Origin of the sequence: Paraliobacillus sp. PM-2 (assembly GCF_001368815.1) — a bacterium.
GTDB lineage: Bacteria > Bacillota > Bacilli > Bacillales > Amphibacillaceae > Paraliobacillus.
The window spans coordinates 173,014-288,356 of the sequence record NZ_CTEI01000001.1; the positions used below are offsets into that span (position 1 = coordinate 173,014).

Below are 115,343 nucleotides of genomic sequence, written 5' to 3' on the forward strand. Positions count from 1 at the left end.
TTCGTTTACTTTCCCCTTCTATTAAAATGAAAGGCTCCTGTTGATAGGTGAGCAATTTTTCTAGTAATAAAAAGTCAAACGTACGTTGGTTTGCTGGCTCTAATCCGATTTGTCCAAAAATAGAACCACGGTGTCCGGCCATCTGTTCAAGATTGATAACGGGATAGCCTTCTTTCAACAATCTTTCTAGTATAATCGTTTTTCCATTCCCTGTATGACCATTTAAAACCATAAGTTCAGGTAAAAAGTCTAGTTTATCTAAAAGTTGAACGGTCCACTCTCTATATGCTCGGATACCTCCGGTTAATCGACTTACCTGCATACCCATAAGATCTACCACAGTCGCTGCGGTTTTACTACGCATCCCTCCACGCCAACAAAAAACGGTAATGGGTGTATCAATCTTTTGAAAAGATGTAATAAAGTTAGGGAGCTTCTTCGAAAAGATAGCAAGTCCTTTTTGCTTGGCTGCTTCTGGACCCTCTTGCTTATAGATGGTTCCAACTGCTGCACGCTCTTCATTAGAAAAAACAGGGATATTAATACTGCCTGGTATGGTTGATTCATGGAATTCTTTCGGCGAACGAACATCAACAATGGTATGGTGTTGTTGCGTTTTTCGTTGATAAAATACTTCTGGTTTTATATCTTCAAACATAACCTACTTCACTTCCTATTTTACTTGAATATGACCGGTATTTCCTGCTGTGATTTCACCGATCCGTGCTGCTTGGATATGATTTTGCTGTAGCTCGTTAAGTAGTGCACTTGCATCTTCTTTTGCAACTGCTAAAAGCAATCCACCTGAGGTTACAGCATCGGCAAGCATCCATTGGTCAATTTGATCGAATTGCTCTGAAAAAGTAACAGTATCCTTTACATGATTTAAATTATTTTTCGTACCTCCAGGGACTGCACCCGCTTCTGCTAGCTCACGAACTCGAGGAAGCATTGGAATATCGTTATAATAAAGCGTAATTTCCTGTTTGCTCTCTTGTGCCATTTCGGTTGCGTGTCCAAGTAATCCAAAACCCGTCACATCGGTACAAGCATGTACGTGATATTTCTGCATGATTTCTGAAGCAAATTTATTCAAAGTAGCCATCACTTTTGTAACGTTTGCTATTTCTTCTTTACTTAATAAATTTCGTTTAATGGATGTCGTGTAGATTCCCACACCAATCGGCTTGGTTAAAATCAATTGATCACCAATTTGTGCACCTGCATTCGTTTTCACTTTATCTGGATGGACGGTTCCGGTAACTGCTAGACCGAATTTCGGTTCCTGATCATCAATCGAATGGCCGCCAACCAAGGTAACACCTGCTTCTTGGAGCTTATCACTTGCCCCGCGTAAAATATCGGACAGAATCGTTTTATCTAAGTTTGCAATCGGAAATGCCACAATATTTAAAGCGGTAATAGGGGTTCCCCCCATGGCGTATACATCACTAATTGCGTTAGCCGCTGCAATTTGTCCAAAGTCATAAGGATCATCGACAATTGGTGTGAAAAAGTCAACCGTTTGGACGAGTGCGGTTGTGTCATTTAGTTTGTACACACCAGCATCATCTCCCGTTTCAAGTCCCACAATAAGATTGGGGTCTTTTACAGTTGGAGGGAGTTTACGTAGTACTTGGTCGAGATCAGCGGGCCCAATCTTACAACCACAACCTCCCTTAGAAGTTAACGTGGTAAGTTTAATCGTTTCTGACATTTCAATTCATCCTTTTTTGTTTACTATGTAAAGCTAGTCTGTGATGAGGTTTAATGGAATCTATAAATGATTACTTGCTTATGGTTACTATATTTAATTTTACCATTAATTGACGAGAAGCATGTAGTGTGAAGTATTTACTTTTCACTCTTTTTTTAAAGCATTTAAGTAGTAAACCTCTATGTTGGTTAAAATTATGTAGATTTATGTAGAAAATGAGTATAAATGCTCAGTATTTCACGAAGGTTTTTAATCGATAGAAAGAGAATATAGTAGAGAAAAGTTTATAGTGTTAAAACTATTGGAGTGAGAGGGTGTGAAATCGGGTAAGCGTATCGCTAAATGAACATTATAATCTTTTGTTAGTTCCAAAACGAATAGAGTGAATAGTAAAGCTTTTTCAGAAGTGCTTCTTTGATTATTTTACAATTAGAAATTACATAGAGTAACTCGAAATAAATCTATTTCTCGTTTTGTTTTAGGAAAAATGGAAAGGGAGGAAACTAGATATGAAGAAAAAAATTTGCTTTAATCTAACGATAATAGCTACTTTATTATTAAGTACAGTATTTTCAATAAATCCATTTGTTGTTCATGCTGTAGACAACTCTTTAATAGAATACGAGATATATCCTACACCTCAGGATATCGAATATTATGAAACGACCACAACATTGGATGATGAAATTCAAGTTGTCTATGATGATACAATTGATGCTGTAACTAAAAAAAAGGTGAAAACTATTTTTTCAGAAAATGGTTATCAAGAGCCAACAATTGTTGATGAACCAACAGATGACAAAATTAATATATTAGTTGGTACGAAGGATTCAAATGGTCCAGTGGATACTTATGCTAAAGAGAATATTAATAGTGAAGGTATGGATTTTAGTAATATCGATGCGTATCAATTAGAAATTAAAGATAACAATATTACCATATTAGGAAAAGATACTAATGCAAGTTTTTATGGTGTTGTATCTTTGGAGGCAATTCTTCAGCAAAGTGTCGATAAGGTAGTGCGTAATTTAAGTATAAAAGATTTCGCAAACACACAACTTAGGGGCTTTATTGAAGGGTACTATGGTATTCCTTGGAGTAATGAAGACCGAATGTCATTGATGGAGTTTGGCGGTAAATTTAAAATGACAGCATATGTATTTGCTCCAAAAGATGATCCATATCATCGTGATAAATGGAAGGAATTATATCCTCAGGAAAAACTAAATGAGATTGAAGAAATGGTGCAAGTGGGTAAAGAATCAAAGACAAGATTTGTATGGACTATTTCTCCATTAGAAGAAGTTGCTAAGCTTGCCCAAAATTTTGGTCAAGATGCTGCAATGGAACATCTAGAAGAAAACACCGCTATTCTATTAGAAAAGTTTGAACAACTTTATGACATTGGGGTAAGACAATTTGGAGTTCATGGTGATGATGTAGGGGCATTACCATATGATTATGTAATAGAATTGATGAATTCTGTATCCAAATGGGCAGATGAAAAAGGGGATGTTTATGATGTCCTTTTCACTCCAGCAAGTTACAACTCAGCATGGGCTTGGAATCCTAATGAATTAAACGCTTATGAGAAAGGGTTTGACGAAGATATCCATATTTTTTGGACAGGTGCATCTACTTGTGCTCCAGTTGTCCAAAGTACAATCGACGTATTTAAAAATCACCAAAATGACGGAGTGGAAAGAAGAGATCCTTCTTTCTGGTTAAATTGGCCTGTCAATGATGTAGATATGTCACGTGTTTTCCTAGGAAAAGGTGAAATGTTACAACCAGGAATTAAAAATCTTAAGGGCGTTGTGACAAATCCAATGCAAGAGGCAGAAGCTTCAAAAGTTTCTCTTTTTGCTATTGCAGACTATTCATGGAACACAGAAGATTTTAACGATCAGAAAAGTTGGGAAGATAGTTTTAAATACATTGAACCCGATGCGACTGAAGAATTTCATGTATTAGCTAAGCACATGTCAGATGCATACCCTAATGGAATACAGACAGAGGAAAGTGAAAACATTAAAGGGTTGCTAAATGATGTCGAAAATAAAATAAGTAATGGTGAATCTATTAAAGATGTGGCACCAGAGATAATTGCCGAATTAGAAAAAATTTCAGAAGCAGCAGAGGGATTTTTAGCTAAAACGCAAAATGAAAATTTAAAAGAAGAGTTAGAACCATTTGTGAAAGCACTCAGAGATATGGTTCTTGCTGATATTGAATTTATTAAAACAGATATGGCATTAGAGAATGGCAATAAAAAAGATATATGGGAAAAATTCTCTCAATCCATATCCTTGCGTGAACAAAGTTTAAGTCATGATCGACCAATGATAAAAGGAACAGAGCAAGCAAAGCCCGCTCAAAAGAGATTACAGCCGTTTACCGATAGTTTAGAGAATAGTATTACACCAAAAGTAGAAGAAGCATTAGGAATTGAAGCTGTGAGATCAGAGGCAAGTATCTTTACAAATGTTGATGCTTATAATGATCTATCATTAACAGAAGAACCTGCAGTAACTTCCATTACTGATAAAGCAACAATTAAATTAGATGCCAATAGATACGTTGGAGTCAAGCTAAGTCGAATTAAAGATATAACTAATATTGAAGTTTCGTCAGCCAACGGTTTAACATTAGAGTCATCTTTAAATGGAATTGAGTGGAAAACTATTAAAGACGTCAACAGTGTTGAGGATGCGAGATATGTTAGAGTAATAAATAAAGGAAGTAAATCTGTTCAATTTGATTTAGATACATTTAAAGTTCATTCACTAGAATTTGAACCAAAATCTGTCTTGGAATCAAACTATGCAGCTTTAGAAAATCCATTAGCTATTTTTGATGGTGATTTAGAACGATATGCTTATTACCGAGATGTTCAAAATGAAGGAAAATATATTACTTATGATTTAGGTCAAGAGATCACGCTTGAAAGTTTGAAGGTCTATGTTAACAAAGGAGAACATGATTTCCCACGACATGCTGTTTTTGAAGCTTCATTAGATGGGGAAGAATGGGATACTGTTATGGAATTTGGTAATCAAGATGGTCCAAATGAGGGTGAAGCAGTAGAAGAAGATCGTATTGAAGAAATATTTGATGAAATTGAAGGTGACTATCGTACCAAGGAAGTACGTAGCCTAAATCAAAAAGTTAAATATTTGAGACACAGAGTTACAAGAAGTAAAGAGGGTCCGGTTAAATGGGCAAGACTTCAAGAAGTTGTAATTAACGATGGTGAGTTCTTCCCTAAAGTAAATGATCCTACGATAACTACTAATGTAGAAACAGATAAAGACTTTCTAGTTAATAATATAAATGACAAAACATTAGAAGCAAAATTCAATGCATTAAACAATGATGCTGGTGAATTACTATATCATGTTGGTGAAGTAGGGACAAAAATAACTGATATTACTGTTTTGGAAGATATAAATAATTTATCTGAAGGTTTGGTCTCTGTTAGAACATTAAAAGGTTGGAAGCAATTAGGCGATATCCAATCTGCCTATGGATTTTTTAATACCGAATCAATTGATGATATTTTAGATATAAAAATAGAATGGGATAAAGGAAAAGCACCTACCGTTTATGAAGTGATTGTTAATAAAGAATCTGTAAATGGAGAGATAGTTGAAAAATCTGCATTAAAGGAAATAGTTAAAGAAGCAGAAGAAAGAGAACAAGCAAATTATACTGAAGATAGCTGGGGACTATTTGCTTCTGCATTAAAAGAGGCTAAGATTGTTTTGGAGGCTAAAGATGCAACACAAGCAGAAGTTGATAAAGCATACAGTAATTTACTATCGGTAGGATCTGAGTTAATTAAGGTGTCGCCAAATGAAGACGCGGAAGAAGATGATAACTCTAATGGGTCGGATAGTTCAGTAGATAAACCTACATCTGAAGGGGACGAATTGCCAGAAACTGCAACTAGTATGTTTAATTACCTACTAATCGGTTTCATCGTATTAGCATCTGGCGCATTCTTGTATTTACGCAAAAGAAAAAGTAGTCAAAATGCTTAAAAAAGAATAATGGTTAACATACAAGGGATTTACCGTCACGGTAAATCCCCTTACTTTAAATAGAAAGAAGATAATAAAAAATCATGCCGTATATCATATACGACATGATTTTTCTAAATTATTTCTCTAACCATTGATCAACAGTATCTGGATTTTCTTCTACCCAAGTTTCTGCTAATTGTCTTGGTGTTTTCCCTTCGTCAATAGAAATTAACCATTGTTCCACCATACCAATATCTAAATCCATATTAGAGAACAATGTATATGCAGTTGGTGAATCTTCTTCAAATGAAGGAGTAACTCCAATTTCAATATCATCTAATTTCCAAGAATTTAATGGGTCATCTAAAAATTTAATATCAAATCGAACAAACATAGGGTGGGGACGCCATGCATTGAATGCAATAGGTTCTTTATTGTCGATAGAATTTTGCACTTCTGTCAGCATCGCTGCAGTGGTGCTGTTTTTGACTTTGAAATTATCCATTCCGTAGTCTTCCATCATGGCGTTTGTTGTTAATGCCATCCCACTACCAGGTTCAATGGCATATAGCTCATTGTTGAATAAATCTGGGTTTGCAGCTAAATCTTCAATGGAATTAATATCTTCCATATATGTCGGAACGGCGATCCCAAGTGGCATATCTGAAAAAATGGTTCCTGCGGTTTCAAAAGTATCATCATATTTCTCCAAATAAGACTCATGTAAATTAGGGCGCCATATATCAATAAAGGCGTCGATTCCCTGTGTCGATAATGCCTTATATAAAATTCCTACATCTGCTTCTTCAATTTCTACATTATATCCCTCTTGTTCTAAGATAACCTGTGACAAATATGCTGGTACGGTAGCATAATCATAAGGGTCAAGTCCAATGGATATATCTGTTACTTCGTCTGTGTTCTGTTCATTTTCTGCTGTGCTGTTGTTTTCATCTGAACCACAAGCTGAAAGCAACATAACAAATCCGACTAAAACTAGGATAAACAATCTGTTGTAAGTTCTCTTTGTAATAATGGTAACTGCTCCTTTAAATAATGTTATTTTGTAATGATATACCAAATAATTATATTAAAAAATTGTGCTATACGCAAATGAGAGCCTTCATTAAATTACACTCCTTTTTGTTTGTTAAAAAAATTGTATTGATAAATAGTGATTTAACTTAAATAAAAAATGATCTTATTGGAAGAGGATCATTCACACTTCCAATAAGATTACAACATACAAACTAGGGGCTTTTTTTATCTATACTAGTCCACTTTATTAGCTAAAAAAAGATAATTACTATTTCTTTACCATATTTTCTAATATCTTTCGTCCTTCTGGGGTTAAATAGGCATTTTTATCTTTAAGCAATTGCTTGGCTAAGTCAGGTGTCATAGATTTTGATGACGTATTCAAGCGATCCCTCCTTCCCTATTCTGTAATATAATATGCTTTACTAAGAGAGCTGAAAGAGGAAGGTATATTAAGATAGATGTGGATTTTTTAATTGCAAAAATGTCTATCTTATTTATGAGAACGAATGATTCAGAAACGCTAAAAATAATAAATTCAAAGATAAGAGAGGAATATGCCATTTTATGTAGAATAATGTCAATAGTGATTGGTTATTTCAACCAACGGGGAATAACGAACAAAAAGCGTTGAGCTATTGGGGTGAATGAACGAAAAAACGATTTAATCGAATAAAAAGTGTTGGAACATTGCAATAAGTGAACGAAAAACTGAGTTAATCGAACAAAGCGCGTTGAAATATTGCTATGAGTGAACGAAAAACTGAGTTAATCGAACAAAGCGTGTTGAGATATTGCTATGAGTGAACGAAAAAACGAGTTAATCGAACAAAGTGCGTTGAGATATTGCTATGAGTGAACGAAAAAACGATTTAATCGAACAAAAAGCGTTGAAATATTGCTATGATTGAACGAAAAACTTTATTAACAGTTAATACTCCTGCTAAATCAACCTTATTGTATAAGATAAACTAGGAGAGATAGTCTATTATGTATATTTTAAATATGGGGGGAAAATAAATGATCATAAAAGAGCGTAAAAAACCAAAAGAACTTGTTATTTTAGAAATACTTATGAAACGAAAAGAACTGAGCCAAAGAGATTATATGAAGTATCAACATTTAATGAGAGGGTATGAAGGAGAATTACGCTTTGATTCTTATTTGAAAAGATATGGTAAGAACCTAATGGTACTAAATGATATACAATTAAAGTACAATGAAAAATACTTTCAGATTGATACAATTGTTATAACGAATGATATCATTTATCTTTTTGAAATAAAAAACTACCATGGTCAATATTATTTTGATCAGGATATACTTTATAAAGTGCCAAATAAAGAGATTGAAAACCCAACGCTTCAACGTAATCGAACGATCTCATTATTCCGAATGTTTCTAAAGTCTAAGGGTATTGACATGCCTCTTAAATCTTATATTGTTTTTATTCATCCACAATGTTCCATTTATCAAACACCTCTAAATCAACAAATCATTTTTCACTCCAATGTGCATTCGATTCTTACCCAGTTAAATGAAAATGAGTACAGCGGTAAAAAAAGTAAAAATATAGTCAGAGTTCTCGAATCTTCTCTTTATCATGCATTTCACCAAGAAGATATTTTCAACTATACATTTGATGAGTTGCAAAAAGGAATACCATGTTATCAATGTGGTTCAATGGAAACTTATCCAATTAATCGCGTTGTTAAATGTAAATGCTGTGAAGCAGAAGAAATAGTCAGCATTTCAATCCTTCGTTGTATTAAAAATTTTCAGAAACTATTTCCAAATGAAAAATTAACCTCAAATATTATTTCAAAATGGTGTGGTGATTCTATAACTCATACAAGGTGTAAACGTGTATTGCTTAATCATTTTACTAAACAAGGTAATACAAAGAGCACGTATTTTATTAAAAAAGTCGATACGCCACGATCGTCTACATCTTATTAATCTCTCTTTTTTGTCATTTATATGAATAAATAAAACACACCTCCCTGCGAAGTGTGTTTTAATTGAGCTCATTTCATTGTAATCATTTTTAGTGTAATTCCGAGTTACGCTATCCATTTAAGCGAGTGTGCAAAAATTGAATCACTTGCTTTAGGGCATCTTGAACGATAGGACGATTAAATTCTTTATCAAATACATGCTCACCATTTGTAATTGTAATGAGTTCTGCATCAATTCCTTTGTTTACTAAGGTATCTCTCGTTAAAACCGATTGTTCATAAGGTACATCTGTGTCTGCTGTGCCGTGTAGTAACAAAGTAGCTGGATAGTCTTCCTGAATATGATAAATTGGCGAGTATAAGGTGAGTTCTCTTTGGTTCAAATTTGGACTTATACCAGTGATTTCCTCCACCCATTCCCCTGTTTGTCTTGCATATAAATATAACAGATATCTTTTTTGTATTGGCCCTTCTGTAATAGTAGATTTAGATATAAATTGTTTTGCGATTTTTTCAGGAATGATTTCTTTTTGACGATAGTGTTGACTTGGCTTAATCGCCCAGGCTGCATTCAAATCGCTATAACCATAAAATGATACAATTGCTTTCGGTTTGTTTTCAAAAGTCCCTGTACTAAGAGCAAGAAAACCACCAGCGGAGCCGCCAACTACAGCCATTTTTTGTGGATTAATAGAAAAATGTTTTACTCCTTCGGTTTGTATCCACTTTATAGCATCCTGAATATCGTGGAGAATATCTGGCAATTTTGTTTCCGGTGCTAGTCTATAGTCAATGGAAAATAATGAAAATCCGCTGTCTGTATATAGTTGAATCATTTCTTTAGAAATTTCTTTTCGTGTCCCCCAGAGTAAACCGCCTCCATGAATATAAATAATTACGGGAGCTTCTTGCTGGTTAGCTTCATATAAGTCTGCTTTTAGCGTATAGTGTTTATTTTGCTTATAAATAATTGTCTTCATAATTGTTAGTCACTTCCTATCTAAGTACCAATAAACAATGTGTATTCGTTTTCTATAATAAAGTATAAGGAACTACTTCGTATAGTTCATTGTTAATTGTGTACAATAAAAGCTATATTTTTTTGGGGAGCTTATACAATGACTTCATACCTTTGATTTTATAAAAATCAAGCTAGATTATTACTAGAAATAGATGCCATCTTCTGTAAAAGTCAATACAAAAAACACTCCATTGTGAAGTGTTTTTTATCTTCATTATTTACAACTACTAGTCTGTATCCACTGCTAACTGGTTAGAGTGTGTCGATTTCTTTTCTGATTTATCTACTACTGCTGCACCGATGATATCTCCTACTACATTTGATGCGGTACCACCCATTCCTATTAAAGCATCAACACCTGCAATGAGTGCCACAATTTCTAATGGAAGATCAAATAGTGTTAAGACAGCGGCTAATGTAACGAGACCTGCTGCTGGAACACCAGCTGTTCCAATCGAAAGTAGGGTTCCAACAAGAACAATCGTAACAAGGTCCATTAGAGAAAAGTTCGCTCCTGTCACATTTGCTGCAAATACAATGGAAGCACCCATTCGAAGTGCTCCACCATCAGAATTAAAGACAGCTCCTAATGGTAAGCTAAAATGTACAATTTTGTCTGATATTCCTGCTTTTTTTGCACTCTCCATCGCTACTGGTAAGGTAGCGATACTGCTAGATGTAAAAAAGGCTGTGGTAAAAGCGTCTTTCGTTTGTGCATAAAAGTGACGAACAGGTACCTTGAAAATACGAAGCATACCAGTATAAATAAATACCCAAAGCAAAATAATTCCAAGATAAAAGACAGCAGAAAATTTCAGTAACGACGTAAACGTATCCCATCCTTGTGTTCCGAAAGTAGAAGCAGCAATGGAAAAAATACCGATCGGAGCATAATAAAGAATACCGTTTAATATCTTGAAAAATAATGCGTTCCCTGCTTCAAATAGATTTTGTAAATAGCTACCGTAGCGTTTCATTTTTTCATCATTCGCATAATTCATGTTGGAAATAGTAAATCCAACAATAATAGCAAGGAATAGAATTGCCATTAAATTACCGCTACTAAAAGCATTAAACAAGTTACTAGGTACAATATTTAAAAGGACGTCGGAGAAACTTGGATTTGCTGGTTCATCTACCGACACATTAGGTAAAGATAATGATTCACCTGGATTTATCCATAACGCTAAGCCGAGGCCAATTAAAACCGCTGCTGCCGTGGTTGTTCCATAATAAAGGATTAATTTACCGCCCGTCCTTCCTAATTCCTTTGGATTCATTTTATTAACAGCAAGTACTACTGTTAAAAAGACAACAGGTGTTGCGATCATACTAAGTAAATTTATTAACACGGTACCAAGTGGTTTAATTACCTCTGCTGGAGGGCCAATAATAACACCGACAAGAATACCTGAAATGAAACCAATAGTCATTTTTAGTATAAAAGAAGAATCTTTATATAAAGTCCATAATTTCACTTTTTTCACCCCTAAAATTTTTCCTGCTTCCTTATTATAAACGAGAGAGAATGATGTACCAAATTATAGGCCTTTCAAAAAGGATTTTTTATTTTAATATGTGAGATGAGATGTATTTAATGTGAATAGTAAAGTGTTTGATTTGTGATAAAATTGTATGTGAGTATGACTTATCAAGCAAACCTCTATAATAGGAAAAGATTTTTCAAAAGATAAAGATACATCGTTTAATTTTAAAATGAAGAAAAAGAATAGGTAGGTGGAAATATGGATTTTGCTGTGCGTAAGGAATGGTTGGCAGAAAAACTAACCAATGATCAAGTTAAAATTGTCGATTGTCGGTTTGAATTAGGTGATCAGGATAAGGGGGAAAAGCTTTATCAGGAAGGACACATACCAGGAGCCTTTTATTTTGACTTAGAAAAACAATTGTCTGGACCTGTTTCAAAGCATGGTGGAAGGCATCCGCTTCCAGATATGGACCAATTCAAACGTGAAATCGAAAAAATAGGAATTGATCGTACAAAAACCGTAGTTGCTTATGACGGTGGGGAAGGTCAATTTGCATCTCGCTTTTGGTGGTTACTTACGTATATAGGCCATGAAAAAGTATACATATTAAATGAGGGAATTAAAGGATGGTCTGAGGCTGGTTATATGATAACGAAAGAAATGCCTACATCAGAACTAGCTACATTTGAAGTAACTATTCAAAAGGATATGTTAGCTTCTTATGATGAAGTAAAAGACATCGTTGATAACAAGAAATCATCTCCTATTTTAATAGATTCACGAGTGAAATCCCGTTATTTAGGTGAGGTGGAGTCAATAGATAGGATAGCTGGTCATATCCCGGGTGCCATCAATATGTATTGGGCTGAAGGATTGGAGAACGGTTCCTTTAAAAGCAGTGAAGAGCAGAAAGTACGATTTACCGGATTAGATCAGCAAACGCCTATTATTGTGTATTGCGGATCAGGAGTTACTGCTGCACCTAACTATATGGCATTAAAGATGGCCGGATATCAGCATGTAAAGCTATATATAGGGAGTTATAGTGATTGGGTTTCTTATACTGATAATCCAGTAGCAACAGGAGAGGGAATTTAAAAGATAGGGTAAAAATAAAAAATATATCGATAGTTTGAAATAAAACCAAAGATACTAGGTTGCTATTGTTTATAAACATAGCAACCTAGTATCTTTTTCATGCTCATTTTTTGGCGATTTTTTAAAAATGGGACACGGTGCCTGTCCCTCCGTCCCATTATTGTGCTAATATAATAGTATGTTCGATTATGTTGGAAAATTAATTTTTAAACAAAAATAAACATATATATAGGAGGATTGATTAAATAAAGTGTATAGAAAATGAACCAAAGTCTCAAGGGGAGTATGTATCATTTAACATATTGTGGGAGGAGTGCAAGCATGAACATAAAAGCAATTGCGTTGGATATGGATGGGACAACGTTGGATTCTAATAATACAGTAAGTAGGGAGTTAGTTCATACGCTAAAGAAAGTACAGAATAACGATATAAAGGTTATTTTATCAACAGGAAGAACAATGCGTGAAATTGAAGATGTTCTTCCAGCCGATTTCCCGTATGATGGAGCGGTTACTTCTAATGGAATGGGCTGTTATACCAATAATCAAGCGGTTTTTCAATATGCGTTAGATCCTGAATTAGTAAAACAAGTTATTGAAGAGGCCCAAAATAATGAGGTCTATTATGAAATGCATACAAAAAAGGGAAACCGTTTCGCTTTAGTGGAAGATAGGTTGCTCATGAAAGAAGAAGTATATGGAGACGATCCAGAAACATTAGGTGAGAATGAACGGAATGCTCGTTTTGATGCTTTTGAACAAAAAATCAGTTGGGAAGATAGACTAATAACAGAAGACATTGTGAAAATATATTTCTTTAGTAAGAATTTAAGCAAAATTAATAAATGGAAACAGTGTTTAACAAATATGAAACAAAAAAAACAATTTACAACATCATCTTCCTCTGATCATAATGTGGAAATTATGGTTGAGGGCGTTTCTAAAGCTACAGGATTGCATTTATTACTACAACATTTAAATGTAACATCCGAACAATTATTAGTGGTCGGTGACGGTGAAAATGATTTACCTATGTTTGAAGTCGCTGGGTATGCTGTTGCTATGAATAATGCTAGCGAACTTGTTAAAACGAAAGCAGATGAAGTAACAAATGAGACAAATGATGAAAATGGTTTAGCTAAGTATTTAAGCAATAAATTGTTTGAGGGAATACAAGCTTAATGACTGATATAGAAGGAAAAAAGGACAAAAAGTCTACTTGTAAAGAGTAGGCTTTTTTACTAATATCCGAAGTGAATAAACGAGTACACGCATAAAATACAAAAAGGATTTTTCAAATTTTTGCAAGTGTTTTTTTTAGTATAATCTTCTTTTTTTATAAAATGTGAAAAAAATTTGAAATTCTAAATAAAGTATTGCGTTAAACGCTTTCATAATATAAAATAAACATGTAACAACAAAAAGCAACATAAACGAACATTAGGGAGGTGAATAACCTGAAAGAGATTCGGCACAAAAACATCATTCAATTGCTTGAAAAAAATAACTTCTTAAAAATATCAGATGTTTCAAAAAAGTTAAATGTGACACCGATGACAATTCGAAGAGATCTCACAGAATTAGCGGATAGGGGTTTAGTCGAGAAAATTCACGGTGGAGCAAAGCGGAAGATGGACGATGATAAGTACATCGAACTTTCTCACACAGAGAAAAAGGGAATCAATATTAAAGCAAAAGAGCACGCAGCAAAGAAAGCTGCTGAATTAATTGAAGAAAATGATATCGTTTTTATCGGAGCGGGAACAACAACTGAGCTCATGTTTCAATATTTAACTGTGAGTCATGCGAAGATTATTACGAATTCGATTACTATTTTTAATCAATTTAAAAATGAACATCAATATGAGCTTATTTTAGTTGGTGGTACGTTACGAGAAAAAACTGGTACGTTTGTTGGTTATTTCACCCGTAAACTCATTCAAGATATCAGAGTTCAAAAGTGCTTCATTGGTGCGAATGGTATCTATGGCGATTACGTTACTACGGCAGATGAAGAAGAAGGAGTAGTTCAACAAATCGTTATGAATAATTCCCTTAATCGATATATTGTTGCTGATAATAGTAAGTTTGGTGTAGAAGCATTTCAAGTGTTGTATGAAATTGATCAATTAACAGCAATTATTACAGATAGCCAAATCCCTGAAGAATACAAGCACTATTATGATGAGAAGTGCAAAATAATCAACTAAGATGGATTGATTGGCTAATAGATTGGGAGGATTACAAATGAAAATTGCTATTGGCAGTGATGCTAAAGGTTTTGAACTAAAAGAACATATGAAGGAAGTGTTGAATCATCTAGGACACGAAGTTTTAGATGAGACACCAGACGAAGATTTGGATTTTTTCGATGCAACAACCAAGGTTGTATCTGTTGTGCAAGATAATCAAGCTGATCGAGGAATTATTATTGATGAATATGGTGCGGGTCCATTTATGGTAGCAAATAAACACAAAGGAATTATTTGTGCGAACGTGTTTGATGAGCATTCCGCAAAAATGACTAGAGGACATAATAATACTTCCATAATCGCAATTGGTGCTGGAATTGTTGGCCCTAAATTAGCTGAAAAAATTGTTGAATCTTATGTTAATGCAGATTATGACGGGGGAAGACATCAAATTCGTGTAGATATGCTTAATAAAATGTGTTAAGGAGTGAAACAATGAGAATTTCAATTGGATGCGACCATATCGTAACAGATGAAAAAAACTATTTAGTTTCTTATTTAGAAGGAAAAGGTCATGAAGTTATCGATAATGGTACCTATGATAAAGAACGTACACATTATCCGATTTATGGGAAGAAGACAGCAGAAAAAGTAGTCTCTGGTGAAGCAGATTTAGGAGTAGTGGTTTGCGGTACTGGTGTAGGAATTTCCGTATCTTCTAATAAAGTAAAAGGTATTCGATCTGCATTAGTAGGAGATGTAGAAACTGCTAGATATGCAAAAGAAACCCTAAATGCAAATGTGATTGCTATGGGTGGAAGAATTGTTGGAATTGGTTTAATTGAAAACATTATTGACGAATTTTTAGAAACGGAATATCAGCAATCAGAAGCGAATGATAGAATGATTGAGCGTATCGACGCACTTGTTATGAATGAGGAACAAAAAAATGATGATCATTATTTTGATGAGTTTCTCGAGAAGTGGGAGAATGGCGGATACCCTAACGAATAAAGATTGGAGGGTTGGAAGTGGCAGTGATGGAAAAACTTTATCAAAAAGATTTGATTTTTTCTAGTAATGCAACTACACAACAAGAAGTTTTTACAGAAATTAGTAGTATGCTTTTGGAAAAGGGAATAGTGAAGGAAAGCTTTAAAGATGCAATCATCGAAAGAGAATCGAATTATCCTACAGGTCTAGATTTAAGTCCTGTTGCTGAAGGATTACCAAATGTAGCAATTCCGCATACGGACACAGAGCATTGTGATGCGAAGGCAGTTGTATTTATAAAACTTACTAATCCTATTCCGTTTAACAATATGATTGCACCTGATAATGAATTGAATGTGAATTACTTATTCATGATTATCAATAATGAAAAAACAAATCAAACCAATGTGCTTTCTGAGCTTATGGCGTTTATGACCGATGTGGATAATATTAAAACTTTAGAAACATTAGAAACAAATGAAGATATTTATAACTTTTTAACAAATAAATAAAAATTAAGGAGTGGATAAAAATGATTAAAATTTTAGCAGCTTGTGGTGCAGGTATCAATTCAAGTCATCAGATTAAGAATGGACTTGAGGAAGAAATGAAAAAAAGAGGTTACAAAGTTCAAGCAGATGCAGTTGTTATTAAAGATATAACAAAAGAAATGGTAGAAGAATACGACATTTTCGCTCCAATATCTAAACCTAAGTTCAGCTTCGAAATCCCTATTCCAGTTGTTGAAGCAGGACCTATATTATATCGCATTCCAGCAATGTCAGCACCAGTTTTTGATGAAATTGAAAGCGTTATTAAGAAATTACAAAAATAAAAAAGGTATTTATGAGAGGAGTTAGATCCATATGCAAACGATAATCGAATTTGCAAATACTATTTTTTCACCCCTTATTAGCTTAGGGGCTGCGCCAATGATGTTTATCCTTATCACACTATTTGCACTTCTTATGAAAGTAAAATTCAGTAGAGCGATCGAGGGTGGACTGAAATTAGCCATTGCATTAACTGGTATTGGTGCAGTTATTAACATTTTAACTGGTAACTTTGCACCAGCACTGAAAGATTTCGTTAAATCAACAGGTATTGAACTATCTATTACAGACGTAGGGTGGGCGCCACTAGCGACCATTACTTGGGGCTCTGCGTATACACTGTTTTTCTTATTGATTCTTGTAATTATTAACGTAGTTATGTTACTTATAAATAAAACAGATACATTAGATGTGGATATCTTTAACTTTTGGCACTTATCCATCACAGGTCTACTAGTAATGTTCTATTCAGATAACCTGTTTTTGGCAACAGTATTAGTTACTGTGTTAGGTGTAATGAAATTTATCAATGCAGATGTAATGAAGCCAACCTTTAATGATTTACTAGATATGCCGGAATCAAATCCGACAACAACAACACACTTGAACTTTATGTTAAATCCATTAATCATGTTGTTCGATAAAATTTTCCAAAAGCTATTTCCGTTTATTGATAAATATGACTTTGATGCAGCACAATTAAATGAAAAAATTGGTTTCTGGGGAAGTAAATTTGCAATCGGTGTTTATCTTGGTGCTTTTGTTGGTATTTTAGGACAACAACCAGTACAAACCATCTTTACTTTAGCTTTCATTGGTGGTGTAGCACTAGAATTATTCTCTGTCGTGGGTACATGGTTTATTGCAGCGGTTGAACCTTTATCACAAGGGATTACCAACTTCCTAAGTGCGAAATTCCATGGAAGAAAGTTTAACATTGGTATCGACTGGCCTTTCCTTGCAGCTCGTCCAGAGATGTGGGCAGCAGCAAACGTTATTGCACCAATCATGTTAGTGATCGCTCTTTTCTTACCAGGAAATGCAATTCTTCCTTTAGGTGGTATTATTGCTATCGGTTTAACACCAGCATTATTAGTTGTAACTCGAGGAAAAATCATGCGTATGATCATCATTGGTACAATTATGGTTCCTGTATTCTTATGGTCAGGTACAGCAATTGCACCATTCGTAACAGAAACAGCACAATCTGTAGGAGCATTCCCTGCAGGATTAGATAGTGGAGCACTAATTACACACTCTACTTTAGAAGGACCAGTTGAGAAATTCATTGCAATTATTGTTGGTCGTTTAGGTGAAAGCTTTACTATTCAGAATATCCTTATTGCTGTAGGTACATTAACAGCATACATCGGATTGTTCGTTTGGTACGTAAAAGAGATGAAGAAACGTAACGCTGCGTATGCTAGAGAAAAAGAAGATACAAATGCAGCATAATAAATGTTAATCCAATAAAAAAAGGAGTAAACGAGGACATACGATTTTAGGGCTAAAAAATCAGGTATGTCCCTTTACTCCAAGTGATCTATTACTTTAGTATAACATAGAAAGAAAAAGAAAAGAACTGAACAGTTAAGTAAACACTTTAAATTAGATAAAGTTCGTGTTTGTAAACTTAACAAGGCGAGGGGAATTAACCATGATTTTAACCATTACTTTGAATCCGTCTGTTGATATACGTTACTCGCTTGATCATTTTAAGCTTAATGAAGGAAATCGAGTGACTAATGTGTCTAAAACTGCAGGAGGAAAAGGACTAAATGTAAGTAGAGTGTTACATCAGCTAGGTGAAGAAGTCGCTGCTTCTGGATTTTTAGGTGGAAGCTTAGGCGGATTTATTCGAAATGAAGTAGCTAAGTTAAATATGAAAGATTTTTTTACTTCAGTAAGCGGTGATACACGAAATTGTATCGCTATTATTCATGACGGGGAACAAACGGAAATTTTGGAAGGTGGTCCAGTCATATCTTCTAAAGAAGAAAGTGATTTTCTTCAAGCATTCTCAAACTATGTAAAAGAAGTTGACATTATCACCATGTCAGGAAGTCTTCCGAAAGGCTTGCCAGTAGATTTTTATAGCAAACTAATTACAATTGCTAAAGAACATGATAAACCAGTATTACTTGATACCAAAGGAGATCTTTTAAAGGAAACGCTAAAAAGCGGTATAAAGCCAGATCTCATAAAACCTAATCATATTGAATTAGGTGATTTATTTGGTGAGTCATTTACAGATGACGCAAGTATTATGCGTGCATTAACAAAACCCTCCATTTTAGATGATGTCGAGTGGGTTGTTGTTACAATGGGTAGTCAGGGAGCAATTGTTAAACATAATAACAAGCTTTATCGGGTGAACAACCCAAAAGTGGATGCAAAAAACCCGGTCGGTTCAGGAGATTCTGTAATTGCCGGATTCGCAGCAGGTCTTTCACAAGGTTTAACGGATGAGGCATTAATTAAATTTGGCTTATCGATGGGTGTTCTAAACGTAATGGAGGATCAAACAGGCTGTATAGATACAACCAATATAGATTGGTGTGTAAATAAGATGAGCATTGAGTTATTAGCTGACTAATTACTGGTCAAAAAATTAGGAAGAAAAACAGGAGGTAATGTAATGAATTTAACACCAGGGAAGAAAAAAGGGCTTGAGGCAATTTCTAATGAAAATAATATCGTTTTGGCAACAGCGATGGATCAGCGTGGTTCATTAGGAAAAATGATCACATCGTATAATGGAGCAATTTCTTATGAAGAAGGGCTATCTGGTTTTAAAGAAGGAATAAGTGAAGTATTAGGAAATAAATCATCTTCTTTGTTACTTGATCCGGAATATGGGTGGCCTGCTGCTGCTAAATTGAATAAAGATGTTGGATTAATTATGGCGTATGAAAAAACAGGGTATGACGCAACGGAAAAGGGACGTTTACCAAACCTTGTTGATTTTTATTCTATTCGAGATCTTGTTGAAAAGGGAGCTCACGCTGTTAAGCTTCTTGTTTATTATGATACAGCGGAAGAAGAAAAATATAATGATATTAAGAAAACGTTTATTAAGCGTGTGGGCGATGAGTGTCGTCAAAATGACTTATACTTTATCTTGGAACCTGTATCTTATGATGCGAGTGGCCTTGATGCAAAGGGTGTGGACTTTGCTAAGAGAAAGCCTGAAATTATTGAGTACTTCATGGAAGAGTTTTCTAAAGATGTTTATGGAATTGATTTATTAAAAGTGGAGGTTCCTGTTTCTATTTATCATATTGAAGGTAATGATCAATATGATAATTATGCACCAGTGTTTAGTAAAGAGGATGCTGCTGGATTTTACCGTACTTGTTCAGAAAAAAGTGAACTACCATTTATTTATTTGAGTGGTGGAGTAACGAATGATCAATTTGTTGACACACTTTATTTTGCTAAAGAAGCAGGTTCGACGTTCAATGGCTGCCTATGTGGAAGAGCGATTTGGAAAGACGGAGTGAAAACATTTGCTGTAGATGGCAAGAAGGCTTTCCAAGATTGGCTAGAAACAACTGGAACAGAAAATTTAAATAAAGTAATTAAAGCCGTAAATGAAACTGCAACACCATGGGATGCAGATACAACAAAGTAAGATATTGTAATACTGCGTTCATTAATACAAAGGAGATACCAGGATGATTTCTGGTATCTTTTTTTATTATGTGTGAAAAATGGGACAGGGTGCCTGTCCCCGTGTCCCATTATCCTTTTACAGAGCCTGCTAGGAGTCCTCTAACAAAGTATTTGCCTAGTATAATATAAACGAGTAGTGTAGGCATAGCGGCGATTAATGCACCGGCCATTTGCACATTCCACTGTACAATCTGACTTCCAGACAGGTTTTGTAAGGCAACCATTACGGGTTGGCTTCCAGAGTTGGTAATGGTTACAGCAAACAAGAATTCATTCCATATGTTCGTGAATTGCCAGATAGCAACGACAACAAAGCCTGATATCGAAAGTGGAATAATAATTCGACGAAAGATACTTAAAAAGTTTGCTCCATCAATTTTTGCTGATTCAATCATAGAATCAGGAATGTTAGCATAAAAGTTTCGAAACATTAGTGTGGTAATTGGTAATCCATAAACCACGTGTGTAAAGATAAGACCGGCTATGGAGTTATACAGATCAATCGAACGTAAAAATTGAATTAACGGAATTAGAATACTTTGGTACGGGATAAACATACCAAATAACATAACGGTAAAGATAACTTCTGAACCTTTGAATCGCCACTTAGATAATACATAACCATTCATTGCACCTAATAATGCGGAAATCAAAGTTGCAGGAACGACTAAATAAATACTGTTCATAAAATTAGGGGCAAGTTCTGTAAAAGCTTGCGTGTAGCTTGTAAAATCAATGGTTGATGGAAGTGTCCACATCTCTGCTAGTGAAACTTCGTCTAATGGTTTAAGACTAGTAACGATAATGACATAAACAGGTGTTAAAAAGAAAAGAGCCATGACAGATAAGAAGATGTATTTTAATATTTTTGTTATATTTATAGTTGCCATTAATTGTCACCCCTTCGATTTGTTAATAGATAAGGAACAATAAAGACTGCAACAAGTAATAGCATAATAATCGCAATTGCAGAACCGTTAGCATAATAATTACCACGGAATGTTGTTTCAAACATATATACCCCAGGGACATCTGTTACAAAGTTCGCACCTGAGCCAGTCATTGCATAAATTAAGTCAAATATTTTTAAAGATATGTGTGCCATAATAATGACAACACTAACTGTAATTGGTGTTAACATTGGTAAGATAACTTTGCGATAGATTTGAAATTCCGAAGCACCATCGATACGCGCAGCTTCTCTAAGTTCTTCTGGTATACCCCGTAGCCCAGCTAGATACATAGCCAATGAGAAACCGGTCATTTGCCAAACAGCCGCGATCACAACAGCAATAATTGCTACAGGAAGTCCAAATTCAATAGATCCCCATTCAAATCCAGCTAAAATAGTTGTGTCCGTATACCATTTCGGTTGGATACCAAACACTTCTAAAAATTGATTGAATCCAGTAGAGGGATTTAATAGCCATTGCCAAACAACACCTGTAACAACAAAGGATAATGCCATTGGGAATAAGAAAACGTTTCTAAAAAAAGTTTCTCCTTTAATTTTTTGATCAATTAATGCGGATAGAAGTAATCCCATTACAATTACTAAACCGATAAATAATATGGTGAAAAAGATCGTGTTTCGAAGGTCTGCCTGAAATCGATAGTCACCAAATAAATAGATATAGTTTTTGAGTCCTGCGAATGAAAAATCAGGGACTAATGTATTCCAATTACTTAATGAAACCCAACCAGTCCAGCCAATAAATCCGTAAACAAAGATTAATAGTAAAATAAAGGATGGTAAAAGAAACCCCACTGCAAGCAGTTGATCACTTGTTACTCTTTTTTTCTTTTTTTTCGGCTGTATATCAACTTGCTTATTGATGTTTATTTTTTGATCCATTATTAGAGTCCCTCCTATCAAAAGATAGTTTTAAAAGCCGTTGACCTGAAAATAAAAGCCCCGTACCAATTTACGATACAGGGCAACCTTATAATAATTATAGATCAGAAGCCGCTTTTTTTAGTGTATCAATAAATGTGTCAACATCTCGTTGTGTAACAAAGATATTCACTGCTTGGTTTACTTTTGTTAGAAAACCTTCTGGTGCTGCAGAACCGTGTGCTAATGTAGGAACTAACTTTGCTTCTGAAAAGTCTTCCATTGTATCTTTACCGTACTGATCATATTTAGAAGGATCAGCATCTAATCGAGCAGGAATAGAACCTTTAAGCGGATTAAATACATCCTGCCCCTCAACAGATCCTAATACTGCTAAAAATTCTTTTGTCTCTTCTTCGTTATCGATACCTTTTGGTAAGCCGAATGTATCAGTGATAATAACAAACTCGCCTACTGTTTCTGGATTAGGGAAATAACCAAAGTCTTCATTGGTTTCTAAATTTAGGTCATTAGAGAAGTATCCTTTTGCCCAGTCACCCATATTTATCATGGCCGCTTCTCCATTACCAACTAATTGTGATGCATCTTGCCAGTTACGAGAAGCGTGGTCTTCGTTTACGTAATCAAGTGTTTTCTTAAATATTTCGGCAGCCTCGACTACCCCTTCATCATCAAATGGGATTTCACCATTAAATAATGCTGTATAATCTTCAGGCTCAAGAACACCTAACAAGATGTTTTCAAACAGTTGTGTTGCTGTCCAAGCTTCCTTATCTCCTAAAGCTAATGGGGTAACACCAGCTTCTTGAAGTTTATCTGCCGCAGCGAAAAATTCGTCAAATGTTGTTGGTATTTCAATGCCATGTTCTTCAAAAATATCCATGTTATAGAACATCACGTTACCACGGTGAATATTAACAGGTACGGAATAAATGTTTCCATCTTTACTTACCATATCAATTAGGTCTTGTGGGAACTTATCCATCCAACCTTGTTCTTCAAAAAAGTCGTTTAGTGGCTGCATTTTATCAGCAGCTACCCATCCTTCGTTTAACTCATCTCCGCCATGCACCTGGAATGTTGAAGGTGGATCGTCACCTTGCATACGAGTTGCTAATACTGCTTTGGCGTTTGTACCTGCCCCACCGGAGATGGCAGCATTATCTACCTCAACCTCTGGATGTTTTTCTTTAAATAAGTCAATTAATGCTAATAACCCGTCTTCCTCACCAGCTCCAGTCCACCAACTAAAAATTTCAACTTTTTTGTTATCTTCTCCTGCATCATTTGCCCCATCACCTTCACCATCAGAAGATGAATCAGAACTACAACCAACAAAAATAAGAGCTGATAGTACTAATAAAAATAGACTAAATAACTTCTTCACTCATCTTACCCCCTTGTTTTAATAAATGTTACCGCTTACATATATAATTATATAGGCATTTCCATAAATGTATTGATAAAATTGCTTCACTTTTTTACGATTTTCTTCACATTTTAATGATAGCTTGTTGATATTGTTTGGGTGAGACACCATAGTACTTTTTAAATACACGGCTAAAATAATTCGGGTCATTATAACCAATCATATAACTAATTTCCTTTAAACTATATTTATTTTTTTGCAATAATTGTTTTGCCTTGTTCAAGCGTACATTTGTAATATAATCGATAAGTGTATAACCAGTTGATTCCTTAAATAGATTTGAAAAATAAGTGGTACTTAAGTCATTTAACTGAGCTAGTTCTTCTAGATTAATAGGTTGGTCAAAGTGATCATGAATATATTTCTTTGTACGCTCCATTTTGTCCTGTGATTGGTAATGCTGTTTTACATTTAAGCAACACAACTTGATGAATTCAGTCCAGTGTTTATCAGACGTCAGCTGTTTATAGGTCATTTCAGGAACGGAAATTCCTTTTTGTTCTAACGTTTGTCGTAGTTTATAATATAAATTCACTAATTCCTCATTAATATTGCTTGAATAATCATCCATTAGATCTTGAAGTAAATATAGGCTTGTTTTTTCATTTCCCATTTCAACTTCTGTTAGAAGCTGTTCTATTTTTTTGGTAGCATGTTGTTTTTTCTCTTCCTTAAACCCGTAATTTTTTTGTTGTAAAGTAGAAAGGTGGGTTGCAGCCTTTACCGCTTCCAAATAGGAATGAGGTAGATCAGCTAAATTATGATAGGATTTTCCAGCTCCAATATACGCTTTATCACCTAACGCAATATGCAATTCTCTTGCCAATTTTAAAATATCAGCTTTGGTTACTTTCTTCTCACTTATAAATAATAGAATATAGTGGTGCTCATCATCATTTGCAATCCATCTAAAACTATTAAGTTTATTTAATTTTTCACGTAATATAGCAGCCTTAGCATTGTCGTGTGGTAAAACAACAAGGAAAAAGCCAGCATTCATAGAAGGGAAGAGAGTTTGTTGTAAGTTATGAACTTCCTCACCTGTTTCGAATTGCATTAGTTTACTAATCAATAGTTCTTGGGCAATTTGCTCTGAACGTTGTTGATTCTCTATTGCTTCTCTTTCTTTTTCTAACTCTTCTTTCACTCTTAGAATGGCACGAATCGTTTCTTCTTTTTTACTAGGCTTTAGAATGTATTCTTTTACACCAAGTTGCATTGCTTGCTTGGCAAAATCAAACGAATCATAAGCAGAAATAAGAATGAATTTAATGGATGGCTGTTTATGATGGATTTGTTCAATTGCTTCAATACCGTTGACGCCTGGCATTTTTATATCCATTAAAATAAGGTCAGGGGTCAATTCTAGAGCTATTTCAATTGCAGTTCTGCCATTTACTGCTTCACCGATAATGTCTACATCTGGAAAGTTATGATAAATAAATTTACGCATTGCTTTTCTTTCTAACATTTCATCCTCTGCTATAAGAATACGCATGTTTCTTGCTCCTTTCTTCATTCATCGATATCTAATCTTTCTTCATTATTGGTGTAATCCTTAGGTAGTAATAATTTGATAGTTGTACCAACGTCCACTGTTGATTCAATTTCAAGTACATGTTCTTTTTGATAGAATAACTGTAAGCGCCTCATCACATTCCTTAGACCTAAACCAGTGGAATGGCCAATATGCTCTTCATTTACTTGAGAATTGGTTAACATCTTATTTTGTTGGTGTTGCGTCATTCCCACCCCATTATCGATTACTTCAACAACGATCTTGGTGTCTGTTGGATAAATACGTAATAGAATGACTCCGCCATCTTCCTTTGGTTCTACCCCATGTAAACAAGCATTTTCTATAATAGGTTGTAAGGCTAAGCGGGGAATAGGTATATCTAAACATGATTCATCTATATGTGTCTCAAAGGTAATTCTTTCTACAAAGCGCGTTTTTTGAATCCGTATATAGGAATAAATAATAGCAACTTCATCTCGTAGATAAACTGACCTTTTAATATCACCTAAGCTATATCTAAGTAAACTAGCAATGGAGTCAATTAAATTAGAGGTTAAGTTAGCATCTTCTAAGTAAGCTGTTTTTGAAACAGTATTTAATGTGTTAAATAGGAAATGTGGATTAATTTGGTTCTGTAAATGTTTTAATTCTAATTCCTTCATTAATCTCTCTTGCTCTGATTTCTCCTTTATTTCTTCAATTAGGTTCTCAATGCTTGAACGCATATGATTAAAAGAATCTGCTAATAATTTCAATTCATCATTTGATTGAAAGACTATTTTTTCTCCTGAGAAATCACCAACAGAAATTTGTTTAGCTGCTTGTGATAATTCTTGAATAGGGTGACTAATCCCTTTTGAGAAACGAATGGCTATAAAAATAGCTAGCATGATTGTCGTAAGAGATAAGTAAAGAATAAATAGTCGAAAATCATTATTGCGTTCTTGTAAATCGTCGTATATTAATTGATAACCTGATAGTTCAATATCGATTAATTCTAGTGTAGTATTTTGAATATAACTAACAGATCGTTGAGCTTCCTTTAAATGAGCAGTATATCGTTCAATGTCATCTCTTAACACGAAACCAATGGTTAATTCAGTTTGATAGATAAATGCATTAATTAAATTAAGATAGTTTTTAACTTGGATGCGCATCTCATTTGGTGTATTTTGTTCAATTTGAAGTCGTTCTTCTTTAAGTTGTGCTAATGTATCATAATAGTCATCAAGGTATTTAGATTCAGGTGACATAACATAATTTTTACTAGCTTCATAAAGTTGAGTAGACGTTTGAGAGATTGAGTTTAATATAAAGAAATGATCGAAGCTAGCATGGTAATCGTTCATTAATTTATTTGAGCTAAAATAGATGGAAAGAGAGACTAAATTAAATAAAAGAATAAAAACAAAAAAATATAAGATTAATTTACTACGAATGGACTTCAATTTGGATCACCTTTTGCTAGAATCCCACCATTAGTAATATCGCTTTTCAGTAGAACTCCTGTATTAGTATAATTAAATGCATCTACTGCTTGGTTGTTTTTTAAATTTAGCATTAATTCAATTGCTTGACGTCCCATTTGGTTCGGGTATTGAACAACTGTTGCAAAAATTTTATCCTTTTCAATTAAAGAAATTGTTTCAGGCAATGTGTCAAATGCTACAATAAACGGATAATTGCTAGGGTTCATTTCTTCAACGCCTTGCACAATGCCAATACCATCTAAAGCACTCAAACCAAACAATGCATTTATTTCTGGATTGTTTTTTAATAAAGCATAAGTGGCCTGTGCAGCGCCTATTTCACTGATTGTTGATTCATCAATAGAGATAATCTTTATTCGTTTTACAGAAGCAATGGCTTCTTTTAATCCTTTTAAACGAAGCTGTTGATTTAAACTTTCCATTGAACCAACGATAATTCCAATATTAATAGTGCCTGATGTATGTTTAATTAATGTTTTTCCAGCTAAATATCCGGCTTGATAATTATCTGTTCCAACGTAAAAATTCCGAGCACTTTCAGGTGCATCGGCATCAATTGTTGCAACAGGAATGCTTTGGTCTTTTGCTTTTTCTACAAGGTAGGTAAATCGATTTCCAGGTAAGCCTTGAATAAAGATTCCATCTACATTTGCAGCGATCATTCGGTCAAATGTATTTAATCTTTCTTTTAAATCTGCTTGTTCTGGTCCGATGTATTCTAAATAAACATTGTTGGCTAATGCTTGTTCGCGTGCACCACTTTCAATTAAGCGCCAATAATCATTTCCAACTTCCTCGGTAATTAAAACAAAATGATAGTCGTAAACTTTTTTGTTATTTAACTGGCCTTCTAAATAGAAGGTCTCTTTTCCATAATAAATCATTAATAAAAAGCTGATTAAAAACATGCTTAGACTACAACCATAAATGAAGTATTTCTTAAGTCTACTCAACTAACCACCCCTATATGAAAGCGCTTTATATTAAAAGTAAAAAAATAATTTACAATCTTTTTATACCTTTAAGATACCCTTTTTTAAACAAAAAAGCTACCATTTTTTATGGGACAGGAGGTCAGACCCCCTGTCCCATTTCGTCCTACTATTCGATATTTTTCGGTGCAAATCTTTCGTGGAATCGTTTATATTGCCTAGGGGTTTGGTTTTCGTATCGCTTAAACAGTTTTCCGAAATAACTCTGATCAGAAAAACCGCATTTCTCTGAAACTTCACCGACAGACATATCTTTGTTTGTTAATAGAAATTTAGCATGATTAATTCTAAATTTTTGCAAGTATTCCATAACGGAGTAGCCAGTAGCTTGTTTGAATATACGGGTAAAATGAAATTGGCTAAGCGATACTTCATTTGCAATTTGATCCAATGTAAGTGTTTTGTCAAATTCGCTCTCAATATAGTAAATGGCATGTTGTACAATTTTGGGATATTTGGGCGTTTTCAAAAAATGATTAGTAGTCCCACCCTGCATTTTATGGACGATCATATCAGTAAGCATAGCGGTAATAATGGAGGAAGCAACGGCTTCGTGTCCCACTTGTTTTGCTTTAAAAATATGATATAAATTCCATAGGTTATTTTTGACTTTTTCAGACTCATCCAATTGAAATATAGGGCAATTATTCCCTTCTAGTAAATGAAAATAATCCTCTGTTTTTACTCCGCCAAAATGGACCCATAGTAGTTTGAAGGGATCTTCGGGGTCAGCATAATAACTATGGGGTTGATTTAAATCAAGGAAAAAAATATTGCCTTGCTCCACTTGATAAGTTTTACCTCTCCACATTACTGTTCCTTTCCCACTGATGACATATTTAATCTGGAAACCAAAAAAATGATCTCTAGTAATATTATAAGTAGGTTCACATATATACCATCCAACAGAGTGTACATAAAACCAAAGCTTTTTAGCGGTTTCGCTTGCTGAGTGTGTAATTGTCTTATATAAGAAATTATCATCAGACATCTAAATACCCCCCAAAAAAAAGCAATTTTATTATAATAATGATGTAGATTATACCTTTAGTTTTTAATTATAATCCATGAATGTTTTGTTTCAAAGGTTTATTTAGATTGTTTATAAATTGTAATTAAAAATGATCATAGCAAAAATATACTAAAAGTAAGCAATATTATCCGTTAAGATGTTAGCTATCCCGTGTTATCATTCTAAATAATATTAGGATAAACAAATATAAGGAGCAAGGGGAGCAAATCATGCCAGTTTTTAAAACAGAGAATGAACATTTTATCTATGACGGTAAAAAAATAACCATTATTTCTGGTGCAATTCATTATTTTAGAGTAGTACCGGAATATTGGCGGGACCGTTTGATGAAATTAAAAGCTTGTGGTTTTAACACAGTTGAAACATATATACCTTGGAATTTTCATGAAGTTAAACCAAATAAATATCAGTTTACCGGACAAGCAGATGTTGCAGAATTTATTAAAATCGCACAAGAAATAGGATTGTTTGTTATTGTCAGACCATCCCCTTATATATGTGCGGAATGGGAGCTTGGCGGATTACCTTCATGGTTGTTAAGAGATCCTAATATGCAACTCCGCTTTTCCTATCAACCCTATCTAGACAAAGTAGATGCTTATTTTGATATGCTACTACCTATTTTGCAACCGCTATTATGTACGCAAGGTGGTCCTATTATTGCAATGCAAGTTGAAAATGAATATGGAAGTTATGGTAATGACACTGAGTACTTAAAGTATTTAAAAGCAAAAATGATAGAAATAGGAATGGATGTATTGCTTTTCACATCAGATGGTGCAGAGGATGCAATGCTACAAGGTGGCATGGTTCCAGAAACGTTGGAAACAGTTAATTTTGGTTCTAAACCGAGAGAAGCATTTAAAAAACTGAAAGAATATCAGACTGATCAACCATTAATGTGTATGGAGTTTTGGAATGGATGGTTTGACCAATGGGGGAAAGAGCACAACGTTAGAGATGCAGAAGATGTAGCAAACGTACTCGATGAAATGTTACAAGAAAATGGATCGGTTAATTTTTATATGTTCCATGGCGGTACTAATTTTGGTTTCTATAATGGTGCAGTGTTATTTGATAAATACGAACCGACTATTACTAGTTATGATAGTGATGCGCCTTTAAGTGAATCAGGTGAACCTACTGAAAAATTCTACGCAATAAGAGAGGTGCTTGAGCGACATTTTGATCTTCCGCCTTTAGAACTTCCAAAAAAGATTAAGAAGAAGCATTATGGAACTGTTGAAATAAAAGGGCAAGCAAATTTATTTGACTCGTTGGATGTATTATCTGAAGCGATTCATCGAATAAATCCAGCAACGATGGAACAGTTAGGGCAAGATTACGGGTTTATATTATATAAGACTAAGGTTACGGGTCCGAGAAATAAAGCAAAATTGACGTTACAAGATGTTCATGACAGAGCACTAGTTTTTCTAGATAACCAATTTGTTGGTGTTATAGAGCGATGGGATCCAAAAAGTTTAGAGGTTGACATCCCTAGTGAAGGTGCAGAGCTTTCAATATTGGTTGAAAATATGGGGAGAATTAATTACGGTCCTTACCTAAAAGATTATAAAGGAATTACAGAAGGTGTTCGTCTAGGTTTTCAATTCTTATATGATTGGACAATATACCCATTGCCGTTAAATGACTTATCTCATTTATCATTTGAAAAAGTAATAGAACAAAATGGACCATCATTTTCCATAATAACTATTACCATAGATGAGTTAGCAGACACCTTCGTAGAGCTTAATGGGTGGACGAAAGGTGTGGTGTTCATTAATGGGTTTAACTTAGGGCGATATTGGAGTAAAGGGCCTCAACAAACATTATATTTACCTGCGCCTTTATTGAAGAGAGGTGAAAATGAAATAATTATTTTTGAATTAGAAAAAAGAAACAAAACAACAATTACTTTAAGTGATATACCGAATTTAGGATGATTATAGAATCGTTGGTGATACGTGATTTATTATTTTCTAGAATTGTATATTTGACGTTATAAGAAAGTGTCTGCTTTTGTGTAATAGTAGTTATTAATATAGAAAACAGTTGAGAGGGATGGTTAACATGCAAATTACATTAAAGGGCAATTATCAATTATTTTTACCTGCTTTAAAAGAATTGCAAAAAGAGATTGATGTAATGTTTAGCGAGTCTGGAATACCATTAACGATCGAAAAGAACACAAATGCAGAGACCATTATTAAATATAAAAACGGAGAAGGTTTTATTTATTATAATGAGCCATACCATATCTTTCGTGCTTTTGGTCTATTTATTCAAGAATTAAGAGAAGCAAGTAAGGATTTTGTTATTAACGAATCTTCGTGTTTTAGAACCATAGGACCAATGTTTGATTTGTCAAGAAATGCTGTTATGCGTGTGGATGAGTTTAAAGGAATGTTTAGAAAGCTTGCCTTGATGGGATTTAATGCCGCCATGTTATACATGGAGGATACATATGAAGTGAAGGATTATCCTTATTTTGGTTACATGCGCGGTAGGTATTCTCAACAGGAATTAAAAGCATTGGACGATTATGCATATCAATTTGGAATTGAATTGATTCCTTGTATTCAGACGCTTGCTCATTTAGACGAGTTCCTGAAATGGGAAACCGTATCTTACCTAAAAGATACGAGAGGTGTATTATTAACTGAACAAGAAACAACATATGAATTTTTGGATAAAATGATTCGTGCAGTAACTAGACCATTTCGCAGTAAACGTCTTCATATTGGAATGGATGAAGCGGAAGAATTGGGAAGAGGAATGTACTTAAACAAATTTGGTTACCAAGATCGTTTGGATATTATGACACAGCATTTGCATAGAGTAACTGAAATTACAAATGATTTACAATTGGAAGTGATGATGTGGAGCGATATGTTTATTAAGCTGGCATCCGAATCTGGTGATGATCAGTATGACATGTCTACGGAAATTTCAGAAGAAATGCAAGACAAAATACCTGATAATATCACATTAATGTACTGGGATTACTATCATGCAAAAAAAGAAGAATATCAAATGCTAATTAATAAGCATAAAAGACTTGGGAGTACACCTGCAGTGGCTGGCGGTATTTGGGTATGGAATACATTCGCTACCAAGTATGATTTATCATTAAAAACAAGTGAAGCAGCTCTTCAGGCTAGCAAAGAAGAAGGGGTACAAGATGTTTTTGTAACTTTGTGGGGTGATGATGGTTACGAGAATAACTTTTACTCAGCGATGTTAGGGTTGCAGTTATATGCTGAACATCAATATGCTGAAACAATAGATAAATCAAAGTGGTACAAGCGAACACAATTCTGTACGGGTGTAGCCGCAGAAAAGTATCTATTATTAGCTGATTTAGATGTTATACCAGGGGTAGAAAAAGATAATATGGATCAAACAAATCCATCTAAATTCTTACTATGGCAAGATGTTTTAATAGGTCTATTTGATAAACAGATAGAAGGATTGGATGAAATTGCTGCTCATTATGAAGAATTGGAACAAAGAATAAGACAGTATAGAGTGTCTGATGAGGAATTAGATTTTATATGGAACGTTCCTGAAAAACTAGCTGCAGTATTAGCAAAGAAAGCATTAGTAGGAGTGAATTTAAAAGAAGCTTATGATCAAAAAGATTCCCTTACTTTAAAAGAGATTTCTCACGAAGTGCTTCCCGAAATAATCAATCGAGTTAAGGACTTACAGTCAGCGCATAAAAAACAATGGTTTACGATTAATAAACCATTTGGATGGGAAGTTATCGATATTCGTTATGGAGGTCTAATTGCGCGGTTACAGACAGCTAGCGAACGTATATCAGATTATTTAGAAGGAACGATCGATACTATTGATGAACTTGAACAAGAAAGGTTACCATTTAATGCGAATATAGAACAGTCATCAGGATTGGGATGGTCAACTTACTATTACCGTATGGCATCACCTAATGTATTTTTTCATGTATTACCTATTTATTAATTTAAAATTTAAAAATAATAGATATTTAAACTAGTATATTCATTTTTGGACGCAGCGATTTATTCCTGCGTCCACTTCCGCTAATTTTTTATAAGTTAATCGTAAAAAAAGACAGGGTACAGAGACCTTCATTGACGCTCCAACTTTCTTTAATTTATCAGTAGCCTACTGCTATAATTCAAACTCCAATGATATAATTGTAGTTGTAAATCCTATCATTTTTTCAAATATAAATTGTAAAGAGAATTTTAGATATCTTTGTTTTAATGTTAATGAGAGTAAAGGGGAATGCAAATGAATGATATGTTTAAAATTTTAGTAGTAGATGATGAGATGTTAATTCGTCAAGGTATCATTCACTCCGTAGACTGGGAAGGTAACGGATATCAAATCGCTGGTGAAGCATCTAACGGAGAAGAGGCTATTGAGCAGATAGAAAAAATTCAACCAGACATTATTATAACGGATATTGTTATGCCTAAAATGAACGGTATTACACTAACTAAATATGTCAATGAATATCATCCCAAAATTGAAATGATTGTATTAAGTAGTTTTGAAGAATTTGATTATGTTAGACAGACGTTTCAGAATGGTGTGTCAGATTATATTTTAAAGCCTAAATTAAACAGTAAAGAGCTTTTACAAACGCTTGGAAAAATAGTATCGGATAAGCAAGTGGTCTCTCGGGGAACGTTTAGTATTTCAATAGAGCAAATTTTAACTAAATCGGTGCAGGGAATACAAACAGTAAACGAAATGAAGGAAATAAAGAAAATGTTACCAAATAATGAATGCATACTAGTTGAATTATTCTGGAAGCCAAGTACTGCAGTACCACTAAGTCCATCAAAGTTTATAAAGCGTATTAAAGCAAATCATCAAGACATAAAGTGTTATAGTTTCTTACCTGAGGAAGATACTATATGTTTTATATTAAACGCAGATAAAATGAGCCCACTTGATGTGAAGAAGATAATTCATCAGATGAATGAAGAAGAGGGGCTAGAGAATAAAAAATTAAATTGGATTATTACTGAATCCTTTATTCTTAAGGATCAGCTAAGACAAATGTATCAAAGAAATAAAAAAATACGCCAATATCATTTTTATTTGCCAGAGCAAAAGGTGTTAACAATCAATGATCTTCCTTCAATAAGAAATAAAGAAATGAAATTTGATTTAAATCATTTTATCTATTTGTTTAAAAAAGATCATCTGGAGCAAGCATTCACTTATTTAAAGCAACATATTGATCAGTTGTCCAATCAATATGATATAGAGGTGTTTGATTTTAAGTCAAGAATACAAAATATCGTTTTTAATGTCATTATTTTAATTGGTAATAGGGGATTGAATAATGATGAATTAGAAGAAAAAAAATACACCTATATTCGAGATTTGAATGAGGCATTCGATATAAGTGAGGTAATGGAGACATTTAATAAATTTTTGGAGGAAGTAGATGAAATTCTAATGCCGAGTGTAACAAGAAATACAACAGACATCTCTGATTTATTAGATTATATGGAGGCGCATTATAATGAACCATTAACGTTACAACAGTTAGCCCAGCATTTTCACTTTAATTCCTCTTATTTATCAAGTTACTTCCGTAAGAATCATCAAGAAGGTTTCAGTGAATATTTAAATCACATTCGTATTCATCATGCAGCAAGACTATTAAGAGAAACAAGACTTTCGATTGCAATAATCAGTAAAAGAGTTGGTTATTCTGATCATAGTTATTTTACAAAAGTTTTTAAGAAATTGATGCGCATGTCCCCAAGCAATTATCGTAAAGAATATTCAGAAACGGAACGAATGCAATGATAAAAAAAATACGCCACTTCTTTGACTATAACAAATTAATTTTAAAAATTTTTTTAGTTTTATTTTTTAGCATTATGACGGTCTCTGTTCTTATTACATACAGTGGGATACGCATGTCAAGTAATCTATTTATGGATACATTTAGTATTACTAATACGAAGGTGATTAAGCAGATTGAAAATCAAATTGATAACTTTCACCAGTCTATTGTTCGTACTGCATTTGAAGTAGAAAAAGATAGTGAATTGAAACGGTTATTAAAAAGTGACTATGATAACACGAGAGAACAAGCAATTTATATATATACATTAAATCAAAAAGTTGATCATTTTTATAATAACTTTTACCCAAACAATGTAACAATGCTTTTAATGAACAAAAGAGGTGAAGCGTTTAATGCAAATTTTAATATTTGGGATCCAGATGATCAAGTATTGTTAAATCATCCGATTACCCGTCAACTTGATCGGAGTAACAATCAAATAGAATTCTCTTTAGAAAATTCATCTTTAACCAATCATAAGCCAATGATTATTGCAGGAAAAGCGCTTAGAGAAGCTTCTGATGAATCACCTTATGGTTATTACTTTGCTGCTATTAAAGAGAGAGATTTGCGGAGCTTTTATGAGGGTTTTACTAGTGAAGGAAACAATATTTTGTTAATGGCACCAAACGGTAAAATTATTTCTAGTAATAAAAAGAATTATATTGGTTTATCGGAGCCGAGATTGTTGTCTTATGCAAATGATTTAAATGAGTATCAAGCTGAGTATAGAAATATTCGTGTATTCGATAAGGATTACACATTTTTAGTAAAATATTTGCCGAGCTTTGGTGTATATTTAATTAATTTAGTTGACCAAAATTTAGTCGCAAAGAATGTAATCAATACGAATGAGATTTTATTAATTAGTGCCTTTATTGTATGTATTTCATTATTTATTGCTGTACTTATTATTCGTCGAATGACAGTTCCGTTATCAGATCTAGTAAACCAAATCTCAGATATGGCGCGCTATCAATTTAATAAACCACTCGAAGTAAAAGGTGGTTATGAAGCCAGAAAAATTGCTGAATCTTTTAATTATATGTTAAATGAATTGCATGATTATGTGAAACTATTACTTCGTACGCAAGAGAAGCAACGAAAAGCAGAATTAAAAGCTTTGCAACACCAAATTAACCCTCATTTTATTTATAATACATTAGCATCAATTAAGTTTATGACACAACAAGGAAAAATAGAAGAGGTCAGTCAAACCATTGAATCGTTTATTGCATTATTACAACATGCATTAACCAATATAGAAGAAACAATTACAGTAGAACAAGAAATTATACATCTGAAAAATTATACAAAAGTAAATCAATCAAGATATGGCGATCGAATTCAAGTTAACTTCCTTGTTTCGCCTGATAGTTTGGAATGTCGTTTACCCAAACTTGTGCTACAACCTTTCGTTGAAAATGCATTTTTTCATGCATTTATTAAAAAGAAACGTGGCGTAATCCAAATATTGATTGCTGTTAAGGATAATAAGCTTGTGTGTGAAGTAATGGATAATGGTGATGGTATGGATAAGGAGCAACGCCATTCGAAGGAAGAACAAAATAAACAATTATATAGTGGTATAGGAATACGTAATGTAGATGAACGGATTAAGTTATTATATGGAAATAAGTACGGTGTAGAGACAAAGAGTGAATTAGGCATAGGTACAAGAGTGAAAATTACTTTGCCATTCATAGATTCGTAATAATAATTTATATCGTCAAAAAGTACCAAAGCTAAAAAAAGTACCATAAAAAATAATAAACAGCGTTTCTAGCTAAAAAAAGTTACAAGAACAACTGAAAAAACTACCACTCACTTTCATTATAATTAAGTTGTAGATTGAAAGCGCATTCAGATTTTTTACAAAAAACAGGGGGTAGTTATGTTGAAAAATGTATTTAAAAGATTTAGTTGGTTGTTAGGCTTAGCGCTATTAATAACAATGTTAGCAGCATGTTCGGAAGATGATCAAACACAAGGATCAGCAAATGATTCAGGAGATGAAGGCACATCAGAATTTGAAGGTTCTCTTCTTGCGTGGGCATGGGATCAAAATTTTAATGTTGCAGCACTAGAAATAGCACAAAACTATTTCGATGAAGAACTAAAAATGGAGATTGTTGATAGTAGTTCCGCTGACATTGTTCAACGGCTTAATGCAGGATTGAGTTCTGGAACGATGAAAGGTATGCCAAATATAGTGTTAATTGAAGATGGTCGTGCTCAGACTTTCCTTAGATCTTATCCAAATGCTTTTTACCCAATTGGTGAGTATTTTAATACGGATGATTTTGCGTCCTATAAAATTGCACCAACTAGTTATGATGGAAAGCAGTATGGGCTTCCTTTTGATACAGGTGTTACTGGCTTATTCTATCGTAAAGATATATTGGAAGAAGCAGGGTATAGTGAAGAAGACTTGCAAAATATTACATGGGGAGAATATGTGGATATTGCAATTGAAGTGAAGGAAAAAACCGGAACTGCAATGATATCACTAGATCCAAATGATCTAGGAATAATAAGAATGATGTTGCAATCTGCTGGTAGCTGGTACACTACTCCTGATGATGAAATTAATATTGAAAACAATGATGCTTTAAAATTAGCACTTGAAAATTATAAAAAGTTAATGGATAGTGAAGCGGTTTATATGGTATCTGATTGGAGTAACTATATCGGTTCATTTAATAATGGCGATGCTGCAACAGTTCCTACTGGTAATTGGATGGCGCCAAGTATCGAACAAGCAGAATCACAAGCAGGTTTATGGAGAGTAGCCCCAATACCTCGCCTTGATATAGATGGAGCAAAAAATGCCGCAAACCTTGGTGGTAGTTCTTGGTACGTACTTAATATTGATGGTAAAGAAAAAGCTGCTGAGTTTTTAGGGCAAACTTTTGGTTCCAACAAAGACTTTTATCAAGATTTAGTAACAGAAATCGGTGCGATAGGTACATTTAAAGCAGCTTCAGAAGGTGAAGCATATCAAATTGAAGATGATTTCTTTGGAGGTCAAAAACTGATCTACAAATTCTCTCAATGGATGGAGGATATTCCGCAGATTGATTCTGGCATAAACACAAATGGTATTGAAGGTATTCTTGAAGCAGAAATGCAAAATTACCTTAAAGGTGAAAGTCTAGAGGATGTGTTAAATAACACACAAGAGCAAGCGGAAAATCAATTTAAATAATTAATAGCTATTCTACCCTTATCTATTGAGGGTAGAATAGCTATTAAATCTGAAGGAGAGAATGAGGTTTTGTCATCATCTATGAATAATATAAGTATGCAATCAACCAAAAGCAAAAGACTCATACAAGGTTTGAAAAAAAACACAATAGGATGGACTTTCATTCTGTTAGCTATTTTAGGTATCAGTGCATTTTATCTTTATCCAATGATCCAGGCTTTTCTCCTATCTCTTCAGTCTGGAATGGGTTCCAATCTTGATTACGTTGGTCTTGACAACTATGTACGTTTGTTTAATGATCCAACTTTTTTGAAAGCATTATCTAACACGATGTTATTTTTGATTATTCAAGTTCCGGTTATGATTGTACTGGCTCTAGTTTTTTCGGTAATGTTAAATGATCCCACTTTAAAATTGAGGGGATTTTTTAGAACAGCTATTTTTCTACCAGCTGTAACATCACTTGTTGCTTATGCAGTTATCTTCAAATATTTATTTGCACAAGATGGTTTTATTAATGATTTTTTAATTAATATGAACATTCTATCAGATCCAATTAATTTTCTAGCTGACCCTTTTTGGGCAAAGATAACGATTATTATAGCAATTACATGGCGCTGGACAGGATATAATATGATATTTTATTTGTCCGCACTTCAAAATGTGGACAAATCTATCTATGAAGCAGCAAGAATTGACGGTGCATCAAGTATTCAACAGTTTTTTTATATTACAATACCTGTTTTAAAACCAATCATATTGTTTACTTCAATTGTATCTACTATCGGAACCTTACAACTATTTGACGAGGTAATGAATATTACAAGTGGTGGGCCAGGAAATGAGACATTAACCATTTCCATGTATATTTACAATTTGTCCTTTGAATATACACCAGACTTCGGTTACGCGGCAACCGTATCTTATGTCATTTTATTACTTGTTGTTGTCTTTTCATTTATTCAATTCAAAGTGGCAGGTGATCGTTCATGAATAAAATAAAAAGAATATTTACTTATGTTTTTCTAAGTATTGCAACGTTTGTTTCTATTTTTCCGTTTTTATGGATGTGTATCAGCATGACAAATAAATCTGTTGATGTAACGCGCGGACGATTAATACCAGGGAGTCATTTGTTTGAGAACATAACCAACTTATTTCAAAATTATAATATTATAACCTCAATAGTTAATTCTCTAATTGTGGCTGTAATTACTACTGTTTTAACCTTATTGATTGGTTCATTAGCGGGGTATGGATTCGAAATTTTTCGTTCGAAAGGGAAGGATGTAGTTTTTAATATTTTAATATTATCTATGATGATTCCTTTTGCGGCAATAATGATTCCATTATATCGACTATTTGGTAGGATTTCAGCCACTGCCCCATTATTTGGAATTGACACGCTAGCAGCTGTTATTTTACCTACTGTGATTACAGCATTCTTTGTTTTCTTTTTCCGTCAAAATACAAAAATGTTTGCCCGTGATTTGGTGGAAGCGGGGAGAATGGATGGTCTCGGGGAAATAGGTATTTTCTTTAGGATTTTTGTCCCTTCTATGAAAACTACTTATGCGGCCGCAGCAATTATTGCGTTTATGAATAGCTGGAATAATTACCTTTGGCCTTTAATCGTTTTACAATCACCAGAGAATCATACTATACCTTTACTTATTTCAACTTTAGGTGCAGGTTATTCTCCAGATTATGGTGTCATAATGACCGCTATTGTTATTGCAACCCTACCAACAGCACTTGTGTTCTTCTTAATGCAAAAGCATTTTGTTGCTGGTATGATGGGGTCTGTAAAAGGATAAAAGTAATAGGGATAAGAGAAGGGCAATTCAACCTTAATTTCTCTTTTCCCTTTCCTTTAATGACGAATCTTTTATAAAGTGGTAATCTGTTAATAAACAGAGTAATTTACACATCATGGAATATGGATATATTTGAAAAGATTTTTTAAAAATCAGTAAAGGAGGTGAAGTTGAATAATTAAAAAAAGGTTAAGTGTTCAATGTTTTGTAAACGCTTTCTATTTGGTTTGGTGTTTTAAAAAGTAAAACAAATTTTAATTGAATTGGAGGGGTTGACTTGAAAAAAAATATTAATAAAACGCTGTATTTATTGCTAAGTATGGTAATCGTTTTAGCTGTATCAATACTTCCTAATTCGTCAGAAGCTGCTGAAACGAATACCTATTATCCTACAGAAAAAACAACGGGAGTGGTCAAGAATCCTGCCATGGGTTGGGTTTTATACTTAGATGCTTTTGGCCAAATGACGAATGGTGATATGCCTGATATTAACAAGGGTGTTTTTGATGCGGAATTGTTTTGGAATGCATTTGATACCTCAGGGGCAACTGATAAAGCAAGTATATTCTATATACGTGCACCGTGGTCTTTTTTTGAGCCGGAAGAAGGGAAGTATGCTTGGGATCATGACCCCAATTACAAAAAGTTAATTAATCATGCTTTAGAAAATGATTTAAATCTTGCATTTCGTGTCTATATAGATAGTCAAGATTCATATCAGCAAGCAACTCCTGAATATGTAAAAACGGCTGGAGCTAAAGGATATACGAATACTTTTTGGACACCGTATGTAAATGATCAGGTATTCTTAGATAAGTTGACTAAATTTATCGCTGCCTTTGGTGAGGAATATGATGATCCTGCTAAGGTTGACTTTATTGATGGAATGGGATTAGGTGCTTGGGGAGAAGGGCATAACATCCAAGTTGATAGTTCTCAACCGGGTAATGTGAATACAGCAGTTGAAACGATAACTACTGCTTATAGAAATGCATTCCATCATGTACTACTAGGTCCACAACAAGGAGGCGCCCTTGCAAGTCATGCTGAAGATTTAGTATTGTCAAATGAATATGATATTTTGCGTCGTGATAGCTTTGGGATGCCAATGTATTTTACCCAAACGGATGTGGACTATTATGTGGGTAAATTACTAAATGAAGGTATTCCTTTATATGCGGAGAATGGGTGGAACTACTTTGCGCATGATTTTGAAGGTTACATGAATAGAAATGGGAACCCGTTTTCAACGATACGTAGCATGTTGGAAGCTAGCCTTGGAGATGCATTAGCAGCCCGGGCAAATACATTTGATTTTCGTGTTCCAGAGGATGCTCAAGAGTGGATGAAAAATGAAGATTTGGTTGATGAGTTTATTGATAAAGGTGGCTATCGCTTTGTCCCTGTTTCGTTGACCGCTCCAACTTCAGTAGAATCGAATAATTATTTTGTTGTTGAAAGCAATTGGAAAAATACAGGTATAGGAAAAATACCGAATAATAGACCAGCTTGGGACTATAAATATAAAGTTGCTTATGCATTACTTGATACAACAACGGCTGCTCCTGTGTTTACTCACGTTACAGATATTGACCCATCAGAATGGTTAAAGGGTTCAACATATAACTACCAATCTAACGTCAGCTTCGGTAATGTTCCAAGTGGTACGTATGATTTTGCCTATGCAATTGTTGATACAACTAACGGTAACAAGCCTGCAATTAATTTAGCGATAACTGATGAAAAAACCACCTCTAATTGGTATAAGATTGGCCAAACTACTGTTTCAGGTATTGAAGCTATGCCTCCAAAGCCAAAGTTTGGTCATTATAAATTATCAGAAGACTGGGGCTCGGTTCAAGGGGAAAATCAGTGGTATTATTTAGAAGGAAATACTGCTCCTTATTCTGAAATGTCATGGGATGAAGAGGGGCGTCATTGGCGGGGTTCGTATCAGTATAATGTCATGAAGCCGAATGCTTATATACACCCAGATGATAATAATACGGTTGTAGGTTGGAAAGCTCCTGAAGAAGGGGAAATTTCTATTGAGGCGAACCCAAGAAAACAAAACACATCCTGTGGTGATGGAATTAATATAAAAATAGTCAAAGATGATACACAAATATGGCCCTCTCAAAATGAGTGGCAGTATTTAGAAGCGTCTGATGATGAAGGTATTATACACAATTTATCAACTACGGTAGACAGCGATGATATGATTTATTTTATCGTTAACAAAAATGGAACAGATGCTTGTGATGGTTCGATATGGGATCCTACGATAAAATATAAATCAGGATTAGAATCTCAGCCTGAACAACCAGAACCAGAACCTGAGCTAATCAATGTTGCACCAGAATCTAAAGTGAGCACAAACATGGGCACGAGTGTTGGTGATATAACAAATATTCTTAATGATTCAAGTGATTCATGGAGTTCTTCAAATTCAGCAACTTTACCTGGTTATATTACTTTTGACTTGGGAGATAAATATGTTGATACAGAAAAAATTACGTTAGCTGTCACCTATGGTCAGGGTCAAGGAATTACTAATTTGGATGTTCAGTATCATGATGGGAATGAATGGGTTTCAATTCTTTCAGATGTTTCTTTACAATGGAATTCAAATAATAGTTTACTTGAGGAAAAAGATATTACATTTGATTCTATTAATACAAATAAAATTCGATTAAAAATAAATGAAGGGAATTTAACGTGGAATCATATTGCATTAACTCAAGTGAAATGGTGGTCAACACATAACAATGTGTTGGATTTGTCTGAGTTAGAGAATCTCATTAAACTTGCGCAGTCCAAATCAAACGATGATCAATATACCGAAGCATCCATTGCAGTATTGCAAGGAGCGATTTCAGAGGCAGAGTCAGTACTAGAAACGATTGAAACCAAAGCCGACTTAAGTACAGCTCTAGCATCGCTGCAATCAGCAATAGATAGATTAGAAACAAATAAGCCAACCCCAGATCCAATTGATCTAACAGAACTAAAAGAGTTAATTAAAACAGCAAAAGGGTTCACAAATAAAGATGAATCGTATACAAGTGCTTCATTTAATTCCCTGCAAGAGGCAATTACAGAAGCCCAAGCGTCATTAGAAATAATAAAAACCGAAGCGGATCTGACAGAGGTAATAAATGCATTACAGGTGGCAATTGACCAATTGGACAATAAATCTGAAAAGAAGATAGAAGTTGGTGGTGAACCAACAAAAGTAGAACCAGGTTCAACGGTTATAATTAAAGGAAGTAATGCCAAAGTCTTGTTACCATCAGATCTACCAGAAGGAACGACAGTAACGGTAACACAGGTGAATGGCAGTGGGGAAGGAATCAAACAGGCCGGGGATGTGTATCATTTTGAATTCTCTTATCCTGAAGGTCAGAAGCCAAGTGGTATATTTACTTTGGTATTAGGTTATGATCAAGAAAAATATGCGGATGATAAAGTGAAAATCTATTATTATAATGAAGGGACGAGTACATGGGAGCTTCGCGGAGGAGATGCTGCGAACGGAGCGATCACATTAGAAGTACCGCACTTTTCAACATACGGCGTATTTGTAGCAACAACATCAGACAATAATCAAAATATTGTTGATTCAGACGATGGTGAAGACAAACAGTCAAACGAACAAACAGGGAATGAAAAACAAGATGACAACGGAAATAAACTACCGAATACAGCAACACCGATGTATAACTGGATTGTAGTAGGAATAGCTTTACTGATTATTGGTTTAGGTACAACACTATTAGCCACCAGAAGACGTCATTAAACAAATGGGACTAGCGTTGCACCAATAGAGTTTTTAACCATTTAATCAAAAAAATACCATTACGTTTTGTTAGAGAAATTAAAAAAGGGAACCGGGTCGTAAAAAAGACCTTGTTCCCTTTTTTTGTATATTATATTGTGAAGTTAGAGCTTTATTTATTTCTTTTTTGTGGCTTAATCATGGCTATCGTTCCTTCAAACATTGTGGTTGTTTTACGTATCGGTATTTTTTGTTGTCCTCGTGTTGTTTTGCTTTTTCTTCTGAAAACCGCTTCTGTGAACGCATCGTAAGGTTTATACATATACGTCCGCATCAGACGTAAAAACTGCCACCGTTTCTTTTTTGTTTTCATTTGTAATTGAAGGATTAAAGCCAATCCATAAGCTACTAAAGCGAAAAACATTTGATTCGACATGCCTTGTGGTTTTGTGCTCCTTTGTAGAAGATTTGGGAACAAGTATGGTCTCTCTTCTACAATAGGAGCATTTTTTATTTTTGTAAATAGAAATAGCCTATATTCTTGTTTGAATATAGGCGCTTAAGTAGAGGAAATATGCGAGACTCCTGCGGGAACAGCACGCGTCCGAAGATCCACTTGGTAAAGTGTTTTTCTTTACCAAGTTAGCTGAGGCCGTGCCCGCGGAAAGCGAGTGTATTTCCTCTACGTTTCAAGCATGAATGTTTGATTTGATAAAAATTATTAAAACTAATGTAAATTAATGACACTGATGCAACGCTAGGGGGTTAGACCCCCTGTCCCATTACTATACCGTCTTTCATTTTAATAATGTGATCTACGTAAGCGAGCATTTCTTCATCGTGTGTAACAACTAGGGTAGTGATATCAAGTGTTTTTGTCAACTCTTGAATTAACTCCATTACTTCTTTAGAGCGCTTAGAATCTAGGTTCGCAGTAGGTTCATCTGCAAAAAGTATTTTAGGTTGATGAATAATGGCACGTGCAATTGCCACACGCTGTTTCTCACCACCTGATAAAGATGATGGATACGCATGTTTGCGATGTTCAAGATCCACCGTCTTTAGCATTTTATTTATTTCCTGTTGTTGTTCTTGCTTATTCAAAGTTGTCTCAGCAACATCCAACATTAATAATAATTGTTCCTCGATCGTTAGAAATGGAACCAAGTGGGATGATTGAAAGACAAAACCAAACTCTTTTGCTCGAATTTTGCGAGTTTGTTCTTGATTATATGCAGCAATATTTTCATTTTTAAATATAATTTGCCCATTAGATGCTGGCTGAAGTCCAGCTGCAATCGTAAGTAACGTACTTTTACCAGATCCCGATGCGCCGATTAATGCAGTTACTTCTCCCCTTTGAAGGGAAAGGTTCACTCCTTTTAGAATCTCTTCTTCCACTTCTCCGTTTGTAAATGACTTATGAACATCTTTAATTGAGAATATACTCATCTTACACCTCTCCTTGCTGAATTGCTTGTAATGGTCCAACTTTTCTTATTTGTAATCCAGAAAGTGTCGCACCAATAAATCCAATGACAAAGAAGACAATTGCTAACTGTATAGTAGTCATAATAGATAAACTAAATGGCATACCTTCAGGGGCGACTTGATTAAATAGTTGACTTAATAAAACCGATAAAACAAGGGCTATGGAGGTAATGACTAGCATTTGTGTCCACATCATTTTGAATAATGTACTTGTTTTTACCCCGATTGCTTTTAAAATACCGTATAAACCAATTTTCTGTACATTCATCATATAGAAGAAAATGGCAAACAACATACCGCTAATGACAACTAAAAACCAAACAATCATATTTAAAGACATTTGTTCTGCACTATAACTAGGAATCGTTTGAAGAAATGCTTTATTAGAGAATGATTCTAATCCTGAAAAAGTTAAAGAATCATTAGCATCTGGAATAAAGATGAGTTGCATTTCTTCTGTGCGATACATTTGCTTGTAATCCGCTGTATTAATATAAGCTACAGGGGAATGGCTATATTTCTTTTGAGCTACAAATCCCTTTACTACAAACGTGTCGTCGAACTGGTTGTTTGTTAGTGTATCTCCAACTTTAATGCCATCGTCTTTTAACGAACGATCAAGTATGATTTCTCCACTATCAACATTCTTAAATAAGTTAGAATCAGTGGATGTTACAAAAACAACACCATGCTGTTTGTCATCATTATCGTTGACAAAACCTCTTTGTATAGAAAATGCCGTACTATCTGTATGCTCTGAAAGAATCTGGTCTTGTGTTTCATTATCGATAGTTGATAAGTTATATGTCTGTTCTGCATCCTCACTCATATAAAACTGTCCTTCTGGTAAATCTTTTATGAGTGAAGCATTATCATCGGACAACCCGTTAGCTAATCCTGAAATAATAAAAGTCAGTAAACTAATTAAGAATACAATGGAACCTAATATAAGAAATTTAGCTTTGTTTTTCTTCATTTCTTTCCATGCTATATTCATACAATCCCCTCCAAACTGTTTCATACCTTTAGTTTAAAACAGTTATATGAACGGAATATGAACAACAAAAAATTATTGGGTCGGTAATTCAACTATAAAAGTGGAGCCTTGATTTTCGTCACTCTCTACTCGAAGATCACCATGATGTAATTTTACTATGCTAGCAACAATCGATAGACCAAGCCCTGTTCCCTCGATTGTTCTTGTCCGTGACGTATCTACTCGATAAAAACGGTCAAATATTCTCTTTGCATTGGTTTCACTTAATCCAATTCCTGTATCTTTAACTAAAATACAAACTGTTTTTTCTTTTTGTTCAATCGTTATATCAATGCTTCCGTGTGCGCAATTATATTTTATTGCATTCGTTAATAGGTTATCCCACACAGCATAAAGTAAGGAAGGATCACCATAAATTTCTGTAGGCGATAAGGAATAACCAAGCATCATGCCTTTTTCTCCAATTAGCCACTGGTAACTTTTAATCAGTTCTTTTAGTTGTATATCCAAACGAAAAACTTCTTTTTTAACAATGTCTTCATTTCGATCTAAGGAAGCAAGAAGTAATAATTGACGTGTTAGTGTAGAGAGTCTTTGTATTTCCCCATTTATAATGGAGATGTATTTTTCCTTTTCTTCTGTACTTAGTGTTTCATCAGCCAAAAGGTTGGTATAACCCTTAATATTAGACAATGGTGATTGTATATCGTGTGAAACATTAGAAATAAATTCCTTTCTAATATCTTCCGTTTGTTCTAATTTTTTTACCATGTCTAAAAAACTTTGAGAAAGTTCACCTAATTCGTCATGACGTTTAATATCTAACGTTACATCAAACTCACCATTAGAGAGGGTTTTTGTAGCTTTTGTTAATTTAGTGATTGGTTTAATAAGATATTTTGTGCTTAAGACAACCATAATAATGCTTAGTAAAATAGCAAATAGAAGCATCCATGCAAACAATTTGCGCATTTCATTAAATAGAAGTTCAATATCTGGCCTTAGAAAAAGCGCATATTTTTGTTCGTTGTGTGTTAAAGGCACACCAATTGTATTTGTTAATTCATTAGCAAAAAAACCGGTTACAAATGTTCCTTCTGAAAAATGAAGCATCCCATGGAATATTTGACCGTTTAATACTTGTTCTATTGTCTCGTCGCTTAATGTCTCATCTCTAAAAGGTGAGCCAAAAAATTTATTTTGACCATTGGGGTTTATTAAATAAAGGTGATAGCCAATGTTTCCGATACTTTCTAAATAGGCATTTAAATTGGTATTTGGGTTTTCACCAACGAATGTAGCAATATCTAATGCAATGTTTGTGTTTTTCTGATCATTATAAGGTTTTAATTTTACTTGATAATAGGCATTCGATAATAGAAAAGAAGTAATCCCACTTACTATCATAATACTGATGGTAATTATGACAAACTTTAAATATAGCGACTTCATAACCGTTTTTCCTCTAATAAATAGCCAATACCTCTTACCGTTTTAATTTGAAAATCGTCAGTTAACTTAGAAAAGCGTTCTCTTAATCGTTTAATATGAACATCCACCGTGCGTTCATCTCCTTCGTATTCTAATCCCCAAATTTGTTCGATTAACTGATCACGGGTAAATACTTGCATGGGGTGAGAAGCTAAATAATGTAATAACTCAAACTCTTTTAAAGGCAAGAGGGTTGTCTGCTGTTCAATTTGCACCTCATAACTATTTTTGTTTATTGTGGTATTTCCTAAACGAATGATTGTTTCATCATCTTGCTTATCAGATCTTCTTAACAACGCTTGGATTCGAAAAAGTAACTCTTTTGGTTCAAACGGTTTAACTAAATAATCATCCGTTCCAGATTTGAACCCTTCTTCTTTATCTTCAATTTGATTTTTAGCGGTTAAAAGGATGATGGGCATATCATATTTTTTACGAATTTCTTTTGTTAAAGCATAACCATCCATGAAAGGCATCATGATATCAATCACAGCAAGATCACACTTCTGTTGTTTTAATTTTGCTAAAGCATCCGTGCCATCCTTTGCCTTTATTACATTATATCCTGCCTTCGTTAAATTAATGGTTACAAGCTGCAAAATATGAACATCATCATCCACAATCAAAATTCTCGCCATTTCTGTCCTCCAATTGGGGCAGCGGGGTCAGCCCCCCTGTCCCGTTCATTATAGAAAATTTTATATGATTTACCATCATATTGTCTAGCTGTAATGTAGTTTTTTAGTTGCTTATGTCTGTTGTTTGTGATAAGTTCATTTTGTATATAAAAATAAAAGCACCCCATATATTCCTGGAAATACGGTCTGGGAGTCTCTACAGAGTAACCGAAAATTACTCTACTATGGACGGTTAATAATAGAATAACTAACAAAGATTATGCAGCGCAACAAGTGTGCTTTTTTGTCAATCATTCTAGTTATCTAGTCGTCTATTTCTATAGGCGACTTTTTTAATTTATTAACAAAAAAAGTAAATATGTGTGTTTGTGAATTCTGTTTTGTTAGTAGTTTGAAGATAATTACCGTCAATAAAAGATAGAAATCTACAACATAGAAAAAATCTATCAATCGGTTTTCCATTGCGAAGAGATATGGGTGCGATCGGGGGAAACGTATGGAAATATTGAAGGATGTATTAGCAGCATTAAGTGGTGTTTTAAATGGTTTGCCACAAGGATTACTAGCTTTAGCTTTCGGTTTTGCATCTGTTCCGACTGCATTAGCCTTTGTTGCTGGTGCTGCAGGGAACGCACTGACTAGCTCGGTAGCGGTTATTTCGTTTCAAGCAGAAACAATTACGGTTGCAGGGACGATGGGTAAGAATTTGCGTGAAAGGTTATCTATGATTTTCTTTGGTGCTGCCATCATGTTTTTGATTGGAGCATTTGGGTTATTGGAATGGATTATAAACTTAATTGGCCCTGTAATAACCAGTGGGATGATGGCTGGTGTTGGGATTATGTTATCAAAAGTTGCCTGGGATATGGCGAAAGGGAATAAACTTGCAGGTGTTGTTTCTTTTGCGTCTGGTTTAGTGACATATATAGCTACGAAAGATTTAGTGTATACAATTACTATTTCTGTTGTGCTATCAAGCCTAGTTTTCTATTTCTTTAAAAAAGATCAAATCAATCAAAATGAGAAACCTTTTGTCAAAGAAAAAATGATTCGACAATCACTTATTTTTAATCCAATGGTACTTCGTGGTGCACTAGCAATGGTCTGTCTAAACATTGGTGCAAATATTGCTTTTGGAAATATTAATGGTTCGATTGCCAGTCGAGATGTGAATGTTGATATTTTAGCGATGATTAGTAGTGTAGCAGATATGGCTTCATCTTTCTTTGGTGGTGGCCCTGTAGAGGTAATTATCTCGGCCACAGCTAGTGCACCGCACCCTGTCTGGTCGGGGGTGTTAATGATGGTTATCATGGCACTTATTTTAATTTTTGGAATACTTCCGAAAATAGGAAAATACATTCCTACCGCATCTATTTCTGGATTTTTGTTTGTATTAGGCGCAATTGTTACATTACCAGACAATGCGGTTGCGGCATTAACAACTGGTGATGCTTCTCTCGGTGTAGTTGGTGCTATAACGATGATTGTTACAGCTATCACTGATCCGTTTGTTGGTATGGTTTCAGGTATAGTTATACAATTTTTAATTACTATCTTTGGATTTTAAATGAGGTGGATGAAAATGAAGACATATGAAATAAATATTAAAGGTATAAGAAGAGAATTACCAATTGTTACTGTTTCAGAAGACCTACGTATTGCTAGTTTTGATATTTTAGGGGATACAGCATTGGTTACATACCTTGCACCGTTGTTAGCAGAAAATTTACCAACGATTGATTACATCGTTACAGCAGAAGCAAAAGGGATTCCATTAATTCAAGAGATTTCAAAAGTATTGAACATGGATAAGTATATTGTAGCAAGAAAAAGTATGAAGCCTTATATGCAATCCCCCTTGATAAAAAAGGTAACATCTATTACGACACAAAAAGAGCAAACATTATGTTTAGATGGAAAAGATGCATCCTTAATTAAAGGGAAAAGAGTAGCTATTATTGATGATGTAATTAGCACTGGTGAATCCATCAGAGGATTAGAGGCTCTATTAGAAGAGGCAGGAGCACATGTTTTAGCGAAAGCTGCTATCCTAGCAGAGGGAAGCGCTGCAGAACGAGAAGACATTATATTTTTAGAAAAACTACCATTATTTTAAAAAAACGGGATAGGGGGGTCAGCCCCCTGTCCCGTTCACATTTATCGTGCAAGCCCTCTTTCAAAGGCTGCTAAGTGATTAATAGAAGCATTACGCAATTGTGTAAATACAATCTGTAAATCACTTGGAAGATTAAGTGTCAAAAATTTATCATACATTGAAATATTATCAATCTCCCCTTGTACTCCTGACGCATATGCTTCTTTAATCGTTTCTGGGGTGGTAACAAAATTCATTGATTGATCAATTGGCAATTGAATTTGATAGCGATCAAACAATGGGAGAAGTGCATCAATATGCCGTAATTCTGCTGCTTTAATTTGAGTGAATGTCCGAACATTACCAAAGTTGGCTAATATCGTATCATAACGTGCTTGAGCTAAATATTCATCCTGTAACGCATAGGTGAGCATATCTGCTATAGATAGGGAAGGTGCATCTAGAGCAGCTTTTGCCCCATAGTTATTAATTTGTCTATTTTCATCGAAATGATAGCTATTGTTCAAAAATGAAAGAAACCATACGGCATGGTTTTGTTCATCCGCTGCTGCACGTTGAAAGGTTTGTTTAATGGCTGTATCCTCTGTCTGATCAGCAATATCTAAATAGAAATCTACCGTTTCTTGCTCATCTTCAAAGGCAGCAATTATCCCTTCCTTAAAAGTATTTTGACAATCACCTTTTAGCTCATATGTTGGTTGTTTTCCAGTGAGATCTTTGTAAATCGTACTAAATGAGTTGAGATGGCGCTTTTCATCCTTCCGTATATCAAGTATTCTTTTTCGATCATCCTGCAAAGGCGAGAGATTAGCTAATGTTTCATAACAAATAATAGCATTATATTCACCGTCGATTGCTTTTTGAATGTTTTTTTGTAAATTAAAGTCAGATAACCTCTGCTTATCTTGAGGATCGGTATACAAAATAATCAACCTCCTGCTATGCGATCAGTTCATTTATCCACCATAAATCCTTTGCATTATACTTAAAAGACAAAGTACCGACTGTGTAAAATAAACCGCTCGTAAAAGCGAAATCGTTTAACTAACAATCAGTAATGTTCAAAAAACTTCATACTAATTGAAATTACTTTATGTTATGCGATATACATCGTCTTGTGTGCCTGGCCTAATTATACTTCTTATTCACTATATGCTAGATTAGAAGGGAAGAATGGGGCGTTGTTCCATGTGGTATGATAGTATTATTTAGGAAGGGCGACTAGATTATGAAAAATAATCAGGCATTTATTCGAATGAAGAATGTTTCTTACCGTTTTGGAAAACAAGTGATCATTAAGCAACAAAGTCTAGCGTTGGAAAAAGGTGTTTCTTATGCATTAATTGGTCAATCCGGTATTGGTAAAACCACCTTATTACGACTATTTGCGGGTTTTACTGCACCAGAAAGTGGAACCATCTTTATCAATAATGAAAGACTTATGAAACCAAGAGTAAAAACCGGATTTTTATTTCAAGATTTAGGATTATTTCCGTGGCAAACAGTATTTGATGCTGTTAAAATGCCACTACAAATGTATACATCTATCAATAAAAAGGATCTAGAGTCACGGGTTCTTGAATGGCTAAGAGAGTTACAAATAGAACATTGTTATGATAAATACCCACATGAATTAAGTGGTGGACAAAAACAACGAGTAGCCTTAGCAAGGACACTTATCGTTGAACCAGACTTTGTGTTAATGGATGAACCAACATCAGCAATCGATGCCATGACAAAAGAATCAATTCAAGCACTTATTTTAGCGCAACATCAAAGGGAAAAAACAACCATGCTCTTTGTGACGCATGATATAGAAGAAGCAGTTTTTTTAGGGGAAGTTATTCTAATTATGCGTGAGAATGGACAAATAACTCAGATTCGTAATCCCATTTTTGGAAATAAAGATAATAGACAAACATTAGCTTTTTATCAAGCTTGTATTAATGTAAGGAAACTTATAAATTTGGAGATGGAACCAGATGAAATATTTACGCATAATAGGTAACAATCAATTGGTTATCGGATTTTTAATGACACTTTTGGCGTGGCAATTAGTCTATTCACTAATTGATACACATACGATTCCATCTCCACAAGAATCGATCATTTATTTATACACAATGAAAGGACCAATAGCATTACATTTATTGGCGAGTATGGCTAGAGTATGGACGGCTATTGCTATTTCCTTAGTGATTGGATTGCCAATTGGAATATTGGCAGGAGTTAATCGCGTTTTTGATCAACTTTTTTCACCATTTCTTTATTATATTTATCCCATTCCTAAGGTAGCTTTTTTGCCGGTACTTATGCTTTTGTATGGATTAGGAAATCAATCCAAAATCCTTTTAATTATTTTTATTATTGTATTCCAAATTATTTTGTCGGTAAGGGATGGGGTAAGACAAATTCCACCGTCTTATTTTACCGTGATGCATAGTTTTGCCGCTTCCAAGGTAGCTATGTATCGCTATTTAATTATCCCTGCTATTTTACCCCAACTATTTTCTGGATTGCGTATTAGTATTGGTATTTCACTTGCAACCTTATTTTTTGCAGAAAATTACGCAACAACATATGGCATCGGGTACTTTATCTTAAGTGCATGGACAAAAATGGATTACATTGAGATGTTTAGTGGCATCCTGGCTTTAAGCTTTTTAGGTATTTTAATGTTTAAGCTAATTGATATGCTGGAGATAAATGTGACTCCTTGGAATAAAAAACCTTTCTGATATGTGATCAGAAAGGTTTTTTGATAATAATAGGTATTCCATTAGGTTTGACTTTATTTATTTAATGAAAGAGAAATCAGTTAGGTCATCATAGCTATAGGTTTGTTCAATTTGTTCTTTTTCTTTTGTCCATTTGATGATGCGGTCAAACTGGTCTTGGTCAATACTAGCAGCATGCGTGTATGGAACGTCCTTATTGTTAATATAGTCACTCATTGCTGCTGGGAATTGATAATTGGATAGAATATCAGCATAGTCATTCGCATTAGTTTCATTCATATAATCGATTGCTTGATTATAAGCGGTGTAGAAAGCTTTTATGTCTTCAGGATAGTTTTGGATCATTTCTTCTGTAAAGAAAATCGTGCCGCCTTTAATACCAGCTTCGTTTGAACTTGCTAATAAATGTGCACCTTGTTGCACCAGCATGCCAGCCTGTGGTTCAGTAAATACAACACCGTCAATTTGATTAGATAAAAGTGCCTCTGATCTACCTGAAAAAGAAGGAATCTCAACGATGTTATAGTTGAAATCATTTGCTATAGCCATTTCATCCATAATATATTCAAGGATAAAATTAGGGACAAGGGACACATCTTTATCATCCAACCCTTGGATATTTGTAATATTTGATCCGGGTGATGACAAGATTTTAAAGTCTTCGTTAATATCTGATGTTATTTTAAGGTTGATTCCCCTATCAACAAAGGCAGCAGTTGTCATCACATCACCAATTGCAGCATCTAATTCATTGGCTTGTAGGGCAACATTACGATCATTTGGTGATGTGAATGTTTTAATCGATACATCTACACCGATTTCTTCAAAGTAGCCATTCTCTTCTGCTAGGATAATGGGTAGTGCGGCTTCTGCTGGTAATGTGCCAATCGTGAAGGTTTCTCCACTTGGTGTGACTCCATTTTCTTTTTCGTTTTCTGTGGTTTGATCCGCATCTGTATTATTGTTTGAACAGGATGCTAGTAAAAAAATACTGCATGCAATAAATAGGTAGTTTCGTAATCTTAGTTTCAATTGTTTTGCTCCTTCTTTATTTCCTTCTTAGTTCACGATTTGTTTAAATTGCTCTATCGTTAAAAAGTATGGAATAACATTTCTTTTTAATAATAATGGATCTGTGTGCGCATTGTTTTTACCATTTTCACAAGTAAATGCTAAATGAAATCCCATTTGTTTTAAAAGAGAGACATTTCTATCTGTGAATAGCCCAAATGGATAAGCAAACACGTCTTTTACTGGAACATATTCGTTACACAGAGCTAGATCTTTTGCAAATGCCTCGTCCGTAGCTTCCATCATATGACTGGTAGACTCATTTTTTCTTTGATGAAATGCATCTGTATGGTTGGCGTATTCAAATACATCTTCCATCGCTTTTAAATCTTGTTTGGATAGACAAACTGATTTTTTAGGGTTAAACGCTTTAGCATAATCATGAAGCCAGCCTGTCACTACAAACGAAACAGCATGAAAACCGTATTTTTTTAATATGGGATAAGCGTACTCCTTTATCGATTGAAAACAGTCATCAAATGTAAGTAGGATTGATCTTTCGGGAAGTGATGCTTGGTTCATGTAAAATTCTTTGATTTCATGTAATGTTAGCGTATGAAAGTTATTTTCTTTTAAATAATCCATTTGTTCTTCGAATTGCTCAAGTGTAACAAACAAGGGGGATGGCAATATGTCATCATAATCTTGTTTGACATCAATAGGTGAAGGATGCTCTGGATTAAAGTCATTTTCCTCTCTAATTTCATGATATAGAACGGTTGTAAATGTCATATGTATTCCTCCCTTTGTCTATTGATTATATCCCCAATTACGATATAGTCAATTTTTTGTCGAAAGATGTCATGAAAAATTCTTTTTTAAACATCTTGCTATCTGCATGTCGTTTAAAGTGCTTTTATTCTTTCTTCCGCATCTCGTAAGTATAGATCAAGCTCTTCGCTTGTTAGATAAGGGACGCTACCATAAAAAACATGGTCAATAACCTCTACACTATTTCCGTTAAATAACCAGCCAGATGTTAATGTGCGAATAGGATCTGTTAAAGGATTTTCCTTTCCATCAATTTGTTGAGGTTGTCCTGTTGGGGTGAAGAATAATGCACGCTTTCCTTCAAAACGCTTATGTGCTTCATCATCTTCAAAGCTATAAGCAAATCCATGTTGAAATACGCGGTCAATATATCCTTTCATGATGGCAGGCATGCCGTTCCACCAGCTAGGAAAGATATAGATATATAGATCGCTTTCTAGCATGTATTGCATCTCTTCTCGCACATCCTCTGTGAAGGTTTCGTTTTCTCTTACAAATTTACCATTCTCAATATGAATCATATCAGGTGCCTCGAGTATGGGGTTAAAGTTCATTTTGTATAAATCTCTTACGTTCACGTCATAATTTTTCGCTTCTAATGCATTTGTTATTCGTTCTAGTAATGCGTGAGAAAAGCTACCTTCTCTTGGGTGGGAAAATATAATTAATGCTTTCATTTTTTTCGCTCCCTTATCCTATTGTTAATTTATTCACAAGTAATAATAAAAGCATAGCATGGATATATCTTTCACACAATTAAATTCCCCCTTTTAATAGAGAGAGAACAATAGCCTAAAAAACTCGTTTGTAGACAAATAAAAATAAAAACTCCCCTATCTCTAAATAAAAACTTAGATTGGGGAGTTTTTAATTACGGTAATAACACACTATCAATTACGTGGATAACACCATTGGATGCTTCAATATCTGGTGTAACAACCGTTGCTTTATTGATGCGAACAGGGTCTAATTTAATTTTGGCTTTCTTGTCTGCTAATGTGTTGATTTTCATACAATTTTTCAGATCACTTGATAGTAACTTTTCAGGCGCGACATGGTAAAGCAAGATCTCCTTTAAATCTTTTCTTGCTAGTAGTTCTTCTGCTGAAATGTCTAGATCACTTAGTAATTTTTCAAAAGCTTCATCTGTTGGAGCAAATACCGTAAAAGGTCCCTCTTCTTTTAAGGTGTCGATTAAATCGGCTTTCTCTAGAGCGGCAATTAATGTATTAAAATTCCCTGCTTCTATTGCTATGTCGACAATATTTTTCTCGCTTTCTGGATTCTCCATTGCACTTACACTGCTTGCAAATGGAGCAATCATCATAAAAAATAACAGAACTAACGCTAGCTTCCTTTTTAACATAAATTACATCCTCCTTTTTTTAAAAAAACCTAGGATATGCGTGGATATCCTCTTTATTGGTAGTATTCGAACAATTAATGATTTTATCCGCGCTTTTTGTAATTAAGATAATCATTCATTTCACGATATGATAAAATAAATGAATCATTAATAAAGATAATAATGGAGATGTTAGTTTGAATAAATGTAAAAATATGTTGATGTATAGAGAAAATGGACAGTGGATTTACTGGGGAATTCTCTTTTTTTTATGTCTAGGTTCACTGATTTTTGTCAATTACAATTACTCTTTTTATGATAGACCAATTGCCCAGGTGATTGAGATATCGGATGAGAGGCAAGTTGAGGTAACAGATGGTAGTCAAAACCATGATACGGTGTATACACAGTCACTTGTTGCGACTATAAAAAATGGAGAAGAGAAAGGACAGCAGCTTGAATTAACCAATGAATATTCTGATTCAAGGGCATATCATCCTAAATTATCTAAAGGTGATGATGTATTTGTTTCCATTGAACAAACGAACACGGACAAGTTAGTTGGCAGTATGCTTGATATGAAGCGTGATCAAGCATTGCTAATTGTTGCTTGGATTTTTATTTTTGTCTTATTAGCAGTTGGAAGGAAACAAGGGCTTTTTGCAATGATTAGTTTAGTCGTAAATGCGTTAATAATTGCATATGCGTTGGAACTGTATATTGATACGTCTAATATAAGTTTGTTGTTTATTATGAGCGGCGCGGTAATTGTAATGACTATCTTATCTTTATTATTTGTCAGTGGATTTCAGGAGCAAACGTATGCAGCAATTATTTCAACGTTGCTAGGAACATTTATGTTGCTGTTTATTACAGTCCTTGTCTTATGGTTAACGGACGAGCAAGGATTACGTTTTGAGGAGATGGCATTCTTAAGTCGCCCACCACAAGCTATTTTTATGGCAGGTGTTTTAGTAGGAGCATTGGGTGCGGTCATGGATATTGGGGTATCGATGGCTTCGTCATTATTTAGCTTATATGAAAAAAATAATGAGATTTCTATAAAGGATTTAAGAGAGTCAGGGATAGAAATAGGTAAAGATATTATGGGTACTATGACTAACATTTTGTTTTTTGCCTATGTTAGTGGAACGATCCCGTCATTACTTCTCTATTTAATGAATGATGCTTCCTTAGGATTTACACTTTCGATGAATTTGTCGTTAGAATTAACTCGTGCCCTTGCAGGTGGAATTGGTATTGTATTAACGATCCCAATTGGGTTGTACACGACCATTTTATTTATTCACCGAAAGCAGGTGAAATCATGAATACTTTAGTTGTACTAGCTATCGTGTTGCTTTTATTAATGGCAGCGATTGGTGGTAAAAAGGGTGTTCGTTCCTTTGTCGCATTATTTGTAAACTTTTTTGTATTGCTTGTAGCAGTATTAATCATGACAGATCCATATGCAGACCCAATTGTTTTGACGTTAATTGCCTGTGCAATTATCAGTTGTGTGACTTTATTTTTTATTAATGAGGTAAATAGTAAGACAAAAACTGCTTTTATCTCGACATTAGTAACTACAGTTCTTATGTTATTGTTTATCTTTATTGTGACGGAACAGTCCATGATACATGGTTTTGGAGAAGAAGAGGTAGAAGAACAAACCATTTATTCTTATTATTTAGGGATCGATTTTGTAAAAATTGCTGCTTCTGTTATTATTATGAGTACCATTGGCGCGATTACAGATGAAGCCATTGCAGTTAGTTCTCCGATGTTTGAAATTCACAAACATAATCCGTCTATTAGTCGTAAAGCACTTTTCTTAGCCGGCATGCGGATTGGAAAAGACCTTCTCGGTACGAATGCGAATACACTATTCTTTGCATTTTTTGGAGGGTATCTTGCGCTATTAATTCGTTATAAAGATTTAGAATATACATTAGGTGAGATTGTTAATACCAAAATATTTAGTGCAGAGATGATGACTATTTTGTGTGGAGGAATAGGTGTGGCATTGATCATTCCAATAACCGCATGGATTACAGCTTATGTGTTAACGAGACGGTGAAACGCTCATGACTTACTCACGTTTGCATATAACACAAACCCAACTATTGTATTTAATAGTTGGGTAATATATCTAGGTGTCTTTATACTAGCTAGCTTTTATCGTGTTATCATTACTGATTTTTAAAAATTTATTTTAATGTTTCGGCATACTGTGCCGCTTGTTCTCCTGCTTGACGTCCAAAGATAATAATATCAGCAACAGCATTACCACCGATTCGGTTTTCACCATGCAAACCACCAGTTAATTCGCCTGCTGCATATAATCCTGGAATTGCATGATCTTCTTTATTTAGCACTTGTGTATTCGTATTTACTTTTACACCACCCATTGTGTGGTGTACACCTGGAGCAATTTTGATTGCGTAATAAGGTGCACTGGAAAGGTCATGATCCATTCCGGTTGTTCGATTAAATGCTGTGTCTTCACTGTTTTTTACACTTTCATTCCAACTGTTGATTGTTTTTTCCAACGTGTCCATTGGTAAATCGGTTTTTTCTGCCAATGTTTCAATGGTTTCTCCGCTTTCGACGAATCCTTTTTCCTCATAGAAGTTAATGGCTTTAACACGTTCTTTTACTCCAGCATCAAAGATTAAGTATGCATATTGTTCAGGTAAATCAATAATTGCATTAGACACTTTATCTCTCGTTTCTAGTTCGTTAAAGAAGCGTTGCCCGTCTTGTGTTACCAAAATGGCACCTTCACCACGGACTGCTTCTGTAATTAAGTATGAGTTTTCTTGTTGAACAGTAGGGTGGATTTGAATATGTTCTAAATCAACAGTAGCACCACCTATTTTTTGAATCATCTTAATACCATCACCAGTAGTTCCTTCTTGATTAGTAGAAACATAACCTTTTAAGTCTTCACGGTATTGCTCTATTAATTCCTCGTTTGCACCGAAGCCACCAGTTGTAACAATAACCGCTTTTGAATCAATTTCTTTTTCATCTTGTCCATTAAACAGTACAGTTACTCCGTTTACTTCATCAGCTATTTTATTAACTGCAGTAACCTCTGCATTGACAAAAATCGGTATTTCACGTTCGTAGACATTTCGTAATAACCCATCTACTAAGTACCCACCAATGGCTGAACCATCTTCTGGCCTGTGTGTTCGTTCTACACTCATTCCACCAGTTACAGTTAAATTGTTTAATTTAATTCCCATAGAATCTAGCCATTCAATAGCGGGAGCTGAATGATCAACGAAAAAGTGTAATAGATCTTGATCATTTGTTCTATTACCGCCATTTAGTGTTTCTTCAAAGAATTTATCATTACTATCAACAATGTCTTGTTCTTTTTGAAATTTTGTTTCTGATGCATTCATCCCAGCTGAAGATTTTATAGTATTTCCTCCAGCAACAGGCATCTTTTCAAAAATGACTGGGTTCATACCAGCATCGCTTGCTTGGATGGCAGCAGCCATACCTGCTCCTCCAGCACCAACAATTACAATGTCATAGCTATCTTTTAATTCACTTTGATTTGTGTATGTTTGTTCTGAAGCACCAGAAGTTGTATCATTTGTACCTTCATCTTCTGTTTTAATATCTGTTTGTTCTGAAGCGCCACAGCCAGTGATAATTAATAGCATGGCCAAAATAGAAATTAAACTTGTCATCATGTGTTTTCTCATTAGTTGTCCCCCTAAATTCTTTCAAACAGTTTGCTCAGTAATGAACAAAAGCTAGCTTGTTAAGTATATCACAAACTATAAATTTAAAAGTATGAAAAAATGACATAAATATGACAGAATTAGAAGTTCGTTATTTTTAATATGGGAATCAGAAACAAATTTGAAGCATTTGGACTTATTATGGGGAATAATTAACAAATTAAAAGCTTCTCTTATTTATATCTTGCTCTTTGTTCTCTATCGCTTCATTTTTTGAAATTGGGTAACGTATCCTATTTTTATTCCTTGAGTTGCTATGATACAATTTTTATCAGTTATATGGTTCTAAGAAAACACGCAATCAGGAGGAGATTACGATCTCATTTGAAATGGCACCAAAAGGCGATACGTGTAGACTAGTAGCAACGGTAAAAGAAGAGGAAGACATTCAATTAACTGTACTTCATCAAGATAAAGGATTTCTTTACTTTCCATTGTCAAAGACAAATGAACAATCGAAAGATATAAAGGAATATATATCTAGTATTCAATCAAAAATTGAATCGGGTATTTATCAAATTGAATTAGTAGATATGAATAAAGAAGCAACTTACTGTTAAATGAAGTAAAAAATGAGGTCACTACACTTGGTAGCGACCTCATTTTTTATTTTGATATGGATGCTTCTATCTGACTAACAATTTGTTCACAAATCTGATGAGTGATCAGGGAATCACTTAGTGATGGTTGTGGCGTCTTGTTATGCTGGACACAATCAATAAAGTGATCAACCATTTGATAAAAACCACGCTTAGATAGGGTAGGTTCCCAATCTCCAAAGGTTTGTATATTTTTATCTCGATTATGATAATGTGTTGAAGTTACTAGACTATCAATCACATATTTATGTTGATCCGTTGTGTACTCTATTATTTCTTCCGTTACTCCACTATTTCTGTTCATGATTCCAATTGCGGTAGTTTCTTCTCCGATCAAGTGAAGAATTAAATGTTGAAGGTGTCCGTCTTTGTAAAGAAAATCAAATTTTATGTCTTTTACTTCTGTATTCATTAAAAAGCGCAGGGTATCCACGACATGAATAAAGTCTTCGACTACAAACTGCCTTGGAACTCCAGGTAAAGAAAAACGATTTTTTTGTATTAAGATAAGGTTAGGTTTTCCTTTTTCTTTTAAATCCCTTATCATAGGGGCAAATCTACGATTAAATCCAACCATTGCTATGGCACCATGTGCATTTGCTTTGTCAACAATCTGTTTTGTATCATGTAAGTGAAAAGATATCGGTTTATCAATGTAAGTATGAATACCATGATCTAACAACTTATCAGCAATTTCTACATGTGCCTTGGCTGCTACACTAACAAATGCTGCATCAATATTTTCATCAATTAACTCTTCTACTGTTTGAACATAGGTGGTGATTCGATATTTTTTAGCGAGTTTATGCAATGTATCTGGATCTCGCGTACAAAGTACTAATTCAACCCCTTCTTTCTCTGCCAACACTGGAAGATAAGCTTTCTTAGCAATATCACCTAAGCCAATTAATCCAATTTTCATTTTGCCACCTCGTTTCTATATTTTATCATTCTGTTTTAAGTATACTACGATAGGCATTTTCAAGCTAATCGTATGATTTATAATAATTTAAAAAACGAAACATAGAAAAATACTATGCTTCGTTTTTTTTCGGTCTATTTTGTAAGTAATAAGGCAAAACTGGGCTTTGTCCTGAAATAATATCTTCAACAATGATGCGGGCTAATAATTGACTATATACTGTTCCGTTATCTCCATAACCATATAAAAAGTAGCTGTGTGGCGCCTCTCCATATTGTCCGATAATAGGGAGGCCATCTCTCATTCCGCCATAATGAGCAGTTAAATAATAAGCTGGTTTAACAGGAATGGAAGGAAAAAGTTTGTTAAAACCTTGAATTAGTTTATCTTTTTTGTGTATGAGTTTGCTATCGCGGTCTTCTGGATAGATAGTATTATCATCTAAACCGCCAATAATGACTCGGTTATCTGCTGTAGTGCGAATATATAAATATGGACGAGCTGTTTCCCATATTAGCGTGCGGTTTGGCCAAGTAGAGAAATCATTGATAGGTTCTGTTGTTACGGTATACGTACTAACAAAAGAAGCTTGTTTTTCATTTTTTAATTCAACATTTTCGTATCCTGCACAATAAATAACTTTTTTTGCTTGAATTTTGTGCTTTGTATCTGTATAAATGGTAACACCGTCCTCATGATAGACATGACCAGTCATTTTTGTTTGTTCATAAACATGTACATTATGTTTAGTGGCAAACTCAATTAGACCATGGGTGAAGATAAATGGGTTAATTTCTGCATCATCTTTAAAGTAAATAGCTGCTTCTTTTGAAAATGGATAAAGTGATTCAATGTCTTCTCTTGTTAAGAACTCGACCGGAAACTTTGCATTCTTTAATAGTTGATATTCCTTCTTTAATTTCTCCACATCTTCATGATAACTGGCAAAGTATAACGAATCTCTTCTAGTGAAAGAACAGTCACGGTCAATCTGCACTGCAGCACTTTCAATGTCATCAATAGCTTGTCTACATAAAGCTAAATGCTTAGAAATATAGGATTCGCCAAAGGTGTTTTGTAAGTTGATAAACATTTTTTCTCCAGCATATTGAATAAGTGCTGTATTAGCACTTGTGCTACCACTACCTATGGTGTTTTTCTCAATTAATACTACGTTTAGATCTGTTTCTGCTAAATAATACGCACATTGCGCACCTGAACTTCCTCCACCTATGATTAGTACATCACAAGCAATATCATCGTTTAATTTAGAATAAGTAGGCGCGTTAGTTAGTGTAGTTGGCCAATAATAGGTACCAGATTGTATATTCACTATACAACCCCCTTTAAAAAATTTACTATACTTAGCGTGTCCATCTCCGCCGTATTTACACATCAAGCTTTACATTAAAGGTTGTAAGTATATCTACATCTGTCTTTCTTTAATATTTTTCCCTTTTTGTTCGTACATAAGAAATGTTCCAAATGTTTTTACTCTAAATAAAGGGTTAAATCGTGTTGTGTTGAATATAGTAGTAATGGCTGTTTTTTACTCACCTGTAATTAATGACCTGGGTTGAAATGTAAGAACTGCTACATGTTTCGTTGATCGAACAAAGGAGGAATGGAAGTTTATGTGGAAAAGGTTTATTCATTTGTTTTTGGCGGTAGTGGTTACTTGTACGTTTACGGTTAGTAAGGCGACTGTCATCCATGCGTTAGCGGATTTTAACACGGATGAGAAGTCGAGTCATCAATTGGTTCCGTTGCCGCAGCAGGTTGATTTTGAAAGTGGGACATTACAAATAAGTGATCGTGTGAATGTACAAGGAAAAGAACTTGCAGATGAAGATGCTTTAAGAATTTTAGAGCAATTTTTACAGAAAAATAATATTGCTATTAACGAGGAATTTGATAAAACCTCTACGACTTTAGCCTTGGGAGAGGAAGGTTCGCTTAATTCTAAAGTTCAGAATTTAGATGAAGAGCTAAAACTTCCAAGTGTTTCGAAACTTAAAGAAGAAGGGTACTTTTTAGCTGTTCAATCAGATGCTAACCAAATCAGTGAAGGTGGAACAATTGTATTAAAAGGTAAGGATGGAGATGGAACCTTCTACGCAGTAAAAACACTTATTCAATTAGCGGAAAAAAAGGATGGTTCACTAATTTTCAACAATGTACGGATTACCGATGAACCTTCTATGCGTATTCGCGGTATTATAGAGGGTTTTTATGGAAATCCATGGAGTCATGAGGACCGACTTGATCAAATAAAATTCTATGGCGATTATAAGATGAATACCTATATTTATGCACCTAAAGATGACCCATATCATCGTGAAAAGTGGCGTAGTCCATATCCTGAAAGCGAAATGGAACGTATGGAGGAATTAATTAAAACAGCAGATGAGAATAAAGTTGATTTTGTATTTGCTATTTCACCAGGTATTGATATTAGCTTTGATGGTCAAAAGGGTGAAGAAGATTTTCAAGCATTATTAGAAAAATGTGAATCTCTGTATGAAATGGGTGTACGTAGTTTCGCCATTCTTTTTGATGATATCAGCAATAGAGATGGAGTGAAGCAAGCAGAATTATTAAATCGTTTTAATGCAGAATTTGTTAAGACTAAAGAAGATGTGAAGCCACTTATGACTGTTCCTACCGAGTATGATACCCGTGCAATGGGAGTTATTGGTGACTTAAGTACATATACGGAGGATTTTTCAACAGCACTTGATAACGATATAAAAGTCATGTGGACAGGGCAAGCTGTTGTATCCGAAAATCTCCCGCTAAAGAACGTTGAATTTATGCGTTCCGTATATGGTGATCAAATAGGGGTTTGGTGGAATTATCCAGTGACAGATTATTTGAGATCAAAGCTTGCTTTGGGTCCAATTATTGATATTGATAAAAGGCTTGAGGGAAAACTTGATTTCTTTACAATGAATCCAATGGAGCACGCCAACCTTTCCAAAATAACATTAGCAACAGGTGCGGATTATTCTTGGAATATTAGTGAATACTCATCTGATCGGTCATGGAATCGTTCTATTGAGCTTCTTTTTGACGATCTAGCTTCAGAAATGAAGACATTTGCCAACCATTCTTCTCGAATGATTGGTTCCTGGAGTATTGGACGTGAAGATGCTGAGGATGTCCGTGATACAATGGATCAATTATGGTTAAATTTATCAAAGAGTAAGGATGCGACAGAGGAGATACAGGCGTTAAGAGAAGAATTTGCTGATATGATACATGCAGCTGATAATTTGAAAGCAAACTTACCGGAGGACATTTTAAATGAAAGCGCAGCAAATCTAGATAAGCTAAAATTGTTGGGTGAGAACGGTCAATTAGCTTTAGATATGGTGCTAGCTCAAATCAATGATGAAGATGATGCGTACGAAAGAATAAAGAATGAACTTGAAGGAAAGATTTCTAACTTGTCTAAAGGTGCACGCGTTTCTGAAGAAACAGTTTTAGCGTTTATTAAGGAGGCTGTTGCATTTAATCCATTACCGGTTGCATCGTTTGAAGTTTCCAAAACCTTTGTTGCTCCTGGTGAGGAAATTCAGTTTGAGAACACGAGCAATCTTGCTACAGTAGATTTAGAATGGACGTTTGAGGGTGCAAAGGTGGAGAAGAGTACAGAAAAGAATCCAACCGTCGTTTATGAAAACGAAGGTATTTACACAGTAAAGTTAGTTGGCAGAAATTCGCTTGGGAAGAGCGAAATAATGAAGGAAGGAATCGTCACTGTTAGCAATCTCGCAAAAAATGAAACGACCAATCTTGCACTGAATAAAGATACAGCTGCTTCAAGTTTTGTCAATGATAGGGAAGCACCACCATTTGCTGTAGATGGAAGCACACGTACAAAATGGTGTGCGGTTGGTCCTGCCCCACATACCTTAACAGTAGATTTAGGAAAAACAAACTTAGTAAGTGAAATTGTGATTAAGCATGCGGAAGAAGGTGGGGAGCCGGCAGGTTCAAATACCGCCGCATACCGTGTTGAGATTAGCGAAGATGGTGAAAATTTCAAAGAATTAGTAAAGGTGACCAACAATGAAGCAGGTATTACATCAAATCAAGTTCCTGCTACAAAAGGCCGTTATGTTCGTTTAATTGTTGATAAGCCAACACAAGGCGATGATAGTGCTGCGCGTATTTATGAGTTTGAAGTGTTGGGAGTTGAGGGTGATGTTAACTTACCTCCAAAATATGAAAAACCACAAGTTGATAAATCCAATTTAGATATGGTGGTAAATGATGCTGAGCTGAAACAAAAATCGGATTATACTTCTAAGAGTTGGGATGCATTTATGAAGGCATTAGATGAAGCAAAAGCAGTGCTACAAAGTAATTCAGCTTCTCAAGAAGAAGTCGATCAAGCACAGAGTAGTTTGAAACAAGCACAAGCTGGTTTAATGTACCGTGAAGAAGCTACGGAGGATGCTGAATCTGATGTTACAGATCAACCCCAAGAATCGCAACAAGGTCAAGAACTACCAGAAACAGCCGGAAACACATACAATATCCTACTATTAGGAATGCTATTACTTACAATCGGAGTACTAACCTTAAGACGCCGTATCAAACGGGAAGGGTAAGGGCGTTTTAACTAATTAAATTTACCAACGGGTTTAATCATACAAAGCCAAAGGGTTGCTGTGCATGCATAGCAACCCTTATCTTATAAGTCTTGGTTTTTAAATAATGACAATAATTCTTTTGGATGGTTCACTTCAAAATCTGGTGAGACGTCACAACTTGGTGCTTGTCTTTTTCGATGATTCATCCAGATGGCTTTCCAACCAGCTTGTTTTGCCCCTATAATGTCATGATCAAAAGAATCCCCGATGTAAATGGTGTTCGCTTTATCTAGAGATAATTGTTTTTCAAGATAAGAAAAGACTTGTTCACTTGGCTTTGCCATACCTAAAGCACCAGAAATAAACAAGTGCTCCTCTGGTATCCAATTATTTAATTGTAGCTGTTTGATTTTCATCATCTGATGTGCTTGTTCTCCATTCGTTAAGACAGCGAATTGTGTATGGTGCTTCAACTGTTCCATTAATTGCTGCATTTCATCGAATAACGTTATATTTTTTTGTTCGTGTAAATATACTTTTTGAAAATATAATGCTTCTTCACGATCAAGGGATATATCAAATATTTTTGCTGCTTCTGTTATGCGGTAAACTTGTAAATCTTCAATAGATACTTCACCTGTAGCGCTTTGATGAAATAACTCATCACTAAACTTTCGACTACTAATATAAAGCTGGTTCAGTTCATCCTCAGAAAAATTCCTATTAAAACAAGTGTGAACGGCTTTTTTAAATGGTCGTATTTGATCATACAATGTATCATCCACATCGAAAACAATGGTCCTCAAAACATTCATCTCCTAACATTATCAGCTATACTCTATTTATCATAACACGAATGTTACTGGGTTTTCCTAAGAATTCATTATTCAAATGACAAACAATCTACATAATTTTTAGAAAATTATAAGTTGAAAGTAAATAATAATATTGATAAAATAATCACAAAGATCAAAGGGAAGTACATAATGATGTTAGGTGTTTGGGGAGAGTGTGAAGGATTATAAAAAATTAAATCCTTCTCTTTTTATATTATAAAAATTAGATAGGTGTGGTTATATGAGTAGAGTGTATAATTTTTCAGCTGGTCCATCTATGTTGCCTTTACCAGTGTTGGAGAAGGCACAAAAGGAATTATTGAACTACCAAGGCTCTGGTATGTCCGTAATGGAACTTAGTCATCGATCATCATTTTTTACAGAAATTATTACAGAAGCAGAAAAATTGTTACGTGAATTAATGTCTATCCCAGATAACTATAAGGTGTTGTTCTTGCAAGGCGGTGCTTCACAACAATTTGCGATGCTTCCAATGAATTTGTTAATTAAAAATAAAAAAGCAGATTTTGTCCATACAGGTTCTTGGTCAAAAAAAGCAGTAGCAGAAGCCAAAAAATTTGGAGATATTCGAACGATTGCTTCATCAGAGGATAAAAATTTCACTTATATTCCTAACATATTACCAAATATGATTGATCCAGAAGCGGATTATCTGCATATCACAATGAATAATACGATTGAAGGTACAGTGTTCACAGAAATCCCTGATACCACAAATGTGCCAATAGTAACCGATATGTCTTCTAATATATTATCGGAAGAGATAGATGTATCAAAATTCGGCGTAATTTATGCTGGTGCACAAAAAAATATTGCACCAGCTGGTCTTACTGTTGTCATTATTCGAGAAGATTTAATTGGTAATGCACCAACTCATACACCTACTATGCTAAATTACGAAACACATAGTAACAGTGGTTCGCTGTATAATACACCACCAACGTTTGCAATCTACATGGCCAAGTTGGTGTTTGAGTGGATAAGAGATCTTGGCGGACTGAAGGTGATGGAAAAGATGAATCAAGAAAAAGCATCATTGCTTTATCAATGTATTGATGAATCAAAATTGTTCACATCCCCGGTTGCAAAAAAAGATCGATCTTTAATGAATGTACCATTTGTTAGCGTGAATGGAGACAAAGAATTAGAGGCTAAATTTATCAAAGCGGCACAAGCGGAAGGATTAGAAACATTAAAAGGTCATCGCTCTGTTGGGGGAATGCGTGCTAGTATTTATAATGCAATGCCAAAACAAGGGGTCGAAAAGCTGGTTGCATTTATTAATAAATTTGAAAAAGATCATGCTTAATCCTATGCCAGAGTGATTAATGAAACTGCTTCTTTAATAAGAGGCAGTTTTTTATCTATTTTTAGCGTCGTGTTCTGTTTTAATTATATATACAAAATTGTTAATACAGATGTTTAGAAGTTTGATATTATAGTTTTTTGCTGTTATATTATTTTTATATTTAAAATATAATAGGGGGAATGGGTGTGAAGAAAGTTGTTTATTTATTAGCGGTACTTTTGATTCTTTCAGCATGTGGTCAAAGTCAAGAATCAGAAAAAGACCATTCTGGGGAGAAATGGTCAGAAATTCAACAATCAGGGGAGATTGTAGTAGGTACGGCTGGAACATTATATCCGGCATCTTACTATCCAGAGGGGTCTGACCGTCTAACAGGTTACAATATAGAAGTGATCAGAGAATTAGCAAGTCGTTTAGGTCTGGACGTGAAATTTGAAATAATGGCGTTTGACGCGAAGTTGGCAGCATTACAATCCGGTCGGGTAGACGTTATTATGGCAGGACCTCGTGAAGAAAGTAAGGATAAATTCCTTTTTAGTGAGCCAATAAAATATTCCTATTCTACAATGATTGTACGATCAGAAGACCATTCTGGAATTGAATCATTAGAAGATTTAAAGGGAAAAAAAGCTGGTGGAGCAGCAACCACTGTTTATAGCGATATTGCTCGTAAATATGGAGCAGAGGTTGTCACTTATGGGAATGCAACCAATGATGTTTATCTGCGAGATGTAGATAATGGACGTACTGATGTTGTGATCAATGATTATTATTTACAATCGCTTGCATTAAAAGCATTTCCGGAAATGGATATTAAATTGCATCCCGATTTAAGGTTTCACCCACAAACAGTTAGTATTGTAACTGAACGAGGTGCAAACGTATTAACCCAAAAGATCAATGGTGTACTTGAAGAAATGAAGGAAGATGAAACATTAACAGAGATATCGCAACAGTTCTTTGGTGGACAGGATGTTTCGCAAAAATTAGAGGAAGATATAAAAGAAATAGAAGGGATACAATAGTATCCTATAAAATAAGTTATGAGAAGGTGTAACCCCCATTAGAAGGTAGGGGGTTATGCTTTTTTTTATATGGTGTTAGTATTGAATTAGTATTTTATCTTCATTTGTGTTTTGTTAGACATTGTTTACTATAGCTTAATTACTTATCAATAGAATAATACTACATCTTCTTTAAAGAAATGGAAGTGCTTGCCTTGTTTTTTCAACCAGATTCCAATTATTCCATTGCAATAGAAGGTCATTATAATTGGCTGCTTGTTTTATTGTCTTTACTAATTGCTTGGTTTAGTTCGTATGTAGCTATATCATCAAATCAACGTCTAAAAAAGAATAGTTTTTTTCATAAAAATATATGGTTACTTTTTTCTTCTATAGCAATGGGGATTGGTATATGGGCAATGCATTTCATCGGCATGAGTGCATATCAACTCCCAATACCAATACAATATAATCATTACATCACTATACTATCTATCTTACCGGCAATAGGTGCAGCTTTTTTAGCATTTCGTCTCATTAATCGTCCAATTCGCTCCTTGAACATGAACATTATTTCTAGTGTTAGCATGGGTATAGGAATAATAATTATGCACTCTTTAGGCATGCATTCTATGATTTCAGATGCACAAACTGTTTATCGATTTGACATGTTTATCATAGCTTGTATTATTGCTGTAGCTATATCATTTTTATCACTATTTTCCATATCAATGTTTGATAAACAAATGGGAAACAAAGGATTGAAATTCTTTATTTCGCTTTTACTTGCTGCTGCTATTTCTATCATGCATTATGTGGCAATGCTTGGTACCACCTTTTATATCCCTAAAAATTATTTGACTACCCAAAGTGATATTAAACAATTCAATACAATATTATTAATAGCAATGGTTGCCACTAGTGTTAGTATATTGTTGTTATTGTTGATGGCTTCTATTTTTTTGGATCGTTATATTGATCATCGAGTAAGATTTTTTGATACACAAACAAGACTTCCTAACGGTCGATATTACGAAAAGGAAATTCAGAAAAATGCAAATAATCTAGTCCTTGCAGTTTGGCAGATTAATAGCTTAGATGAAATTAATCATGCATATAGTTATGATGACGGTGATAAGTTGGTAGATTATATTGCGAACACGCTTAAATCTGTTCGTTTGCTAAATACTACCTTGTATCGTATGAAGGGGAATCAGTTTGCGTTTTTAATGCATCGAACAGATCGAATTACACATTTAGAACAAGTGATGCAAGAAATTGCAAAGGTTTGGGACGATCCGATTTTTCTTGAAGAAAAGCCAATTCATTTGGAAACATCCTGTGCCATTACTTATAGTGAAAATAACAATGCAAAAGATTTGTATAGTGATGCGTTGACTGTTTTCAGTCATCCATCTACACGTTTTCAACAGGATGTAGTTTTGTATGATCCTACTATTCATCGTTTTTCATTTGATCAAAAAATTCTTACAGGTCTAGATCAGGCTATGGAAAAGAATGAACTATTCCTAGTTTATCAACCTAAAATATGCTCCAATTCTAGTGAGGTAATAGGATTTGAAGCATTAATACGTTGGAAACATCCAGAGTATGGTCATCTAAGTCCAGGAACGTTTATACCAATTATTGAAAGAACAGATCGTATATTTGACTTGACGGATTGGGTGATTAATACTGCATGTCAGCAATTAAAAAAATGGCGACAACAGAAGCATATAGAGTGGACAATTGCAATAAATATTCCTGGTGACTATGTTAGTTCACCCAGACTAGTAGATACGCTGCAACACATGTATAAACAGTACCAAATCGAATCAGTATATATAGAATTAGAACTAACAGAAACCAGTTTTGTTCAATCCATTGAAGAAGCAAAACGTTCCATTACTACCTTTCGAACTTTAGGATATTCTGTAGCACTTGATGATTTTGGTACAGGCCTATCCTCGCTATCCTATTTAAAAAAGATGGAAATTTCGACTTTGAAAGTGGACAAGTCTTTTGTTGATCATGTCCCAGAATCCTTAAAGGATGCATCAATATTAAAAGCAATGATAGATTTAGGACAATCATTAGGATTGCAAGTCGTTATTGAAGGAATAGAAACAAAAGAACAAGTGGATTATTTACAGAAAGTGGCGGATTCCTTGTTATTTCAAGGATACTACTTTGCTAAACCAATGAAGCCAACGGAAGTGATAACGTGGGTAAAAAAGCATTATCTCGAATAAAGAGATAATGCTTTCTAATGTTGGTCTTTTATTTCATTTTTATAGCAATTTTCCCTTTCGCATGATGGGTTGCACTTAGATCATGTGCTTCTTTAATACCGGCAGCTGAAAAGGGAAACGTATGACCTACCTGAGGTTTGATAATTCCTTTAGATAGTAAGTCGGCTAACTCGTCTAATTGTTTTCCACTAGGTTCTAACCAATAACTATAAGCCTCTACCTGATACTGCTTTGCTAACTCCTTATTTGGTTGTCCGGCAATTGTAACGATTCGTCCACCAGGCTTCAACACCTTCATGCCTCGGTCAAGTATTTCTCCACCCATTGTATCAAAGACAACATCAAAATCATCTATTTTATTTTCAAAGTTTTCTGTACGATAGTTAATGAATTGATCGGCGCCTAATTCCTTTACATAATTTTCATTTGCTTCACTTGCGGTTGTTGCTACATAAGCACCTATATGTTTAGCAATTTGGATAGCTAAGCTTCCAACTCCTCCGGCACCAGCCTGTATGAGCACTTTTTCCCCTGCTTTCAGTTTGGCAACATCAATTAGACTTTGCCATGCAGTTAATCCTGCTAATGGAATAGAGGTAGCTTCTTCAAATGTTAGGTTGGTTGGTTTCTTTGCCAGTAATGCTTCATCAACAAGGGTATATTCAGCATATGTCCCACGATTAGTGGTTGCTGGTCGGGCGAATACTTCATCCCCCACTTGGTAATCTGTTACACCATTCCCTTTTGCAACAATTTTTCCAGCTACATCCCAGCCTAAGGTGATTGGAAACTCAAATGGGATCATGTCTTTTAAATATCCCTCACGAACCTTCCAATCAATAGGATTAATGGAAGTTGCATACACCTCGACTAATACTTGGTTCTCTTCAGGTGCCAGTTTACTTATTTCCATTTCTTCCAATACATCACTATTTCCGTACTGTTGAATTACTACTGCTTTCATCATAAAACCCCTTTCTAACCATCTAATATTTCCAATTATAGGGTATTAATGGCAAATGTGCAAAAGTCCTGCTTGTGTTAGCGTACCCACTGATTATTGTATTAAAATTCTTAATTTTAGCAATAATTGTTTTTATCTTTTAAAAAATTATAGAATGTGATATATTTTGACAACGTATATTACTATTCATCAAATTGTGAGAAAATTCATGTTTTAATTAAAGGAGTAGATGGACTTGTCAAAGAAAAAGAAAGGACTTTTCCAACGAAGTCTAGATAGGATTGAAACCGTTGGAAATAAACTACCTCATCCTGTCACATTGTTTGCTTTGCTTGCATTACTTGTTCTAGTAGTATCTGCAATCGTGTCAGCAACAGGTGTTTCGGTTGAACACCCAGGAAAACCAGGGGAAATGATTACTGTAAAAAATCTGTTGAGTGGGGATGGAATTGCTTATATTTTCACTAGTATGGTAGATAACTTTATTAATTTTGCTCCACTAGGTGTAGTGTTAGCTACGATGCTTGGTATTGGTTTGGCAGAACGTTCTGGACTCATTAGTGCATGTTTACGTGGATTCGTATTAGCCATTCCTAAAAGTTTAATTACAGCAGGTCTTGTATTTGCAGGTATTATGTCTAGTGTTGCTACTGATGCGGGTTATGTTGTTTTGCCACCTTTAGGCGCTGTTATTTTTGCAGCATTAGGTCGTCATCCACTTGCAGGTTTAGCTGCCGCATTCGCCGGAGTTTCAGCTGGTTTTAGTGCGAATTTATTACTATCTTCACTTGAACCATTATTAGGTAACATGACCATTGATGCAGCTGCTATTGTCAATCCCGATTATGCAGCAGGCATGAATATTGCGATGAACTATTATTTTATTATTGTATCGGTCTTCTTACTTACTATTGTTGGAGCGTTTGTTACAGAAAAGTTAGTTGAACCTAGATTAGGTAATTATAAAGGTGAATTTTCAGAAGATTTAACCGGTTTAAGTAAGATAGAGAAGAAAGGTTTAACTTATGCTGGTTTAAGTTTATTGGTAACGTTAATCGCTGCTTCCTTCTTAATCGTGCCAGAGGGTGCACCACTAAGAGGAGAAAATGGTGCTATTATTCAATCACCGTTTATGCATTCATTGGTTGTTATTATTATCTTTGCCTTTTTTATTCCTGGATTAGTTTATGGTAAGGTAACAAAAAGCATTATAAATGATAAAGATATCGCGAATAAGTTGTCAGATACAATGGCATCAATGGGAATGTTCATTGTTCTATCATTTACAGCCGGGCAATTTGTTGCTTACTTTAATGAATCCAATTTAGGTTTGGTAATTGGCGTTTATGGTGCCGAATTCTTAGATAGTATTTCATTAGAAGGTATCCCACTAATTCTTTTATTTATTTTAATCGCTGGATTTATCAATGTTTTTATTGGAAGTGCAACAGCAAAATGGGCAATGATGGCACCTGTATTTGTGCCAATTATGATGGAAATGGGTTATTCACCCGAATTAACTCAGATGGCTTATCGTATCGCTGATTCGTCTACAAATATCATTTCACCATTAATGACTTATTTTGCAGTGGTTATTGCTTTTGCTCAAAAATATGATAAAAAAATGGGGATTGGGACATTAATTTCTACCATGTTCCCATATACGATCTTCTTCTTAATTGCATGGACGTTGATGTTGGTCGTTTGGATGTTGTTTGGAATTGATTTGGGACCAGGTTCTCCAATTCATTATCCAGGGTAATTGTAACAAAAGTTAATTATTGATGATGCTCTAATTAACATAACAGATCTCATGAAGGAAAGTAAAAAATTTCTTTTATGGGGTCTGTTTTTTATTATTTTTTTTGTGCCAATGGCCAAATGATCAGTAATAGAGTGTGGGGTGGACAAAGTTATATCTATCAAGCATTTAGGAATACAATCTGTTAATGGAAAAATAATTAATAATTTATTTTTATGCATCATATACTCAGTAAGGACGAAAGGGGGATTTTACGGAATGAAACAAATCTTATTAATAAATGGTCACCAGTGGTATCCCAATAGTCAAGGACGGCTCAATCAGACCATATTTGAAACAATACGTAAACAATTAGAACAAAGCTACCATGTGACAACGACAATCGTTGATCAAGGATATGATGTAGAAGAGGAAAGGCAAAAATATCTATCTGCTGATATAATTATTTACCAAACACCAATCTATTGGTTTAGCTTGCCTGGAAAGTTTAAAAGTTATTTTGATCAGGTACTTAAGCGGGGTGTTCTTTATACAAAAGGAGAACGGTATGGAAGAGGCGGTCTGCTAACAGGAAAGAAATATATGATTTCAACGACGTGGAGTGCACCGTTAGAAGAGTTTGGATCTAAAGATGGATTTTTTAGAGGAAGAGAAGTGGATGATGTCCTTTTTCCAATTCATTGTACACATGCTTTCATGGATATGGAGCAACTAGAAACCTTCTCTGTGCATAATATTTTTAAAGATTTGCAAGTCGAGAAATATGTTGAGGATGTTCAAAAGCATTTGCAACATGTACTAGAAAATGAATAATAAAATAAAAAGGTAATCACATCAACTAGTGATTACCTTTTTTGATGTGTATAAGATAGTGTTATTTTGTTTTAAATTTATGTGTGTGGATGTACTTTATGATAAAATAATGTACATGTAAATGTATTTTATAAAAGGAAGGTTAGTTCATGTCGGAAGAAAACATAACACGAATAGAACAAGATGGAAAAGAATTTATACTTATTGGAACAGCACACGTGTCAAAAACAAGTGCAGAACAAGTGAAAACAGTCATTGAAAATGAACAACCAGATGCAGTATGTATTGAGTTAGATAAGCAACGTTATCAGTCTATTGTGGAAGGCAATCGGTGGAAAGACATGGACATTTTTAAAGTGATTAAAGAGAAGAAAGCTTCACTTTTATTGATGAACCTTGCCATTTCGTCTTTTCAGAAACGTATGGCTAAGCAATTTGGTATCGAAGCAGGACAAGAAATGATTCAAGGTATCAACTCTGCTAAAGAAAATAATGCACACTTAGTTTTAGCTGATAGAAATATTCAAATTACATTTGCGAGGATTTGGGGCGGAGTCGGTTTCAAAGGAAAAATGATGTTGTTGGGCCAGGTTTTTGCGGGTATTTTTACAAAAGAAACAATCACAGAAGAGGATTTAGAGAAAATGAAAAGTCAGGATTCCATTCAATCGATATTGAATGAATTTACGGAGTCTTTCCCGCGATTAAAAAAGCCTTTAATCGATGAACGAGATCAATACTTAGCCCAAAAGATCAAACAAGCTCCAGGAGAAAAAATTGTTGCCGTACTAGGTGCAGCACATGTACCTGGTATTACGAAAGAAATTAAAAAAGATCATGATTTAAAAGCCTTAACAAAAGTACCACCAAAATCGAAAGTGCCTAAAATAATTGGTTGGTCGATACCGATTTTAATTATTGCACTCATTGGATTTACTTTTCTAAATAACCCTGCTGCTGGATGGCAACAAATGTTAAGTTGGTTATTGTGGAATGGTACCTTCTCTGCATTAGGGGTAGCGATTGGACTAGGTCACCCATTAGCCATTCTTACAGCATTTGTGGCTGCTCCAATTACATCGTTGAATCCATTAATTGCGGCCGGCTGGTTTGCTGGGTTTGTACAAGCTTTTGTCAAGCGACCACATGTTTCTGACTTTGAACGTTTATCAGAAGATGTATTTAGTGTAAAAGGTTTCTGGAAAAACAAGGCAACTCGTGTGCTGTTAATCGTTGTATTGGCTAATCTGGGAAGTACCTTAGGAACCATTATAGCAGGAACAGATGTTTTACGATTATTTATAAACAATATTTAAAACACAAAATCTCCACATCCAAATGGTGTGGAGATTTTTTATTAGGGAATGTATCGTTCTTTATTTATTTCTGACGTAAATTGTTTTATAGCAGCAGTGTCCAAATGATGGCGGCTTTCCTTGATTCCTACAATTTTTTTAACTATTAAACGTTCTAGTGTATGAAGTTTGGAAAAGTCGTATATATAGCCAGGAAGCAAAAAAGACGTAGCGTGTTTGCGAAGCTTTTCTGAATAAGCTGCTTGCATCTCTCTTTTTACAACATTTTTATCTGGGTGCCCCGCGCATAAAAATAATCCAATAGGTTTCGTCAGTAATTGCTCTAGATGTGCATCGATAAACTGTTTCATCTCTTTTTGTACTTTCCCCACATAGATGGATGCACCTAAAATAATCATATTTGCCTCAGAAAGATCGATCTCATTTTGTTCCTTTAAGTTAATTAAAATTGTTTTACCAGTTAATTGTTTGGCCAAATCGTTTGCAACGTATTTTGTAGTGCCGTGCTTTGTCGTATATAAAATATAGGTTGTCATTTAACACACGCCTCCTTATCACCTTTTATGTGTCTAAAAAGAAGATATAGAATAAAGATAATCATCAGGTTTAAGATGGGAAATAAAATAATATTAGCTAGTTGAAGTTGAACACCCTCCAACACTTGCATGATCACCATGGCAGTTACTGCGGAGGACAATGTAAAGCATTTTATTAAGATCACTGTTCCAATTAGATACCCAAGTGGTCGTTTGCGAATAAATAAAATACCGCTTAAAATGCCGATTGGTATAATAAATCCAAGATCTAATGCTTGAATAGGTAGAGTGGTGTAATGTTGTAAAGAGGTTGGAGAAATTCCTTCGATTAATGGCGGGACTATCATCCCCATCCACAGAAACAAAATGATTACACAGAAGCCAATGATAAAACCACCTATCAATCTAGTGGGCATTGCTTTATCACAAATCTGTGCTAATTCTCTCGGTTTTATAGACATAAAGGATAAAGTAAAAGCAAAAAAAGAAGTGGACATTAGTAATACATAAAGGATAAAGAAACCATTATATTGTGCTAGAAAAGTATAGGATGTGTACGTGTATAGAAAATATCCCAATGTTCCGGTTAATAAAAGTCTACCTTTAAAGGAATTTTTTTTAATTAATAAAAGAGAAACGAGTAATAATGGAATGCCAAATAGTAGCGTAATAAAATCCTGTGCAATCGCTTGTGAAGCAATAGAAACAGAATCATATTGATACAAGCCAGCACCTAAAAGTTCCACCGTTTCTCCTCTGAATGTTTTAATTGTATAGCTATTCGTAGAATCAAAGGTAATGATTCCATAGATAGAGACAAATGCCGCAATCATACTAATTAATATTGTAAGCCGTGAAATAGTTTTTTGAACGTTCATTTAGTCCTCTCCTTTCATTAGTTGATCATACAATAAACTATGTTGAACAAAAGTAATATGCTGATCAATGAAATAATCTATCCATTCCGCTGAAATAATTGTTTCCGTTATCATTCGAATAATTAATCCAAATGTACTAGTCCAAATGGTTTGAGCTTTCATTTGAATCATTTGTTTATCTGTTTTGCCTTCATATAGTGATTCAATTTGGTTAAAAAGTAATTGTAGTGCTGGACGATTGTCGAATGTTGAAACAGATAAAACAGACGTATGCTTTAAGATTTCTGGTTTATCTTGAAGCATCACGTATTTATATACTTCTTTGTTTTTGAGTGCTTCTTTTATATAACTTCGGAGACAATTGCTAAGGTTAACAAGTGGTTTGTTATTTGGGTCGTGCGCTTTAAATAATGTATCAACAATTTTTTTATATTCTTTCTCCATTACAGAGTTAATAATATCCTCTTTATTACTAAAGTAGTGATAAATCATTGCTGGTGAATATTCCATTTTATCTGTAAGCTTCCGAATCGATAGCTTATCAATACCTTCTTTAATCATTATATCCTTTGCGGTTTTTAAGATCAGTGCGTATGTTTCCTTCTTTCTTCGTTCGATTCGGTCTTTAGATCCCATAAAAAAACTCCTTTTTTAAATGGTGTTAATTTGTTAAACGCTGTTTAGTAAAGTGTACAATAGATACAATGAAATAAAAAGATAAAAACATGAGATGTCACATAAAATACATATCTCATGTTTTAGACCTTCCATATACGTTAGTTAGGAGTTGTAAAAATGCTTCTACATTTTTCTTCTCTTTCATAATAGGTGAAAGAATATAGGAAAATGTTCGTGTCAATGACTTCTTGCTAACAGGCAATTTGCTCAGATTTCCCTCTGCTACTTCTCGTTCAATCACACTTGTTGAGAGTAATGAAATCCCTTTTCCTTGCATCAGGGTTTCTTTAATTCCTTGATTACTACTAATTGTCAGGAAAGCTGTTGCTTTGAGCCCTTCTTTACGAATCACATGATACAGATACTCCCTTGTTCCAGAACCTTCCTCTCTGGTAATCCATAGTTGATTATCTAATGCTCTTATGGATAGCGACTTTCTTTTTGCTAAAGAATGATTAGATGAGGCAACAAAGTAAAGCTGATCTTCCATAAACGGGTGTACTTCAATTTCCTTTTCATTTGTTTGTCCCTCAATCAAACCAATATCTACTTGAAGGAGTTTAACTGATCGAACAATTTCTTCAGTGTTTCCAATAACAGCTTCCAACATAAGATTGGGATAGGTTTCTTGTAAGTCGATAAGTAAAGCGGGTAAGATATATTCTCCAATTGTAAAACTGGCTCCAATTGTTAGTGAGCCGGATACGGCATGGTGATGACTAATGATTTCTTGTTTAGCACTAGTATAAATCGATAATAATTGCTTTGCGCGATGATAAAGGATTTCTCCTGTAGGTGTTAAACGAAACCCTTTACGGGAGCGGTCTAACAATTGAGTGTCAAACGCATTTTCTAAATTTTTAATATGTAAGCTAACACTTGGTTGTGATATTAATAATTTTTCAGCCGTCTTTGTAAAATTACCTACTTCAACTAATGTGATAAATGTTTGAAGTGCATCTAAATGCATAATCACCCTCCTATTATTAAAAAAATTAATAAGGTTAATTAGATATATGTATTTTACTAATATATTATTCAGGCGTAAAGTAGAGACGAGAAAAGAATAAGGAAGTGTTTTGATGGTAAAAAAAATAAATAAAGGTTTTATACAGGGAATTGGTTTAACGCTATTACTTGCAGTCATAGCAAAATTTATTGCGCGTTTACCTTTCTTTTCAATTTTAGGAGCATTGGTAATAGCCATTTTACTTGGTGCTGTTTGGAAGTTTGCAATTGGAAAAAGAGAGCAGTGGGAAGCAGGTATTGGCTTTTCTAGTAAGAAATTATTACGTATCGGTATTATTCTGCTTGGTATGCGTCTAAATCTGATTGATATTTATCAAGCTGGTAGTAATGTTTTTATGGTCGCTATTATTCAAGTTACCTTTGCTTTAATCGTTGTGTATAGTTTAACTCGATTATTTGGAGTAGAGAGAAAACTTGGTATTTTGACTGCTTGTGGTACTGCTATTTGTGGGGCGGCAGCTGTTGTTGCTATTGCTCCATACATTAAAGCAAAAGATAATGAAACAGCAATTGGTGCTTCTACAGTAGCCATATTGGGCACGATTTTTACGCTTGTTTATACTGTTCTCTATAGCGTGTTAGGTTTAAGCCCGTTAGGTTATGGTGTGTTTGCGGGCGGAACATTACATGAAGTGGCGCATGTCATTGCAGCTGCTGATGTAGGTGGTGTAGCCGCCGTAGACATGGCGGTTATTGTGAAGCTTACTAGGGTAGCGTTATTAGTTCCAGTAGCATTATTCGTTGGTTATTTCTTTAGAAAAGCACAAGGAAATCAAAATGGTACGAAAGAAAAAGCTTTTTCATTTTCATCTGTTCCGTGGTTTATTTTAGGATTTTTAGCTATGAGTGGTGTGCATACAATAGGGATCTTCTCAGAAGGCATAGCTTTAAAGGTGGTTGATTTAGCTTATCTTCTGATAGGAATGGCAATGGCTGGTCTGGGGTTAAACGTGGACCTAAAAACGTTCCGTAAGTGGGGGATGAAGGCATTTGCAGCAGCATTCATAGGTTCTGTCTTATTATCTATTTTAGGTTATATTTTAGTGCGACTATTCGGTTTACAGTAGAAGAAGTTATTGTATTATTATTAGTTGCTGTAAGTGCGCTTTGGGTAATTGGTTTTACATTTAGACAGTCTATCTATCATTGTATTACTAATCAATTTCATCGTCCGTTTCCTACGAGTCCAGTTACATCAAAAAAGACGATTTCATAGAAAGGAAAGTATCCATATAGGATGCTTTCTTTTTTTACCTTTTTCGATATTGGTTTGAGGCATGGGAAAAGGGGAAAGGAATATAGGTAGTGAAAGAAATGAGGGTGTAGAATGACGGATAATACAATTATTGTGTGGTTTCGAAAAGATTTACGCTTGCATGACAATCCAGCACTAGCACATGCAGCAAATTATGGTGCAATTGTACCTGTCTATATTTTGTCAGAAGAAGAGGATCAAACAATCGGTTCAGCGAGTAAATGGTGGTTACATCATAGCTTGCAACATGTAACCGATCAATTAGCAAGCTATCGAGTTCCTTTGATTATTCGAAAAGGGTCTAGTAAACACGTATTAGATAGACTAGTAAAAGAAACAAATGCTTCTGCTATCTATTTTAATAAACGATATGAGCCTGTGATTAGAGAAAAGGATGAAGTGTTGATTGAACAATTGCAGGAGATAAATATTGACATAAAAACGTTTGAGTCTGCATTGTTGTTCTCACCAGGATCCGTTACTAATAAAAAAGGAGAACCTTATAAGATATTCACTCCTTTCTGGAAGCAAGCACGTAAACAGCCTGTCTCGTCACTCGTGCTTTTGCCCAATCATATAGAGTCGGGTGTATCAAATGATTTTATTATAGGAGAAGTTGATGATTTAGCTTTATTACCCAAACATCCATGGACAAGCAAATTTCATACCTATTGGAAGCCTGGGGAACAAAATGCAAAAGCCCAGTGGAATTATTTTTTGGAAGAAGATATTATGAGCTATGATAAAGAACGTGATTATTTAGCCAAAAATCGAGTGTCTCAGCTTTCTCCACATTTAGCATGGGGAGAAATTAGTCCACGATTATTATGGCATGATATTCAAGATAAGTTAATACAATTAGATAACAAACAACAAGAAGAAGCGCATGGTGAAGTGGAGTCCTTTTTACGACAGCTTGTGTGGCGTGATTTTGCATATCACCAACTAGTTGCATTTCCGCATGTTATTGATGAACCATTAAAGCCAATGTTTAAAGTATTTGCTTGGCAAGACAATAAGAAGGCTTTGGAACGATGGAAGAAAGGACAAACAGGTTATCCCCTTATTGACGCAGGAATGCGTGAACTGTGGGAAACGGGGTGGATGCATAATCGAGTTCGAATGATTACTGCTTCCTTTTTAGTTAAACATTTACTGATTCACTGGAAAGAAGGTGCTGCATGGTTTCGTGATACATTAGTTGATCATGATTTAGCAAATAACATCATGGGGTGGCAATGGGTCGCTGGATCGGGCTATGACGCTTCTCCGTATTTTCGAATATTTAATCCCATTACGCAAGGTAATAAATTTGATCCTAATGCTCGATATATACGTAAGTGGATACCAGAAATTGTGGCACTCCCTACTAAGTATTTATTTTCTCCGTGGACTGCACCAAAGAGTGTATTGGACGAGGCGGGTATTGTTTTAGGAGAGACATATCCTGAGCCAATGGTGGATCATAAAGCAAGTCGAGAACGAGCACTAGCAACTTATTATGATATGAAGGAGGAAAGCAAATGAAGGTGTTTGTATCTAACCTTGTTGCAATTTTGATGGTGATCATTGTCAATGCGTTAGCGAATATTTTACCAATTAATGGACAAACAACAGGTGAAATCTCAAATCGACTACCGGTTTTATTTACACCAGCAGGTTATGTTTTTAGTATATGGGGATTGATTTATCTCCTTTTAGTAATATGGGTGTTGTGTCAGCTTCCATCGCAAAGAAGAGACTTGCCTTTATATCAAGAAACATATGGTTTGTTTTGGCTTAGTTGTGTTCTGAATGTGTCTTGGATTTTATTATGGCACTATAATTACTTTGCCTTTACGGTTGTTGTGATGATTGGTTTATTACTTACTTTAATTGCATTGTATCAAAAGGTAAAGGTAAGAAAGCAAAATGCCTTTGACTTATTACCATTCTCTATTTATCTAGGCTGGATTAGTGTAGCTACAATTGCTAACATAAGTTACTATCTCGTCTATATTGATTGGGAAGGGTTTGGTTTATCTGATCAAATCTGGACAATGATTATGCTTGTCGTTGCGGCGTTATTAGCTATTTGGTTTCGTTGGACACAGCGTGATATCTTTTATCCACTTGTATTCATTTGGGCGATTATAGGTATAGGTATAAAAAATCAAGAAGCATTTCCTATTGTCAGTTATTTTTCATATGGTATTGCGGTTATTATATTTATTTCTTTATTTATTCGTAAAAAAGAGCGCATATTTAGCTAAAAAGTTTTTAGAGTAACCTTTATAAAGGTAATTACGTAGAGGTAAAAGTCGAACGATTGTGAATGGAACAAACAAGTTTAGCTTATCGTACGACTTTTATCTTTGCAAAACAGGGTTTATTGTCTTTAAAATGTAAATAATTGATTTAAATTAACATTAGATTTTTCTTTTTCGTTTTTGTAAATAAATGTATCCTTATTTGCATCATAAATATAATCTTTCTCCCATTTATGCACATTATTCATTACTAGTTGAATTGCTTGAATAGTATCTTTTATTTCTTGATTAGACATCACTGGGTGGAATGAAATGCGTACCCATCCTGGTTTTAGCGACATATTACCGGCTTCAACAGATTGCACCATTTTTTCAGAAAGGCTGGAGTCGATATTTAATAAATAATGCCCATATGGTCCAGCGCAAGAACAGCCACCTCTGGTTTGGATACCAAATCGATCATTTAATAATTTGACAAATAAATGATGATGGATATCTTTTGCACAGAAAGCAATAATACCTAAGCAAGGCTGTGTAGAAGGATAACCTAAAATGTCTATTCCATTTATGTTTTCTAATGCTGGTATAAAAAGCTTTAATATCTCCTGTTTTCGAAAATGCATTTCTTCTGTTCCCATTGCTTCTTTTAATCTAATTGCTAATGCGGCACGAATAAGTTGTAAAAACCCAGGTGTCCCACCATCTTCTCTAGCTTCTAATTGATCATCGTATTTATAACCCCCCCATTTATCTGTCCATAAGACAGTCCCGCCTCCAGGATTGTCTGGTATATCACTTGTTATTAACTTTTCAGAGACAATTAAAATACCACTAGAACCAGGACCTCCTAAGAACTTGTGTGGAGAGAATAATATTCCATCAAGCTTTTCTAATGGATGTGTCGGATGCATATTTATATCGTTGTAGGGTGCAGATGCAGCAAAGTCAACAAAACAGATCCCTCCATGCTCATGCATGATTTTTGCTAATTGATGGTAATCTGTTTGAAATCCTGTTACATTTGAACAAGCAGTAAAGGCACCAATTTTTGTTTTTCGGTTTGCATAAAGGTGAAGGTTAGACTTTAATTCTTCTGTATCAATATTACCTTTTTTATCAGGTGGCAGCATAATCACATCACCGATTGTCTCTTTCCAGGATAAATAATTAGAGTGGTGTTCCATATGACTTACAAAAATAACTGGTCGGTCTACTTCTTTTATTTTTATCTTTTTCTGTAGCCCCTCTGGTGCCCTAATACCTAATAACCGTTGTAATTTATTTACTGCATCCGTCATTCCCGTACCTGTTGCAACCAGTATATCATCTGCTCGAGCATTCACATGATTCTTTATAATGTGTTTCGCTTCCTCATATGCCTCTGTTGTTGTCATGCCAGTAACAGTAGACTCTGTATGCGTATTTCCGATGAAGGGACCAATTGCGTTCATTAATTTTGATTCGAGTGGTTGATATAATCGGCCACTCGCTGTCCAGTCAGCGTAAATCATTTTTTTATATCCATAAGGTGTCTTGATACGTTGATTGCTACCTATTATCTGTTGACGATAAGGTTTAAAATATTCTTCCAGTTCTCCAGTAGGGTAATGCGTTTTTGTTCCGATTCTAGCTCTAAACATTCTTCTTCCACCTTTCCGATCGATCATACTATATCATTAGCCTATGCTGGGCGAGTAAAAATGTTAGAGCGATTATTAAGGTGGAGTAAAAAATTAAATGAATAACTGCATATTGGATTGTAGAGCACTTTTTAAGTAAGTTTTTGCATCAACAATTTCTAACTCAGGAATTAATTCTTCTTGTTTAAATCCCATAATTTCTAGTGATAATTTGCACCCGTAAAATTTGACATTTTTTTTACGTGCGCCCTTTAAAAAATGAATGACATGTGGGGCATGGTGATCATCCATCATATCAACCAATAGCTTTTTACCGATGCCGCTAAAATTCATTTTTGAAAGAGGGAGATCTTCTGCTCCTTTTGGGGAAAAGGCACTAAACATTTTTTCGTACATTGTTTTATCTTCATTCGATATTTTCTCTGGATCTCGAACAAGCCATAATCCCCAAAAGGCAAAGAACATAGTTACTTCTACATCTAATTCCTTCGCGGCATTTGCCAAGATCAACCCTGCCATGGCTTTATCATACTCACCACTAAACATTAATAGGTTCATTTTATCTGTCATATAACATACTCCTTTTTGTTATTGATTTACTTGGGACATTCTTTTTATGGTGTGCTAATCGTGGCAGAAACATGTAAAATGTTTCATTTCTATTAAAAAAGGGCAAAAGTATAGATTTTTTATAGTAACGTGATATTATTATAATAAGTATAATAAAAGGAGGGGAACCAGATGAAACTTTGGATGAAGCGGTTATTTGTCTCATTTGTTTCGATTGTTACACTAGGTCTATATGTGCCACCGATGCAGCTACATACAGATGCAGAAGCTACAAATAAAGAAACAGAGCCTTCTAATGAAAGTACACACAAGCAAGGTATGTCTGTTGTTTTAGAGCCATTGGAAGATTCATCTGTATATTATTCCCCTGTCGTACTGGATCCTATTGATCAATTAATAGAGCAAGCTAAAATGCAAACGATTACCAAGCTCGGTCCGAAAATCACAGACCAAATTGAAGATGATTTTACTGACTCGATTTTGCCAGGGATAGAATCAGTTTTAGAGACTGTATTAAAGGATTTACCCAAAGAACAAATCAATTATATTCGTATCTCTGAAGATAAAATAGCAGGTTATGGTGAAAAGATATTTGATGTATATAATGAGAAAACAGGAGAAGATATGATTCGGTTTCATGTTAGAAGAGATAATCGTCCGCAAGAAGGTTACTGGTTCAACTTTCATTATCATGTACAACAAGATAAATATGAAGCACATCATAATATTGGAGAAATATATTGGAGTAAAAATACACCACCTAAATGGATGACATAACAGATATTAATGAAATAAAAAATTATGTACCCTATAGTTGTATTGTGTGAATAAAACACTAACTATAGGGTATATTTGTATTGGTTCATTTTATGTGCTTGCAAATGGTTTTGATCAACAACAATCGGGTATGTTTACATGAGAGGTGATTAAAAATGGCTGTAGCTATCAAGAGAGCTTATCAAGCTGTTGATCAAGAAGATGGGAAGCGAATTTTGGTAGATGGTATCTGGCCCAGAGGAATTGCAAAAGAAGATCTTGCTGTTGATTTATGGTTAAAAGAAGTAGCACCATCGAAAGCGTTGCGTAAATGGTTTAACCATGAATCAGACAAATTTCAGGATTTTAAAAAGCGATATAAACAAGAACTATCAGAAAACCAAGAAAAAAAGAAAGCATTTGAAAAGTTGCAGCAATGGAAAGCGTCATACAAGCACGTAACACTTATCTATGGAGCAAAAGATGAAACACATAATCAAGCTGTCGTATTAAAAGAAATGTTAAAGTAACATCTTAACTCCCAAAATGAATCCATTCTGTTTCAATACGAAAAAAATGGGTATAGTAAAAATGAATGACACATATTAAAGAAAAGGGTGAAAAAAATGTTTAACAGGTTGCAAGCTTATTTTAGAACAGAAAATGATGCGGAAGATGTTCGTGCGAAACTAAATAAGGTAAATGTAAAAAATGTAACAGTGGATACATTAGATACGGACTATGATACGACATTTACTGCTCCTCTAGTTGCAAGAATAAGTACTTCACCTAATGCCGCTGGTATGTCATTATATCCCTTTCAAGTAGAAGATGACGATGCTTTATATGAAAACGCTAAAGATCGTAATGTTATTTTGGAATGTGAAGTAGAGGAAGAAGATTTTACTGAAGCTTTACAGATTTTATATGAAAATGAGGGTTATGTTGATAAGGATATATTTAATTAATAAAAAGAAAACGAAAAGAGTGATATAACTCACAACCTCCTAAATTAAGATGCGTTATGCTCATAATGACATATTAATTAGGAGGTTTTTATATGAGCACGTTTAATATAGATCACACACCAGCGGAAATTGTAAAGCTGTTTCCAAAAGCTAGTGACTTGTTTAAGAAGAATAAAATTGATTTTTGTTGTGGTGGAGACAAGCCATTACGTGAAACTATAGAAAAAAAGCAGTCGATAAATGGAGATGAACTGCTTCTAACGCTAAATCATGCTTACGAAGAATGGGAGCAAGCAGGTAACAAAAACGTTGATTGGGATCAAGTTTCAAAATCAGAATTAATTGACCATATTATGAAACAGCACCATCATTATCTTCATCAAGAATTGGAACCATTAAGCCAATTTGTAACAAAAATATTTCGAGTGCATGGTCAAACGAATCCTCATTTAAAAGAATTGCACAAGTTATATCATCAGTTTAAAGCGGATATGGAAGCACACCTTGTTGAAGAAGAAACACAATTGTTTCCTTTAGTTCAACAATATGAAGAATCAGGTGATCCAGCTATTGCGGCAAAAATTGAAGTTTTAAATAAGGATATGGAAGAGGAACATCAAGCTGCTGGTGACTTGTTAAAAGCAATGCGCGAAGTTACGAATGATTTCGTTCCACCAGAGGGCGCTTGTAATTCCTATCGCATTACTTATGCACGATTGGCAGACCTAGAATCTAATACATTTGAGCATATTCACTTAGAGAATAATATTTTATTTAAAGCATAAATAACTAAATGATAATTAATATAAAACAGGCACGCTTTTAATAAAGCGAGCCTGTTTTATCTTTTAAGAAATTTTAGATTGTTTAGGTAACAATATTTCTCTATTCATAAAGTATAAGATTAGTTGATGCAGCAAATAATTTGACGAGATTCCAACGCTTCGTATAAAATTTTAAAGGATGGATTAACTTGGTTTTTCTTACATTAGTTACCCTTGTTTTGCGATTCTGTAAGTTTAGCCCAATCTGTTGAGCGAATGTGTAGATCACGTTGTGGGAAGGGTATTTCAATATCATACATCTGGAACGCATGATATATTCTAAAGTTAATGTTTGTTTTCACATAAATAATGTCATTTGGATTAGAAATCCAAATAAATAATTCAAAATCTAGCGATGAAGCACCAAATCCTACAAAATGGACAAAAGGTTTTGGTTCTAATAAGACTGAATCAGTTTGTTTAGCTTCATCATCAGCTATTTGTAATAGTAATTCTTTTATTAATTCTGGGTTGGTTGCATAAGAAACCCCAATTGGAATAATTACACGCATCGTTGGATCGCTATATGATCTATTTACTACTTGCTCTTCAAGAAAGTAAGAGTTAGGAACAATAATATGTTCATTATCAATTGATTTGATAATGGTAGCCCTCATATTAATTTTTTCAATATCTCCAATGATATCATCTACAATGACCCGATCCCCTACTTTAATTGGGCGTTCAAATAGTAAAATAATTCCTGATATAAAGTTTGATGCAATATTTTGTAATCCAAAACCAATCCCAACACCAATAACACTAGCAAATACTGTAAGAGCGCTAAGATCAATTCCTACTGTTGAAATACTAATTAAGATAGCAAAAATAATGATTAAGTAATGAAATACACGATTAAATGTAAACCGCATGCCACGGTCAAGCTGGTAACGTTCGTAAATATGTGGCATAAAGAATGTCGTAATAAATTTTGATAGCTGATGGGCAAAGGATATAATTAAAAAGAAAATTATAATGAGAAATAAAGTGATGTCAATGGTTCCAATTTCTATAAGGTTATAACGCATCCAGTTTTTGTCGCTAAAATAAATAAATAATAGCAAAATTAAGCTATAAAAGGTAATCCAATTAATGAAAAAACGAACAGCTTGCATTTTTTCACCATTCATTTTTTTACGACCAAACAGAATTTTTAACACAATAAATCGAAAAATAAGTAATACTGCAAAAGAAATGCTTAGAACAAGGGCATAATCATACCAAGATGTCTCTAAAGCAATAGAACGAAACCAGTTCATCATTGATGTAATTATAAATAATTTCAAATATATCACCTAATTATTGAAGATTTTAAACTTATTCTATAATGATAGCATAAAAAATGTTAAAATGAGGCTAGAACAAACGAAGATAGTGGGGTATGCATCCATGCGTAATGTATTACGTGTACTTAAACCATTTGATATTGTAATTATTGCATTACTAATTACTATTTCATTTATTCCGCTTACAGTATTCTCTATGACGAAATCAACGGAAGCTGGTGACGAAGTAGTAGCAGTTATTATTCAAGATGGAGAAGTTATTCGAGAAATTACTTTAACGGGTCATGAAGGAAATGAACAATTTATCATAGAAGGTAAAGGAAACCAATATAACTTAATGGAAGTTGATAATGAACGGATTCGAATTAAAGAAGATAATAGTCCAGATCAGGTAGGAGTAAAGATGGGGTGGAAAGATAAACCCGGAGAAACAATTATCTGCTTACCTCACAAGTTACTAGTAGAAATCCAAGCAAAAAATAATGAGAATGTAGAGGAAGAGATTATTTCTTACTAATGTTAAAACCGAAGTGATTGTAGCACTTCGGTTTTATAGTACATATAAATACACACTGAAAAAATGAGCTAATGTACCAAGTAAAATAAATATATGAAAAATCTCATGGAAACCCATATATTTTGATTCTAAGAAGCTTGGCTTAGTAGCATAAATAATTCCACCTATGGTGTAAATAACACCACCTAAAATCAACAAAAATAAACCGCCAGTTGGAATACTTGCAGCTAGTGGTGCAGCTACAAAAACAATCATCCAGCCCATTACAATATACAATGTAGTTGATAACCATCTTGGGCAATGAAACCAAACCATTTTAAATACCACACCGCTAATTGCCACGCTACAAATAATGCCGAATAACACCCAACCAGTTACTCCGTTTAATGAGATCAAACAGAACGGTGTGTATGTTCCAGCAATTAAAACAAAAATCATGGAATGATCTAATCTTCGTAGCCACGCAATTACTTTATCCCTTGCAATAACCATGTGATAAGTGGCAGATGCAGCATACAACATAATCATACTTATTCCAAAGATAATAACTGATGTGATTGCTAAGGTTGAATGAGAGGTGGAGGCTGCTTTAATAACTAATGCTAATAATCCAACGAAAGACAAAATTGCTCCTGCTAAATGTGTAAAACCATTAACTGGTTCCCGAATAAATTGGCCCACAAAAAACACTCCGATCATGTTATGTAGTTTTAAATACTACTTGTTATCATATACCTTTATGTTCATGTAGTCAACATTTACCTTTTGCTATTAACAAACTATAATAGACGTATAGTTCACAACGAATTGAGGTATTATTATGGATGATTTAACTAAATTAATGGAAAAGATGGCGTTAAACAGTCAAGTTCGATTAGAAGATATTCCAACCATTGATTTATATATGGATCAAGTAACACAATTATTTGAAAACACCTATCATGCAAGTAAAAGAAATGAGAATGACAAAGTTTTGACCAAGACAATGATTAATAATTACGCAAAAGGTAAATTATTATTTCCGATAAAAAATAAAAAATACTCGAAAGAGCATATTATGCTTATTCAGTTAATCTATCAGTTGAAAGGTGCATTATCCATCAATGATGTAAGGATTGTTTTAGAAAAGCTGAATAGAAAGATTGATACAAACCAATTAGAATTAGAGCCAATTTATCAGCATTATATTCAAATGCAAGATGAACAAATAGAGACATTCAATGATGCTGTTACGACATTGTATGAAGATGTCCAAGCAGTCTTGGGAGAATTAGAAATAAGTGATAAAGATTATATGGAGCAATTACTATTGGTCACGTCATTCATCAATATGAGTAATATGTATCGAAAATTAGCCGAACGAATTGTTGACCAAATAGAAGAGACGAAAGAAAAAAAATAATTGTACTATTTGTAGATTTTTAAGGCATACAGCTGAAATATACGTTGTATATTTCAGCTGCGTTTAGAGTGTGATTTTTTTAATACTGCTGTATTCTTTACCAGAGAAAGAGTGGAAGTAATGCTAAGGTAGCGATAGAACCAAAAGCTACACCCCATCCAAAACCGGGTCTCGGTCCCCAATAAGGCCCCCAGAACCCATAACCATATCCCCCAAGATTAGAAGGCATCGGTTGCAAAAAAACATGCGAGTTCGTAACACGGTGAATCACTCCGCGATGTTCTCTTCCGTCAACTGTTCGAATACGCACAGGGCGACCAATGTTTTTATTACAAAGATGATAGTAACGAGACATGAGTATACTCCTTTCTTGCCAAGTTACTATATCCTATGACAAGCGTATAAAAGTGTAAGGGATAAAAGCCGACGGCGAACACACAATTTACAAATCACCTATTTTCGTAAAGAATTCACTTGTTGGAATAGTTATTAACTTATTTAAAGGAACGTTATATCTCTGCATATAATGATCAACTAATGTGTATCCAACAGCATATCCCGCCCATTTTGGGATTTTTTCTGTTCCATACATTAGTGCTTGGTGTTGTAGATTATCACTAGGTATATTTATATTTGATTTTAGCCAATGTTTCCATAATGCGCTAATTTGTTCCTTACTATATAAATGAATCCAAGGTGAGCAATACGCCTCTCCTATCTGCTCTCTTACAGCAATCTCTGCTATTCCCTCTAGAACTAATGCATCTGCAAGGGTTAGCGTGTGTTCCAATTCAGAAAAATACTGCAAACGACAAACATGGTTATATTCATGAGTGAGTAGTGCCTGTAAGTGTAATTCTGTTGTTTGATCTGTAATAAATAGAAATAATTTATCCGTGTAACTTAAACCTGATACCCCATTAAATTGTTCTAGTAACTGAGCGTTTGTAAAATCGGAAGGGTATAAAAATATAGCTCCATTATACTTTGACCACATCTTTTCAAGGTTTTGTAATTGTTGTTTAACGATACGCCAATAGTTTTTGGCTATGATATTTTCAATGATATGCTTATCAGTTGGATCAGGATAAAACATGCCATGTTGAATAAGATGGTGTTGAATAGCTTGTGCGTCTGTCTGTTTAAAGTAGGGAACGAGGGGCTGACATAGGATTTCTTCGTGAACTTGCATGTTATCCTCTAAGGTGTTTTTCCTCTTATTTATATAAGTTTGTAACCATGATGCGGTGTTTATAATTTCCATAACAACGTCATCCTTTTTTTATTCCTTTTTACAATAATAAAGCCTAGCACTGAGTAAATCCTTATATTTTTCTGTTAACTGATAATGTGTAGCCATTAATTCAAAGTGCTCTTGACTAATAGCTGTCTGTAAATCAAAATCAATAATATTTTCTAATTTATCAGGAATTACTTCTGCTGAAACGGTTTGAAAACCTGCTTGATTAATAGCAGCACACCACATTTCTTCAGTTAGTAGTTTAGGAATATGATAAAACTGCTTGATTTCTGCTTGTTGTTCTTGTTTTAGTATATCATTTGTAGTCATCTCTAATAGTATTAATGTTCCATTCTTCTTCAATGTACGAGCATATTCTTGTAAGGCCTGATCAATAGGTGTAAATGCAGTAACTGATTCAGATAAAATAAAACCAAAAAAATTGTCTGTAAAAGGAAGATTTTCAATGTTTGCTTTTTTTAACGTAACAGTGGGGTGAGTTTCTAAACGTTTTTTTGCTTTTGTTAACATACCTTGATGTTGATCAACTCCAAATAATGGATTTGGTAAATTTTTTGCTAAATAATCAAGTGTCTGTCCAGTACCACAGCCAACATCCAATATCGGTTCTTCTGGTTTAAGTTGTAATTGATCCATAATATATTTTGTAGCACTTAGGCCTCCTGGGTGTGCACCACCTATACCAAAAGTGGCAATCATATCTGTATAACTTACATTCATTTTCGTCAAACTCCTTTAGGTTGTTAAAATTTTTAAAAGCATAACAACATAAGCTCCTGTAATCCGAGGATAATTTTTTCTTGTCTGAAATAACATATGCATTAGAATAAGAAAATGATAGACCGTTTAGGTTATTTACCTTCGCTTTAGTTTGTAGTACGATAAAATATAATTATCAAAATAAAAATTTAATGTTTATGATGGAAAAGTGGGTGAATGACATGGAAGAGAAAGAACTAGAATTATTAAAGTTATTAGAAAAAAATGGACGTTTAGAAATGGATACCATTGCCCGAATGATTGATCTTCCTGTGGATCAAACAAAAGAAATGATGGAGAAATTGGAGAATGAAAGTGCAATTTTAGGTTATTCCACTTTAATCAATTGGGCTAAAGTACTTAAGTATGAAGGTGTTACAGCTATGATAGACGTCAAAGTTACACCGACAAGAGGAGCAGGATTTGATAAAATAGCAGAACGTATTTATCGTTTTCCAGAAGTTAAAGCACTATATTTAATGTCAGGTGCTTATGATCTTTCCGTTTCAGTTGAAGGGAAGACAATGATGGAAATTAGTCGATTTGTTTCAGATAAATTATCTACATTGGATACGGTTGTATCGACTACAACACATTTTGTTTTGAAAAAATATAAACATGATGGCATTGTTTTTGAAGATCAAGACGGGAAAGATAAAAGAATGATGGTGTCACCATGAGAACACAAGACAAAACTTTTGTAGCAGATCATGTAAATGAATTAAAACCATCTGGCATACGACGTTTTTTCGATTTAGCTGCTAAGATGGAAAATGTCATCTCGTTAGGAGTCGGTGAGCCAGACTTTGTTACACCATGGAATGTAATTGAGGCGAGTTATCATTCATTGGAACAAGGGTATACATCTTATACAGCTAATGCTGGTTTGTTGGAACTACGTCAAGAAATTAGCAAGTTTCTTCATAAAAATTATCAATTAGAATATAATCCAGAATCACAAGTACTGGTAACAGTTGGTGCTAGTCAAGCAATAGATGTTACGTTGCGTGCAATTATTAATCCAGGAGATGAAGTGATTGTAGTAGAACCTAGTTTTGTCGCTTATGTACCAGCAGTACGTCTAGCCGGGGGAAAGCCAGTTACAGTCGAGGCTACACAAGAAAATCAATTTAAAGTACAAGCAAATCAAATCGAGGCGTCTATTACACCAAAAACAAAAGCTATTATGATTTGTAGCCCGAATAATCCAACAGGTGCTGTATTGAGTAAGGAAGAATTAGATGCAATTGCTGGTGTTGTTAAGAAATATGACCTTCTTGTTTTGTCAGATGAAATATATGCAGATTTAACTTATGATGAGGAGTTTACTAGCTTTGCATCCATAGATGGCATGGCAGAACGTACGATCCTTATATCTGGCTTTTCAAAAGCATTTGCTATGACAGGTTGGCGTTTAGGCTATGCAGCCGGTCCAAAAGAAATTTTACAAGCAATGACGAAAATCCATCAATATACGATTATGTGTGCACCGACAATGGCGCAACATGGGGCATTAGAAGCGCTGCGTAATGGGATGGATAATGTGAAAGAAATGCGTGTGAGTTATCGACAAAGGCGAAACTTTGTGGTAAAGGCACTACAAGATATGGGGCTTGATTGTCACTTGCCTGGAGGAGCATTTTATGTGTTTCCTTCCATTGAAAATACGGGATTAACATCAGCTGAATTTGCAGAGGAACTCTTGCAAGAACAACAAGTTGCTGTTGTTCCAGGTGATGTATTTGGTAACAGTGGAAGTGGCTATATTCGGTGTTCTTATGCTTCTTCAATGAAACAGTTAGATCAAGCAATGAAACGCATGAATCAATTCATGCGAACAAAATAATGGCCATAATAGGCAGGGTTAATTCATATCCCTGTCTATTTTACATAGAATGAGAAAAACATAAAAATATAATTATTTTGCTACAAAATGCATGGATAAATGTTATAATACGAATAATTATGCATATATTTATAAAAATGTACGACAATTTATTGGATGGGAGTGTTCTTTAGTGGTTGTACCTACAGATATTGAAATAGCCAATCAAGTCACGAAAAAGCCAATTAAAGAAATAGCAGAAAGGTTAGGATTACAGGAAGAGGAATGGGAACCTTTTGGAAAGTACAAAGCAAAGATTACACTTTCTGTACTAGATAGATTAAAAGAGAAGCCTGATGGAAATCTGGTACTAGTAACATCTATTAATCCCACGCCAGCAGGAGAAGGGAAATCAACTGTTACCGTTGGATTAGGGCAAGCGATGAATCAGCTAGGGTATCAAACAGTTGTTGCACTCCGAGAGCCCTCTTTAGGTCCAACTATGGGGCTGAAAGGAGGAGCTAGCGGAGGGGGCTATGCTCAAGTTGTTCCGATGGAAGATATCAATCTCCATTTCACCGGAGATATACACGCAATTACAACCGCAAATAATGCATTAGCTGCTTTTATTGATAATCATATCTTTCAAGGGAATGCATGCAACATTGATACACGTCGAATTGTTTGGAAACGGGTAGTAGATCTAAATGATCGTGCGTTACGGAATGTTGTTGTGGGATTAGGTGGTCCAAAACAAGGGGTGCCTAGAGAAGATGGATTTAATATTACGGTAGCTTCTGAAATTATGGCAATCTTTTGTTTAGCGAAAGATCTAGCAGATATGCGTAAGCGCTTGGCGAACATTGTTGTTGGCTATCGTCCAGATGAAACGCCTGTAACTGTAGCTGACTTAAAGGTAGAAGGTGCTTTAACCTTACTCTTAAAAGAGGCAATCATGCCAAATTTAGTGCAGACACTTGAGAACACACCTGCAATTATTCATGGAGGCCCTTTTGCCAACATTGCTCATGGTTGTAATAGTTTACTAGCAACCAGAATGGCTAGTAAATTAGGGGACTATGTTATTACAGAAGCAGGATTTGGTGCCGATTTAGGCGCAGAAAAATTTTTGAATATAAAAGCTAGAATTGGGGAACTTGATCCCAAAGCAGTCGTTATTGTTGCCACGATACGTGCACTAAAGATGCATGGTGGAGTGGAGCAATCGAAGCTAGACGAAGAAAATATAGCTGCATTACGTGAAGGAATAAAAAATTTAAAAAAACATATGGAGACAATCGAATCATTTGGTCTTCCATTTGTTGTAGCGATCAATCGCTTTGTACATGATACGAATGATGAAATAGCCTTTATCCAGCAATGGTGCAAAGAACAAGGGGTAGAAGTAGCTTTAACAGAAGTGTGGGAACACGGCGGTAATGGTGGATTAGAATTAGCCAATAAATTAATTCAAACCATCCAACAAAAAAAGGCCGATTTCTCCCCTTTGTATGAACTAAAAGACTCGATAAAAAATAAAATTAGACAAATTGCTCAGCAAGTATACGGAGCAAACGATGTGACTTTCACTGCTCAAGCAGAACAGCAAATAAAAGAAATGACAGCGCTTGGTTGGAGCGAATTACCTGTTTGTATGGCAAAAACACAATACTCCTTATCGGATGATCCAAAACGGTTAGGAAGACCTGAAAATTTTGTGATTACAGTCAGAGAATTGCGGCCATCAATTGGAGCCGGTTTTATCGTTGCATTGACTGGTGATGTCTTAACGATGCCCGGATTGCCTAAGCAACCGGCAGCATTAAAGATGGATGTCGATGACACTGGTCAAGCTATTGGACTTTTTTAATAAATATCTGCTATAAAATTATAACTATAGCTAATGTAAAGTAAAATATGGGTGCTACCCATATTTTACTTTATTAAATAGTTCGTTTATTTGTTGGAGGATTGTATGGATAGTAAAGAATATCAATTATTAGATGCTACTGATTTAACTAGACTTATTAAAAAGAAAGAAGTATCAAGTGAAGAATTATTAGACGCAGCATTTGCTAGGATGAAGGAAGTAAACAAGGAATTGAATGCAGTTATTCGAACAAGGAAGGCAACGGTATACCAAGAAGCAAAATCATCAAAATCAGCTCCTTTTTCAGGTGTGCCTATTTTATTAAAAGATATATCTCAATCTATAAAAGGGGAAGTACTTAGTTCTGGTTCAAAGTTATTAAAACAAAATATAGCGGCAAATGATTCTAATTTTGTTGCTAGATTAAAACAGATTGGTTTTCTACCGATTGGGCACACGAATACTCCTGAATTTGGTTTAAAAAATGTTACTGAGCCTGAAGCATACGGTGCAACAAGAAATCCTTGGAACCTTGACCACTCTCCAGGAGGATCTAGTGGAGGAGCGGCTGCAGCAGTGTCAGCTGGTATTGTTCCTGTCGCGGGTGCAAGTGATGGAGGAGGATCCATTCGAATACCTGCATCATTCACTGGATTGTTCGGCTTGAAGCCAACAAGGGGACGAACTCCTGTTGGTCCTGGAGTAGGCAGGCAATGGCAAGGTGCTTCGATTGATTTTGTATTAACAAAGTCAGTAAGAGATAGTGCCGCCTTATTAGATTATCTGCAAACGGTGCAGCCTGAAGCAGCATTTCAAACCCCACTTTTTGAGGGAAGTTATTTTAATGTAGTTAAGGAATGGAACAACCAAAAACTTCGGGTTGGATTTACAACTGAATCTCCCGTAGGAACCTCTGTGAGTGAAGAGGCCAAACAAGCTGTTACACAAGTCGTTCAATGGTTGGAAAAAGAAGGGCATGATGTTGAGATGTGCCGTATACCTGTTGATGGCTATCAGCTAATGCACCATTATTACAAAATGAACGCAGGAGAAATGAACAGAGTAATCACTGGATTGGAGAAGGCTCTCCAAAGGGAACTTACATCACATGATATGGATCCTTTTACTTGGGTGCTCCATCAATCTGGCAAAAACATTTCTGCAGCAAATTATAGTGAGAGTCTAATAGGCTGGGATAAGGCTGCCGAGCAAATGATGGAATACCATAAGAAATATGATTTACTGATCACGCCGACTAATGCGCACCCCGCACCGAAGATTGGTGAACTTACACCATCTGCCTATGAGCTAGAAAGATTATTAATGGTAAATGAACAAAGTGCTTTAGAGCAACAACAATTAGTATATGATATGTTTTTACCTAGTTTAACCTATACACCATTTACCCAATTAGCCAATCTTACAGGACAACCTGCAATCAGCATGCCTGTTTACGTAACGGATCATCATTTACCAATGGGAGTTCATGCCATGTCTCCAAAAGGAAGGGAAGATCTGTTGTTTCAACTTGCGGCTCAATTAGAACAATCTGATTTATGGATAAGAACAGATCAACATTTAAATTAAGATAGAAGTTAATCCGCAAATGATCGTTGCAGCAAATTTAGCGTACATTTGTGGAAGAAAGCAAAGCAAAAGTGTTCATCATTCAAGATTTTAATGAACACTTTTAGCAAAAAAACAAATTGATCGTACCAGTGATTATGTAACAGTTTATATCAACTTTACTTAATAACAAAATCAATGTCATCAAATTTCCTAGTATATTTGATATGAAAGTTCATTCCATCAAAATACCAAGCATCAGATTTTTCAACAAAAAAAGTAATACCATTGCCAGTTGTTCTCAGTGCTGGATCATTTGGCGTATCGTTAGTAGATATACCTAAAGAAAAGCCTTTGTGAATACCACCATGTCCACCATAACGTACAAAGAAACGTACAAAATCACCTTCCTTTAAGTCCATTTCATTGATAAACCATTTTACAGCCGGTTGAGTTATTGATAATTCCATGAAACATTTCCTCCTTCAATAACTACTATACCAAATATCGTAGGAGTGAAGCTAAAAATAGAGAGGTGGTAAGCTCACATTTTCGTGCTTTTTTGAAATATGTAATGTTAAATTCTTTGTTAACGAAGCATAAAAAACGTCATCTATGCTTTGAATGCCATTAGCATTTAAAGCTTGAAGTAGCCATCTTTCATCTACATTCAATTGTTTTAAGACACTTGGATATAATTTCCCATCTATTATAACAGGAAAAGCCAATTCGCTTGACGAGTCCTCATTTGTTGTCGGGTCATTTTTTGCAGCATTATTTTTTGGTGTTTTACGAAAGACACTTAATTGTCCATTCGCTTCAATAATGGCTAGTTCCACATCGGCTAAATCAAATATGTTATTCTGACGAAGCATAAGTAAAATATTATCCATGGAATATTTTATTTTGCGTAAATTCTTGTTTATCAATTTTCCGTCCTTTACTACAATTGTTGGTGAAAAGGTTAAATAGTGGCCAATTTTTTGATTTAAACGTAAGAAAGCAATTAGTTTTTCTAAAATAGCTATGCAAATAATTGCTATAATGGTATGGATATGTTTTATGTTAGGATCTGCAATATCTGCACCTACCACTGACCCCAGTGTTAAAACAATAAGAAAATCGAAAACAGGCAACTCTCCAATAGCCCTCCTCCCCATAAAGATAGTGACAACTAGTAGAAGGGGGAGAATAGTAAAAATTCGCGCAATAACAGTAAGTATTTCAGTTAACAATTGAATCATCCTCCAAACTATCTATATGAATAATATGGCCGATTGGATTAAATTGTATGAAATACTTTTCCATCTACTTGTCCATTCAAATGGAATTACGTTTAAGAATGATGTGTTAGTATAGATTTGTATAAACTAGTGACCACTCCATGTATCCTTAATTCCTTTTCATTGACATGACCAATAATATCTTCTGAATCTATCGCTTTTAAGACCAACTTATCTTTGCTTTTTAACAGCTTGTGAATAATGAAATGATTGTCATAGGTAGCTAAGATAACTTGTCCGTTCATTGCATTTGTTTGTTTTTTAATAATTGCTAACTCTATATCCTTTTTTTCTTTAGGGTGATCTAATTTATAGGAGTTAGAAAAAAGAAAATCTCCTTTTTTAGCTAAAGAAATAGGTATTGGTAAATAGGTAGCTATATTATCTGTTGATAAAATGTTTTGATTTATTAAATGTTGCTTTACTAACGGCAAAGAAATAAAGTGACTTTGTGGGATTGTTTCGTGTTGATTAAGTTGAACTTTGTAATTAATATAAAAATCCATAAAAGCATGAATGAAATGCTGATCTTGCTTTTGAAGTTGTGTTAATTGTGTATGTAATTCGTGCGAATCATCTACTAAAAAAGATGTTCGTGTGTCAATTTCCGTTGCATGGATTCCTTTTAAAAGCCAATCAGTAGTTATGTTAAAGTATTCTGATAGAGCAACGATAAATTTACCACCTGGAATTCGTTTGTCATTTTCCCAATTGCTAATATTTGCGGAGTCTGTCCCGATTGCTTCACCTAGTACAGCCATCGAGTCTCCTCTTTCTTTTCGTAACTGTTTTATACGCATTCCAATTGTATACATCTCAATTATTCCTCCAGTAAGTAAAATATTCTAATGATGACAAAAAATTTAGACCTATAATAGAGTGAAAAATGAAAACTCTTGCCGATTCTTATTAGTTTTGATTTGACTACACTAATTATAATCAGTAATATTGGTTTAGATTATTAGCTGATAAGCAAATTATGTTAACTTATATCAGAAAATAAAATAAGTGAGAGAAAAAATTTTAATTAGTTATATAGTACCCGTTTTATAAATTAACCAATCCTCTTATGAGTCTTTTATACTGTAATTAGGTATAAAATAAAAATTAATTAGTTAGGTGATAAAAAAGTGAATATAGTTTTCATTAAAAAGTCTTCCCTGTTACGTGAAGGGATAGTAGAGCTTTTAAAAAGAAAATGGCATAATGAAAAAGTGTATGCTTGTGATGGAACAGATATAGAGAAATATGAAAGTATATGTGAAGTGGCGATCATAGATCTTGATTTAGATTCGCCTGATTTTAAATGGATACAATACTTTTATCAATTAGGGAAAAAAGTAATTGTTTGGGTGAGTGATGAGAAAAGTCAGCAATTAGCACATGTATTTAAATTGGGATTAGATGGTTACTTCTACAAGGATATGGAAGAGCGAGAGTTATTAGATGCACTATATCTTATTGAATCAGGTGAAAAATATCTTCACCCTGTCTTATCTGCAAGCTTATTAGAGGAATATGTCCGTGTGAATAATAAACAACCAAAACGGCCAGTAGATATTTTATCTAACAGAGAATGGGAAGTGTTGCAATTGCTTTCAAAAGGATATAATAATTTGGATATTGCTGCTAATCTTTATTTATCAGATAAAACAGTTAAAAATTATATCAGCTCTATCTTGAAAAAACTAAATGTACCAGATCGTACAAATGCAGTATTAAAAGCTATAAAAGAAGAATGGTTATACATATCCTAACTTTTGATTGTTATTACTTTGTCAATTAACTTAAATCATTTATTATTAGAATAGTAAAACTAATTTGAAGGAGGAAGCTAAATTAATGAATTGGTTAAAGCAATTATTCCCCTCCAAAAAATGTTATATATGTGGGCAAAAGGCAACCAAGCCACAAACATACGTGACAGATCAGGGAGAAAGTGTGCGCGTATGCTATAAATGTGTTCCTTATGCTGAAAGAAGAGCATTGCGCAAGCCATAAGAATAATAAAAAATAGTTAGAGCAAGCTTTGTAAACTTTTTTACAAAGCTTATTTTGTTAAAAGTAATTGTTCCTACACTTGTCCAAGATACACATAATTTTTGCAGAATGGAGGATATTATGTGTAGGAGGGAAAATAAATGAAAAAGCCTATAGTAGTTTTAACAATAGCAGGATCTTTGTTAATGGGTTGTACAAATAACACAGTCGATCAGGCAGAACAACAAAGAGATCAATTAAATACAGAGCCAATTAGTTTTGGTGGAGAAAACCCGCATTCAACGCAGGAGCAGCAAACCAAAAAACCAACATTACCAATCGAACCAGGACGCGAACAAAATATTTTTACTAATGAAAACGGAATTCGAACAACACCTCCTGAGGAAAGTCAAAAGAGGGATGAACAACAAAACCAAGCAAATCAATCCTTTCAAAAAGAAGTCATTCAGTTAACAAATGCAGAAAGAAAAAAACAAGGATTAGCTGAATTGCAAATGGATAGTGAATTATCTAAAGCGGCACAGACTAAATCAGAGGATATGGCTAAAAACAATTATTTTTCACACACGTCACCGACATATGGTTCTCCCTTTGATATGTTGCAGGAGTTTGGAATTGATTATACAACAGCAGCAGAAAATATTGCCTCTGGACAGCAATCAGCCCAAGAAGTGGTTACTGGTTGGATGAATAGTCCGGGCCATAGAAAAAATATTTTAAACAAAAAAGTAACACATATTGGCGTTGGTTATGCAGCAGATGGTGCCTATTGGACACAACTTTTTATAGCGAAATGATGATGAAAAGACTTATCTATAGCGATAAGTCTTCTTTTTTTTTGATAAAATAAAATTATCGCAGTATATTATTTGTATAATCAATATTAGCATGCAAAATATTGAGCGATTCCTGATGAAGGATTCTACATACGTTAAATGAGTTAGTACAAGAGAAGAGAAAGGATGAGTGAGTGGTGAAAAGGAATATTGTTGAAGTTACCGGTTTAAAAAAACGTTACAAAGATTTTGAAGCAGTAAAAGGGATAGATCTCCTTGTAGAAGAAGGAGAGATTTTTGGTTTTTTGGGACCAAATGGAGCTGGTAAAAGTACGACAATTAACATGCTCTCCACCATCACTAATCCAACTGGTGGTACAGCTAAAATTAATGGATATGATAATGTTAAAGAAAAAAATAAAGTCCGCCAAAGTATTGGCTTAATTTTTCAAGAATCAACGCTAGATGAAAAATTAACAGCAAACGAGAACTTGATGTTACATTGTAAATTTTATCGTGTACCGAAAGATAAACGTGAGGACCGAATACGAGAAGTATTACAGATTGTAGATCTTGAAGACAAGCGATCAAATATTGTTGAAACCTTTTCTGGAGGAATGAAACGTCGTTTAGAAATTGCGCGTGGTCTTTTACACTATCCTCGCGTACTTTTTCTTGATGAACCAACTGTTGGATTAGATCCACAAACGCGAAATCATATTTGGGAATACATTTTAAAATTAAAAGAAAAAGCGGGAATTACTATTTTTCTTACGACGCATTACATGGATGAAGCTGAGATTTGTGATCGTGTTGCTGTAATCGATCATGGTGAATTAATCGCTTTAAATACACCAGATCATTTAAAAAATGATGTTGGTGGTGACATTATTGAAATTTCTACATCAGACAATAAAAATGCAAAGAGAAAAATTGAAGAAATGTATCAACTCACTGTCTCAGAAAACAGTGAAGGGAAGCTTAGTTTTCAAGTAAATGAAGGTAGTGCATTTCTAGTTGACTTTGTCAAAAAGACAGACATACCAATTCAAACGGTTAATTTAAGACGTCCAACATTGAATGATGTTTTTTTACATTTAACTGGTAGAGAGATTCGTGAAGAAATGGTTTCTCAACGTGATTTAATGAAACGTAGTATGAGGGGGCCACATTAAAATGGAAGGTATTTATGCAATTTGGCAACGGGATGTTATAAAGTTTTTTAGAGACAAAGCGCGATTGGTAGGATCATTTGCAATGCCATTTATGTTTTTAATTTTATTTGGAAGTGGGATGAGTGGAGCACTATCTTCCATGATTGGTGGAAATGCAGCTGGTCCATTAGCTGCATTTGATTTTGTGGAATTTATGTTTCCTGGAATTATCGGGTTAACCGTTTTTAATACAGCGATTTTTTCAGCATTATCAGTGGTGCAGGATAAAGAATTTGGTTATATGCGTGAAATACTTGTTTCGCCAATGTCTCGTGTGACCATTGCAATAGGTAAGGTGCTTGGCGGCAGTACAGTGGCTGTTATACAAGGACTAATGATGCTGCTATTTGTTCCGTTTATTGGTGTGTCTATTACATTTTTAATGGTATTAAAATTAATTCCTGTCATGTTTTTAGTTGCATTTGCTATTTCATCGATTGGTTTATTAATAGCTAGTTCATTAAAAACATCCCAGGGTTTTCAAATGGTCGTACAAATTCTTATCTTTCCAATGCTATTTTTGTCAGGGGCCATGTTCCCGCTAAATGGTATGCCAGCATGGATGGATGTGATCGTGAAAATCAATCCTTTAACTTATTCTGTTGATATGTTTAAAAAAATTATTTTGCAACCAGAACAAATGGCTCCAGCTCTAAGAGAAGCGATGGGACTTAATTTATCTATCTTTGACCATGTCATTACATTTTCACAAGAAATCCTTGTTGTATTAGCAGTTAGTGTTGTTTTTGTTATATTAGCAACAATCAAGTTTTCAAGAGCTGAAGGGTAAGCCAGATATTCTATCAATCAATCATCAAAGGTTTTATACTTTGGTGATTTTTTTAGTTCACTTCATTAATTACCTTTTAGTCTCATTTATTTTTTTCATTCTATTCATGTCAAGTATAACTAGAAAATCTTTGAAAAGCACTTTCTTTATATAGAATTAATCCGTATAATAGTACATTAATATAACGGTTACTGACATAGGGAGAGACGTTTTGTGCGTAATACTGAACAATCACTTGTTCCATTAAAAATGTTGTTATTTAGTTTTCATGGGGCAAATACAATAGTTATTAGTTTTTTACCATTATTGTTACAATATAGAGGTTTGACTGGAAGTGAGATTGGTTGGGTTCTAGCAGTTGGGCCAACGGTATCTATTTTTTCACAACCTTTCTGGGGTTATATGAGTGATAAATATCAAACGGTCAAACGTATTTTAATGATTTGTTTAATTGGTCTTCTAATAAGTAGCGTTTTTTTCTTTCAAATGACGATACTTCCATTATTATTGATGATGGCTGGGATCTATTATTTTTTTACTGCTCCAATTGGTGCGTTGGCAGATAGTTTAGCACAAAGGCGGGCTGATGCATTAGCCATCTCTTTTGGATCTATAAGAACGTGGGGATCCATTGGGTTTGCTGTATCTTCATTGGTAGTGGGTCAAGTACTAGATATAATAGGGATACAGTATCTTCTCGTTCCGTATTTAATTATGGGCTTACTAGCACTTATGGTGTGCTTCCGTCTGGCTGATGTCAACGTCGATGTTGATCCCATTCAATTTAGCGATTTAAAAAAATTATTCCGCAATCGTCCATACATTATATTCTTAGTACTAATTTTGTTTATGACGATCACACATCGTACAAATGATAGTTATATCGGTTTATTTATTGAGCAGCTAGGAGGAAATGAAAGTATAATTGGTGTAGCCTGGTTTATCGGTGTAGCTAGTGAAGCGATCGTTTTTGCATTCGCTCACTTATGGTTTCGTAAATTTCATCCATTATTTTTCATTATTGTGGCAGGGATTTTGTTTACGATCAGATGGTTTTTATATGCATTTATTAATGAACCGTTTATTATTGTCGGCCTTCAAGTTTTCCATGGTTTAACCTTTGGTGTTTTTTATTTATCAGCTTTTCAATATATCACACGTCTTATACCCAAATCGTTACAATCAACAGGTCACTTAGTCTTTATGTCGGTCTTTTTCGGTTTGTCAGGAATTGTTGGCTCATTAGGGGGCGGAACAATCATTGATTTATTTGGTGCAAATACTTTATATTTATATATGGGAATCATGGCACTCGTAGGAACAATCTTACTGTTGTGTTATCATCTATTACCTTTTTGGAAAAATTAAAGTGACCGAACAACTTTTAAATCATAAATAGAGTAAAGGTGTGGGGGTGTGGTGTGTGGATGAGAAAAAAATAACAAATGTTTGTCTCCTTGCTGGGAAAATCATGTTACAAAGCGGGGCAGAAACGTATCGTGTAGAAGATACGATGATCCGAATTGCTTTAGCTTTTGGCGTGAAGAAGGCGCAAAGCCATGCAACCCCGACAGGGATTCTGTTTTCAATGGGAGAAACAGAGCCCACTAATTTCGTACGTATTGTTGAACGCTCAACAGATTTACATAAAGTGACGCAAGTGAATAGTGTCTCGCGAAATATTTCAAATGGGCTAGTAACGTTAGACGATGCATCTCAACAATTACAGAATATTGAATCCCAAGTACATGCTTATCCTATAAATTTGCAAATAATAGCGGCATGTTTAGCTAGTGGTTGTTTTACTATTATGTTTCAAGGGCAGTGGATTGATTTTTTTCCTGCTTTTATTGCAGGTGGGATAGGTTATTCGGCTATGGTTTTTCTTCATCAGATTGTAGAAATTCGTTTTTTTGCTGAATTTTTAGCTTCGTTTTTAATAGGCTTAGTTGCTTTTTTATTCATTTATACTGGAATTGGAGCAGAATTAGATAAAATTATTATTGGATCCGTTATGCCGCTTGTCCCGGGCTTACTTATCACTAATGCTGTGCGCGACTTGATGGCTGGCCATTTAGTATCTGGTTTATCAAAGGGTGCAGAAGCATTTTTAACTGCATTTGCAATTGGAGCAGGAGTTGCAGTGATTTTTTTAATTATTTAAGGAAGTGATAAATATGATCATTATCCAACAATTAATAACTAGTTTTTTTGCTGCAAGTGGTTTTGCAGTAATTTTTAATGCGCCTAAAAAAGCTTTGTTACAATGCGGTACTGTAGGTATGTTAGGTTGGTTTGTATATACCATCTGCAGGATGCAAGCTATTGATCCTGTTGTCGCAACTGTAGCTGGTTCTATTTTAGTAGCCATTTTAAGTCAAATATTTGCGAAATTATTTAAAACCCCAATTATCATATATAATGTGTCTGGTATTATTCCGCTTGTTCCTGGGGGAATGGCTTATGATGCGATGCGTCAATTTGTGGTAAATGATTATAACATGGCCGTACAATTAGCTGCAAAAGCATTTTTAATTTCGGGTGCTATTGCCCTTGGGTTAGTTTTTTCTGAAATCATTAATCAAGTTATACGAAAAATAAAATGGAAAAATGTTCAAGAAAAATGTGAACTTTAGAAAGCAAAGGTGTTAGTAATGGGATTTTTAACTGTGTTATTACCAATTTTTACCGTGTTTACAATCGGTTATATTGGGAAAAAATTGTGGAATATCGACGTAAAACCAATAGCTACTATGGCTATCTATTTACTCTCTCCATTTTTGGCATTTCAAACATTTTATCAGAATCCAATTAATCTGGATTATTTTTATATGTTTGTTTATTTAGCAATGCTATGTATTATATGCATTTTCATTTGTTACATCATAGGTTTTATAAAACGTTGGTCAAAGAAGCAATTAAGTGGCTTTATTTTGGCTTCTTCTTTTATGAATAATGGGAATTATGGTGCTCCACTTGTTCTGTTAGTTTTTGGTGAAACAGGATTTCATTATGCTGTAATTTTAATGGTGCTACAGCAGTTAATTATGTGTACAATTGGGATTTATATAGCTGCACAAGGTAGTCAAACAGAACAAGCACATTCTCCATTGAAGGAAGTGATTAAGGTTCCAATTGTATATGGTGCGTTAGCTGGAATAATAGTAAATGGTATAGGGGTAAGTCTGCCGGAAGGAATTGCAACAGTTGTCAATATGGTAGCTGATGCTGCGATTCCAACAGTAATGATAGTGCTAGGAATGCAGTTAGCAACTATTTCTTTAAAAAAAATAGAATTTGGTAATTTATCCATTGCTTTAGTCCTCCGGTTGGCAATTGCTCCAATCATTGCATTTGTCATTACATTATTTTTGCCAATTGATGAAATGGTAAAACAGATTATGATTTTAACTGCCGCCATGCCGACAGCTGCAAATACAACGATGTATGCAGTTAAATTTAATGCTAGACCCATGTTTGTATCAAGTGCCACGTTAACAAGCACACTATTAAGTATTATTACGTTACCAATCGTTTTGGCACTAATCCTATGATATAGTGAAATTTTCTAATGCATCACTTTTTAAAGTAAAAAAATGTGATAATGCAAACGTTTAGAAAATGCAATATAATTACAATATAACTAATTTAAACACGAAATTACTAAGGAGGATACAAATGAAAAAAATATTACTCGCATGTTCAGCTGGAATGTCAACAAGTCTTTTAGTTTCAAGAATGGAGGAAGAAGCGAAAGCACGAGGAATTGATGCCGAAATTTGGGCTGTAACACAAGATCATGTACCGTCGGAAATGGAACGCGCGGACGTATTATTAATTGGACCACAAATGCATTTCTTGAAGGATAAATTTTCAGAGATCGCTGAAGAATTAAAAATTCCACTTGATGTTATTGATCACATGGCATATGGACGTGTAGATGGAAAGGCAGTTTTGAATCAAGCATTAGAACTATTGTCAGCGTAATTGGCTTGTTCATTCATGTATGAATTAGCACATACAAGATCAATAGTGGATGGAATAGTTATGAAATAACTGACATAAATAGTAGAAAATACGTATTTCCTTGGGAACTTGTGGGAAATACGTATTTCATATTCTAAAGGATGAAATTAAAATGGAGCAAACAATAACTGAAATAGCCTTTCAGATTATTCTTCATGCAGGAAATGGTAAATCAAGTGCGATGGAAGCAATTCAAGCAGCGAAACAGGGCGATTTTAGTCAAGCTAACCAATTAATTAAAAAAGCTAGTAAATCGTTTGGAGATGCACATCATTATCAAACAACATTATTGCAAGAAGAAGTAAAAGGTGATGGATCTACTGTTAATTTGATTTTAGTTCACGCCCAAGACCACTTAATGACAGCAATGACGGTTCGTGATCTTGCTATTGAAATAATTGAAATTTACCGTAACAAATGAGGGTAATGCCCAGGTAGAATAGGAAGCTGATAGTTGTCTGGGCTAAATTTTTATGAAATTATTGTTTTATTACTATTCACTGGTTGGGGTTAGCAAACTAGGTGTAATTTTATCTAAAAAAGGGAACATATATAAAGAAAATACATGGAGGGATAAATGGAATGATTACATTAAAAAAAGTAAAGGATCAACCCCATGAAATTACGAATCAAAAAGGGGTTAAATCAATAGCTGCGTCATCCGACAATGAAGTAGAAGGTTACAGTCCAGTAGATTATCTAGCAAGTGCTGTCAGTTTTTGTATGGGATTAACTTTAGATGCACTTATTAAACGGGATGATCTCCCAATTGAGTCATATGACATTGAAGTTCATGTAACGAAGGCGGAGGGCAGACCATCTCGTCTAGAAAAGTTAGATGTGGATATTACTTTTGATACGGAGCTTGAAGATAAAGTAAAAGAGAAATTGATTCGATCAGCAAAAAGAGGCTGCACCATAGGTAATACAATAGAACATGGTGCTGAAGTAAATGTAACAGCGAAGTAAACAATAAAAAGACTGCATTTCAATTTAATTGAAATGCAGTCTTTTTAAATTCATTACGAAAAAATCTGAATTTTTATAAAATAACGGTTGTATAAACATACACATTAAAGTATAATAATTAACTACAATCAAGAACGGTTTAGGAGTGAATATAAAGATGAATGTAGCTATTATAGGTGGTTCTGGCTATGGATCAGTAGAATTAGCGCGACTTTTAAATATACATCCGTATGCAAGGTTAACAACAATTATTTCTCATTCTAAAAATGGAACTGATTTTTCAACGGTCTATCCTCATATGAGTGAAATTATTACACTTACGATGGAAGGCCTAAATATAAAAAAGTTAAGTGAAACAATAGATCTTGTTTTCTTTGCAACACCTTCCAATGTTAGTAAAGAATTAATTCCGACTTTTTTAGAATATGGATTGACCTGTATTGATTTGTCAGGAGATTTCCGGTTGAAGTCACCAACTACTTATCAGGAATGGTATCAAGCAGAAGCTGCAGATCAAACGTATTTAGATCAAGCTGTTTATGGACTTAGTGAAATTTTCCCAGATCAAATTCAATCTGCAAAATTATTAGCCAATCCCGGATGTTACCCAACCGCTGCTTTATTAGGTTTAATACCCGCTTTGCAACATGGCTGCATAGATGGAAATAGTATTATTATTGATGGGAAAACGGGTGTATCTGGTGCAGGTAGGGGACTATCCTTGAATGTGCATTTTTCCGAAATGAATGAAAATACCAAAGCCTATAAATTAGGGGTTCATAAACATGTTCCAGAAATAGAACAGACGCTTCAGTCATTTGTTGAAGAGCAAATACAACTTACTTTTACACCACACATTGTGCCAATGACTAGAGGGATTATGGTCACGTGCTATGCTAGCTTAAAAGAAAATGTAGACCAACAAACGATTCAGTCACTCTATCAAACTTTTTATGAAAAACATTCCTTTGTTCGTCTACGATCGGAAACCGCTTTACCAACAACAAAAGAAGTGTATGGAAGCAATTATTGTGATATCGGGGTACACGTAGATGAGCGAACGAATCGATTAACTGTGATTGCAGTTATTGATAATTTAGTAAAGGGCGCCTCAGGCCAAGCGATACAAAACATGAATTTAATGTGTGGATGGGATGAGACAACGGGATTACAACACCCACCTATCTATCCTTAATTATAGAAAGGATGAAACGATGAACAATTTACTAGCTGTAGATAAGATTAAGCTATTGCAAAATGGAAATGTTACCTCTCCAATCGGGTTTTCAGCAGGTGGCTTACATTGTGGTATACGTAAGAAAAAGTATGATCTAGGTTGGCTATATTCTGCAAAACCGGCCACAGCTACAGGCGTTTATACAACGAATCTATTTCAAGCAGCACCACTGCAAGTAACACAAGAAAGTATGGCAAACGGACAATGTTTGCAAGCAGTTCTTGTCAATTCAGGTATAGCAAATGCATGTACTGGAGAAGAAGGGTTAGCAAATGCGTATGAGATGCGAAAAATATTTGCAGAGAAATTAAACATATCAACGTGTGATGCAGCTGTTGCCTCTACTGGTTTAATTGGTGAACAACTACCAATGGATAAAGTGCGATCAGGTATCGATCAAATTAATCAACAGGATAGTAATCAAGCAAATCATTTTGAGACAGCGATTTTAACGACAGATACAAAAGAAAAAAAGATAGCTGTTACCTTTGAAATAGATGGAAAAAAGGTCACGATAGGTGGTGCGGCAAAGGGATCGGGAATGATCAATCCTAACATGGCTACCATGCTTGGATTTATTACTACAGACGCGAATGTGTCTCAAGTAGATTTAGAGCAAGCATTAAAACAGCATACGAATCAATCGTTTAATATGATTACCGTTGATGGAGATACAAGTACAAATGATATGGTTTTAGTACTTGCAAATGGAATGGCAGAAAATGAATTATTAGATCAACAGCATCCAGAATGGGATGTTTTCTTAGAAGGATTGTATATTGTCTGTGAAGTGCTTGCAAAAGAAATTGCTAGAGATGGAGAAGGGGCAAGTAAATTAGTTGAAGTACAAGTAGAAGGTGCCATTACGAATGAATCGGCACAAGTAATTAGTAAGAAAATCATCTCATCAAATTTAGTAAAGACGGCGATACATGGTTCCGATCCAAACTGGGGAAGAATTATAACGGCTATTGGTTATAGTGGTCAAATGCTAAATCCGAGTGAAGTTTGTGTATCAGTAGGAACGATTGAAGTTGTTAGGGACGGTATGCCACTTCTATTTGATGAAGAAAAGGCAAAAGCCTATTTATCTCAAGACAGTGTAACCATTCATGCCAAAGTTGGTAACGGGAACGGTAAAGCAGTTGCTTGGGGCTGTGATTTGTCCTATGAATATGTCAGAATAAATGCTTCATATCGTACGTAGGAGATGAAAAGAATGGAATACATGGTGATTAAATGTGGCGGAAGTATTGTTGATCAATTAACACCAGCGTTTTATCAAAATATTGCCCAATTACAGAAAGAAAAGCAAATTAATCCAATTATTGTTCATGGTGGAGGACCGATGATTTCTACTTATCTAAAGCAAATGAATGTGTCAACTACATTTGTTGATGGTCTACGTGTAACGACCAATGAAGTATTAGACGTCGTAGAGATGGTATTAAGTGGAGCGGTCAATAAACAAATTGTTAGAAATTTGACTAGTCAACATGTAAAGGCAATCGGAATGAGCGGTATAGACGGTCATTTACTAGAAGCAGTTCCAGTGAAAAATGCTGATCGTATTGGTTATGTAGGAAATATAAAAAAAGTAAACACATGCGTGCTAGAAGATGTTATGGATCAAAATTATATTCCGGTGATTTCCCCTATTGCATTAGGTGAACAGAATCAACGTTATAATATTAATGCCGATATTGCAGCGTCTGCCGTTGCGCAAGCATTACAAGCAAAATTATGCTTTATTAGTGATATACCAGGTATTTTAGTGGAGGAAAATGGTCAAAAGCAAACACTACATGAAACCAGTAAACAAGAGGTTGAAGGATTAATAAAATCAAAAGTGATCTATGGTGGCATGATCCCTAAAGTAAAAGCAGCCTTGATGGCACTAGAAAAAAACGTACCTGAAGTTGGTATTGTGAATGGGACGAAAGCCGGTACGTTAATTGATTTTATCGATGGAAAAAAAGTCGGGACAAGGATTCAGTTAGAGGAGGTATCTCATGTCTGATAGGATAGCGGATAAAATAACGACTCGTGTGATGTCAACATATAATCGTTTTCCGATTACATTAAAAAAAGGAAAAGGGAGTTATGTGTGGGGTCAAGATGATCAAGCTTATCTTGATTATACATCAGGGATAGCAACATGTAATTTAGGACACGTACCAACAACGGTAAAAGCAGCAGTAGAAAATCAATTAAACGAACTATGGCATTGTTCCAATCTTTATACCATCCCTTCACAAGAAAAATTAGCTAATCAATTAGTTGAACATACGGTATTTGATCAAGTTTTCTTTTGTAATAGTGGTGCAGAAGCAAATGAAGCAGCAATTAAAATAGCAAGACGCTATGCACAAGAAATAAACCAGTCAGATAAATATGAAATTGTAACATTCAATCAATCGTTTCATGGACGTACCTTAGCTACCCTTTCGGCAACCGGACAAACAAAAATTCAAGCTGGTTTTCAGCCACTAATGCCTGGTTTCAGGTATCTTCCTTATAATGATAAGGACGCTTTAGCAGATCTGATTCGACCAGAAACTTGTGCTGTTTTATTAGAACTCGTACAAGGCGAAGGTGGTGTAATTCCAGCCGGTCTTACTTGGGTGAAAGAGGTTGTACGTTTATGTAAAGAAAATAATGTATTAGTAATAATTGATGAAATTCAAACAGGTATGGGACGAACGGGTTCTCTTTTTGCTTATGAAAAGTACCAGATCGAACCAGATGTTATTAGCGTTGCAAAAGGGTTAGGCTCGGGATTTCCTATTGGTGCGATTTTAGCCAAGAACTACGTTGCAGAAGCATTTCAGCCGGGTTCACACGGGAGCACATTTGGAGGGAATCCAGTGGCAACTACAGCAGGGTTGGAAACTTTACGGACTATGATGGATACTGATCTATTAACAGAGGTTGAAGCTAAAATAGCATATCTATGGTCCGGATTAGAAAGTTTAGCAAATAAGACATCAGAAATTAAAGAAATAAGAGGAAAAGGATTTTTAATTGGGATAGAGGTAGAAGGAAAAGCCATTGATTATGTAACGAAAGCAAGGGAAAATCACCAATTACTAATACTAGTGGCTGGTGACCACGTTATTCGTATTCTACCACCTTTAACGACAACCATAGAAGAGATAGATCGAGCACTTTGTAAACTAGAAGCATTATTTGAAATTACTAGTTGTTGACAAGGAATAACTAGATCGATATAATTACTTGAGTAAATGGATACATTCCGTTTCATATACGGGAGAGGTTCTTAGCAATAAACCCTCTATAAAAAACTAAGGACATATGACGTGATCAAGCCATATCCTTAGGAATGGCTTTTTTTTATGGAAAATTTTAATAATAAAAAAGGAGGCTACCAATATGGCAGGAAGAAAAGATGAAGATTTACAAGATCTTTCCTTGTTAGGCAGCCAAGGAACAGATTATCATTTTGATTATACACCGGAAGTTCTTGAAACATTTGATAATAAACATCCAAATCGAGAGTATTTTGTAAAATTTAACTGTCCAGAGTTTACTACACTTTGCCCGAAAACGAGACAGCCGGATTTTGGTGCGGTTTATATTAGTTATATTCCGGGAGAAAAGATGGTCGAAAGTAAGTCATTAAAGCTTTACTTATTTAGTTTCCGTAATCATGGGGATTTTCATGAGGATAGTATGAATATTATTATGAATGATCTCATTGACTTAATGGATCCACAATATATTGAAGTGTGGGGGAAGTTCACTCCAAGAGGTGGTATTTCCATTGATCCATATTGTAATTATGGAAAACCTGGTACTAAATTTGAGCAAATGGCTACACACCGTCTAATGAATCACGATATGTACCCTGAGAAAATTGACAATCGCTAATGAGGGTTAGCGCAAAGAATCTCCTTTTCCAATTATAAAAAAGGAGAATTAATTATGTTTATCTATTTAAATGGCTTATTTGTAGGTCTATTGATTTTATCGAATATTATTGCTGTAAAATTAATTACTATCGGAGATTTTGTTCTACCTGGAGCTGCAATCGTATATGTTGTAACTTATTTAATAACAGATGTAATTGGTGAAGTTTATGGTAAAGAAGCAGCAATGAAGACAGTTCGTGCCGGATTTGTTACCCAAATCATTGCTTTGCTCTTTGTATTTGCATCGATACACTTACCGGCAGCTTCTGCATTTGGTATGCAAACTGAGTTCGAAATGATTTTAGGCGGAAGTTTCCGTGTCATGTTTGCTAGTTTACTTGCTTATTTAGTCAGTCAACATATAGATGTTACGATCTTTCACAAATTGAAACAGCGTCATGGTGATAAGAAGTTGTGGTTGCGTAATAATTTGTCCACCATATCTAGTCAGCTACTAGATACAAGTATCTTTATCGTTGTTGCATTTGTCGGAATGGTTCCAACGAATGTATTAATAGGGATGATTGTAACACAGTATGTCTTTAAATTTATTGTTGCGATTGTAGACACACCAATAACGTATTTGCTTGTTCGATTAGCGAAAAAGGAAAAAGAACAAACTAGCAAAACCGAATACCTTGTAAGTTAAAGGGAAAAAGTGTGAAGTATATTACTAAGTAACAAACTTTCACATATCCCCCCTTTTTAAGGGACGCATTTTATCTACACACCTCAAATACGAGGTGTTTTTTTTATGTCTTTTTTACTTTGAATTAGATACGCATAAATTACTGTCTTTAAATAAAAAAGTATTATAAAATAGTTCAAAAATATCTTCATTAATTGCTCAACTTTCGCAGAGTAAAATTGGCAAATAAGCCTCGATATAACTAGGAAGTCTCACAGTCCAAAGGTAAAGTTGACTTCGACTTAACTGTTTGTTTTTCTACTTTGTTTATTTTTTCGAAACCCACTACGGAAGCAGATGGGCTCCCTTTCTACAGGCACGGCTTCAGCTAAGTTATTCAAGCAAAGCCCGCTTGAATAACTGGATCTTCAGCCCGTGCTGTTCCTGCTAGAGTGTCGCCCATCTGCTTCCTCCGTTAATTTAGGAAGATTGTCAAGCACTATAACAGATATAATACAAACGCCATATAGCCAACGACCAGTACTTGTTTTTTGGTGAGAAAGTTGAGTTAATTAGTAAACTTCCTAACTTGTGATAGAGCCGTATTTTCATAAATTAATTGTTAATGAAGCACAAAGTAATAATGAAATAGAAGGTATACGTAGTACTAAAAAAGAATTAAAAGAAGTATTAGATGATTTAATAAGACCAGAAAAAAATACAAGCGTTTTAAAGGGCTTATGGAACTGATGGAACTTTCTGATAAA

General features: G+C 34.6%; 106 protein-coding genes and 2 riboswitches (1 of these 108 running past the window's edge). Of the genes, 65 read left to right on the plus strand and 41 right to left on the minus strand.

Annotation, left to right across the window (positions count from 1 at the left end; genetic code table 11):
* Together mnmH and selD are read right to left on the minus strand one after the other, a co-directional pair.
* Window positions 1–658, minus strand: the 5' portion of a protein-coding gene (mnmH, locus tag BN1058_RS00775; protein ID WP_090851439.1) for a tRNA 2-selenouridine(34) synthase MnmH. Its footprint begins 365 nt before the window's first position; only the first 658 of its 1,023 coding nucleotides appear in the window; it begins with the start codon at window positions 656–658; the stop codon falls past the left edge of the window.
* 15 nt (window positions 659–673) lie between these two features.
* The gene (gene selD, locus BN1058_RS00780; protein WP_090851442.1) at window positions 674–1,723 is read right to left on the minus strand and encodes a selenide, water dikinase SelD; all 1,050 of its coding nucleotides are present in this window, start codon (window positions 1,721–1,723) and stop codon (window positions 674–676) included.
* A gap of 503 nt (window positions 1,724–2,226) precedes the next feature.
* On the opposite strand from selD, the gene BN1058_RS00785 reads away from it, so the two are divergent.
* Window positions 2,227–5,760 (plus strand): beta-N-acetylglucosaminidase domain-containing protein, encoded by a 3,534-nt coding sequence (locus tag BN1058_RS00785; RefSeq protein WP_090851445.1) that lies wholly within the window; start codon window positions 2,227–2,229, stop codon window positions 5,758–5,760.
* Between the two features lie 118 nt (window positions 5,761–5,878).
* Here the strand turns inward: BN1058_RS00785 and BN1058_RS00790 are convergent, their stop codons facing one another.
* On the minus strand, window positions 5,879–6,751 hold the full coding sequence (locus tag BN1058_RS00790) for a glycine betaine ABC transporter substrate-binding protein (RefSeq protein WP_090851448.1): 873 nt from the start codon (window positions 6,749–6,751) through the stop codon (window positions 5,879–5,881).
* Window positions 6,752–7,800: 1,049 nt separating this feature from the next.
* Here BN1058_RS00790 and BN1058_RS00795 point away from each other — a divergent pair.
* Window positions 7,801–8,739 carry a nuclease-related domain-containing protein gene (locus BN1058_RS00795; protein ID WP_090851451.1) on the plus strand — a complete coding sequence of 313 codons (939 nt, stop codon included), beginning with the start codon at window positions 7,801–7,803 and terminating at the stop codon, window positions 8,737–8,739.
* A 109-nt stretch (window positions 8,740–8,848) separates the two neighbouring features.
* On the opposite strand, the gene BN1058_RS00800 is transcribed toward BN1058_RS00795, so the two are convergent.
* Window positions 8,849–9,718 carry an alpha/beta hydrolase gene (locus BN1058_RS00800; protein WP_255306930.1) on the minus strand — a complete coding sequence of 290 codons (870 nt, stop codon included), beginning with the start codon at window positions 9,716–9,718 and terminating at the stop codon, window positions 8,849–8,851.
* A 268-nt stretch (window positions 9,719–9,986) separates the two neighbouring features.
* Entirely contained in the window at window positions 9,987–11,237 is a 1,251-nt protein-coding gene (locus tag BN1058_RS00805) for a dicarboxylate/amino acid:cation symporter (RefSeq protein WP_090851457.1), read from the minus strand.
* A 267-nt stretch (window positions 11,238–11,504) separates the two neighbouring features.
* Between BN1058_RS00805 and BN1058_RS00810 the strand changes: the two genes are divergently transcribed.
* The 10 genes from BN1058_RS00810 (at window position 11,505) to BN1058_RS00855 (ending at window position 19,999) form a co-directional block, all read left to right on the plus strand.
* The gene (locus BN1058_RS00810) at window positions 11,505–12,347 is read left to right on the plus strand and encodes a sulfurtransferase (protein ID WP_090851460.1); all 843 of its coding nucleotides are present in this window, start codon (window positions 11,505–11,507) and stop codon (window positions 12,345–12,347) included.
* 321 nt (window positions 12,348–12,668) lie between these two features.
* Window positions 12,669–13,529 carry an HAD family hydrolase gene (locus BN1058_RS00815; RefSeq protein WP_176694404.1) on the plus strand — a complete coding sequence of 287 codons (861 nt, stop codon included), beginning with the start codon at window positions 12,669–12,671 and terminating at the stop codon, window positions 13,527–13,529.
* Between the two features lie 266 nt (window positions 13,530–13,795).
* Window positions 13,796–14,557: a DeoR/GlpR family DNA-binding transcription regulator gene (locus BN1058_RS00820; protein WP_255306931.1), complete on the plus strand. Its 762-nt coding sequence runs from the start codon at window positions 13,796–13,798 to the stop codon at window positions 14,555–14,557.
* A 37-nt stretch (window positions 14,558–14,594) separates the two neighbouring features.
* Window positions 14,595–15,023, plus strand: coding sequence for a galactose-6-phosphate isomerase subunit LacA (gene lacA, locus BN1058_RS00825; RefSeq protein ID WP_090851468.1), 429 nt, complete (start codon window positions 14,595–14,597; stop codon window positions 15,021–15,023).
* Window positions 15,024–15,034: 11 nt separating this feature from the next.
* A complete protein-coding gene (lacB, locus tag BN1058_RS00830) occupies window positions 15,035–15,553 on the plus strand; it encodes a galactose-6-phosphate isomerase subunit LacB (RefSeq protein WP_090851471.1) in 519 nt (172 codons plus the stop codon).
* A 26-nt stretch (window positions 15,554–15,579) separates the two neighbouring features.
* The gene (locus BN1058_RS00835) at window positions 15,580–16,044 is read left to right on the plus strand and encodes a PTS sugar transporter subunit IIA (RefSeq protein ID WP_255307031.1); all 465 of its coding nucleotides are present in this window, start codon (window positions 15,580–15,582) and stop codon (window positions 16,042–16,044) included.
* A gap of 20 nt (window positions 16,045–16,064) precedes the next feature.
* Window positions 16,065–16,367 carry a PTS sugar transporter subunit IIB gene (locus BN1058_RS00840; protein ID WP_090851478.1) on the plus strand — a complete coding sequence of 101 codons (303 nt, stop codon included), beginning with the start codon at window positions 16,065–16,067 and terminating at the stop codon, window positions 16,365–16,367.
* A 31-nt stretch (window positions 16,368–16,398) separates the two neighbouring features.
* Window positions 16,399–17,820 (plus strand): PTS galactitol transporter subunit IIC, encoded by a 1,422-nt coding sequence (locus BN1058_RS00845; protein WP_090851480.1) that lies wholly within the window; start codon window positions 16,399–16,401, stop codon window positions 17,818–17,820.
* Window positions 17,821–18,022: 202 nt separating this feature from the next.
* On the plus strand, window positions 18,023–18,961 hold the full coding sequence (locus BN1058_RS00850; RefSeq protein WP_090851484.1) for a hexose kinase: 939 nt from the start codon (window positions 18,023–18,025) through the stop codon (window positions 18,959–18,961).
* Window positions 18,962–19,003: 42 nt separating this feature from the next.
* Window positions 19,004–19,999, plus strand: coding sequence for a tagatose 1,6-diphosphate aldolase (locus BN1058_RS00855; protein WP_090851487.1), 996 nt, complete (start codon window positions 19,004–19,006; stop codon window positions 19,997–19,999).
* 109 nt (window positions 20,000–20,108) lie between these two features.
* Here BN1058_RS00855 and BN1058_RS00860 read toward each other — a convergent pair whose 3' ends face one another.
* The 7 genes from BN1058_RS00860 to BN1058_RS00890 all read right to left on the minus strand — a co-directional run bounded on the left by BN1058_RS00860 (window position 20,109) and on the right by BN1058_RS00890 (window position 28,316).
* Window positions 20,109–20,930: a carbohydrate ABC transporter permease gene (locus BN1058_RS00860; RefSeq protein ID WP_090851490.1), complete on the minus strand. Its 822-nt coding sequence runs from the start codon at window positions 20,928–20,930 to the stop codon at window positions 20,109–20,111.
* Window positions 20,930–21,895: a carbohydrate ABC transporter permease gene (locus BN1058_RS00865; protein ID WP_090851494.1), complete on the minus strand. Its 966-nt coding sequence runs from the start codon at window positions 21,893–21,895 to the stop codon at window positions 20,930–20,932. Before BN1058_RS00865 ends, BN1058_RS00860 begins: the two co-directional genes overlap by 1 nt.
* Window positions 21,896–21,992: 97 nt before the next feature.
* Window positions 21,993–23,282: an ABC transporter substrate-binding protein gene (locus BN1058_RS00870; protein WP_090851497.1), complete on the minus strand. Its 1,290-nt coding sequence runs from the start codon at window positions 23,280–23,282 to the stop codon at window positions 21,993–21,995.
* A gap of 106 nt (window positions 23,283–23,388) precedes the next feature.
* Window positions 23,389–24,822, minus strand: a complete 1,434-nt coding sequence (locus tag BN1058_RS00875) for a response regulator (RefSeq protein WP_176694405.1) — start codon at window positions 24,820–24,822, stop codon at window positions 23,389–23,391.
* Window positions 24,823–24,839: 17 nt separating this feature from the next.
* A complete protein-coding gene (locus BN1058_RS00880) occupies window positions 24,840–26,291 on the minus strand; it encodes a sensor histidine kinase (RefSeq protein WP_090851503.1) in 1,452 nt (483 codons plus the stop codon).
* Window positions 26,288–27,286 carry a sugar-binding protein gene (locus tag BN1058_RS00885; protein ID WP_255306932.1) on the minus strand — a complete coding sequence of 333 codons (999 nt, stop codon included), beginning with the start codon at window positions 27,284–27,286 and terminating at the stop codon, window positions 26,288–26,290. The genes BN1058_RS00880 and BN1058_RS00885 overlap by 4 nt, the downstream gene beginning before the upstream one ends.
* 148 nt (window positions 27,287–27,434) lie before the next feature.
* Complete coding sequence (locus BN1058_RS00890; protein WP_090851509.1) at window positions 27,435–28,316, minus strand: AraC family transcriptional regulator; 882 nt, start codon at window positions 28,314–28,316, stop codon at window positions 27,435–27,437.
* A gap of 251 nt (window positions 28,317–28,567) precedes the next feature.
* Here BN1058_RS00890 and BN1058_RS00895 point away from each other — a divergent pair, with 251 nt between their 5' ends.
* The 8 genes from BN1058_RS00895 to BN1058_RS00930 all read left to right on the plus strand — a co-directional run bounded on the left by BN1058_RS00895 (window position 28,568) and on the right by BN1058_RS00930 (window position 43,048).
* Window positions 28,568–30,307: a glycoside hydrolase family 35 protein gene (locus BN1058_RS00895; protein WP_090851512.1), complete on the plus strand. Its 1,740-nt coding sequence runs from the start codon at window positions 28,568–28,570 to the stop codon at window positions 30,305–30,307.
* Between the two features lie 127 nt (window positions 30,308–30,434).
* Window positions 30,435–32,348, plus strand: a complete 1,914-nt coding sequence (locus BN1058_RS00900; RefSeq protein ID WP_090851516.1) for a beta-N-acetylhexosaminidase — start codon at window positions 30,435–30,437, stop codon at window positions 32,346–32,348.
* Between the two features lie 294 nt (window positions 32,349–32,642).
* Window positions 32,643–34,181, plus strand: a complete 1,539-nt coding sequence (locus BN1058_RS00905; protein WP_176694406.1) for a response regulator transcription factor — start codon at window positions 32,643–32,645, stop codon at window positions 34,179–34,181.
* A gap of 113 nt (window positions 34,182–34,294) precedes the next feature.
* The gene (locus BN1058_RS00910; RefSeq protein ID WP_255306933.1) at window positions 34,295–35,938 is read left to right on the plus strand and encodes a sensor histidine kinase; all 1,644 of its coding nucleotides are present in this window, start codon (window positions 34,295–34,297) and stop codon (window positions 35,936–35,938) included.
* 180 nt (window positions 35,939–36,118) lie between these two features.
* Window positions 36,119–37,432, plus strand: a complete 1,314-nt coding sequence (locus tag BN1058_RS00915; RefSeq protein WP_090851526.1) for an ABC transporter substrate-binding protein — start codon at window positions 36,119–36,121, stop codon at window positions 37,430–37,432.
* A 96-nt stretch (window positions 37,433–37,528) separates the two neighbouring features.
* Window positions 37,529–38,425, plus strand: coding sequence for a carbohydrate ABC transporter permease (locus BN1058_RS00920; RefSeq protein WP_255307032.1), 897 nt, complete (start codon window positions 37,529–37,531; stop codon window positions 38,423–38,425).
* Window positions 38,422–39,249: a carbohydrate ABC transporter permease gene (locus BN1058_RS00925; RefSeq protein WP_090851529.1), complete on the plus strand. Its 828-nt coding sequence runs from the start codon at window positions 38,422–38,424 to the stop codon at window positions 39,247–39,249. Before BN1058_RS00920 ends, BN1058_RS00925 begins: the two co-directional genes overlap by 4 nt.
* Window positions 39,250–39,526: 277 nt before the next feature.
* Window positions 39,527–43,048: a discoidin domain-containing protein gene (locus tag BN1058_RS00930; protein ID WP_090851532.1), complete on the plus strand. Its 3,522-nt coding sequence runs from the start codon at window positions 39,527–39,529 to the stop codon at window positions 43,046–43,048.
* Between the two features lie 151 nt (window positions 43,049–43,199).
* Here BN1058_RS00930 and BN1058_RS00935 read toward each other — a convergent pair whose 3' ends face one another.
* From BN1058_RS00935 to BN1058_RS00955, 5 genes are all read right to left on the minus strand, one after another.
* Complete coding sequence (locus tag BN1058_RS00935; RefSeq protein WP_090851535.1) at window positions 43,200–43,505, minus strand: hypothetical protein; 306 nt, start codon at window positions 43,503–43,505, stop codon at window positions 43,200–43,202.
* A 287-nt stretch (window positions 43,506–43,792) separates the two neighbouring features.
* Window positions 43,793–44,479, minus strand: coding sequence for an ABC transporter ATP-binding protein (locus tag BN1058_RS00940; protein WP_090851537.1), 687 nt, complete (start codon window positions 44,477–44,479; stop codon window positions 43,793–43,795).
* Between the two features lies 1 nt (window position 44,480).
* Entirely contained in the window at window positions 44,481–45,515 is a 1,035-nt protein-coding gene (locus BN1058_RS00945; RefSeq protein ID WP_090851540.1) for an ABC transporter permease, read from the minus strand.
* Between the two features lie 72 nt (window positions 45,516–45,587).
* On the minus strand, window positions 45,588–46,967 hold the full coding sequence (locus BN1058_RS00950; RefSeq protein ID WP_090851543.1) for a sensor histidine kinase: 1,380 nt from the start codon (window positions 46,965–46,967) through the stop codon (window positions 45,588–45,590).
* Window positions 46,964–47,644, minus strand: coding sequence for a response regulator transcription factor (locus BN1058_RS00955; protein ID WP_090851546.1), 681 nt, complete (start codon window positions 47,642–47,644; stop codon window positions 46,964–46,966). The genes BN1058_RS00950 and BN1058_RS00955 overlap by 4 nt, the downstream gene beginning before the upstream one ends.
* 143 nt (window positions 47,645–47,787) lie before the next feature.
* Window positions 47,788–47,889, plus strand: a riboswitch (purine riboswitch).
* A gap of 251 nt (window positions 47,890–48,140) precedes the next feature.
* On the opposite strand from BN1058_RS00955, the gene BN1058_RS00960 reads away from it, so the two are divergent.
* Window positions 48,141–49,214 (plus strand): guanine permease, encoded by a 1,074-nt coding sequence (locus BN1058_RS00960; RefSeq protein WP_090851549.1) that lies wholly within the window; start codon window positions 48,141–48,143, stop codon window positions 49,212–49,214.
* Window positions 49,215–49,229: 15 nt separating this feature from the next.
* Window positions 49,230–49,763, plus strand: a complete 534-nt coding sequence (locus tag BN1058_RS00965; protein ID WP_090851552.1) for a phosphoribosyltransferase family protein — start codon at window positions 49,230–49,232, stop codon at window positions 49,761–49,763.
* Window positions 49,764–49,804: 41 nt separating this feature from the next.
* Here the strand turns inward: BN1058_RS00965 and BN1058_RS00970 are convergent, their stop codons facing one another.
* A complete protein-coding gene (locus BN1058_RS00970) occupies window positions 49,805–50,686 on the minus strand; it encodes a ferritin family protein (RefSeq protein WP_090851555.1) in 882 nt (293 codons plus the stop codon).
* A 305-nt stretch (window positions 50,687–50,991) separates the two neighbouring features.
* Between BN1058_RS00970 and BN1058_RS00975 the strand changes: the two genes are divergently transcribed.
* Complete coding sequence (locus tag BN1058_RS00975; protein ID WP_090851558.1) at window positions 50,992–51,771, plus strand: ABC transporter ATP-binding protein; 780 nt, start codon at window positions 50,992–50,994, stop codon at window positions 51,769–51,771.
* On the plus strand, window positions 51,746–52,501 hold the full coding sequence (locus tag BN1058_RS00980; RefSeq protein ID WP_090851562.1) for an ABC transporter permease: 756 nt from the start codon (window positions 51,746–51,748) through the stop codon (window positions 52,499–52,501). Before BN1058_RS00975 ends, BN1058_RS00980 begins: the two co-directional genes overlap by 26 nt.
* Window positions 52,502–52,558: 57 nt before the next feature.
* On the opposite strand, the gene BN1058_RS00985 is transcribed toward BN1058_RS00980, so the two are convergent.
* The 4 genes from BN1058_RS00985 to BN1058_RS01000 all read right to left on the minus strand — a co-directional run bounded on the left by BN1058_RS00985 (window position 52,559) and on the right by BN1058_RS01000 (window position 55,709).
* Window positions 52,559–53,533 carry an ABC transporter substrate-binding protein gene (locus BN1058_RS00985; protein WP_255306934.1) on the minus strand — a complete coding sequence of 325 codons (975 nt, stop codon included), beginning with the start codon at window positions 53,531–53,533 and terminating at the stop codon, window positions 52,559–52,561.
* Between the two features lie 27 nt (window positions 53,534–53,560).
* Window positions 53,561–54,304, minus strand: coding sequence for a polysaccharide deacetylase family protein (locus tag BN1058_RS00990; protein ID WP_090851564.1), 744 nt, complete (start codon window positions 54,302–54,304; stop codon window positions 53,561–53,563).
* Between the two features lie 113 nt (window positions 54,305–54,417).
* Entirely contained in the window at window positions 54,418–55,020 is a 603-nt protein-coding gene (locus BN1058_RS00995; RefSeq protein ID WP_090851567.1) for an NAD(P)H-dependent oxidoreductase, read from the minus strand.
* Window positions 55,021–55,214: 194 nt separating this feature from the next.
* Entirely contained in the window at window positions 55,215–55,709 is a 495-nt protein-coding gene (locus tag BN1058_RS01000; protein WP_090851570.1) for a fasciclin domain-containing protein, read from the minus strand.
* A 176-nt stretch (window positions 55,710–55,885) separates the two neighbouring features.
* Between BN1058_RS01000 and BN1058_RS01005 the strand changes: the two genes are divergently transcribed.
* Both BN1058_RS01005 and BN1058_RS01010 read left to right on the plus strand, forming a co-directional pair.
* Complete coding sequence (locus BN1058_RS01005) at window positions 55,886–57,019, plus strand: YibE/F family protein (protein ID WP_255306935.1); 1,134 nt, start codon at window positions 55,886–55,888, stop codon at window positions 57,017–57,019.
* Complete coding sequence (locus BN1058_RS01010; RefSeq protein WP_090851573.1) at window positions 57,016–57,768, plus strand: YibE/F family protein; 753 nt, start codon at window positions 57,016–57,018, stop codon at window positions 57,766–57,768. Before BN1058_RS01005 ends, BN1058_RS01010 begins: the two co-directional genes overlap by 4 nt.
* A gap of 130 nt (window positions 57,769–57,898) precedes the next feature.
* Here BN1058_RS01010 and BN1058_RS01015 read toward each other — a convergent pair whose 3' ends face one another.
* Window positions 57,899–59,413 carry a flavocytochrome c gene (locus BN1058_RS01015; RefSeq protein WP_090851576.1) on the minus strand — a complete coding sequence of 505 codons (1,515 nt, stop codon included), beginning with the start codon at window positions 59,411–59,413 and terminating at the stop codon, window positions 57,899–57,901.
* 368 nt (window positions 59,414–59,781) lie between these two features.
* Here BN1058_RS01015 and BN1058_RS01020 point away from each other — a divergent pair, with 368 nt between their 5' ends.
* Window positions 59,782–60,012, plus strand: coding sequence for a hypothetical protein (locus BN1058_RS01020; RefSeq protein WP_090851579.1), 231 nt, complete (start codon window positions 59,782–59,784; stop codon window positions 60,010–60,012).
* Window positions 60,013–60,058: 46 nt separating this feature from the next.
* On the opposite strand, the gene BN1058_RS01025 is transcribed toward BN1058_RS01020, so the two are convergent.
* Both BN1058_RS01025 and BN1058_RS01030 read right to left on the minus strand, forming a co-directional pair.
* On the minus strand, window positions 60,059–60,973 hold the full coding sequence (locus tag BN1058_RS01025; protein WP_090851582.1) for a Gfo/Idh/MocA family protein: 915 nt from the start codon (window positions 60,971–60,973) through the stop codon (window positions 60,059–60,061).
* Window positions 60,974–61,085: 112 nt separating this feature from the next.
* Window positions 61,086–62,306 (minus strand): NAD(P)/FAD-dependent oxidoreductase, encoded by a 1,221-nt coding sequence (locus tag BN1058_RS01030; RefSeq protein WP_090851585.1) that lies wholly within the window; start codon window positions 62,304–62,306, stop codon window positions 61,086–61,088.
* 301 nt (window positions 62,307–62,607) lie between these two features.
* On the opposite strand from BN1058_RS01030, the gene BN1058_RS01035 reads away from it, so the two are divergent.
* Window positions 62,608–65,592, plus strand: a complete 2,985-nt coding sequence (locus BN1058_RS01035) for a beta-N-acetylglucosaminidase domain-containing protein (RefSeq protein ID WP_090851588.1) — start codon at window positions 62,608–62,610, stop codon at window positions 65,590–65,592.
* An 83-nt stretch (window positions 65,593–65,675) separates the two neighbouring features.
* Here BN1058_RS01035 and BN1058_RS01040 read toward each other — a convergent pair whose 3' ends face one another.
* Window positions 65,676–66,389 carry an HAD family hydrolase gene (locus tag BN1058_RS01040; RefSeq protein WP_255306936.1) on the minus strand — a complete coding sequence of 238 codons (714 nt, stop codon included), beginning with the start codon at window positions 66,387–66,389 and terminating at the stop codon, window positions 65,676–65,678.
* Between the two features lie 262 nt (window positions 66,390–66,651).
* On the opposite strand from BN1058_RS01040, the gene serC reads away from it, so the two are divergent.
* The 3 genes from serC (at window position 66,652) to BN1058_RS01055 (ending at window position 70,996) form a co-directional block, all read left to right on the plus strand.
* Window positions 66,652–67,740, plus strand: coding sequence for a 3-phosphoserine/phosphohydroxythreonine transaminase (serC, locus tag BN1058_RS01045; RefSeq protein WP_090851594.1), 1,089 nt, complete (start codon window positions 66,652–66,654; stop codon window positions 67,738–67,740).
* 179 nt (window positions 67,741–67,919) lie between these two features.
* Entirely contained in the window at window positions 67,920–68,765 is an 846-nt protein-coding gene (locus BN1058_RS01050) for a transporter substrate-binding domain-containing protein (RefSeq protein WP_090851597.1), read from the plus strand.
* Window positions 68,766–68,959: 194 nt separating this feature from the next.
* A complete protein-coding gene (locus BN1058_RS01055; protein ID WP_176694408.1) occupies window positions 68,960–70,996 on the plus strand; it encodes a bifunctional diguanylate cyclase/phosphodiesterase in 2,037 nt (678 codons plus the stop codon).
* Window positions 70,997–71,024: 28 nt separating this feature from the next.
* On the opposite strand, the gene BN1058_RS01060 is transcribed toward BN1058_RS01055, so the two are convergent.
* On the minus strand, window positions 71,025–71,960 hold the full coding sequence (locus tag BN1058_RS01060) for an NADP-dependent oxidoreductase (RefSeq protein WP_090851603.1): 936 nt from the start codon (window positions 71,958–71,960) through the stop codon (window positions 71,025–71,027).
* A gap of 235 nt (window positions 71,961–72,195) precedes the next feature.
* On the opposite strand from BN1058_RS01060, the gene BN1058_RS01065 reads away from it, so the two are divergent.
* The 3 genes from BN1058_RS01065 (at window position 72,196) to BN1058_RS01075 (ending at window position 75,851) form a co-directional block, all read left to right on the plus strand.
* Complete coding sequence (locus tag BN1058_RS01065; protein ID WP_090851606.1) at window positions 72,196–73,722, plus strand: AbgT family transporter; 1,527 nt, start codon at window positions 72,196–72,198, stop codon at window positions 73,720–73,722.
* A gap of 258 nt (window positions 73,723–73,980) precedes the next feature.
* The gene (locus BN1058_RS01070) at window positions 73,981–74,535 is read left to right on the plus strand and encodes an NAD(P)H-dependent oxidoreductase (RefSeq protein WP_090851609.1); all 555 of its coding nucleotides are present in this window, start codon (window positions 73,981–73,983) and stop codon (window positions 74,533–74,535) included.
* A gap of 149 nt (window positions 74,536–74,684) precedes the next feature.
* Window positions 74,685–75,851: a TraB/GumN family protein gene (locus BN1058_RS01075; RefSeq protein WP_090851612.1), complete on the plus strand. Its 1,167-nt coding sequence runs from the start codon at window positions 74,685–74,687 to the stop codon at window positions 75,849–75,851.
* 41 nt (window positions 75,852–75,892) lie between these two features.
* Here BN1058_RS01075 and BN1058_RS01080 read toward each other — a convergent pair whose 3' ends face one another.
* From BN1058_RS01080 to BN1058_RS01095, 4 genes are all read right to left on the minus strand, one after another.
* On the minus strand, window positions 75,893–76,387 hold the full coding sequence (locus BN1058_RS01080) for a flavodoxin domain-containing protein (protein WP_090851615.1): 495 nt from the start codon (window positions 76,385–76,387) through the stop codon (window positions 75,893–75,895).
* On the minus strand, window positions 76,384–77,265 hold the full coding sequence (locus BN1058_RS01085; protein ID WP_090851618.1) for a hypothetical protein: 882 nt from the start codon (window positions 77,263–77,265) through the stop codon (window positions 76,384–76,386). Before BN1058_RS01085 ends, BN1058_RS01080 begins: the two co-directional genes overlap by 4 nt.
* Complete coding sequence (locus tag BN1058_RS01090) at window positions 77,266–77,901, minus strand: TetR/AcrR family transcriptional regulator (protein ID WP_090851621.1); 636 nt, start codon at window positions 77,899–77,901, stop codon at window positions 77,266–77,268.
* Window positions 77,902–78,016: 115 nt separating this feature from the next.
* A complete protein-coding gene (locus tag BN1058_RS01095) occupies window positions 78,017–78,913 on the minus strand; it encodes a LysR family transcriptional regulator (protein ID WP_090851623.1) in 897 nt (298 codons plus the stop codon).
* Between the two features lie 112 nt (window positions 78,914–79,025).
* Between BN1058_RS01095 and BN1058_RS01100 the strand changes: the two genes are divergently transcribed.
* The 3 genes from BN1058_RS01100 (at window position 79,026) to BN1058_RS01110 (ending at window position 82,479) form a co-directional block, all read left to right on the plus strand.
* Entirely contained in the window at window positions 79,026–80,039 is a 1,014-nt protein-coding gene (locus BN1058_RS01100) for a YeiH family protein (RefSeq protein WP_090851626.1), read from the plus strand.
* A gap of 260 nt (window positions 80,040–80,299) precedes the next feature.
* Window positions 80,300–81,754, plus strand: coding sequence for a cryptochrome/photolyase family protein (locus BN1058_RS01105; protein WP_090851628.1), 1,455 nt, complete (start codon window positions 80,300–80,302; stop codon window positions 81,752–81,754).
* Window positions 81,751–82,479: a TspO/MBR family protein gene (locus BN1058_RS01110; RefSeq protein WP_090851631.1), complete on the plus strand. Its 729-nt coding sequence runs from the start codon at window positions 81,751–81,753 to the stop codon at window positions 82,477–82,479. The genes BN1058_RS01105 and BN1058_RS01110 overlap by 4 nt, the downstream gene beginning before the upstream one ends.
* Window positions 82,480–82,604: 125 nt before the next feature.
* Here the strand turns inward: BN1058_RS01110 and BN1058_RS01115 are convergent, their stop codons facing one another.
* Together BN1058_RS01115 and BN1058_RS01120 are read right to left on the minus strand one after the other, a co-directional pair.
* A complete protein-coding gene (locus BN1058_RS01115) occupies window positions 82,605–84,116 on the minus strand; it encodes an aminotransferase class V-fold PLP-dependent enzyme (RefSeq protein ID WP_090851634.1) in 1,512 nt (503 codons plus the stop codon).
* A 93-nt stretch (window positions 84,117–84,209) separates the two neighbouring features.
* Window positions 84,210–84,686, minus strand: coding sequence for a DsrE/DsrF/DrsH-like family protein (locus tag BN1058_RS01120; protein ID WP_090851637.1), 477 nt, complete (start codon window positions 84,684–84,686; stop codon window positions 84,210–84,212).
* Between the two features lie 171 nt (window positions 84,687–84,857).
* Here BN1058_RS01120 and BN1058_RS01125 point away from each other — a divergent pair, with 171 nt between their 5' ends.
* From BN1058_RS01125 to ric, 4 genes are all read left to right on the plus strand, one after another.
* A complete protein-coding gene (locus tag BN1058_RS01125; RefSeq protein WP_090851640.1) occupies window positions 84,858–85,463 on the plus strand; it encodes a YpjP family protein in 606 nt (201 codons plus the stop codon).
* Between the two features lie 155 nt (window positions 85,464–85,618).
* A complete protein-coding gene (locus BN1058_RS01130) occupies window positions 85,619–85,972 on the plus strand; it encodes a DUF488 domain-containing protein (RefSeq protein WP_090851643.1) in 354 nt (117 codons plus the stop codon).
* Window positions 85,973–86,068: 96 nt separating this feature from the next.
* A complete protein-coding gene (locus BN1058_RS01135; protein ID WP_090851646.1) occupies window positions 86,069–86,410 on the plus strand; it encodes a hypothetical protein in 342 nt (113 codons plus the stop codon).
* A gap of 92 nt (window positions 86,411–86,502) precedes the next feature.
* Entirely contained in the window at window positions 86,503–87,195 is a 693-nt protein-coding gene (ric, locus tag BN1058_RS01140) for an iron-sulfur cluster repair di-iron protein (protein WP_090851649.1), read from the plus strand.
* A 203-nt stretch (window positions 87,196–87,398) separates the two neighbouring features.
* Here ric and BN1058_RS01145 read toward each other — a convergent pair whose 3' ends face one another.
* Entirely contained in the window at window positions 87,399–88,520 is a 1,122-nt protein-coding gene (locus tag BN1058_RS01145) for a mechanosensitive ion channel family protein (RefSeq protein WP_255306938.1), read from the minus strand.
* 103 nt (window positions 88,521–88,623) lie between these two features.
* On the opposite strand from BN1058_RS01145, the gene BN1058_RS01150 reads away from it, so the two are divergent.
* Window positions 88,624–89,037: a NusG domain II-containing protein gene (locus tag BN1058_RS01150; protein WP_090851652.1), complete on the plus strand. Its 414-nt coding sequence runs from the start codon at window positions 88,624–88,626 to the stop codon at window positions 89,035–89,037.
* 33 nt (window positions 89,038–89,070) lie between these two features.
* On the opposite strand, the gene BN1058_RS01155 is transcribed toward BN1058_RS01150, so the two are convergent.
* A complete protein-coding gene (locus BN1058_RS01155; protein ID WP_090851654.1) occupies window positions 89,071–89,718 on the minus strand; it encodes a PAQR family membrane homeostasis protein TrhA in 648 nt (215 codons plus the stop codon).
* Window positions 89,719–89,857: 139 nt separating this feature from the next.
* Between BN1058_RS01155 and BN1058_RS01160 the strand changes: the two genes are divergently transcribed.
* Entirely contained in the window at window positions 89,858–90,439 is a 582-nt protein-coding gene (locus BN1058_RS01160) for a DUF1836 domain-containing protein (RefSeq protein ID WP_090851657.1), read from the plus strand.
* A gap of 97 nt (window positions 90,440–90,536) precedes the next feature.
* Here BN1058_RS01160 and BN1058_RS01165 read toward each other — a convergent pair whose 3' ends face one another.
* From BN1058_RS01165 to BN1058_RS01175, 3 genes are all read right to left on the minus strand, one after another.
* Window positions 90,537–90,794 (minus strand): hypothetical protein, encoded by a 258-nt coding sequence (locus tag BN1058_RS01165; protein WP_090851660.1) that lies wholly within the window; start codon window positions 90,792–90,794, stop codon window positions 90,537–90,539.
* A gap of 87 nt (window positions 90,795–90,881) precedes the next feature.
* Entirely contained in the window at window positions 90,882–91,703 is an 822-nt protein-coding gene (locus tag BN1058_RS01170) for a DUF2268 domain-containing putative Zn-dependent protease (RefSeq protein WP_090851663.1), read from the minus strand.
* Window positions 91,704–91,721: 18 nt separating this feature from the next.
* A complete protein-coding gene (locus tag BN1058_RS01175) occupies window positions 91,722–92,420 on the minus strand; it encodes a class I SAM-dependent methyltransferase (protein WP_090851666.1) in 699 nt (232 codons plus the stop codon).
* 221 nt (window positions 92,421–92,641) lie between these two features.
* Here BN1058_RS01175 and BN1058_RS01180 point away from each other — a divergent pair, with 221 nt between their 5' ends.
* The 4 genes from BN1058_RS01180 to BN1058_RS01195 all read left to right on the plus strand — a co-directional run bounded on the left by BN1058_RS01180 (window position 92,642) and on the right by BN1058_RS01195 (window position 97,741).
* Window positions 92,642–93,139 carry an Lrp/AsnC family transcriptional regulator gene (locus BN1058_RS01180; protein WP_090851669.1) on the plus strand — a complete coding sequence of 166 codons (498 nt, stop codon included), beginning with the start codon at window positions 92,642–92,644 and terminating at the stop codon, window positions 93,137–93,139.
* Complete coding sequence (locus tag BN1058_RS01185; protein ID WP_090851674.1) at window positions 93,136–94,305, plus strand: aminotransferase; 1,170 nt, start codon at window positions 93,136–93,138, stop codon at window positions 94,303–94,305. The genes BN1058_RS01180 and BN1058_RS01185 overlap by 4 nt, the downstream gene beginning before the upstream one ends.
* 172 nt (window positions 94,306–94,477) lie before the next feature.
* Window positions 94,478–96,154 carry a formate--tetrahydrofolate ligase gene (locus tag BN1058_RS01190; RefSeq protein WP_255306939.1) on the plus strand — a complete coding sequence of 559 codons (1,677 nt, stop codon included), beginning with the start codon at window positions 94,478–94,480 and terminating at the stop codon, window positions 96,152–96,154.
* Window positions 96,155–96,259: 105 nt separating this feature from the next.
* The gene (locus BN1058_RS01195) at window positions 96,260–97,741 is read left to right on the plus strand and encodes an amidase (protein WP_090851681.1); all 1,482 of its coding nucleotides are present in this window, start codon (window positions 96,260–96,262) and stop codon (window positions 97,739–97,741) included.
* 158 nt (window positions 97,742–97,899) lie between these two features.
* Here the strand turns inward: BN1058_RS01195 and BN1058_RS01200 are convergent, their stop codons facing one another.
* The 3 genes from BN1058_RS01200 to BN1058_RS01210 form a co-directional block, all read right to left on the minus strand.
* Window positions 97,900–98,190: a HesB/YadR/YfhF family protein gene (locus BN1058_RS01200; protein WP_090851684.1), complete on the minus strand. Its 291-nt coding sequence runs from the start codon at window positions 98,188–98,190 to the stop codon at window positions 97,900–97,902.
* A gap of 51 nt (window positions 98,191–98,241) precedes the next feature.
* Window positions 98,242–98,964: a DUF421 domain-containing protein gene (locus BN1058_RS01205; RefSeq protein WP_090851688.1), complete on the minus strand. Its 723-nt coding sequence runs from the start codon at window positions 98,962–98,964 to the stop codon at window positions 98,242–98,244.
* A gap of 92 nt (window positions 98,965–99,056) precedes the next feature.
* Window positions 99,057–99,818, minus strand: a complete 762-nt coding sequence (locus tag BN1058_RS01210; protein WP_090851691.1) for a helix-turn-helix domain-containing protein — start codon at window positions 99,816–99,818, stop codon at window positions 99,057–99,059.
* 315 nt (window positions 99,819–100,133) lie between these two features.
* Between BN1058_RS01210 and BN1058_RS01215 the strand changes: the two genes are divergently transcribed.
* From BN1058_RS01215 to BN1058_RS01295, 18 genes are all read left to right on the plus strand, one after another.
* Window positions 100,134–100,760 (plus strand): response regulator transcription factor, encoded by a 627-nt coding sequence (locus BN1058_RS01215; RefSeq protein WP_090851694.1) that lies wholly within the window; start codon window positions 100,134–100,136, stop codon window positions 100,758–100,760.
* 85 nt (window positions 100,761–100,845) lie between these two features.
* A complete protein-coding gene (locus tag BN1058_RS14245) occupies window positions 100,846–101,004 on the plus strand; it encodes a hypothetical protein (protein ID WP_176694409.1) in 159 nt (52 codons plus the stop codon).
* Window positions 101,005–101,144: 140 nt separating this feature from the next.
* A complete protein-coding gene (locus tag BN1058_RS01220) occupies window positions 101,145–101,801 on the plus strand; it encodes a CAP domain-containing protein (protein WP_090851697.1) in 657 nt (218 codons plus the stop codon).
* 176 nt (window positions 101,802–101,977) lie between these two features.
* Window positions 101,978–102,955 (plus strand): ATP-binding cassette domain-containing protein, encoded by a 978-nt coding sequence (locus BN1058_RS01225; protein ID WP_255306940.1) that lies wholly within the window; start codon window positions 101,978–101,980, stop codon window positions 102,953–102,955.
* Window position 102,956: 1 nt separating this feature from the next.
* A complete protein-coding gene (locus BN1058_RS01230; RefSeq protein WP_090851700.1) occupies window positions 102,957–103,784 on the plus strand; it encodes an ABC transporter permease in 828 nt (275 codons plus the stop codon).
* Window positions 103,785–103,997: 213 nt separating this feature from the next.
* Window positions 103,998–105,152 carry an MFS transporter gene (locus BN1058_RS01235; RefSeq protein WP_369688238.1) on the plus strand — a complete coding sequence of 385 codons (1,155 nt, stop codon included), beginning with the start codon at window positions 103,998–104,000 and terminating at the stop codon, window positions 105,150–105,152.
* Window positions 105,153–105,207: 55 nt separating this feature from the next.
* A complete protein-coding gene (locus tag BN1058_RS01240; protein WP_090851703.1) occupies window positions 105,208–105,948 on the plus strand; it encodes a threonine/serine exporter family protein in 741 nt (246 codons plus the stop codon).
* A gap of 13 nt (window positions 105,949–105,961) precedes the next feature.
* On the plus strand, window positions 105,962–106,420 hold the full coding sequence (locus tag BN1058_RS01245; protein WP_090851706.1) for a threonine/serine exporter family protein: 459 nt from the start codon (window positions 105,962–105,964) through the stop codon (window positions 106,418–106,420).
* A gap of 18 nt (window positions 106,421–106,438) precedes the next feature.
* A complete protein-coding gene (locus BN1058_RS01250) occupies window positions 106,439–107,338 on the plus strand; it encodes an AEC family transporter (protein WP_090851709.1) in 900 nt (299 codons plus the stop codon).
* Between the two features lie 124 nt (window positions 107,339–107,462).
* Entirely contained in the window at window positions 107,463–107,771 is a 309-nt protein-coding gene (locus BN1058_RS01255; RefSeq protein ID WP_090851712.1) for a PTS sugar transporter subunit IIB, read from the plus strand.
* Between the two features lie 151 nt (window positions 107,772–107,922).
* The gene (locus BN1058_RS01260; RefSeq protein ID WP_090851716.1) at window positions 107,923–108,231 is read left to right on the plus strand and encodes a PTS sugar transporter subunit IIA; all 309 of its coding nucleotides are present in this window, start codon (window positions 107,923–107,925) and stop codon (window positions 108,229–108,231) included.
* Window positions 108,232–108,392: 161 nt separating this feature from the next.
* The gene (locus BN1058_RS01265) at window positions 108,393–108,779 is read left to right on the plus strand and encodes an OsmC family protein (RefSeq protein WP_090851719.1); all 387 of its coding nucleotides are present in this window, start codon (window positions 108,393–108,395) and stop codon (window positions 108,777–108,779) included.
* A 157-nt stretch (window positions 108,780–108,936) separates the two neighbouring features.
* Window positions 108,937–109,974, plus strand: coding sequence for an N-acetyl-gamma-glutamyl-phosphate reductase (gene argC / locus BN1058_RS01270; RefSeq protein ID WP_090851722.1), 1,038 nt, complete (start codon window positions 108,937–108,939; stop codon window positions 109,972–109,974).
* A 19-nt stretch (window positions 109,975–109,993) separates the two neighbouring features.
* Window positions 109,994–111,223 (plus strand): bifunctional ornithine acetyltransferase/N-acetylglutamate synthase, encoded by a 1,230-nt coding sequence (gene argJ / locus BN1058_RS01275; RefSeq protein ID WP_090851726.1) that lies wholly within the window; start codon window positions 109,994–109,996, stop codon window positions 111,221–111,223.
* 12 nt (window positions 111,224–111,235) lie between these two features.
* Window positions 111,236–112,036, plus strand: a complete 801-nt coding sequence (gene argB, locus BN1058_RS01280) for an acetylglutamate kinase (RefSeq protein WP_090851729.1) — start codon at window positions 111,236–111,238, stop codon at window positions 112,034–112,036.
* Entirely contained in the window at window positions 112,029–113,225 is a 1,197-nt protein-coding gene (locus BN1058_RS01285) for an acetylornithine transaminase (protein ID WP_090851732.1), read from the plus strand. Before argB ends, BN1058_RS01285 begins: the two co-directional genes overlap by 8 nt.
* A 58-nt stretch (window positions 113,226–113,283) precedes the next feature.
* Window positions 113,284–113,331: riboswitch (PreQ1 riboswitch) on the plus strand.
* A 78-nt stretch (window positions 113,332–113,409) separates the two neighbouring features.
* On the plus strand, window positions 113,410–113,907 hold the full coding sequence (queF, locus tag BN1058_RS01290) for a preQ(1) synthase (protein WP_090851737.1): 498 nt from the start codon (window positions 113,410–113,412) through the stop codon (window positions 113,905–113,907).
* Window positions 113,908–113,961: 54 nt separating this feature from the next.
* Complete coding sequence (locus tag BN1058_RS01295) at window positions 113,962–114,597, plus strand: queuosine precursor transporter (protein ID WP_090851740.1); 636 nt, start codon at window positions 113,962–113,964, stop codon at window positions 114,595–114,597.
* The last annotated feature ends 746 nt before the right edge of the window (window positions 114,598–115,343 follow it).

Coding starts and splice junctions, on each gene's coding strand:
- BN1058_RS00785 (WP_090851445.1), top strand. CDS start 2,227: ATGAAGAAAAAAATTTGCTTTAATCTAACGATAATAGCTACTTTATTA.
- BN1058_RS00795 (WP_090851451.1), top strand. CDS start 7,801: ATGATCATAAAAGAGCGTAAAAAACCAAAAGAACTTGTTATTTTAGAA.
- BN1058_RS00800 (WP_255306930.1), bottom strand. CDS start 9,718: ATGAAGACAATTATTTATAAGCAAAATAAACACTATACGCTAAAAGCA.
- BN1058_RS00810 (WP_090851460.1), top strand. CDS start 11,505: ATGGATTTTGCTGTGCGTAAGGAATGGTTGGCAGAAAAACTAACCAAT.
- BN1058_RS00815 (WP_176694404.1), top strand. CDS start 12,669: ATGAACATAAAAGCAATTGCGTTGGATATGGATGGGACAACGTTGGAT.
- lacA (WP_090851468.1), top strand. CDS start 14,595: ATGAAAATTGCTATTGGCAGTGATGCTAAAGGTTTTGAACTAAAAGAA.
- lacB (WP_090851471.1), top strand. CDS start 15,035: ATGAGAATTTCAATTGGATGCGACCATATCGTAACAGATGAAAAAAAC.
- BN1058_RS00835 (WP_255307031.1), top strand. CDS start 15,580: ATGGAAAAACTTTATCAAAAAGATTTGATTTTTTCTAGTAATGCAACT.
- BN1058_RS00840 (WP_090851478.1), top strand. CDS start 16,065: ATGATTAAAATTTTAGCAGCTTGTGGTGCAGGTATCAATTCAAGTCAT.
- BN1058_RS00845 (WP_090851480.1), top strand. CDS start 16,399: ATGCAAACGATAATCGAATTTGCAAATACTATTTTTTCACCCCTTATT.
- BN1058_RS00850 (WP_090851484.1), top strand. CDS start 18,023: ATGATTTTAACCATTACTTTGAATCCGTCTGTTGATATACGTTACTCG.
- BN1058_RS00855 (WP_090851487.1), top strand. CDS start 19,004: ATGAATTTAACACCAGGGAAGAAAAAAGGGCTTGAGGCAATTTCTAAT.
- BN1058_RS00860 (WP_090851490.1), bottom strand. CDS start 20,930: ATGGCAACTATAAATATAACAAAAATATTAAAATACATCTTCTTATCT.
- BN1058_RS00865 (WP_090851494.1), bottom strand. CDS start 21,895: ATGGATCAAAAAATAAACATCAATAAGCAAGTTGATATACAGCCGAAA.
- BN1058_RS00875 (WP_176694405.1), bottom strand. CDS start 24,822: ATGCGTATTCTTATAGCAGAGGATGAAATGTTAGAAAGAAAAGCAATG.
- BN1058_RS00890 (WP_090851509.1), bottom strand. CDS start 28,316: ATGTCTGATGATAATTTCTTATATAAGACAATTACACACTCAGCAAGC.
- BN1058_RS00895 (WP_090851512.1), top strand. CDS start 28,568: ATGCCAGTTTTTAAAACAGAGAATGAACATTTTATCTATGACGGTAAA.
- BN1058_RS00900 (WP_090851516.1), top strand. CDS start 30,435: ATGCAAATTACATTAAAGGGCAATTATCAATTATTTTTACCTGCTTTA.
- BN1058_RS00905 (WP_176694406.1), top strand. CDS start 32,643: ATGAATGATATGTTTAAAATTTTAGTAGTAGATGATGAGATGTTAATT.
- BN1058_RS00910 (WP_255306933.1), top strand. CDS start 34,295: ATGTCAAGTAATCTATTTATGGATACATTTAGTATTACTAATACGAAG.
- BN1058_RS00915 (WP_090851526.1), top strand. CDS start 36,119: ATGTTGAAAAATGTATTTAAAAGATTTAGTTGGTTGTTAGGCTTAGCG.
- BN1058_RS00920 (WP_255307032.1), top strand. CDS start 37,529: ATGCAATCAACCAAAAGCAAAAGACTCATACAAGGTTTGAAAAAAAAC.
- BN1058_RS00925 (WP_090851529.1), top strand. CDS start 38,422: ATGAATAAAATAAAAAGAATATTTACTTATGTTTTTCTAAGTATTGCA.
- BN1058_RS00940 (WP_090851537.1), bottom strand. CDS start 44,479: ATGAGTATATTCTCAATTAAAGATGTTCATAAGTCATTTACAAACGGA.
- BN1058_RS00945 (WP_090851540.1), bottom strand. CDS start 45,515: ATGAATATAGCATGGAAAGAAATGAAGAAAAACAAAGCTAAATTTCTT.
- BN1058_RS00950 (WP_090851543.1), bottom strand. CDS start 46,967: ATGAAGTCGCTATATTTAAAGTTTGTCATAATTACCATCAGTATTATG.
- BN1058_RS00955 (WP_090851546.1), bottom strand. CDS start 47,644: ATGGCGAGAATTTTGATTGTGGATGATGATGTTCATATTTTGCAGCTT.
- BN1058_RS00960 (WP_090851549.1), top strand. CDS start 48,141: ATGGAAATATTGAAGGATGTATTAGCAGCATTAAGTGGTGTTTTAAAT.
- BN1058_RS00965 (WP_090851552.1), top strand. CDS start 49,230: ATGAAGACATATGAAATAAATATTAAAGGTATAAGAAGAGAATTACCA.
- BN1058_RS00975 (WP_090851558.1), top strand. CDS start 50,992: ATGAAAAATAATCAGGCATTTATTCGAATGAAGAATGTTTCTTACCGT.
- BN1058_RS00980 (WP_090851562.1), top strand. CDS start 51,746: ATGAAATATTTACGCATAATAGGTAACAATCAATTGGTTATCGGATTT.
- BN1058_RS00990 (WP_090851564.1), bottom strand. CDS start 54,304: ATGACATTTACAACCGTTCTATATCATGAAATTAGAGAGGAAAATGAC.
- BN1058_RS00995 (WP_090851567.1), bottom strand. CDS start 55,020: ATGAAAGCATTAATTATATTTTCCCACCCAAGAGAAGGTAGCTTTTCT.
- BN1058_RS01000 (WP_090851570.1), bottom strand. CDS start 55,709: ATGTTAAAAAGGAAGCTAGCGTTAGTTCTGTTATTTTTTATGATGATT.
- BN1058_RS01010 (WP_090851573.1), top strand. CDS start 57,016: ATGAATACTTTAGTTGTACTAGCTATCGTGTTGCTTTTATTAATGGCA.
- BN1058_RS01015 (WP_090851576.1), bottom strand. CDS start 59,413: ATGAGAAAACACATGATGACAAGTTTAATTTCTATTTTGGCCATGCTA.
- BN1058_RS01020 (WP_090851579.1), top strand. CDS start 59,782: ATGGCACCAAAAGGCGATACGTGTAGACTAGTAGCAACGGTAAAAGAA.
- BN1058_RS01025 (WP_090851582.1), bottom strand. CDS start 60,973: ATGAAAATTGGATTAATTGGCTTAGGTGATATTGCTAAGAAAGCTTAT.
- BN1058_RS01035 (WP_090851588.1), top strand. CDS start 62,608: ATGTGGAAAAGGTTTATTCATTTGTTTTTGGCGGTAGTGGTTACTTGT.
- BN1058_RS01040 (WP_255306936.1), bottom strand. CDS start 66,389: ATGAATGTTTTGAGGACCATTGTTTTCGATGTGGATGATACATTGTAT.
- serC (WP_090851594.1), top strand. CDS start 66,652: ATGAGTAGAGTGTATAATTTTTCAGCTGGTCCATCTATGTTGCCTTTA.
- BN1058_RS01050 (WP_090851597.1), top strand. CDS start 67,920: ATGGGTGTGAAGAAAGTTGTTTATTTATTAGCGGTACTTTTGATTCTT.
- BN1058_RS01060 (WP_090851603.1), bottom strand. CDS start 71,960: ATGAAAGCAGTAGTAATTCAACAGTACGGAAATAGTGATGTATTGGAA.
- BN1058_RS01070 (WP_090851609.1), top strand. CDS start 73,981: ATGAAACAAATCTTATTAATAAATGGTCACCAGTGGTATCCCAATAGT.
- BN1058_RS01075 (WP_090851612.1), top strand. CDS start 74,685: ATGTCGGAAGAAAACATAACACGAATAGAACAAGATGGAAAAGAATTT.
- BN1058_RS01080 (WP_090851615.1), bottom strand. CDS start 76,387: ATGACAACCTATATTTTATATACGACAAAGCACGGCACTACAAAATAC.
- BN1058_RS01085 (WP_090851618.1), bottom strand. CDS start 77,265: ATGAACGTTCAAAAAACTATTTCACGGCTTACAATATTAATTAGTATG.
- BN1058_RS01090 (WP_090851621.1), bottom strand. CDS start 77,901: ATGGGATCTAAAGACCGAATCGAACGAAGAAAGAAGGAAACATACGCA.
- BN1058_RS01095 (WP_090851623.1), bottom strand. CDS start 78,913: ATGCATTTAGATGCACTTCAAACATTTATCACATTAGTTGAAGTAGGT.
- BN1058_RS01100 (WP_090851626.1), top strand. CDS start 79,026: ATGGTAAAAAAAATAAATAAAGGTTTTATACAGGGAATTGGTTTAACG.
- BN1058_RS01105 (WP_090851628.1), top strand. CDS start 80,300: ATGACGGATAATACAATTATTGTGTGGTTTCGAAAAGATTTACGCTTG.
- BN1058_RS01110 (WP_090851631.1), top strand. CDS start 81,751: ATGAAGGTGTTTGTATCTAACCTTGTTGCAATTTTGATGGTGATCATT.
- BN1058_RS01115 (WP_090851634.1), bottom strand. CDS start 84,116: ATGTTTAGAGCTAGAATCGGAACAAAAACGCATTACCCTACTGGAGAA.
- BN1058_RS01120 (WP_090851637.1), bottom strand. CDS start 84,686: ATGACAGATAAAATGAACCTATTAATGTTTAGTGGTGAGTATGATAAA.
- BN1058_RS01125 (WP_090851640.1), top strand. CDS start 84,858: ATGAAACTTTGGATGAAGCGGTTATTTGTCTCATTTGTTTCGATTGTT.
- BN1058_RS01130 (WP_090851643.1), top strand. CDS start 85,619: ATGGCTGTAGCTATCAAGAGAGCTTATCAAGCTGTTGATCAAGAAGAT.
- BN1058_RS01135 (WP_090851646.1), top strand. CDS start 86,069: ATGTTTAACAGGTTGCAAGCTTATTTTAGAACAGAAAATGATGCGGAA.
- ric (WP_090851649.1), top strand. CDS start 86,503: ATGAGCACGTTTAATATAGATCACACACCAGCGGAAATTGTAAAGCTG.
- BN1058_RS01150 (WP_090851652.1), top strand. CDS start 88,624: ATGCGTAATGTATTACGTGTACTTAAACCATTTGATATTGTAATTATT.
- BN1058_RS01160 (WP_090851657.1), top strand. CDS start 89,858: ATGGATGATTTAACTAAATTAATGGAAAAGATGGCGTTAAACAGTCAA.
- BN1058_RS01165 (WP_090851660.1), bottom strand. CDS start 90,794: ATGTCTCGTTACTATCATCTTTGTAATAAAAACATTGGTCGCCCTGTG.
- BN1058_RS01170 (WP_090851663.1), bottom strand. CDS start 91,703: ATGGAAATTATAAACACCGCATCATGGTTACAAACTTATATAAATAAG.
- BN1058_RS01175 (WP_090851666.1), bottom strand. CDS start 92,420: ATGAATGTAAGTTATACAGATATGATTGCCACTTTTGGTATAGGTGGT.
- BN1058_RS01180 (WP_090851669.1), top strand. CDS start 92,642: ATGGAAGAGAAAGAACTAGAATTATTAAAGTTATTAGAAAAAAATGGA.
- BN1058_RS01185 (WP_090851674.1), top strand. CDS start 93,136: ATGAGAACACAAGACAAAACTTTTGTAGCAGATCATGTAAATGAATTA.
- BN1058_RS01195 (WP_090851681.1), top strand. CDS start 96,260: ATGGATAGTAAAGAATATCAATTATTAGATGCTACTGATTTAACTAGA.
- BN1058_RS01200 (WP_090851684.1), bottom strand. CDS start 98,190: ATGGAATTATCAATAACTCAACCGGCTGTAAAATGGTTTATCAATGAA.
- BN1058_RS01205 (WP_090851688.1), bottom strand. CDS start 98,964: ATGATTCAATTGTTAACTGAAATACTTACTGTTATTGCGCGAATTTTT.
- BN1058_RS01210 (WP_090851691.1), bottom strand. CDS start 99,818: ATGTATACAATTGGAATGCGTATAAAACAGTTACGAAAAGAAAGAGGA.
- BN1058_RS14245 (WP_176694409.1), top strand. CDS start 100,846: ATGAATTGGTTAAAGCAATTATTCCCCTCCAAAAAATGTTATATATGT.
- BN1058_RS01220 (WP_090851697.1), top strand. CDS start 101,145: ATGAAAAAGCCTATAGTAGTTTTAACAATAGCAGGATCTTTGTTAATG.
- BN1058_RS01230 (WP_090851700.1), top strand. CDS start 102,957: ATGGAAGGTATTTATGCAATTTGGCAACGGGATGTTATAAAGTTTTTT.
- BN1058_RS01245 (WP_090851706.1), top strand. CDS start 105,962: ATGATCATTATCCAACAATTAATAACTAGTTTTTTTGCTGCAAGTGGT.
- BN1058_RS01250 (WP_090851709.1), top strand. CDS start 106,439: ATGGGATTTTTAACTGTGTTATTACCAATTTTTACCGTGTTTACAATC.
- BN1058_RS01255 (WP_090851712.1), top strand. CDS start 107,463: ATGAAAAAAATATTACTCGCATGTTCAGCTGGAATGTCAACAAGTCTT.
- BN1058_RS01260 (WP_090851716.1), top strand. CDS start 107,923: ATGGAGCAAACAATAACTGAAATAGCCTTTCAGATTATTCTTCATGCA.
- BN1058_RS01265 (WP_090851719.1), top strand. CDS start 108,393: ATGATTACATTAAAAAAAGTAAAGGATCAACCCCATGAAATTACGAAT.
- argC (WP_090851722.1), top strand. CDS start 108,937: ATGAATGTAGCTATTATAGGTGGTTCTGGCTATGGATCAGTAGAATTA.
- argJ (WP_090851726.1), top strand. CDS start 109,994: ATGAACAATTTACTAGCTGTAGATAAGATTAAGCTATTGCAAAATGGA.
- argB (WP_090851729.1), top strand. CDS start 111,236: ATGGAATACATGGTGATTAAATGTGGCGGAAGTATTGTTGATCAATTA.
- BN1058_RS01285 (WP_090851732.1), top strand. CDS start 112,029: ATGTCTGATAGGATAGCGGATAAAATAACGACTCGTGTGATGTCAACA.
- queF (WP_090851737.1), top strand. CDS start 113,410: ATGGCAGGAAGAAAAGATGAAGATTTACAAGATCTTTCCTTGTTAGGC.
- BN1058_RS01295 (WP_090851740.1), top strand. CDS start 113,962: ATGTTTATCTATTTAAATGGCTTATTTGTAGGTCTATTGATTTTATCG.